The sequence below is a fragment of the Micromonospora maris AB-18-032 genome (genome assembly GCF_000204155.1).
Taxonomy (GTDB): Bacteria; Actinomycetota; Actinomycetes; order Mycobacteriales; family Micromonosporaceae; genus Micromonospora; species Micromonospora gifhornensis.
The window spans coordinates 5,926,695-6,039,154 of the sequence record NC_015434.1 but is presented as its reverse complement, the minus strand read 5'-3'; the positions used below and the strand labels follow the sequence as shown (position 1 = coordinate 6,039,154).

Sequence of the window (112,460 nt, the reverse complement as noted above, 5' to 3'; positions counted from 1 at the left end):
AGACGACCTTGCCGGGTTCCGGCGACCAGGCGGCCGGAGCATTGTCGGGGGCGATGAAGGAATGGGCGATGTTCGCGGCGACGGACACGAGTCCGCCGAGGGCGAGGCCGAGGTAGGCCCAGCCGCGCGAGGAGCGGTTAGTGGTGGTCATGACGCCGCCTTGTCGGCGGGGGTGAAGAGGGAGAAGGCGATGACGAAGGGCGCGGTGTAGCCCTGGGTACGCAGGTGCAGCGTGACGAGCTGCACGTCCTCGACCGAGCTGATCGGCCGGGCGGTGGGGTAGTCCAGCGCGGTGAACTGAGTCTCGCCGCTGGTGGTGTGGGTGAAGGTCAGCATGTAGCGGTACACGGCGGAGTCCTTTCAGAGGCAGGCGATGAGAAGGGCGGAGATCCAGAGGCACGCGTAGTGCAGGGACTGGTCGGCGAGGTACATGCCGCAGACCGGGGTCTGTCGGTCGGCGAAGGCGGCGGAGCCGGTGAGGCGCAGGATGAGTCGGACCGGCCAGCGGCGGTCCAGCAGCGCGTGAGTGATGGCGGAGAACGCCATGCCAGCGGTGAGTCCGAGCGCGGACACCGGCAGGTCGAGTAGGGCGAGGGTGGCGGCGAGCATGGCCGCGATCGTCAGGTGGTAGGTGGCGACGTGGATGAGCAGGTGTCGCCAGCCGGTCCAGCCGGGGTCGGCCTTGTGTGAGGCATCGGAATCGGTTTGCACGATGTGGTCGGCGAACTGGTGCGCCGGGATGAGCACGGCCGTGACGACCGCGAAGAGCAAAGCCGAGTTCATCGGGCACCTCGCTGCTCGCGGAGGTACTGGTCGACGGCACCGTGGAGGTAGTCGAGGTTGCGAAAGCGTTGGTGATCCATTCGTCTGGTGAGTTGGTCGCGGCGACCGCAGTAGTAGGCGCGGACGGCAGCGGCAGCGCGCAGGCCGCACAGCAGTGAGATGAGCAGGGCCGTAACACCGAGCAGGGTGAGGACGAGCGTGAGCCGCTCGGGGGTCATTGGGCACCTCCGGGGGAGCAGTCGAAGCACTCGCCGAGCGAGCGCCGCAGGTAGTAGGGCTTGACCTGGCCGCAGGTGGGGCAGGTACGCCGCGCGATCAGCGCCTTGTCGATGGCGGCACGCTGTGCCGCAGTGGCGGTCCGCTTGGGCAGCGCGAGGTCGAGTCGGTAGAGGTAGGCGACGCGCTTGCCGCGCCGCCACATGATTTGGGCGGCGGGTTCCTGGCCGCCGGGGCGTAGCAGCCGGGCACGTAGTTGCCGGCGGGTGAGTAGCCCGTCGGGGGCGAACTTGAAGGGGTAGGTCGGCAGGCCGTAGCGCTCGCCGGTCGGGTCGTAGAAGACCATCGGGTCCTCCGAGTCGTCGTCGGCCTGGTCCTCGCCGCCGTTGCTGGTGGTGAGGGTGGGGTGTTCGTAGGTGTCGCGGTCGATGTCCTCGGGCAGGAACGCCGCGCCGCAGGCGGCGCAGACGATCGGTGCCTCTTCGAAGGCGGTTTGGGAGATGCGCAGCTTGCGCGGGCACTCGCATTCGCAGGAGATGCCGTTGTTGTTGTTCGTGCGGGTCTTGGCTTCCCCGGTCGGTTCGGGGTGCCGGTAGAACCGCAGCGCCTTGCCGAGTCCGGTGATGGTGGCCCGGTAGCGGGCGCGGGTGAGGTCGGTCAGGGTGCAGGGCGAGTAGCCGAGCTTGTCGTCCTTGGTGGTCGACATGCCGAGTTCGGCGGCGAGGGTGGCGAATTTCTTGTTGTGCCAGCGGCCCTGCCGGGAGGTGTCCTGGATGCCTCGCACGTCGGCGAGGGCGTGGGTGGCCTCGTGCAGGAGGGTGGTGAAGATGGCTTCCGGTTCGCGGGACAGGCCCTCACCGGAGATCAGGACTTCCGGCAGTTGCTGGTCGCCGGCTTGCCAGCGCAGGGCAGCGAAGTGGCCCCAGGTCATGCCCTGATTGGGCTTGGTGGGCGAGCCGGAGCCGACGACGATCACGACTGCCGGGACTTCGGGGTGTTGGGTGCGGATCGCGGTCCAGCAGGATTCCAGCGCGGTGATGAGCGCGGCGGTGGAGATGTCGTGGTGAGGCGTTGGGGTCGGGTCGGTGATCGGGGCAGCAGTCATCGGGTCACCTCGGCGGGAAGCGCGGTCGACAGCCGGTTACCGGTCAGGTCGGCGAGTTGGTTGGTGGTCAGGGCGTCGATCGCGCCGGGGATTTCGTGGCGGCGACGGCGCAGCAGAGGCCGCACGACAGCGGCGGTCGGGCACAGCGGTGCCTTCTCGCTGTAGGGGTGGCCACAGCCAGGGCAGATGACGGGTACGGGAAGACGGGCCGGGGTGTGGTCGGCCCAGAGGGTGACGAGTTGGGCGACGGTGACGCCCATGCCGGAGGTCAGCAGCCGGCGGTCAAGGCGGGCGGTCATTGGGCGGCCCGCCAGGCGAGGAAGCCATCACGGGTCGGGTTCTTCTCAGCCCACACGCAGGCGTCGGCGTAGGTTTCGAGGTCGTCCTCGGTGGCGTGGGTCCAGTCCCACTCGTCTGCGGTGGCACCCAGGATGTCGATGACCTGCGCGACGGTCCGCCACGGGTCGTCGTTCCAGTCGGCGACGATCTGCGTGTCGGCGCAGCGAATCACATCCGGTTCAGGAACGTATCCGTCCTGACGGAGGAAGTCGGCCAGGTAACCGATGGTGATGTCTCGCAGCGTGGCGGCGATGCCGTCGCTGTGACCGTCGATGGCGGCGGGGTAGCCGTAGATGGCGGCGGTGATCGCCCCAAGCGGGCAGGCCGGCGGGAAAGCGGCCTGCTCAGCCAGTTCGTAGGGGACGCCTTGCGTCCAGCCACGCAGTTCGAGGTAGCGGGCGGCGCAGCGCAGGATGTCGGCCGGGGTCAGGTCGGCCAGCGCGCCGGGGGTGGGGTCCGGTTTTTGGGTAGGGTTCATGGCGGCCACGTCCTTTCGTGGGCGGTGGTTGGGTCGGCGGACCGGGCAGCTTTCTCAGGGCCTCGGCCGGTCCGTCGGCCGTCTATCGGTGGTGCAGGTGGAGCCGGAGGAACACCCGTTGCCTGCCGTCGTCGGTGGCAGTGGGTGCGGAGCGGAACACGAGCGAGCCCGTACGGCGGGCGATGTCGGTGAGTGCGGCGATGTCGTCGCCGTCGCCGATGAGCACCAGGTCGAGGACCCGCGTGGCGGGCTGCGTCGTCGTCTTCATGCGGCAGCCCTCGCGGGGTTGGTGTGGTCGGTGGTGAGGCTGTTGGTGCGGCGGCGGGTCCAGGTGGCGTAGTCGGCCACGCGGATGATGTCGGCGTCGGTGAGGTAGGCGGCCTTGACGAGGGTGGGGATGCCGCCTTCGGCGATGAGGTAACCGGCCCCGTGGTTGTTGGGGTCGACGGTGTTGGAGGAGAAGCCGCGGGCGGCCCAGCCGTGCCCGAGCACAATGTCGCTGGACACGTCGGTGGTGCAGCGGCCCGCGAACCGCCACGCGAACAAGTCCCGCAACGAGGTGGGGATGATGTCCGACGACGGGCGCTGAGTCGCGGCGGCCACGATGATGCCGACGGCGCGGCCACGGGCCACGATGTCGCGCAGCAGCGCGGCGAACAGCTTCTGCGTCTTCTCGTCTCCGGCGGTGGCGGAGAAGTAGGCGATCTCGTCGCAGGCCACGAGGATCTGCCCGAACACGTCGTGCGGGCCGATCTTCCGGCGGCGGCGGGCCTTCAGGAACGTGTAGCGGTTGTCCATCACGGTCTGCACCCGGCGCAGGGTGCGGATGGCGTGGTCGATGTCCGGGCCGACGAATACGTCGCAGGCGTCTTCCCACAGCCCAAGTTCGACCTGCTTGCCATCCAGCAGGCAAAGCCGCACATCCGCGCACAGCGCCGCATGCCCGACGATCGTGTTCAACAGGCTCGATTTGCCGGAGCCAGGCTCACCACCGATGAGGATGTTGCGGTAGATCATCGGCAGGTAGACCGGCTGACCGAACTCATCAATGCCGAGGAACACCGGGTCGAAGATGGACAACCCAGCGTCGACCGGCACCGAGTCCGGCGGGCCCGGGTGAGCGTGTGCGGGTAGTTCCAGGGTGTCGGTGAGGTCCATGACCTGTGCTCCCAGGGGATGGGTTGACACGTACGTGTCAAAGGTGGGCAGGGGAAGGACAGGCGCGGACGCTTGACCCGTAGGTGGGTGCCTGGTCCGCGCCATCCCGGTGAAGGTGGTTAGGCGTAGTCGGAGGGGTCGAACCCGGACGGGCTCGCATCGGTGGTCGACGGGTTGCGCGGTTTGCGCGGCCGGGGCGGGTCCGCCGGCACGGTGGCGGGGTGGTCCGGCACGTCGGGCAGGTCGAGGCCGACAGGCGGCATGCCCGGAGAGGTCGGTGCGTTGGACGGGATGTCCACCGGCACGTAGTCCGGCAGCGGCGACACGATCGTGTGCGCCAGCGGCTCACGGCGGGTGACGTCCACCCGCACCAGCGCCGCGTACTTACGGGAAGCGCGCATCACACGGACCTCGTTGGCCCAGCACGCCACGGCCAGCTTCTGCACCTGACCATCGGCTTCCAGGTCCCGCAGGGACAGGCCAGGACGAAGCCACACCCAGACCCGTTCCCCGGCCGGGGTCGGACGGGCGAGCAGGATCAGCGGCAACGACCCGTGTCGGTTCGTGGCAATGAACGCCGCGAAACACAACCGCAGCCGATGCCGCACGATCAGGCACCACGACCAGGCGACGATCCGACGGCGAACCGGGCCAATCCCGGCCGGCATACCCACGACCAGGGCGACGACGAGCAGCGACAGCCACAGCGGTGTCGCCTGCATCAACGCGACCCAGCCGTAGACGACGGCCAGACCCAGCAGGATCTCCGGCAGCCAGTGCCAGAAAACACGCAGCACCGGCCACGCCACGATCAGCACGAACACGACCGCGCCCAGGACGACGCCGAGTAGGACGCCGGCCAGGGCACCCAGGATCGGATGCAGGTAGTGAGACGCCACCGTGGCGGCGAGCAGACCGATCACGGTGGAGGTGACCCAGAAAGCGATGACGGCCCGACGACGGTAGGAGCGGGCGATCGGGGCCTCGATGACAGTGACAGTCCCACCACGGTTCGACCAGCCGAACGGGGACCGCGAACTAGACTTGCGCACGACCAGTCCTCCCAACTCAGGGAACCGGATTTGTTGACAGGACGCGGGGTCGCAGACGACGCCAATCACCAGCGACCCCGTGTCCACCCATCGAATGCGTGTTGTAGAGCCGGTCGTGGGACCGCTACTACTTGGTGCCGGTCTCGATCGGACGCAACCCCGAGGCCCGGAACGCCACACCCGAACGGACCTTGCCGTCCCGGTCGTTGACCCAGGGCAGCGCCTCCAGGTCCACCGGCAGCACCGGCTGACGCACCGCCACCGGCGGCACCGTCGGGCTGACCACGGTCACGTTGATGACCTCCGCAATGCCCTCCGACAACGCGTACAGGTGCACCGTCCACATCGGCTGCTTCGTCTCCCGGTCGAACTTCTGCTGACCGTTCTGGTCCAGCTTCGGAACCGGGTTCACCGACACCTCGTACGACACACGCGACGTGTCCAGCATCAGACGTCCCATGACTGACTCCTTCGTTTCGTGAGCCGGGCCCCTATCGGTGGGCCAATCGCGTCCCCTCTGGACGGCAGCTCCTGTGCAATCAGGGTGCGTCGATCGGTAGTGACGAGTTCACCACGAGACATGGACGAGTAGGGACGTCCTTGCTAGGGTTAGTCGTCCCTCTAATCGTCCCTCTTTCCGGCAGGAGTCGCCGTGCCGAACGATCGCCTACGCAGCGGGATGCTCAAGAAGGGTCTGACGCCGGCCACGCTCGCGGACAAGCTCGGAGTCGATCCGAAGACCGTCGAGCGGTGGGTCACGCAGAGCCGGAATCCGTATCCGCGTTACCGCCACTCCATCGCCGAGCTGCTGGACGAGAGCGAGGCGTACCTCTGGCCGGACGCTTTGCCGACGCAGCGAGCGATGCAGGTCAGCCAGTCCGAAGTCGTCCACATCTACCCGCGCCGCGGCGCCGTGCCGACCGACCTCTGGCAGCAGCTACTGGAGAAGGCCACCCGGCAGGTCGGCGTCCTGGTCTACGGCGGGCTGTTCCTGCCTGAGTTCAACCACCGGTGGGTGCCGACCCTGCGAGAGAAGGCGCTGGCTGGTGCCCAAGTGGAGTTGCTGTTCGGCGACCCGGAGGGCAAGCACGTTGCCGAACGGGGAGACGACGAAGGTATCGGCGTGGCCATGTCGACCAAGATTCTGAACGCGTTGGCCTTCTACAAGGACCTACGAGACCTGGACACCGTCGGCATCTACTACCACGACACGATCCTCTACAACTCCATCTATCGCTTCGACGACGAGATGTTGGTCAACACCCACCTCTACGGCACACCGGCCGCCTACGCGCCGGTACTGCACCTGCGCCGGCTTGGGGGCGGGGACCTGTTCGACAGCTACGTCGCCAGCTTCAACCGCGTACTAGGCAAGAAGCGGGCCGTCTGGCCGGAGTACTGAGCCGCCGGAGGTGAGAGGCTAGAGCTATGGCCCGGATCGAGCATTTTAACAACCCGAACGCCCCGAGGCCGAACAGCATCGTGGTCGCCGTCACCGTATTTGTTCAAGATGAGCAGAGCCGGGTGCTGCTCATCCAGCGCACCGACAACGGCTTGTGGGCCCTACCCGGCGGTGCCCAGGACTTCGGCGAGTACATCGCCGAGACGGCCGTACGGGAGACGCGCGAGGAGACGGGCATCGAGGTCGAGGTGACCGGCGTAGTCGGGATCTACACCAACCCTAACCATGTTGTGGAATACAGCGACGGCGAGGTGCGGCAGCAGTTCTCAATCTGCTTTCGTGGCCGCTACCTGAATGGCGAACCGAAAACCAGCGACGAGTCATCGTCGGTCGAGTGGGTAAGCCGACAGGAGCTGATTGGACTGCCCATCCATCCGTCTATGCGGCTTCGCATCGACCATGGGTTCGAACTTTGTAGCACACCTTATATCGGCTGACCGGTAATGCGCGAGCATGTCCGCGCTACAGCGCGGAGGAGAGGAGCTTCTGCCTGAACCCAGAAGCGAGTCACCAGGTCATCGGGGCCGTAGCGTTGGCGAATCTCGGATAACCGCTCATCAACGGTAAAGTTTTGACCGTCAGGGCCAGTCGTCATGTCCGCGTACCACAAGGCATCGGATGTGGACGACTCCTCCTGAGGAAACTCGGAAAGTAGCGCATCCCTCAGCCCGCGTTCGGCCGCCTCGTACACGGCGCACGAGTGGTAAGCAACAAGGCTAGCAAGGCGTGTTTCATAACCCTCACGTACGAGCCAGCGCGCGCCGTCCAGCGCGTGGAATCCAGTGTCCACTATCCCCGGCGCATAGCCAATATCGTGAAGCCACGCCGCAGCTGCTAGTTCCTCCACGTCCGCGCCCACGAGTGGACCGATGGACGCAGCCTTGGCGGCCACGGCTCGTACGTGGCGCCACCGGCGTGGAAGGGCAACAGCGAGGTTGCGCTCCGCAGCCTCTGCCGCACGAAGAAGAAGTGACCCCATAGCACGATCCTAGGTCTTCCCAAATCGTCCCGCTAGGTCGTCGCTTGAGGGCTAGAAGGACGAGACGGAAGGCTAGCCAGGAAGCGGTGTGCATGAAACGCTGGGCAGTCCCGGCCCGTAAGGACAAAGCCTGACGAGCCGGCTCGGAGTGCCTTACGCGGGTCTGATCGTGTCGCGACTCGCAGACTAGCGTGGAGTGTGGGTATAGATGAGAAACCTTACAAGCGTAAGTGTGAGGAACCTCCTCGGCGCATTCGATCATCACTTTGATTTCCCGGAAATCTGGGAATTCGTCATCCTTCATGGCCCGAACGGAATCGGCAAGACGAAGCTCTTGGAGCTAACACACGCCATCCTGCGGGGAGAGTTGGCCGGGGTCCATAGCATCCCCTTCACCTCGATCGCCATGACGTTCAGCGGAGGTTCAACTCTCACTGTGCAGCGGGCGAACCGGTCTCAGAGTGTCCATAAGAGGACCTCTAAGCGGAACAGTGTCGCATACAAGGAGAACTTGTACGGCAGTCACCTACTTTTCCGCTACAGCGAGGGTGTGGCTGAAGTTAAGCGCTGGACGGAACCTATTCTCCAGGATTCGGAAAGCGCCACGTCTTCCGTAAGTCCTCGCGACAGACTTGCGATTGAAACGACGTTGTGGATGATCCAACAGCAACGGGATAGCCCTCTGGACCCGTGGCTCATACGGGAGTACATGCGGTCGACTCATGGCCGACCACGTGACGATGAGCGTCACCCTGCGTATCGAATGCTGATCGAGGATGTCAACATCCATCTCATCGAGACTCAGCGGCTGCTGGACTTAGCTTCGTATTCTAGCAAATCTAGTGAAAAGTTCGGATCTGGCACCAAATCCAGGGCTGAGTCCTATTCGGCAGATATTGCCCGACGTATCAAAGAAGTGCTTGCAGAGAGTTCGCCCGTTTCGCAGGAACTAGACCGTACCTTTCCCGCACGCGTTCTCACTGGCGAGGAGCAGCCAGAGCCACCTGACGATGCAGAGCTCCGGGAGGAGTACTACCGCCAGGCTCGATTGCGGGAGCGACTGGCTCAGATCGACCTACTGGAAACAGCCCCAGAGATAGCGCTACCCAAGGTTCTGTTGCCCTGGCAGAGCCGGGTTCTGTGGACCTACTTGCAAGACTCGGATCTCAAACTCGACCTCTTCGAGGGCTTCCTAGCGAAGCTTGAGCTGCTTATTGAGATTGTGAACTCCCGATTCTTGCACAAACACCTGCGTATCGATCGCGACAAGGGGTTTGTCTTCGAGACGGCCCAGGGCGAAGTAGTGCGACCTGAGCAGCTCTCATCTGGCGAGCAGCACGAGTTGGTTCTGTTTTACGATCTCCTCTTCCGCGTGAAGGCCGGCAGCCTCGTACTGATCGACGAGCCCGAGATTTCGCTTCATGTCAGCTGGCAGAGGGAATTCCTGAACGACATTGTGCGGGTAGCTCGGTTGACATCCCTCCGATTCGTAGTGGCAACGCACTCTCCCCAGATCGCCCACAAATGGATTGAAAGAACGGTTGCGCTCCGGCCGGGCAGAGATCGCGAGGTGGAGGCGTGAGTCAAGCCAATGAGTTGGTTGATTCTCTGACCCCAGAGGTCTTACTCATGGAAATCGAGATGCAGCGAACCAGGGATCAACGGACGATCATCCTGGTCGAGGGTGCGAATGACATCGCAGTTCTTGAGCCCCACCTCGACAAAGGCGAGTGTTGGCCCCTCCCGACCGGCGGCAAAGTAGCGCTGCTTGCAACCATCCGGCTAGTCAATGAGAACAGATTTAAGCGCGTCCTTGGAATCGCGGACCGGGATTGGGAAGGGGTACGTGCAGCTGCCGTTCGAATCCCAAATATCATCTACACGGACTTTTATGACATCGACGCTACGGCGCTGTTCTCTGGCAACGTGTGTCAGCGAGTCGTGTCGTCCCATTGTGACGGCCGAACTGCTGAATCACAACTAGCCGCAGCGGGTCAAACCGATCCACTGGCGGTCGTTGTCGCGATTGCCTCTGAGGTGGGCCTCCTCAGATTGCTTAACATGGAAAACCAGTGGGGAATCAAGATTCGGGACTTTCCGACTCATGACGTAATTGATACGGCGAGCCTGCAGGTCTCGCGTACCAGATTGGCGATAATCGCCGCAGGCAGAAGCAGGGGTGCGGTTCGCGCGGATAAAGTGGCTGCGGAGTTGAGTGCCTGGACCTGGGGAGCTTACAACCGTCGCGACTTCTGCTCTGGACACGATCTAATTTCAGCCCTCTCGTTCATAATGAAGAACCTCTGGGGCGGCAAGCATGTGGGGTCTGAGACCGCCGGGAGGGCTATCCGGGCAGCCTTTTCGTGTACCGAATTCAAGGCAACAAAGCTCTACGCAGAGGTGAAGAACTGGGGCGCTACTAGAGGGGTTTCTATCTGGTGCTGCTAACAGGGTGATTCAGGTACGATCCCAGGTGATGTGAGAAATTTCTGTACGTGTTCAAGGCGGCCCGCTTCGCAGGCCGCTCGCGCCGCCGAACCAGGGCCGGGCCTGCCGGCCCGCCGCCGCGCCTCTGGCCTTCGGCCGCCAGCGCGACGGTTCCAGCCCACCGGCGGCGCGACATATGACGAAGCCCCGGGCCGCCATGGTCGGTGGCAGATCCGGGGCTTCATGCATGGGGTCACAAGAGCAGTGCCTCCGGCGGGGCGCTCGGGCACTCTGGGATGGTTGGCCATCCCGACAACCTTCGTCCGGGCAGAGCCGAGTGGGTGGGGCCTGCCTGGTCAAGGTCGTTCAGACGGTGGTGTGCTCCACCTTGACCAGGCAGGCCCCACCCACTCCACAGAGTGCGGACGAAGGCCGACGGGATGGCTACGAGGCGCAATTGGGTCAGTCGAGCGATGGGCGGCGGCGTAGGGATTAGCCCACGCCGCCACCGGTCACCAGTTCAGCGACGGCGGATTGTCCGCCGCGACCCGGAGAACGACTCGGCGATCTTCGGCAGATCCTCACGCCGCGCCCGGTGCGCTATGTAGAGCCAGACGGCCGACCTGGCGACCGCAGCCACGACGAACGCGATGGCAAGCGGGGTTCCGATTTCGGGCAGCACCGATTTCCCCTCCTTAGGGGTTCGGCGCTTTTCCCGAGGATGAAGGTGGGCTGACCGTTGCCCGCGCACCGGGAAGGCGCATGACTGGATGGAGCTAGAAGTAAGGTCGCGTCAAGGTTAGCCGACGAGGGGACGATGTTTCGCACCCGTCCAAGATCATGCCGTTGCCAGGCCGCCGGAAGGCAGCCGACGGTGACCAACGTTGACCAGACCTGACGGATGTAGCACCAGCTCACGGCCGCACTTGCCCGTTTTGGTCGACTGCGTCCCGTCCCTAGATCAATACCGCTGGAAATAAAGCTGGTCAGTACTGTTCGATGCTCAGCCTCGACGTGGGAGCCAGGTCGGTGCCCTGGCCGGCTCGTACGTAGTCCCAGGCCGCCAGTGCGATCATCGCGGCGTTGTCCGTCGACCATTTCAGCGGCGGCAGGCACAGCTTGACGTCAAGGGATTCGCACAACTTGCCGGCGACCTCTCGCAATTGCGGGCTGGCCGCGACACCACCGACGATGACCAGGGACTCGGAGGGGTATTCGACGAGCGCGCGCTCGCATTTCTGGGTGAGCACGTCGAGGCAGGCGGCCACGAAGGAGGCCGCGACATCCGCGGCTTCGAGGTTTGGATCGCTTTCGAGCAGGCGGCGTACGGCCGTCTTGAGCCCGGAGAACGAGAAGTTGAGGCCGTCGCCGAGCATGGGACGGGGCAGCCCGAAACGGTCCTGCCCCTGCAGCGCCAGGCGGTCGATCACCGGGCCGCCCGGATAGCCCAGGCCGAGCATCCGCGCCACCTTGTCGTACGCCTCGCCGACCGAGTCGTCGCGGGTGGAGCCGACCAGGGAGATCGTGTCCTGATCGCGCATGTGGGCCAGCAGCGTGTGGCCGCCGGAGACGAGCAGGATCAGCGCCGGGTAGGAGACCCGGCGCTCGTTCAGGTCGGCGCTGCGCAGGTGGCCACGCAGGTGGTTGATGCCCAGGACCGGAAGTCCCCAGCCCTGTCCGAGCCCGCGCGCGGTGTCCACGCCCACCATCAGCGAGCCGATGAGGCCGGGGCCGCGGGTGACCCCGATGGCCCGCAGATCCTTCGGTCGGATGCCTGCGTCCTCGATCGCCATCCGTACCGCGGGGATCGCCTTGTCGACGTGGGCGCGGCTCGCCACTTCCGGATAGACCCCGCCGTAACGATTGTGGAGGCTGGCCTGCGAAACGATGACCGACGACAAGACCGTGCCGTCCTCCGCGACCACGGCAGCCGCCGTGTCGTCGCACGAGGATTCAATTCCCAGAATCAACTCACCGGTCGACATTCAGCATCCTCAGGATCTCGGTTTCGGACACCACCCCGACCCGTTCCACGACGGGTGGATCTTTTCGGCAGTTCACCAGTGTGGAAGGAACTTTGGACAGCGGCCCTCGGTCAACTGTCACATCGGGTTCGAACAGCAGCGAGGACAGGATGGATGGCACGTTTTCGTGGGTCGGGCCACCGCTGATGTTGGCGCTGGTGACCAGGAGCGGCCCGGTCTGCGCCAGGATGGCGAGCATCGCCGGATGCGCCGGGATGCGCACCGCCACCTCGTCCCGCCCCGCCAGCCAGGCCGGACGCCGGCCGTCCTCGACGAAGCCGACCGCCAGCGTGAGCGGGCCGGGCATGTACGGCGACGCGAGGCAGCGCGAGCACGCCTCGTTGATGTCGACTCCCAGCTCGCTCAACTGCTCGCCGGAGCCGACCATGACGGGAAGGTTCTTCTCCCGGGGCCGGCCCTTCATGGCGAACAGTCGGTCGATCGCCGTCGGGCTGTCCGGGCGTACCGCGAGCCCGTAGACGGTGTCCGTCGGCAGCAGGGCGACCCCTTCCGCCAGGATGATCTCCGCCACCCGAGTCAACTCGTCCGAAGACCCAGAAATGGACATGCTCCTCACGCGGCCCCTCGGTCGGTGGATTGGAGAGGAATGGTCTCTGGCGCATGATGACCCAGGAACATCGCGCCCGCTGCGGCCAGGATGTTCGGCGCCTGGTCAGGGGTCGCACGGGCCAACGCGGCCTGGACGAACAGGATTGCCGCCCGCTTCTCACTCAGCCGTTCCGCCGCGATACGTGCCTGCTGGTGTACCCGGAAGACGAAGAACGAATGCGTTGCCAGGGCGGCCAGCGCGGCGGCGGCCAGCGCCGTCAGCTCCTTCTCGGGGAACTTCAACCAGTAATGACCGGCGAACGTCGCCGCGAGGACGGCCACGACGGATGCGGGCAGCAGAAAGAAGCCCTGCCGGTACTGCGACCGGGCGATGTTCTGCCACTGCGTCGACTCCTCCTGCATCCCGGCGAGGAGCGAGATCCATTCCGTCCCGACCTGCCGGCCGGGCAGTTCCGCGAGTTTGAGCGGCACCCCTTGGTAGAGGCCCTTCAGCAGCCGTGCAGCCTCTCGCTCGGTCAGTTCTTCCTTCTGATAACGCGCCAGGACCTGGTCGACATCGGAGTCATCGACCAACGCGCTCTTGCGGGCCTGCGCGATCAGGTGTTGAAGGTCTTCCTCCATCGGAAACCTCACCACCCGTCCGGGTCGGAAGCGGGGAGCCAGTGCGTCGACTGCCGTATGGTCTCGAACGGTATGTCTCCCTCGCGAATGAGGCCGACCTCCCCGGACTGGTCGACCCGGACCACCGTCGAGTGCTTCGAGTAGAAGGAATCACGTCCTTCGACCGCGTGCCAGCGGGCGGACCCTACCGCCGCTGCGGCAGCAGTAACGATCTTCAGGGCCTCGTCGAACGACTGGACGGGCTCGTCCCGCTTGTCCCGTACCGCGGTCGTGGTTATCGGCCACCGCGCATGACTCGCGACGTCCCTCTCGATCTTCGAATCGGGGATCCGGAAGCCGAGGGTACGGTCGGGCGACCCGGTGGACTTGGCGGCGAACTTGTGAGCGCGCTGGTTGGCGGGGCAGACCAGCGTGATCGGGCCCGGGGTGAAGCGCTCCACCAGGTGCAGCGCCGTGGCGTTGAGTTCCAGGTAGCCGCGCACCTGGTCGAGGCCGGAGAATGCGACCGAGACGGGACGGTCGACGGGACGCCGCAGCAGGCTGTTGATGAACTTCCAGGAATCCTCGTTATGGGGGACGAGTGCGATCGAGTAACAGGTGTCGCTCGGCAGAAGGACGAATCCTCCCTGGTTGAGCCGGGTGACGATCAGGCTCAGAGCGCGGGTGGTGAGCGAACCGCCGGGGGTCAGGTCACTGGCCCTGAAAACGTGGTCGGGACCACTCATAGGAACGTTTCCGATTCCTCGGTCAGTGGACCCACGGGGCCGGGTGACATGCGCTCCTCGCCCGCCTGTGCCATCGCGAGGAGCGTGCTGGCGTCAGGTGCGGCCGGACCTCCGTCCTGCACCTTCAGGCTTGTCGAAACGTCCGTCATCTCGGGCCGGTACGCACCGACCACGGTCAACGCATCGAAGCCCTGCTCGGCCAGGGAGGTGGCCAGCTCGTCGATGATTACCCAGTAGTCGCCTCGGCTGAGCGAGGCCGGTCGGCCGGGGACGTAGATGCCGGCGTAGACCTCGCTGCTGGCGACACCGCGGGCCGGGCGCAGCGCCAGCACGGGCGCATCCGCCGGTACGGAATGGGCCATCACGCTCAGCGAATCGGTGGCGAAGATCGGCAGATCCAACGCGTACGCCAGACCGTTGGCGTACGCGACACCCGCACGCACCGACGTGAGGTTTCCCGGGCCGATGTCCACGGCGACCGCGGCGAGGTCGCTGCTGCGGATGCCGGCCTCGGCGAGAGCCTTGTCCACGAGTCCGGCGATGCCGTCGAAATCCGGCTCGAAGCGGGTGGTCGTCAGCCTGACGCTGGCCGCACTCTCGGTGCCGATGGCGACGGAGTAATCCTTGGTGGACGTCTCGATCGCAAGAATGGCTTTCACTTTACCGCCTGGGTGATTCGACGCTCTAGCTCTTGCAGGACCGGCTGCCAGCGCTGGCATTCCGACGACAGGGTGAAAGTCCGAACCTCAGAACCGGGCTGGGAGGCGATTTCCACCCGCAGATGACACGGGAACTCCCCGGAGACCAGGTCGCCCCACTCGACAAGCGTGACGCACTCGTCGGCATAATCGGCCAACCCCAGATCGCGGTATTCGGCGACGCTGGAGAGCCGGTAGGTGTCGACGTGGAGGACCGTTGTCTCGGTGCCTCGGTAGAAGTTCGCGAGCGTGAAGGTCGGGCTGGTGACCTCGTCGGTGCAGCCGAGTGAATCGGCAAGGGCCTGCACGAAGGCGGTCTTTCCCGCACCGAGATCCCCTCGGAGCAGCACCGCGTCCCCGGCGGAGAGGCATGGTGCGAGGGCAGCCGCCAAGGCATGAGTCTCCGAAAGACTCTTGGCGACATACTCCAAGCTGGCCATCATCACCCCAAATTCTCCGGGTCGCGGTTCCAGACCATTTGATCTTTGATCTTCCAAGCTGCGGCTACACATGTTACCCGGCTAAGGGCGGGATACCTCTGGGCAGGACCGCCGGGCAGTGGGTCACAGGGCATAGGTGCGGGCCACGGCGAGCATCTCGGAGCTGTGCGAGCCGACCACGCCGACGCCCGGAGGGCGAGGACGGAAACCCGGCAGCGCGTCGAGGCCGTCGCTGACGTCCGTCGCTCGCAGCGCGACAGGCGTTGCCGACGGTACGACGGTCAGGACGACCTCGAATCCCTCCGTCGGTGGGGCGTGGAAGACCACGCCGAAGCCCCACCGGCCCTCGCGCTGCTCGACCGGCACCGGGCGACCGGCCACCTGAGCGCTGCGGACCACCGCCGTCGAGGTGTCCACGTGCAGGGTGGCCAGGCGTACCTGCCGTTGGGGGGTGAACCGCAACCGCAGGGTGCGCTCCCCGGCCGTGCCGGTGTCGGACAGCACCTCCAGCCGGGGCGCGGGCAGGTCGGCGGCCTGCGCCGGGCCGCCGAGCAACTCGTCGCGACCGAGGCCGGGAAAGTCGTCGGCGATGGAGACCGTCGAGTCGACGTACTCCGCGGTCCAGGGTTGCGGGTCGGATTCGAGGCTGAGCCAGCGGGCCTGACCGGTGCCGGCGTCCAGGGCGTACATCAGGTGGGTGGGTGCGGGATGCGCGGCGTCGAAACGGTCGGCGGCGATTCCCACCCCGGCGAGCACCGCCGCCGTCAGTGCGGCGGCACCGGCGGGCAGCGCACCGCGGCGGCGGGCCCGCAACGCGTCCATGCCCCGCTGACCACCGGCTTCCGGATGCAGCAGGTCCACCACCGGCAGCGCGGCCAGGCCGAGCAGTACCGCGAACAACGCCGCGACACCGCCCATCGCCATGCCCAGGGCCGGGAAGAGCAGCACCACCACGGGCAGCAGGATGACCACCGCCACCGCGCCGGTCAGGGTCACCGCGATCACCGGCACCGGGCCGTCGATGGGGGCGGCCACCGCGACCAGCCCGGCGAGCACACCGGCCAGGGCAGGCAGAGTCGCCAGGTACGCCCCACCGGGCACCAGCACCGCGAGCAGTACGCCGAGCAGCGCCAGCCAGCCCAGTCCGCCGATGGCCAGCGCGGCGGGACCGACCCGACGACGGGTCAGCGCGTACCAGGCGAACAGCACGGCGGCGGCGAGCGCCAGCACAGTTAGCCGATACCAGATCGGCCGGTACGGGTCGAGCAGCATGGCGTTGCCGGGCCGGATGACGCTGATCGCGGCCCAGAGCAGTTGAGCGCCCAACGGGGCGACCACGATCGGTACCAGGGCCAGCCCGAACCCGGCGGCCAGCCGGCCACCGGTGACCCGACCTCGACGCCGCGCCCACCAGCCGAGGACGATCACCCCGGCGAGCGCGAGCAGCGCCAACGGCAGCACCAGCGTTCCGGGGTAGCGGGCCAGGCCACCGGGCATCGGGAAGTAGGTGGCGTCGTGGTCGGCGGCCAGGTCGGCCAGGTCGATCCGGCCGAATTCGCGGGCCAGGCCGAGCGCGTTGGCGCCGTGGTGCTGGAGGCTGGCCCGGTCCATCGACTCGGGGGTGTCCAGCGGGGTGTGGTAGATCGCGCCGCCGTCGAGGTAGGCCGAGTTCAGCCCGACGAATCCATGGTCGAGGAAGGCGGTGAAGTCGGTGTCGTTGGGCAGCGCGCGGTAGACCTCCACGGCGAACGAGGTGCCGACGGGATGCGGTGCGGCCCGGCCGAAGACGTCGACAAGCGCGGCGTTCTCCGGTGAGGTCTCGAACATGATCACCGGCCCGGTGCTGCCGCGGGCCTCCAGATTGAGCACCACACCCTTGCCGGCGGCCAGCGGGTGGTCGGCGGCGAACGCCGACGCTCCGCACAGGCAGGCCTCCTCGGCGTCGGTGAAGACGAAGACGAGATCGTTTCGGGGTCGCGGGCCGCTGGTCAGCGCCCGGGCCACCTCCAGGATGGCGGCGACGCCCGCCGCGTTGTCGTTGCCGCCCGGCCCGGTCTGCACCGCGTCGTAGTGGGCCACCAGGAACACCGTGCCGGTCGGGTCGGTGCCGGCCAACCGGGCCACCACGTTGCGTACGCGGGCCAGCGTGGCGCCACCCGCGGCCCCGCTGAGCTGACCGGCCTCTTCGGCGACGGTGTCCTGAACCTCGGGGGTCAGCCCCAGCGCGCGTAGCCGGGCCTCCAGATGGGCCCGGACCTCGTCGTTGGCGGCGCTGCCGGCGGGGTGTCGCTGGCGCGCGACGACCGACACGTGCTCGTACGCCCGATCGGCGCTGAACTCGTCGCGCGGTGCGTCGGTCGGCCGGGGTGTCGGGGGACGAATGGCGAGCAGCGCGAGTGTGCCGACGGCGGCGAGGGCGACCAGGGCGGCGAGCGCGGCGACCAGGCGGTGACGCGGTCGGGACAGGGCACGATCGGCGGCGGGGGGTGCGCCCACGACAGGCTCCTCGGGGGTGGGGTGGGTGCACATCATCCTCTATGCCGCCCCAGGGCGCTCCGTCGTGTTGTGTGCGAACGTTGTCTAATACAGGATCAGCAGGGCACTCGGAAGGAGCCCGACATCACCAGCGATCTCCCGCCCGTCGCGGCGGTGGGCCGGCCGCACCGAGGGACCGCCAAGACCGGTCCCTCAGTCGTGTCATGGCCATATCCGCAAGGTGGCCTGGGCGGCAATCCGAACCTGCCGCCCGGGGAACGGCTGCGGGTGCTGCTGGTCGAGGACGACGAGGGCGACGCCTTCCTCGTCGGCGAGCTGCTGGCCGAGACGAATTCCGGGATCGACCTGCTGGTCGCCACAAGTCTCAGCGAGGCCCGTCGACGGATGGCGGGGGTGGACTGCGTCCTGCTGGACCTGGGCCTGCCCGATGCGCAGGGGCTGGACGGTCTGCGGCAGGTGTTGGAGATGTCCGGCAGCGCCGCCGTCTGCGTGCTGACCGGCCGCAGCGACGAGCACCTGGGCATCGTCGCGGTCGCCGAGGGCGCGCAGGACTACCTGGTCAAAGGCCAGGTCGACGGGGTGCTGCTGACCCGGGCGCTGCGCTACGCGGTGGAGCGCAAACGCGCCGACGAGAATGCCCGCCGGCTGCGCGAGGTGGAACTGCGGCAGGCCGAGTCGGCTCGGTTGGAGCGAGGTCTGCTGCCCCAGCCACTGATGTCGACCGACAAGATCGCCGTGCACACCTTCTATCGACCCGGTCGGCATGCCGCCCTGATCGGGGGCGATTTCTTCGACGTTGTGCAGACCCGTCCCGATCAGGTCGACCTGATCGTCGGCGACGTGTGCGGGCACGGGGTGGACGAGGCGGCGCTCGGGGTCGAGCTTCGGGTGGCCTGGCGGGCGCTGATCCTGGCCGGGGTGCCGGACGACGAGGTGCTGCCCGCGCTGGAGCAGGTGCTGATGAGCGAACGCCGGCTCCAGGAGATCTTTGCCACGGTCGCGACGGTGCGCCTCGACCTCGACGCCAACCGGGGGACCGTACGACTGGCCGGCCACCCTCCGCCGGTCCTGCTCGCCGGGGGCAAGGTGGCGCCGGTGCCCGCGCCGGGCGGACTGCTGCTCGGCGTACGACCCCGGCGTCCGGTCGCCTTCGATCTGGAGTTCGACACCGAGGACTGGTCACTGCTGATGTACACCGATGGTCTGATCGAGGGCCGGGTGGGCGAGGGCGACGAGCGCCTTGATGTGCCCGGGCTGACCCGACTGTTGCAGGAACCGGACAGCCGCCACGTCGCGCTGCCCGCGCTGCCGGCCTGGCTGGTCGGGCGCGCCGAGCAGCTCAACGGCGGCCCGTTCGCCGACGACGTGGCGATGCTGCTGGTCACCCGGGGCGGTGGCCGATGAGCGTCGACGTCAGCTGGTGGACGCTGCGCCGCAGGGTGCTGGCGTTGCTCGGGGTGGTCGGCGCGCTGCTGCTCAGCGTCGCGGTGGCCGAGGCGGTCGTCGCCACCAAGAACCGCGAGTACACCGACGTGCTGCTGGTGGAGGTCGGCCCGCTGCGGGTGCAGGGCCAGGAGATGCTCAACGCCCTGCTCGACCAGGAGACCGCCGTACGCGGCTATGCGGTGACCGCCGATCCGGAGGACCTCGCCCCGTACGAGCAGGGTCTGGCTCAGGAGCGGGCGACCGCGCAGGAGATCCGGAAGTTGTCCGCCAAGTACCCCGCGATCGTGGCGGACCTTGAGGCGGTGGAGCAGCAGGCGGACGAGTGGCGGCGCGGCGTGGCCCAGCCGGTGATCGAGACGACTCGGACCGAGGGCACCGAAGCCGGCCAGGCGCTGCTGACCGACGAGGCGCGAGAGCGGTTCGACGAGGTGCGTGGTGCGGTCTCCGCGCTCCAGGACGAGATCCTCACCGCTCGGGAGGCCACCGCCGACAACGTGGAGCGGACCGGCAACCTCCTGGTCATCCTGCTCATCGTCGCCGCACTCGTGGTGGGCACGGCCGGCATCGCCCTGCTGCTGGCGCTGGATCGGATGGTGCTGCGCCCGCTGACCGGCCTGGCCGGGCAGGTCAGAGAGGTCGTCACGGGTGACTACGCGCACCGGATCGTCGGCACCGGGCCGCCGGAGTTCCAGACCCTCGGCACGGACGTGGATGCCATGCGGCAGCGGATCGCGGCCGACCTCGCCGAGGTACGCGAGGCACGGGAGCGCATCGAGTGGGTCAACGCCCAGTTGCAGAAGCAGGCCGAGGAGTTGACCCGATCCAACCGTGACCTGGAGCAGTTCGCCTACGTCGCCTCGCACGACCTCCAGGAGCCGCTGCGCAAGGTGGCGAGCTTCTGCCAGCTGCTGCAACGCCGGTACGCGGGCCGCCTCGACGAGCGGGCCGACCAGTACATCGCCTTCGCGGTGGACGGTGCCCAGCGGATGCAGCGGCTGATCAACGATCTGCTGGCGTTCTCCCGGATCGGTCGGCTCACCGCCGGCTTCACCGAGGTCGACCTGAACAGCCTGATGGCCGACGTCGCCGCACAGACCGAACCGGCCCGGCAGTACGCCGACGCCGAGCTGACCTGGGGCAACCTGCCGGTCATCCGGGGCGAGGAACCACTGCTGACCAACCTGCTGGTCAACCTGGTCAGCAACTCGGTCAAGTTCCGCCGCCCCGACGTACCGCCGAAGGTGCATGTCTCGGCCCGGCTGGTCGGCGAGGAATGGGAGATCAGCTGCCAGGACAACGGCATCGGGATCGAGCCGGAGTTCGCCGACAAGATCTTCGTGATCTTCCAGCGGCTGCACGCCAAGGACGCCTATCCGGGGACCGGCATCGGGCTGGCCATCGTCAAGAAGATCGTGGAGTACCACGGCGGTCGGGTCTGGGTGGACACCGACGTACCCGAGGGCACGGCCATCCGGTTCACCCTGCCGGCCATGCCCGGCGACGTCGAGGCGGCCCGGCAGAGCGGCCCGCCGACGGGCGCGGCGGAGCCGGATTCGGACCCGGCCGACCGTGACGCCGCACCGGCCGTCGGCGAGCAGGCCGGCGGTGACGGTACGGTCAGCGTGGACGCCGACACGGCTTCGGCTGCCCGATCGGCCGACGACGCGGCAGCGGACACCGCCGGGGCGCGGCCGGCCGACGTGGCTCGCCAGGGCGGCGCGGACGCAGCCACCGGCGAGGCGCCCGGTAGGGGTGGGCGGTCGGGTAGCGGTGACACAGGTGGGATGAAGGAGGCGGTGGGATGACCGCGCCAGCGGACGGCAACAGCCCGATCGAGGTGCTGCTCGTCGAGGACGACCCGGGTGACGTGCTGATGACCCGGGAGGCTTTCGAGGAGCACAAGCTGCGTAATCGGCTCAACGTCGTCTCCGATGGCGCCGAGGCGCTGGCCTACCTGCGCCGCGAGGGCCAGTATGCCGACGCGGTGCTGCCGGATCTGATCCTGCTCGACCTGAACCTGCCGCGCCGGGACGGCCGGGAGGTGCTGGAGGAGATCAAGAACGACGAGCAGTTCCGCCGGATCCCGGTGGTGGTGCTGACCACCTCCCAGGCCGACGAGGACATCCTGCGCAGCTACCAGTTGCACGCGAACGCGTACGTCACCAAGCCGGTGGACTTCGAGCGGTTCATCTCGGTGGTCCGGCAGATCGACGAGTTCTTCGTCAGCGTGGTGAAGCTGCCGCCGCGTGGCTGACACACTGCTCGACGACGTCGCCGGACTGCTGCGGGAGACCGCCGACCGGATCGTACTTCCGTTGTTCCGTCACCTCGACGACGCCGACGTGACCGAGAAGGCCCCGGGCGAACTGGTCACGGTCGCCGACCAGCGGGCTGAGGAGGCGATTGCCGCCGGGTTGCGTCGACTGCGACCGAACTCGCTGGTGGTGGGCGAGGAGGGCGTGGCGGCGGACCCGAGCCTGCTGCGCCACCTGCGCTCCGCCGGAGACGTGTGGCTGGTCGACCCGATCGACGGCACCGCCAACTTCGCGGCCGGACGCCGCCCGTTCGCCCTGATGATCGCCCTGCTCACCGCCGGTGAGCCGGTGGCCGGCTGGATCTTCGATCCGCTGGCGGACACCCTGGCGACGGGCTGGCTGGAGACCGGCGCCTACCTCGACGGGAATCCGCTGCGCCTGCCGACCGACGCACCGCCGATCGGCGAGCTACGGGGCGCGGCGATGACCAGGTTCCTGCCGCCCTCGTCGCGGCGAACCGTCGAGGCGGGCGGTGCGCAGGTCGGCGAACTGCTGCCCGGCCAACACTGCGCCGGCCGGGAATACCTCGACCTGCTCACCGGTGACCAGCAGTTCGTGGTCTTCTGGCGCACCCTGCCCTGGGACCACGGCCCGGGCACCCTGCTGGTACGGGCCGCCGGCGGGGTGGCCCGCCGCTTCGACGGCACGGACTACCACCCCGCCGACACCACCGAAGGCCTGCTGGTAGCCACAAACGAAAAGATCTGGCACCAGGTCCAAACCACCCTCCTGCCCACTCGCACCTGACCCACCCCACCCTGCGCCCCGCGTCCTCCGCCAGTTTTGGTCGCCCTCAGCCCGGAGCTCGACCAAATCTTTGATCACGCGGCAGGTCGGGCTGCGGGTCGGGCCGGCGGGTTGGCGCGGGGGGTGGTGGGCGGAGGGTTAGGTGAGGGTTACGGTGGGTGGGTTATTGACGGGTGTGGGGGTCGGGGGACTGGTCGGGGAGGGCGGTTCCGGTATTCTGACCGGCGGTCTACCGCCAGCAGGCCGCCGATCGGCGCCGGCGGGGGCCGCCGCCGCGCAGTGATCTCACCGGGGGGCCGGCGGACGACGAAAGGATGCTTTCGTGCGCAGGTCCATGCCCGTGCGGCGGCGCTTACATCGGCCGCTGATCACCCTGCTCGCCGCCGTGGCGTTGCTGCTCGGCGTCGGTGCCGTCCCGGCGTACGCCGAGCCCAACGAGGGGGGCAGCAAGAAGCTGCGGGACACCTTGGAGGCCACTGCCAAGGCGCACATCGAGGCCAAGCGCAAGCTCGACAGCTCCAAGAAGCGTCAGAAGAAGATGGCCAAGGAGCTGTCCGAGCTGGAGGGGCGACTGTCCGAGCTGAGCGTGATGGTCGGTGAGGTGGCCGCACAGTCGTACCGGATCGGTCGGCTCAGTGCCGCCGCCGCGCTGCTGGACAGCGGCACCCCGGAGGCGTTCGTGCAGCGGGCCGCCAGCCTCGACATGATGGCCCAGCGGGACGGCCGTCGGGTGCGCGAGCTGACCGAGGCCCGCGAGCAGGCCCGGCAGGCCAAGCTCGCGATCAACGCCGAGGTGCGGGAGCAGACCAAGCAGCTCGCCGTGATCGCGAAGAAGAAGAAGGAGACCGAGGCGGCGCTGGCCGCGGTCAGCTCGGGTACCAGCGGCGGCTTCAGCGGCGGCAGCGCCACGTCGGCCAAGCCGGCGCCGCGCAACGCCAACGGCTCCTGGCCGTCCGAGTCCTGCTCGGTGAACGACCCGACCACCTCCGGCTGCATCACGCCACGCACCCTGCACGCGCTTCAGCAGACCAAGGCCGCCGGATACAAGCGGTACGTCTCCTGCTACCGCAGCGGTGGTTCCGGCGAGCATCCCAAGGGTCGGGCCTGTGACTTCTCCGCCGCCACCAACGGCTTCGAGAACCGCACGGCCACCGGCGGGGACAAGGCGTACGGGGACAGCCTGGCCGCCTGGCACGTACGCAACGCCGACCGGCTCGGTGTGCTGTACGTCATCTGGTACCGGCAGATCTGGCATCCGGGCACCGGCTGGCGAGCGTACGGCGGCAGCGGCAGTCCCGCCGCAGACCACACGAACCATGTTCATCTCTCGATGTACTGACCCGCGGCCGTCTACGGGCTGCGTACCATCGCCACGATGAACTCTCCATCACCTGACGTCGCGGCACCCACCGCGTCGGCCGAACCGGCGACCCCACGGGCGCTGCCCAGCGGGCTCGCCGCGTTTCTGGTCTTCTACTCCAGCGGTGCCGTCCTGGTCCTGGAGACCGCCGCGCTGCGCCTGGTCGGGCCGTACGTCGGGGTGACGCTTCAGGTGACCAGCTCGGTCATCGGCATCGCGTTGGCCGCCATCGCGTACGGGGCCTGGGCGGGTGGCTGGCTGGCCGACAAGCGCAATCCGCGTACGCTGCTGGCCCCGGCCCTGGTGCTCTCCGGCATCGCCACCGCGATCACCCTGCCGGCGGTGCGCTACGCGGGCGAGGTGCTCAAGGGTGACACCGCCAGCGCGATCCTGCTGCTGGTCGCGGTGGCCGTGTTCGCCCCCGCGATGCTGCTGTCCGCGGTCACCCCGCTGGTGGTCAAGCTGCAACTCGCTGACCTGCGCCGCACCGGCCAGGTGGTCGGTCGGCTCTCCGGTATCGGCACGCTGGGTGCGGTCACGGCGACCCTGGTCACCGGGTTCGTGCTGGTCGCCGCGCTGCCCAGCACGGTCATCCTGTTCGGGCTCGCCGCCTCGCTCGGCATCACCGGCATCGCCCTCGGCGTGTACCTGCACCGCCAGGACCGGGCGACGCTGCCCGGCCCGGCCCGGGTCAAGGCCGCGTTGGCGGTGCTCGGCCTGGTCGGCGCGGGGCTGACCATGGTCGCGCCGAACCCGTGCGACGTGGAGACCGCGTACCACTGCGCAAGGGTCGAAACCGATCCCGGCCGCGAGAGCGGGCGGACGCTGCTGCTCAACTCGGCCCAGCACTCGTACGTGGATCTCGCCGACCCGACCCACCTGGAGTACGCGTACACCCGGTGGATCGGGGCGGTGGCCGACGTGATGGCCCCCGAGGGGCAGCGGCTCGACGCACTGCACCTGGGCGGGGGCGGGTTCACCGTGCCGCGCTACCTGACCGCCACCCGGCCCGGCACCGACAACCTGGTCTTCGAGCTCGACGGCGGGCTGGTCGCCCTGGGCGAGCAGCACCTCGGCGTACGCCAGGGGCCGGATCTCGAGGTGATGGTGGGCGACGCCCGGCTGTGGACGGCCCGGCAGGCGACGGACAGCCGGGATTTCGTGGTCGGTGACGCGTTCGGGCATCTGGTGGTGCCCTGGCACCTGGCCACCCGGGAGATGGCCGCCGACATCAGGCGCGTCGTCCGCCCCGGCGGGGTGTACGTGCAGAACGTGATCGACTATCCGCCGCTGCGGTTCATCCGCAGCGAGGTGGCCACCGTCGCCGCCGAGTTCCGGCATGTCGCGCTGGTCGCCCCGCCGGAGGCGCTGGCCGGCGAGCGGGGCGCGAACTTCCTCATCGTCGCCTCCGACGCGCCGTTGCCGCTGGCCGCGCTCCGCGCCCGACTGGACGCCGACAACGAGCCGGTCAGCCTGCTCAGCGGCGGGGACCTGACCGACTTCGTCGGTGACGCGCTGGTGCTCACCGACGACTACGCGCCGGTGGACCAACTGCTCGCCACCGCCTGATCGGGTGACATCGGTGACCGAATCCGCTCAGAAAGGTGTAGCGGGGTTCGCTTCGGGCAACAAGGCCGACCATGGGTGCAGAGGTACGCAGGGGCGCGCAGCTGCTTGGTGAGCGGTACCGGTTGATCGAGCAACTGGGCACGGGCGGGATGTCCGTCGTCTGGCGTGGCTACGACGAGGTGCTGGGCCGGCAGGTCGCGGTCAAGGTCCTGGCGTCCCGGCTGGCCAGCGACCGGGCGTTCCGCCACCGGATCCGCAGCGAGGCCCAGGCCGCCGCCCGGCTCTGCCACCCCAACATCACAAACGTGTACGACTACGGCGAGTCCCAGCAGGTCGGCCTGACCGTGCCGTACGTGGTGATGGAGTTGATCGACGGCGCGCCGCTGACCGCCCGGCTCTCCGGCGTGGGCGTCCTGCCCTGGCGGGAGGCGGTGACGATCGCGGCCGAGGTCGCCTCCGCGCTGGCCACTGCGCACGCCCGTGGCGTGGTGCACCGCGACGTGACCCCCGGCAACGTGATGCTCACCGCGACCGGCGTGAAGGTGGTCGACTTCGGCATCTCGGCGTTGGTGGGGGAGAGCGAGAAGAGCGCGGACGGCACACTGCTCGGCACGCCCGCCTACCTCGCCCCGGAACGCCTCGACAACGGTCAGGTCAGCCCCGCCACCGACGTGTACGCGGTGGGCCTGCTGCTCTACCGGATGCTGACCGGCCGGCTGCCCTGGCAGGCCGAAACGACCACCCAGATGTTGCGGGCGCACATGTACCGCGAACCGGAACCCATGCCGGCGGTGCCGGAGTTGCCCGCCGGGGTCGCCGAGCTGGTGCACCGCTGCCTGGCCAAGCGCCCGGTGGACCGGCCCGGTACGGCCGAGCTGGCCCTTACCCTCGCCGAAGCGGTCGGCAAGATCCCGGCCGTGCCGGTGTCGCTGGCCGACCAGCGAACCGATCCGATGCTGCTGGCCAGCGCCGGTACCACCATCCTGCCCTGGTCGGTGGCGACGGATGCGCTGCCGCTGACGGGTCTGCGCACCGCTCGGCGGCGGGACCGTCGACGTCGGGTCGAGGCGGGGGTGGCCGCCGTCGCGCTGATGGCCGTCACCGCGGCGGTGTGGGGAGTCACCTCGCGCAGCCCGGCCAGCGGCGGCATCGACCAGCCCACCCAGGCTCGGATGGGCGGCGAGGACCGGATTCCGTGCCAGGTGTCGTACGCGCTGCGCAAGGACTCCGGCAAGGACTTCACCGCCGAGTTGAGCCTGACCAACACCGGCGACCGCGAACTGCGGGACTGGACGGTCCGGTTCGCCTTCCCCGGTGGGCAGCAGGTGACCGGGGCGAGCCCCGTGCCGGCCCGCCAACAGGGGCACGCGGTCGCGGTCCAGGCCGCCCCGGAGCATCCCGCCCTGAAACCCGGCGCGACCGAGAAGTTGCGCCTGACCGGGACGTACACCGGGACGAATCCGCTGCCGGTGGAGTTCCGCCTGGGTGACGAGCAGTGCGGGGTGCAGGTGTCCGGCATCGCCGGCAGCGCACCGACCCCGAAGCCGGTGAAGGCGGCCGGCGGCAAGGCCGGTTCCGGTGGCTCGGACAAGGCGAAGACCAAGCCGGAGAAGGCCAAGCCGGGCAAGAAGGCCGAGCCGGGCAAGAAGGACACCCCTGCCAAGAAGAAGGGCCCCGACAAGAAGGAGCAGCAGGCCAAGGGGACTCCGGCGAAGGGGAAGCCGGAGAAGACAAAGGCGGCCAAGCGGGGCAAGCCGAAGACGCCACCCGGCAGGAAAGCCTGAGCGATCGGGGTCAGGTCAGCGAAGCGAAAGCCTGAACCTGATCGATGGTTCCCTCGACGATGACGATGTCGTCGGGGCCGAGCAGCAGGCTGTCGGAGACGTAGCGATAGCGCTGCTCGGCTGGCCGCTTGACCCCGATGATCCGTATCCCGTAGCGGTCGAGCAGTTGCTGTTCGCTGACACGATGCCCAGCCATCGGGGCGGGCACGTGCATCTTCGCGATGGCGAAGGCGTCACCGAACTCCATGAAGTCGAGCATCCGGCTGGCGATCAGATGGGCCATTCGCTCGCCGGTCTCCTTCTCGGGAAAGATCACGTGTTGCGCGCCGACCGCTGACAGGATCTTCGAATGCTGCGTCGAGGTGGCCCGCGCCCAGATCTGCGGCACGCCCAACTCGACAAGCGCGAGCACGGTGAGCACGCTGGACTCCAGGGAAGCGCCGATGGCCACGACGACCCGGTTCAGGTCGGCCACCCCGAGTTGGCGTAACGCCTGGCCGTCGGTGGAATCGGCCTGCGCCACCTGGTCGAGCAGGGCCGACCATTTCTGCACCCGCCGGGAATCACGATCGATGGCGAGCACTTCGTGACCGAGAGCGCTCAGCGATTCGGCCAGCCGGGAGCCGAACCGGCCGAGGCCGATCACGGCGATGCCATCCGTGTCCGGTTTGCTAGCCGACAATGGGTTGCTCCTCTGGATAGCGGTAGAGCCGGTGACGGGTGTTCAGGGCGATCGCCGAGCCGAGCGTGAGCGGACCGACCCGGCCGATGTACATCAGCACGGTCAGCAGGAGAAGGCCGCTGTCAGGCAGGGCCGACGTCACGCCGGCCGACAGACCGGTGGTGCTGAACGCCGAGGTGATCTCGAACAGCGCCGAGTGGAACGGCACCTTGTTGGTCACGGCGATCAGCAGGGAGGTGCCGACGGCCACGATCGCGACGCTGAGCAGGCTGACCGTGACCGCCTGCCGCTGGCTGGCGGTGGCCACCCGCCGGTGCCCGACCGTGACGTCCGGCTCGCCCCGGATCTCCGCCCAGATGACGAAGGCGAGCAGGAAGAAGGTGGTGACCTTGATGCCTCCGGCGGTACTCGCGCTGCCACCACCGATGAACATCAATCCGGTCAGCAGCGGATAACTCTCCTCCCGCAGGCCGGTGGTGGACACCACCTCGATCCCGCCGGTACGCGACAGCGCAATCTGGGTGAACGCGGCGAGCAGCTTGTCGGTGACGGCGTACTGGCCGATGGTCCGGGCGTTGCCCCACTCGATCAGCAGGAACGTCAGGAAACCGAGGCCGACCAGAGCGGCGCTGCCCCAGATGGTCAACTTGGTGGCGACCGCCCACCGGGTCGGTCGGCGCCACTCGCGGGCCGCCTCGAACAGGGCTGGAAATCCGAGGCCGCCGATGATGCTGCCGAGCGCCAACGGCAGGCTCACCCACGGGTCGCGGGAGAAGGACAGCAGGCCGTGCGGGTAGAGCGAGAAGCCGGAGTTGTTGAACGCCTGGATGGCGTGGAAGCCGCCCGACCACAGGGCACGCCCCAGCGGGTAGTCGTAGCCCAGCCAGAGCCGCGCGGTGACGATGGCCGTCATCACCGTCTCGCAGACCAGCACCGTCCCCCCGATGTGCAGCAGCAGGCGACGGAGGTTGCCGATCCCGTACTCCAGCGTTTCTGCCTGCACCAGCATCCGGTTGTGCAGACCGAGCCGCCGGGACACCGTCAGGATCACCAGCGCGGCGCCGGTGAGGATGCCCAACCCGCCGATCTGCGTGAGCACCGTGATCACGATCAGGCCGGGGGTGGACCAGAATCCCGGTGTGTCCACGACGGCCAGCCCGGTGACCGAGATCGCCGAGGTGGCGGTGAACAGTGCGGTGAGCGTCGGCGCCGCCTCGTGGCGGACCGTCATCGACGGCAGCATCAGCAGACCGGTGCCGATTCCGATCGCCAGGAGGAAAGCGAGCGGCACCAGCCGTACGGGGTGACGAAGGAACCGGCGCACCAGACAATCCTCTGATTTCAACCGATCCCGAACTGCGGAAATCGAAATCCCGAGGATTCACCGGACGGTCAGGTGCGGACCAATTGCTGAGGTTCGCCGCTGAACTAGCCCGTGATCATGTTCTCCGTGATGATGCCGAACGTCAGCGCGAGGCCGACCAGCGCCGGCCCGCACGCCGCGACCAGGAACGCACCGCCTTTGACCAGGTTGTGGTCGGCCAAGGTCGACTCCACTCCACGGGGGGTGTTGCGTCTCCGCACCGGGTGGTGGGGGAGGGCGACACAGGGTGGGGCTTGGCCGTGGGAGGTTGGGCCATGGTTTCGCCGACGGGTCACTGCCTCACCGTCATCGCTGTAACCGGAAGCCACCCACCTCTGGCGACTTGTGTGCTTCCGCCACATAGCCCGTGGGTGACGTCACTTCTAGCGTGAGCCGACACATAAGGTTTCCCTCCCTCTGAGTCCTCACGTGGAGTCGCAATGACGGTCCGGACGACACGGCGGGTGTTCCTGTCCGCCGCAACGATGATGGCCGCGACGATGGTCGCCACGGCCTGTGGCAGCCCGCAGGACACCGCCAACGGCGGTGGCGACAGCGCCGCGCCGGTGAAGGTTGGCCTGGTCTACTCCCAGTCGGGTGCGCTGGCCAGTTACGGAAAGCAGTACATCGAAGGGTTCCGGGCCGGTCTGGACTTCGCCACCGGCGGCACCAACAAGGTCGGCGACCGGGCGATCGAGATCACCGAGGTCGACGACGCCGGTGACCCGGCGAAGGCGGTCTCCGCGGCGAAGGATCTGATCGGCAAGGGCAACAAGATCATCGCTGGCTCGACAGCGTCCGGTGTGGCGCTTCAGGTCGCCCCGATCGCCGCCCAGAACAAGGTGCTGTTCATCTCCGGCCCGGCCGCCACCGACGCGGTTACCGGCGTGAACAAGTACACCTTCCGCTCCGGCCGGCAGTCGTACCAGGACGTGGTGACCGCCAGGTCGTTCATCGGTGACCCGACCGGCAAGAAGGTCGTGGTGTTCGCCCAGGACGGCGCGTTCGGTGACGCCAACGAGGCGGCGGTGAAGGAGATCATCGGGGGTGCCGGGGCGACCGTCAGCGCGGTCCGGGCACCGGCCAGCGCCACCGAGTTCACTCCGTTCGCCAGCCAGATCAAGTCCGCCAAGCCGGACCTGCTCTTCGTCGCCTGGGCCGGCACCACCGCCCCGGCGATGTGGCAGACGCTGGACCAGCAGGGCGTACTGAGCTCCACCACGGTCGTCACCGGCCTGGACATCCGCGCCTCCTGGCCCACCTTCGGCGCGGCCGGCACCAAGATCTCCTTCCTGTCGCACTACTTCGACGGGGCCAGCGACACCGAGGCGGCCAAGGCCGCGAAGGCGAAGATCCCCGGTGGCACCCTCGACCTGTTCCACCCGGACGGCTTCGCCGCAGCCCAGATGGTGGTGCGGGCCGTGCAGGAGGGCGGCGACGACGTCGAGAAGATGATCACCGCGCTGGAGGGCTGGAGCTTCGAGGGCGTGAAGGGCACCATGACCATCCGCGCCGAGGACCACGCCCTGCTCCAGCCGATGTACCAGGCGAGCCTGACCGGCAGCGGCGACACCTTCACCGCCACCGCCCAGAAGGCACTCACCGGTGACGAGGCCGCGCCGCCGGTCCAGGCGATGAAGGGCTGAGGTACGCCATGCTCGCCACCCGCGGTCTGACCTGGCGGATCGGTGAGGTCGCCATCGTCGACGCCGTCGACATCGACCTGGCACCCGGGGAGTTCCTCGGCGTGATCGGGCCCAACGGCGCCGGCAAGACCTCACTGTTCAACCTGATCACCGGCCTGCGTCGGCCCACCGAGGGCCAGGTCACCCTGGACGGGCAGGACATCTCCACCCTGCCGCCGCACCGGCGGGCCCGGCTCGGCCTGGGGCGTACCTTCCAGGCGTCCTCGGTCTTCGGCTCGCTGAGCGTGCGGGAGAACGTCCGGCTCGCTGTGCAGGCACACCGCGGGGGCTCGATGAAGCTGTGGCGGCGGGCGGTGGCCGACCGGGAGGTGGCCGCCGCCGCCGACGCGGCGCTGGACCGGGTCGGCCTCACCCACCGGGGTACGGCGTTGGCCGGCACCCTCGCGCACGGCGAGAAGCGCAAGCTGGAGATCGCGCTGCTGCTGGCCGGCGAACCACGGGTGATGCTGCTCGACGAACCGATGGCCGGGGTCAGCGCCGAGGACGTGCCGGAACTGGTCCAGGTCATCCGCTCGTTGACCGGCGACAGCGGTCGGTCGGTGCTGATGGTCGAGCACCACATGGACGTGATCCTCGAACTGGCCGACCGGATCGCCGTGATGCACCACGGTGCCCTGCTGGCCTGCGACACCCCGGAGACGGTGATGGCCAACCCGACGGTGCAAGAGGCCTACCTGGGGGAGGAGCTCTGATGGAGCCGATCTTGGCAGTGCAGGACCTGTCGGTACGGATCGCCGGACTGCACATCCTGCAAGGGGTGTCGTTCACGGTCGCGCCGACCGGGGTCACCGTGCTGCTCGGCCGCAACGGCGTCGGCAAGACCACCACGCTGCGCGCCCTGGTCGGGCTGACCCCCCGCAACGGCGAGGTACGCGGCACCGTCCGGATGCAGTCGGCGACGCTGCTCGGCCAACCGACACACCGGCTGGTGCGCGGCGGGCTCGGCTACGTGCCGGAGGACCGGTGCGTCTTCGCCGGACTCACCGTCGCGGAGAACCTGCGGCTCGCCGAACGGCGCGGCAGCACCCCGGCGTACGACCGGGTCTTCGCGCTCTTTCCCGAGTTGCAGCGACGGTCCCGGCAGCGGGCCGGTTCGCTTTCCGGTGGGCAGCAGCAGATGCTCGCCATCGGCCGGGTGCTGATCAACGACAACCGGCTGCTGCTGGTCGACGAGCCGACCAAGGGGTTGGCACCGAAGGTGGTGACCGAGGTGGCCGAGGTTTTGGCGCGGGTCGCCGAATCCGTGCCGGTGCTGCTGGTGGAGCAGAACCTGGCCGTGGTCCGGCGGCTGGCCCGCGACGCGGTGGTGCTGGCCGCCGGCCAGGTGGCCTGGACCGGCGACGCCCAGCGGCTGCTGGCGGAGACCGAGCTGACCCGGTCGCTGCTCGGCGTCGGCTCGGTCGAGGGGCACCACGCCGCGCCCGGCAGCCATCACGCCGCGCCCGGCGCCGGACGGAAGGACGGGCACTGATGGACGCGGTCATCCTGTTGACGCTGACCGGGCTCGGTCTGGCGGCGCTCTACTTCCTGGTGGCCTCCGGCCTGTCACTGGTCTTCGGCCTGGCCGACGTGCTCAACTTCGCGCACGGGCTGTTCCTCGGCGTCGGGGCGTACGCGACCTGGTGGGCGGCGGGGAACCTGCCCGGCGCCGGGTCCGACGGCTTCGGTTTCGTGGTCGCGGTCGCCTTCGGGGTGGCCGCCGGCACGCTGATGGCGGTGCTGGTCGAGCTGGTGCTGATCCGGCCGCTCTACTCCCGCACCATCGAGCAGGTGCTGGTCACCGTCGGCCTCTCCCTGGCCGGAGTGGCGTTGTTGCAGGCCACCTGGGGTGCCGACGCCCGGCCGTTCCCGCGTCCGGAGTGGACCCGGCAGGTGACGACGATCCTCGGTGCACAGGTACCCAACGGGGGGTTGCTGCTGATCGTCGCCGCGGTGCTGGTGCTCGCCGCGATCCTGGCCTTCCTCCAGTGGACCCGCTACGGCCTGATCATCCGGGCCGGGGTGGAGAACCGGGAGATGGTGACCGCGCTGGGCATCGACGTCCGCAAGGCGTTCACCCTGGTCTTCGCCATCGGTGGCGCGGCGGCGGCGCTGGCCGGCGCGCTGGGCAGCGTCTACTTCGGCACCGTCTCACCCCAGCAGGGCGGCTCGCTGCTGATCTTCGCGTTCATCGTGGTGGTCATCGGCGGCATGGGCTCGGTCGTCGGGTCCGCGTACGCGGCGGTCGCGGTCGGGCTGCTGCAACAGTTCGTCAACTACTACGGCACCTCCGGGCTGGGCGACATCTGCGTGGTCGCGCTGCTGGCCGTGGTGCTGCTGCTGCGCCCGCAGGGCATCGCCGGAAAGGTGGCTACGGCATGACCGAGGTCAAGAGTCCCGAGGTCACGGCACCTGCGGCGGCGGTGCCGTCGGAGTCGACCGGCTGGTCCCGGCTGCGCCCGTTCCTGCCCCTGGTCGTGCTGGCCGTGGCGCTGATCCTGCCGTACTCGACGCTGCACCTGCCGGGCGTCTTCGAGGGCGCGCTGAACTCGCCCGGCACCCTGCAACTGCTCGCCGTCTGCCTGGTCTTCGGTGGCCTGGCGGCCGGCTACGACCTGCTGTTCGGGCGGACCGGGATGCTCTCCTTCGGGCACGCCCTCTACTTCGCCGCCGGGGTGTACGGCACCGACATCCTGATCACCCGGGTCGGGTTGCCGCTCTGGCAGGCCGCGCCGCTGGCGATCGTCGGCGGGATCATCCTCGCCGGTCTGGTCGGCGCGGTGGCCCTGCGTACGGTCGGCATCGCCTTCGCCATGGTGACGCTGGCCTTCGCCCAGGTCGGGGCGATCCTGGTGGCCCGCGACTTCGGTGGGCTCACCGGTGGTGAGGAGGGGCTGCCGCTGGACGTGACCGGGGTGCCGTCCGGGCTGGTCGGGGTGGCCAACACGGTAAACCTGTACTGGCTGGCGTTGGCGTACCTGGTCGTGGTGGTCTTCGTGGTGCACCGGGTCAGCAACTCGCCGACCGGGCGGGTGCTGGCCGGGGTACGCGACGACGAGCGGCGCATCGGCGTGCTCGGGCTCGATCCGTACCGTTTCAAGCTTGTCGCCTTCACCCTGGCCGGTGGTCTCGCGGCGGCGGGCGGGGTGGTCTACTGCCTGATCGTCGGCGGTGCCTCCCCGCACATCACCAGCAGTGAGCTGACCCTGTCGCTGCTGGTGATGGTGGTGCTCGGTGGCCCTGGCACCCGCTGGGGCCCGGTACTGGGCGGCATCCTCTACATGTACCTGGACCACCGCCTGATCTCGGTGGGCAGTTCCGGTGCGATCGACGCGCTGCCGGCCTTCCTCAGCCGGCCGCTGTCGCAGCCACTCTTCGTCCTCGGCACCGTCTTCATCCTGGCCGTCTACTTCTTCCCCGGTGGCCTGGCCAGTCTCGCCCCCCGGCTCGCCCTGCTGCGCAACGCTCTGCGCCTCGGCCCGCGTCGGGAGAGCTGACCACGGGCTGGCGGGCGGCACACCGCGCCGCCCGCTAGCCTCGTGATCCAGGGAGCACCGGGACGCGGGGGAGCGTGGCGTGGACGAGCGGTTGGCAGTGGTCAGCGGCGGTGGTACGGGAATCGGGGCGGCCGTGGCGCGGACGCTCGTCGCCGACGGGTGCTCGGTGCTGGTCCTCGGCCGGCGGGCGGAGGTGCTCGCGACGACCGCCGAACGGATCGGGGCGGAGACCGGCCGACCGGAGGCGGTACGCGCGGTAAGTGTCGACCTCACCGACCCCGAGCAGATCGGCCGGGTGGTCGAGGCGGTCGACGGGCGGCCGGTCGACGTGCTTGTCAACAACGCAGGCGGCTTCCACAGCGCGCAGGACGACACGCTGGCCGGGATCGCCGCGAACTGGCGGGCGACCCTGGACACCAACGTGCTCACCGCCGTGCTGCTCACCGCGGCGCTGCGACCGGCGCTGCGTCGTCCCGGCGGGCGGGTGATCCTGATCAGTTCGATCGCCGCCCAGCGGGGCGGAGGTGACGCGTACTCGGCGGCGAAGGCGGCACTGCACGGCTGGGCGTACAGTCTCGCGGCCGAACTCGGGCCCGAGCAGATCACGGTCAACGTGGTCAGCCCCGGCTACGTCGCGGAGACCGAGTTCTTCGTCGGCCGGATGACCCCCGAGGGCCACGCCAAGCGGGTCGCCGCGACCCTCGTCGGCCGAGCCGGCACCCCCGACGACATCGCCGAATCCGTCCGCTACCTCGCCAGCCCCGCCGCCAGCTTCGTCACCGCCCAGATCCTCGGCGTCAACGGCGGCTCAGTCCTGGGCCGCTGACCCCCGCGCGCCTCCCCCTCAGCCCGCGTTGATCAAGAGGTTTGCGTCTGGATCGGGGTGCCTGCAGACGCAAACCTCTTGATCAACCTCGCGCTGCGGTCAGCCGTTGAGGAGGTCGTAGGCGGAGGTGGGGGCCTTCTGGGCCTCGTCGGGGGTGAGGGCGGCGATGGGGGGAGTGGTGCCGAAGTCGTAGTACTCCACCACGTACTCGCTCGCCTTCTTCTTGCCGGCGGCGGGGATCTTCAGGGTGAGCGTGGTGAGGTTGCCGTCCGCGCCGACGACGGCGGTGAACGGGATCGGCTCGGCGGCGTCGCCGAGCGTGGCGATTCCCTCCAGGGCGTCCGCCAGGTCCGGCTGGTCGGTCGGGTCGATCACTCCGGTGTACGACCCGGCCTCGCCGGCCTGCACGTCGCTGGCGGCGCGAATGATCACCTCGGCGTTGCCGGGGTCGGTGCCCTGGTACGTGGGCAGCGTGTCCGGACCGTCGAGCTTCGCCGGGTCCATCTCCATCCACTTGGTGGGCAGCTTCATCAGCTTCTGGATGTCCTTCGAACCCTTGAAGTTGACCTTCATCCAGGTCCGCGAGTCGACCATCCGGAAGGACATCTCCAGGGTGAAGTCCTTGTCCTTGGTGACGGTGTCGATGTCCATACCCTGGTTCGCCGGGTCGATCACGCCGGACACGTCGCCGGAGGTGTCGCTGGTGGTGAAGCGGAAGGCGGGGTCCTCGTCGGTCGGCACCGCCGCCAGCAACTCCTGCTTCGGGTCCGGTGGCGGCGGCGCCGCCTGCGGCGTCTCGTCGTCGCAGCCGGCCACCAGAGCGACGGTGAGCAGGGCCACCGCGGTGACCGCGACCCGCCGGCCCGTGACGGTGATGCCGGTTCGCTGTGTCATCTCGTCCTCTCTCACTGATCGAACGGCATCGTATGCCAGCCGTTGCGGCCGCGCTGCCGGTGACCCTTCGGGCGCTGGTAGAAAGGCCGGATGAGCCAGGAACGCAGCATGGTCCGGGAACGCGCCGAGGAGGTGCTGCGGCGGTTGGCCGGCAGTCACGCCCGGCTCCGCGAGGATCAGTGGAGGGCGATCGAGGCGCTGGTGGTCGACCGGCGGCGGGTGCTCTGCGTGCAACGTACGGGCTGGGGCAAGTCGGCCGTCTACTTCGTGGCCACCGCGTTGCTGCGCGACCAGCCCCGCCCCGCCGGGCCGACGGTGATCGTCTCGCCGCTGCTGGCGCTCATGCGTAACCAGGTCGAGGCCGCCGCCCGCGCCGGCATCCGGGCTCGCACCATCAACTCCGCGAACCTCGACGAGTGGGACGCGATCACCGCGGAGATCCACGCCGGAGCGGTGGACGTGCTGCTGATCAGCCCGGAACGGCTGAACAATCCGGACTTCCGCGACGGTGTGCTGCCGAAACTCGCCGCCACCACCGGCCTGCTGGTGGTCGACGAGGCGCACTGCGTCTCCGACTGGGGGCACGACTTCCGGCCGGACTACCGCCGGCTGCGTACCTTCCTGGGCAACCTGCCGGCACACACGCCGGTGCTGGCCACCACGGCCACCGCCAACGCCCGGGTGACCCGGGACGTGGCCGAGCAACTCGGCACTGAGGTAGCTGTCCCCGGGCCCGAGGTGCTGGTGCTGCGGGGCAGCCTGGACCGCGAGTCGTTGCGGCTGGGCGTACTCGACCTGCCCACCCCGGCGCACCGGCTCGGCTGGCTCGCCGACCACCTGGACCGACTGCCGGGCTCTGGCATCATCTACACGTTGACCGTGGCCTCGGCGACGGAGACCGCCGAGTTCCTGCGGACCCGGGGCTGGTCGGTGGCGGCGTACACCGGGCAGGCGGAGGACACCGACCGCCGCGCCGCCGAACAGGACCTGCTCGACAACAAGATCAAGGCGCTGGTGGCGACAAGCGCCCTCGGCATGGGCTTCGACAAGCCGGACCTCGGTTTCGTGGTGCACCTGGGTGCCCCGCCCTCACCGATCGCCTACTACCAGCAGGTCGGCCGGGCCGGTCGGGCCGTCGAACACGCCGAGGTGCTGCTGCTGCCCGGCGTCGAGGACGTGGCCATCTGGCGGTACTTCGCCTCGCTCGCCTTCCCGCCCGAGGAGCAGGTCCGCGCGGTCCTCGCCGCCCTGCACACCGACCGGCCGCTCTCCACCCAGGCCCTCGAACCACTTGTCGACCTGCGGCGGGCCCGCCTGGAGATGATGCTCAAGGTGCTCGACGTCGACGGCGCCGTCCGTCGGGTCCGCGGCGGCTGGCTCGCCACCGGCGAGCCCTGGACCTACGACGCCGACCGGTTGCGCCGCGTCGCCACCGCCCGCGCCGCCGAGCAACAGGCCATGCTGGAGTACGCCTCGACGACCGGTTGCCGGATGCGTTACCTGCGCGAGTGCCTCGACGACGCCGGGGCCACCGACTGCGGCCGGTGCGACCGGTGCGCCGAACCCCTGTTCACGCCCGAGGTGTCACCGGCGGCGTTGACCGCCGCACAGACCTTCCTCGGCCGACCCGGTGTGCCGATCGCGCCGAAGAAGCTCTGGCCGACCGGGCTTGAGGCGGTCGGCGTACCCCTCAAGGGGCGGATCGCCCCGGCGGAGCAGGCGCTGCCCGGCCGGGCCGTGGGCCAGCTCTCCGACCTCGGGTGGGGTGACCGGCTGCGCGGCCTGGTCGGGCCCGGCACCCCGGACGGGCCGGTGCCCGACGACGTGGCCGCGGCCGTCATCGAGGTGCTCAAGGCGTGGGCGCACGGCGACGACCCGTGGCCCAGCCGCCCGGCCGGGGTGGTCACCGTCGACTCGACAAGCCACCCCATCCTGATCGACTCGCTGGCGCAGCGAATCGCCGCCGTCGGACGCATCCCGCTGCTGGGTCGAGTGGTCCTCACCGGCCCGTCCGGCGCCCCACGCGGAAACAGCGCCCAGCGGGTACGCGCCCTGCACGGCACCCTCACCGTGCCCGACCCGCTCGCCGCTGCCCTGGCCGCCCTGACCGGCCCGGTCCTGCTCGTCGACGACCTGGTCGAAACCGGCTGGACCCTCACCATGGCCACCCGCGAACTCCGCCGAGCCGCCGCCCCCGCCATCCTCCCCCTAGCCCTAGCCCTCACCGCCTAATACTCCAACGTCACTTCGCCTGTCTGCGCTGGTAGTGGGATCGGCGGGCTCGGGCTTGGGATGTTCGTCGCCAGACCGACCAGTGCAGGATGTGCTCTGGTGGGAGCGTCACGGCGAGGACGAAGGCGTTGAAGAGGTGGCGGATCTCGGCGACGGTCAGCGGAATGATCTCTGGGTCGGTGTCGGGCTGCCGCGCGGCGAGAATGGTCAGGACGGCGAGGGCGAGCATGGCCAAGGTGATGTGGCGGTGCCAGCCGGTCCAGCCTCGGACCTGGTAGTGGTCCAGGCCGACTTGGCCTTTGCCGGTCTGGAACAGCTCCTCAATGCTCCAGCGGGAACCAGCGACGGTGACGAGGGTGTGTAGCGGCGCCGGGCGGGGTGACCAGCACAGATAGAAGGCCAGCTCACCGGTACTGCGGTTGCGGCGGATCAGCAGACATCGATGCTCACCGGGGCTGGTGGCGGTGGTGATCCAGGCCCACAGGTACTCGCGTGGTCCTTTCGCCCCGGGTCCGCAGCTGTGCTGCTGCCACTCGCGGCTGGGGATCCGGGCGGCGAGGTCGTCGACGCGGATGAGGGTGCGGCCGTCGTTGACGTCCACGCGTCGGTCGCAGCCGACGGCCAGGACGTAGCCGATCCCGCGGTGTTCGAGGTCAGCGCGCAGTCCGGGGTCGGCGCCGTAGACCTCGTCGCCGGTAACCCACCCGAACGGGACTCCGGCGTCCAGGGCGGCGGCGATCATCTGCCGGGCCAGCGCAGGCTTCGTGGCGAACCCGACCTGGTCGGGGACGCCGGCGGCGGTGAGGCGGTCGGGCTGCTGACACCAGGTCGTCTCGGGTAGGTAGAGCCGACGGTCGATCATCGCCCGCCCGTGCGGGGCGATGTAGGCCAGGAACACCCCGACCTGGCTGTTCTCGATCCGACCGGCGGTGCCGGTGTACTGCCGCTGCACCCCGACCGAGGACAGGCCCTTCTTCAGGAAGCCGGTCTCGTCGCAGGCCAGCACCGCGTCGGGGTGCCCGAGCTGTTCGATCAGCCAAGCCCGAACGTCGTCGCGGACGGAGTCGGCGTCCCACACCGCCGTGCGCAGCAGCCGCTGCATCGCCTGCGGATCGTCGTGACCCGCCCGCTCCGCCAGGGACCAGCACGTCTTGCGTTCCACGCCCGACAGCAGTCCTTCCACGAACTGCCCGGCAGTTCGACGGGGCTCAGCCCGCACGAACCGGTCAGCGACACGCGTTACCGCCTCGTCCAGGATCACCCGCCATCCGGCAGGGTCTACGCTGTGGCACACGGCCACCGCACGATCTTCGATTGTCCTCACAAACCATCGATGATCAACGCGGTGGCCGTCTTCATACCCGCGCCACGCCCAACGCCGAACCCAAGTGACGTTGGAGTACTAACCCCACCCACCCACCCTCCCTCCCACCCCCACCCTCCCTCCCACCCCGCCCCACCCTCGCCCCCCGCGATCTTGCACTTTTGGTCGGGGCATATCGGGCATAGGTGGTGTCTTGGCGACCAAAAGTGCAAGATCGCGCGAGTGGGTGGGGTGGGGTGTGGGGGAGGGAGGGCGAGTGGGGGAGGGGGCGGGGGTGGTGGTTACGGTGGGTGGGGAGCGGGAGGGAGAAGTGCGTGCTCGGGTCGGTGCGGGGGGACGAGAAGCAGGCTGAGCAGGGGGATCTGCCGGAGGCTGCGGTGGCGGTCGGTGACGGTGACCTGGCTGCGGCGGCACCCGATGGGGGGACCGTCCGGCTGGCGCTGGTGGTCGGTGGTCTGGTGCTGGCCGTACTGCTCGGGTTCGGGCTCGGTCGGATCAACAGCGGCGGAGCGGTGGCGGCGAGCGGGCCGCTGGACAGCGCGCTGACCGGCCACACCCACGCGCCGGGAACCGGTGCCCACTCGCACGAGGCGGGGCAGGCGGAGGCGACCGAGGCCGGTGGCCTGGCAGTCAGCCGTGCCGGCTACACCCTCGTACCGCTGTCCGCTGAATTCACCGCTGGGCAGGCAGGTGAGCTGCGGTTCCGCATCCAGGACGGGCAACGTCGACCGGTGACCCGGTTCGCGGTGGTGCACGACAAGCCGATGCACGTGATCGTGGTACGCCGTGACCTGAGCGGCTATCAGCACCTGCATCCGACCATGGCGGCCGACGGTACCTGGTCGGTGCCGCTGACCCTGCCGCAGCCGGGCATCTGGCGGGCGTACGCCGACTTCACGGCCCTCGCCGGCGACGGCCGGCAGACCGCGACGACCCTCGGCGTGGACCTGGTCGCACCCGGGGCGTACGCGCCACGCGCCCTTCCCGACCCCGCGCCCAGCACCACCGTCGACGAGTTGACCGTGGGATACCAGGGCAGCCCGGAGCCCGGCCTCACCGTGCCGGTGAGCTTCCGGGTCACCGACGCGGACGGCAGCAGCCCGACCCTGGAGCATTACCTCGGGACGTTCGGCCACCTGGTCGCGCTGCGCGAGGGTGACCTCGGCTACCTGCACGTCCACCCGGAACCGGAGCTTGTGGACGGTGCGATCCAGTTCTGGCTGACCACGCCCGGGCCGGGGCGTTACCGCCTCTACCTGGACTTCGCCACCGGCGGTGTGGTGCGCACCGCCGAGTTCACCGTGCTCGTGCGCTGACCCGCGGGACGGGGTGACCGGGGCTCCTGCCCGGGCTCGCTACGTCAGCCGGCGCGGCGGATCGGGCGGCGGGCGAGGTAGCGCAGCAGGTCACGGATGTGGTGCTTCTCCTCGGCCGGCACGGTCGGATCCGCCAGCCGCTGCAGGATCACCCGGACGTCCGCCTCGACCGGGCCCTCGCTGCCCAGTCGCACCGGTCCCGAGCCGGTGTCGGGCAGGCCGAGCGCGCGGAATGCTGCCGCGACCGGCAGGTCCAGGGCGGCGCAGAAGCCGCGTACCTTGGCCAGCTCCGGGTAGTCCTGCCAGTCGCCGGCCAGCCAGCGAAAGACGGTGGAACGACCGACTCCGGTGTGCGCGGCCAGGTCGGTGACGGTCCACCCACGTTCCTCGCGAGCGTCGTCGATAGCCCGTCGCACGAAGCGCGCAAACGCCATCTGTGGCGATATTTCTGCCGAACCCATCCGGTGGGTCTTCCCTCCCGACCGGCACCTGACGGTGCGTTCTTCGAGAGTAGTACGGGAGAAGCAGGAAACAATTGACTGACCGACCAAGTGGTCTCGGGGGCGGGACCCGTACCCGCCTAACGATCCGCAGGCTTCTGACTGAGCAGGGTTTCCAGCCGGGGTGCGACACGCCACTGCTCGACCAACTGTCGGTATTCCGCCTGTTGATCGCGGGTCGGGGCGGCACCCGTACGCCTGGCCCGGATGAGCAGGTTGCGTGGCGTATGCGCGGACTCGACGAACTCGACCACCTCGGCCCGGTAGCCGTGCAGCCGCAGCAGCCCGGCACGCAGCGCGTCGGTGAGGACGTCCGCGAAGCGCTCCCGCAGGATGCCCTGCCGGGTCAGCAGCCCGTACGGCGCCGGCGTCCCACCGGCACGAAGCTGCGCCGCCACGTCGTGATGGCAACACGGAGCGGCCAGCACCCATCGCGCCCCCCACCGCACCGCCCGCGCCAGCGCCTCGTCGGTGGCGGTGTCACAAGCATGCAGTGCGAGTACGAGATCAGGCGCCGGCTCGACCACGGCGTCGGCGATGCTGCCGGCCACGAAACGCACCCGATCAGCCCAGCCCAGCCGCTCGGCCAACTCGGTGTTACGGCGACGCTGATCCTCGCGTACGTCCACACCGACCAGTTCCACGTCCAGACCACGCTGGGAGAGATACCGGTACGCGGCGAAGGTCAGGTAGGCGTTGCCGCAGCCGAGATCGACCACCCGCAGCGGCCCGGTCAGCTCACCGGGCAACGTGGCAGCCAGCGCCCGCAGGAAGGCGTCCACCTGCCGCCGCTTGGCCGCCGAACCGCCGATCTCCGCGAAGATCGGATCCCCCGGATCGAGCAGGTACGCCTTGGCCCGGTCATGCCCACCCGGCACCGCAACAGCCGACTGCTGGGACGCCGGTTCCTGCTGCCAGCGCTCCGTCACGCCGGCTGCCTGCTGCTGCCGCTCGGCCGTCTCGGCCAGTTGCCGGCCCTGCGTCGTGCCGACCTGCTGTTGTGCGCCAGGCTGGTCGCCGTTGGCCTGGACCGGCGGTGCCGTCCGCCTGCGGTGCACCTGCGCCTCACCCGACTTGGTGACCCGCAGTTGCAGCGTGAGGTCCGTAGTCTCGACGTGCCAGTTGCCGAAAGGCTCGGCCAGCAGCGCCTCGACCGCCACGTCCGACTCCGGGCCCGGCGCCACGTTGCGGGTGTACGGTCGCGCTCCATCGGAAGTGACGATCTGCAACCGAGAGCCGGCCTTGAGCGCGACCGGCCGCAGCTCCGCCCGGACCACCGAAGGACGTTGACCACGCCGTCGACCGGCGGCTACGGCTCGGGTCAACCCGGCACCGAGCAGCATCGAGCGGACCTCGGCCAAAGCAGCGTCCAACGGTTCGGGCATAACCCCATCTTCCCTGTCGACCCACCTCCCCCCGCCTCGGGCCTGCGCGTCTCCGCCTCGGGCCTACGTGCCTGGTCACCCTAGCCACCTCAAGATCGCGCTCGATCAGGGATCGAGTGGCCTGGCAGAGCGAGCGACACCACTCGATCACTGATCGAGCACGATCATCGCGGCGGTCTGGGACGGTGGCGCTGCGTGCGCGCGAGTGGCCCGGGACAGGGACGCTGGCCGCAGGAAGAGGATGAGGTGCCAGTCGGAGTGGGCGCACGATGGCCGGGAGCGGCGGTGCGCGACCTCCGACGATCGGCTGAGGCGTCAACCCTTCAAAAGCGGTCGCGACAGAAAGGGCTCGGCGGGAGAAGTGCTGAGAACAAGTCGCAGAGGGCAGAGACAAAAGGCCGCACCGCCCGGCAGGGGCGGTGCGGCGACGGGTACGGGTCGGTCAGTCGGTTGCTTCGGCTGCCGTACCGGCGGTGGATGCGACGCCACGGCGGCGCCGGCGGCGACGGGGGCGCGGGGCCTCGCCGGTGGCGCTCTCGGTGCCGGCGCTGGTCTCCGTGGTCGTGTCGGCGGCCGAGGTGGCGGCGTCGGTGCCGGTGACGACCTCGCCGGCGCGGCGGCGACGGCGACGGCGGGGGGTACGGCTGCTGCCCTCGCCGGTCGGGTCGGCGGACTCGGTGGTCACCGGGTCGGCGTCGCCGTCCTGACGCGTGCGGCCTGCGCCACGGTCGCGACCTTCACCGCGTTCGCGACCTTCACCGCGTCCACGCTCCCGGCGGCGTCCGCCGCGCGGTTCGCTTCGGCGTGAGCGGCCGCCGCCCAGGTCTTCCTCGACCTCGGCGGAGAGCCCGGCGCGGGTGCGCTCGGCGGTCGGCAGGGTGCCGGTCACGTCGGTCGGGATGTGCAGGTCGGTGTAGAGGTGCGGGGAGGTGTGGTATGTCTCCTGCGGCTCGGGCATGTCCAGCCCGAGGGTCTTGTCGATGATCCGCCAGCGCGGCATGTCGTCCCAGTCGACGAAGGTAACCGCGACACCGCTCGCGCCCGCCCGGCCGGTGCGGCCGATGCGGTGGGTGTAGGTGTCCTGGTCCTCCGGGCAGTCGTAGTTGATCACGTGGGTGACGCCGGTGACGTCGATGCCCCGGGCCGCGACGTCGGTGGCGACCAGGGTGTCGATCTTTCCGGCCCGGAAGGCCCGCAGGGCCCGCTCGCGGGCACCCTGGCCGAGGTCACCGTGTACGGCGGCGACGGCGAAGCCGCGGAAGTCGAGATCCTCGGCGACCCGGTCGGCGGCGCGCTTGGTCCGCGTGAAGATCATCGTCAGGCCGCGGCTCTCCGCCTGGAGGATCCGGGCGACGATCTCGACCTTGTTCATCGAGTGGGTGCGGTAGACCAGCTGCTCGGTCTGCGGGGACGGGCCGGTCTCCGCGGTGTGCCCGGCGTGGATCGTGATCGGGTGGCGCAGGAATCGCCGGGACAGCGTCACGATCGGGTCGGGCATGGTGGCCGAGAACAGCATGGTCTGCCGGTCCTCGGGCAGCATCGCCAGGATCCGCTCGACGTCGTCGAGGAAGCCCAGGTCGAGCATCCGGTCGGCCTCGTCCAACACCAGCGCACGGATGCCGTTCAGGCGCAGGTGCTTCTGCTTGGCGAGGTCGAGCAGCCGGCCCGGCGTGCCGACGAGGATCTCCACGCCCTTGCGCAGCGCCTCGACCTGCGGCTCGTACGCCACGCCGCCGTAGATCGGCAGCACGCGTACGCCCCGGGTGCGGCCGGCGGCCGCGATGTCCTTGGCGACCTGGATGCCCAGTTCGCGGGTGGGTACCACGACCAGCGCCTGGGGCAGGCCGTCGCCGCTGCCCTCGCCGGGCGCGAAGACCCGCTCCAGCAGCGGTACGCCGAAGCCGAGGGTCTTGCCGGTGCCCGTCGGTGCCTGCCCGATCAGGTCGGCGCCGCGCAGTGCGATCGGCAGCGCGTACTCCTGAATGGCGAAGGCGCGGGTGATGCCGGCCGCGGCCAGCGCCTCGACGGTCTCGGCGCGGGCGCCGAGCTCGGCGAAGGTCGGTGCCTCCGGTCGGACCGGGGCGGTCGGGGCCAGTTCCTGGCCTTCGGTGAGGTCTTGAGTCAGCTCACTCATATGGATTTGGGGGTGCCCTCTCGTGGGTGCGCCCCGTCATGTCCTCAGGGCGCGTTCGGTTTGGCGCGGGCCACACGGTCGGCGGCAGAAAGCCGAGCGGACCGGGCCGCACGCGCGCCGTGGGTCGGACTTCGACTCGGAATCGACCGTCACTCGGGATGGAAGCCATCCTCGATCGACTGCGACTCCGGCCGGATCGGCGCCTACGGCAACTCCTCCATGCTACCTGAACGGGCCTTACGCCGTCCTGATTCCGAACCGGCAAGCGTCACCGGGCGGGGTTGTATGTGATGTGTATCACCAGGTAGTGGGGTCTGTCGACCAGTTCGACGCTGGGTCGGGCGTCTCGTTGCGCTCCCCGTGGGCGGTAACCTGCGCGGGTGTCGCCCCGACGCGCCCAATTCCGCAGTGGTCGATCTTCTCGGCCGGGTGGCCCTCGGTGAACTGCTCGCCTTCGAACGAATGGCGGCGACGCGCATCTTGCGCCGGATCTGCCGCGTCGGGCCGCGTTGGGCGAAATGGCCGCCGAGGTCGGGAACTACCGGCGTCCCGCGGACCGCCTCACTGCGCTGGGCGTACGACCCGACGACGCGATGGCACCGTACGTGGAACCGCGGCAGGCGTACCACGAATTGACCGTGCCGCACGACTGGGCCGAAGCGGTCACGAAGGCGTAATTGATCCGGCGGCTGACCGACTCGCACACCGCGCGGATGGCCGCCGCCGGACTCAACAACTGACCGTCAGCGGACGGTGAAACCCACTGCTCGGGGAGACGCCTCGGCGATCTCCACGTAGGCGACCTTGCTGACCGGCACGATGATCCGCCGGCCCTTCTCGTCGGTCAGGGACAGAGTGCCCTCGCCCCTGGCGACGGCGTCGGTCACGATCCGCTCGATCTCGGCCGGCGACTGCGCGCTCTCCAGGACCAGCTCGCGCGGCGCGTACTGCACGCCGATCTTGACCTCCACTGTGCCTCCTCCGTCGGGCGAAATGGCCGCCCTGCGAAGGCTATCCGATCACAAGGCGGTAGTTCAGGCTGACTCACCTTGCAACGGGAAGCTGGCGATGCCCCGCCAGGAGAGCGCGGCCACCAGTGCCTCGGCCTCGGCCTTGGGCACCTGGCGGCCCCCGGCCAGCCAGAACTGCGCCGCCGTCTCGGCGGCACCGACCAGGCCGGAGGCGAGCAGTTCGGCGTGGGCGCGGCTGACCCCGGTGTCGGAGATGATGGTGTCGGTGATCGCCGCGATGCAGCCCTGCTCGACCCGTTCGACCCGCTGCCGTACGGCCGGGTCGTTGCGTAGGTCGGATTCGAAGACCAGCCGGAAGGCTTCGCTCTCGTGGTCGACGAAGTCGAAGTAGGCCCGCACCGACGCGCCGACCCGCTCCTTGTTGTCGGTGGTGCTGGCCATCGCGTCATGCACCTTGGCGACGATGGCGTCACAGTGCGTGTCGAGCAGGGCCAGGTACAGCTCCATCTTTCCCGGGAAGTGCTGGTACAGCACCGGCTTGGAGACTCCCGCCCGCTCGGCGATGTCGTCCATCGCAGCGGCGTGGTAGCCCTGCGCGACGAACACCTCCTGAGCTGCGGCGAGCAGCTGCTTGCGGCGCGCCGAACGAGGTAGGCGCGTGGGTCGGCCGGCGGTCTGGGCGCCGTTCCCCACAGCGGTCATGGGAACCTCCGAGAATGTTGTACGGGCCGGCATATCCCCCAAACCGGCCGGGGCCTGGGTGGCCCCTTGCGGAATTGGCCCGCCGCTGTAACTTATCGCCACTGTCGCCACACGGTAGCCTCAGCGGGGGCGACCAAGGAGCGCGCGGTGAGTGAAGCAGGACAGCCCGGTGCCGCCACCCCGGGAGAACACGGCGACGGTACGGGTCAGCGGGATGACCTGGTCCGTTCCGGCAACGGGTGGGCTCCACCGACCGGTGACTGGTCCTGGAACGCGGAGGCCTCCCAGGAGACCGGGGAACGTTGGCGGGTGATTCCGCCGCCGACCGGGTGGTCCACCGCGTCGTCACGCTATGCCGACCTTCCCGCCCCCGCAGGCGAGCCGACGCAGCCGCAGCACTCGGAGCGGGTCAACGGTCAGCAGGTCAACGGTGTGCACCACGGTTCAGATGATCCTTCGGCCGACTGGCACGCTCCAGTGAGCGCCCCGCCCGGGGCACGTGATTCCGGACACGATCCCGCTCACGAACGCCTCGTCCTGCCGGCACCGCGTCCCGTACCGGCCAGTGAGCGCCCCGTGCCGCCGGCCGGCAGCCTGCCGACCTCCGCGCCGCCGACCAGCGGCCTGCCGACCTCCGCGCCGCCGGCTGGAGTCGTGCCTGCTTCCGCGCCGCCGATGAGCGGCGTGCCGATCTCTGCGCCGCCGACCGGCGGCGTGCCGACTTCTGCGCCGCCAGCCGCACAGGTGCCGCCGGTCGGTACCGCCGCGTCGGGCTTCGAGATGCCGCCCGGTCTGCACGCGCCGACCGCCGAGCGCGGTGCGGACGAACCGAGCCGTCCCTCGCGCGGCTGGGACGAGCACCTCGGGTCCGCGTCGAGTGCCGATCCGCAGTGGGCGTCCGCCGACCCCGTCGCCCCGGGCACCACCGATCAGTCACCAAGCGAAACCGGCGGGTCCTGGCCGACGGAGCCGTCACCGGCCGAGGCCGCGCAGCCCGACTGGGCGCGCCGAGGTCCGGCCAGCGACTGGGCGCCGGCCTGGGCGCGCGGCGAGGGCGACCCGTCCGGTCGACGTTCGCGTGAGGCATCCGGCCCGACCTGGGCCCACGAGCCGAATCGGCCGTACGAGCCGGTGCGCGCCGACCAGACCCGCCCCTACGAGGCAGTACGCGTGGAGCAGCCCCGACCGTACGAGGTGGCCGGGTTCGCTTCCGGTCAACGGCCGGGAGAGGTGGCCGGGTTCGCTTCCGGTCAGCGGCCGGAAGCGGGCGCGCAGCAGTCTCCGCCCGATCGACCTGAACAGGGCCCCGCCTGGGCCGAGCAGAGCCAGCCCAGCTGGGCCGAGCAGGGCCCGCCAGGTTGGGCCGAGCAGGGTGGGTCGGACCGGCCGGATACGGCGCTGGCGCAGACCAGCACCCCACCGGCACTGGGACGACCGACGTGGGCTCCCCGTCCGGTCAGCGCTGCGCCGGCCGACGAGGGTCTGCCCTGGGGTTCCCGGGTCGCCCCACCGCCGACGGATGAGCGGCTGCCCTGGGCCCTCGGCCCGGCCAGCGCCCCGCCGGCCGGTGCGTCGACCTCCTGGGAGGGCGCACCCGAGCCCCACTCGGCCGCCTCCGCCCCGGAACCCAGACCCGCCGGGGAACCCAGACCCGCCCCGGAACCGTGGCCCGCTGCGGAGTCCTGGCCCGCCGCAGAACCTTGGCCGCCCGCCCCCGAGCCCTGGCCGGTGGCCGACGCCCGGCCACCCGCTGATCCCCGGCCACCCGCCGATGCCAGGCCACCCGCCGATGTCACCTCGGCCGCGGACGTCAGGTCGCCCGCCGACGTCAGGTCGGCCACCGATGGTAGGCCGCCCGTCGATGGAAGGCGGCCCGTCGATGTCAGACCGTCCGCCGATGCCAGGCGGCTCGCCGACGTCGGGCCGTCCGCCGAGCCCAGGCAGGCCACGGAGCCCAGACCGACTGGAGAGACCAGGCCGGTCGACGCCAGGCACGCCTCTGATCCCGATGCTGGCTCGGATGCGCAGCGGGCGAGCGACCTGTCCGCCCATCGACCGTTCCGGCTCGGTCCGGTGTCCAGTGAGCGGACGCCGAATCGTCCGGCACCCGTCGACCCGACGACGGCAGCGGGCGCGGCCGATTCGCTGGCCAGTGCTGGCGCGGGCGGGATCGGACGCCACGAGCAGACGCGTGCCGCGAGCGGTGTGCCGAACGCGGCGCCCTACGCGGCACGTCGGTCCGCGCCTGAACCCGTACCGCCGGCGGAACCGGGCAACGGCCGGTCGCCGGACCGCACCTCGGCGGTGTTGCCGCAGCGCGTCCCCGCCGAGCCGGATGTGCCCGTCGTGCCGGAGCCGCCTGCTGTGGAGCCGCCTGCCGAAACGCCGGAACTCGCCCGGATCGCCACCCACCTGCGTCGCGACGACGAGCCAGCACCGCTGCGTGAGCGGCCGGAGGGGTTCGACGTCGACGCGATCATCGATGCTGTCCGGGGGGTCGACGGCGTACGCGGTGCGTTGTTGCGCCGTACGCCGGCGGGTGCCCACAGCCTGCGCCTCGACCTCGCCGACGGTGCCGACCCGGCCGAGGTGAGTCGGCAGGTCGCCCGTCTGCTCCAGGAGCGGATGGGGCTGGCTGCCGCGCCGCAGGGCGTGCCGGGGGTGCCGGCCGCGCCGGTGCGGCGTCGTTCCGCCGACAACCGGGGTGGTGACGGCGAGGGCCGGTCGACCGGCGAGCCTCGGCGTCCGACCAACCGGCCGGCGGGTGCCCGTGCGGAGACCGTGGCGGCCCGGACCGAACCGGCGACGGAGCAGTTCCGGCGTCGCCGTCCGGCACCCGCACCGCAACGTGGCCGGGCCACCGTGGAGGAGACCGGCCCGACGGGGAGCCCGGCGACGCTCGGTTCGTCGTACTCCGGGGGGCAACTGACCACCACCGAGTCTGCGCCGTCACGGCCGTTGGACACCGGCGGCCGACCCGGCCCCCGGGTCGTGCTCGACCACGTGCAGGTGAGCACCTTCGGGCTCGACGCCACCGTCGAGGTCCGGTTGATCGCCGGGGAACAGAGCGCCGCCGGGTACGCCACCGGCCCCGCCGTGGACGGTTACGTGCTGCGGCTCTGCGCAGTCGCCGCCGCGGCATCGATCGACGAGTTGCTGCGTGGTGCCGGCGGCACCGCCGAGCGGGGACGGTGCTTCGTCGAGCACGCCGCTGTGGTGCCGTTCGGCAACTGTGAGGTGGCCACCGTCGTGGTGCTGCTGGTCTGTGACGGGTGGGTCGAGCAGCTCGCCGGTTCGGCACTGGTCGCCGGTGACCCCCGGCAGGCCGTGGTACGCGCCACACTGGCTGCGGTCAATCGTCGGCTGGAGGCCCTGCTGGCCTGAGCGGTACGCGGGCAGACTGGAACGGTGAAGCCCGCCATCCTCTCGCCCGACCGGCTGCTGCCCGCCCACTCGGTTCCGCCACCCTGGCCCGGCCGGCAGGTACGGCTCGACGGCACCGTCACCTACGTGCGCGACACCCCGGCCACCCGGCCGGACGCGGAACCGGCGTTGTACGTGCACGGGCTGGGTGGCTCCTCGCAGAACTGGACCGACCTGGCCGGCCTGCTCGCCGACCGACTCGACGGCCAGGCGATCGACCTGCCCGGCTTCGGTCGCAGCGAGCCGGGCCGGCGGTACACCGTGCCGGTCTTCGCGCAGCGGGTGATCCGCTGGATCGAGCACTCCGACCGAGGGCCGGTGCACCTGTTCGGCAACTCGCTGGGTGGGGCGATCTCGGTGCGGGTGGCCGCGCTGCGACCGGATCTGGTCCGGACATTGACCCTGGTCTCGCCCGCCCTGCCGTTCCTCGACTTCCGCCGGTCGTTGCAGGGCCGGATGCTCCCCGTGCTGGCCGTCCCCCGGGGCGAGCGGCTGGTCGCCTGGCGGCTGGGCCAGATGGCACCGGAGGTGATGGCGCGGCAGGTGATGGAGGCGTGCGTGGCCGACCTCAGCCGGATCAGTGATCAGCGCCGGCAGGAGGCGCTGGAGGAGATCCGGGTGCGCTATCAGGCGGAGCACCATGCGGCGGCCTACGTGCGTACGTTCCGTGGGTTGGTCTACAGCTTCCTGCGGTCGTACCTGCCGGGGTCGGACTCGTTGTGGCGGCTGGCCCGGTCGGTACAGGCGCCGACCCTTGTCGTCGGTGGACGCCGGGACCGGTTGGTCGACGTCCGGGTGGCGCCGCAGACCGCGCGGATGATCCCGGACAGTCGACTGTTGATGCTCGACGGTGTCGGCCATGTGGCACAGCTGGAGGTGCCGCGCCTGGTGGCGCGGGCCGTGGTCGGGCTGCTCACCGAGACGGGGGACGCGAGGAGCCGGGCCGACCTGGCAGGATGACCGGGATGGTCATCCCTCGTAGCCACCGTCGGCAGCCGGGCCGACACGCCCGTCGCGCGAGTCGGTCGGGGCAGGGTGCCGGCCATCGACCCAAGCTCGCTGCCCGGCTGTCCGTGCTGGTGGCGGTCAGCGCCGGGGTGATGCTGGTGGCCGGGGGTACGGGTTGGCTGCCGGGTGCGGCCGATGCCGACGAGGTGCAGGCGGTCCCGCCGCCGGTGGCAGCGGTCGTACCGCCCGCGGAACCGCAGTTGTCCGGGCCGTCGTCGTCCGCGCCGCCGGTGGTCACGCCGTCGCCCACGGCACCGGTGTTGCAGCAGCCCGGCCGGGTGCCGTCGGGCGGGCGGGGCCGCTTCGACCACGACGAGCGGACCGGTCCGGTGCTGGGCAAGGCCGGTGGGCTTCAGCGGTACCGGGTGGCGGTGGAGGCCGGCGCGGGCGTCGACCCGGCCGAGTTCGGGCTGGCGGTGCAGGTGGCGCTGACCGGGCCGGGCAGTTGGGTCGACAGTGGGCGGCTGCGGCTGCGCCAGGTGGAGACGTCGTCCCGGTACGACTTCACCGTCTACCTGGCCACGGCGGCGACGGCGGGCCGGATGTGCGCGGCCGGCGGGGTCGACATCCGGGTCGGCGGGCGGCCCTACACCTCCTGCCGGGCACCCGGAAAGGTGATCATCAACCTGGAGCGGTGGCGGCGGTCCGTGCCGCACTTCGTCGAGGCGAAGGTGCCGCTGTCGGTCTACCGCACGTACGTGATCAACCACGAGGTCGGGCACCAGTTGGGCAACCGGCACGAGCGCTGCCCGGGCGCGGGCAAGCCCGCGCCGGTGATGATGCAGCAGACCCTCTTCCTCAAGGGGTGTGTCGCCAATCCCTGGCCGTACCTCGACGGCCGGCGCTACGCCGGGCCGCCGCTGTGACCGGGCGGCGGAGCTGACAGCTGTCGATTATGCGGAGTTAAGCCCGATATGGGTGCGACGATGAGGTCATGCCCTCTTCACCCCTTGATGGGCGTCCGGCGGGCTCGCCTCGACCGTCGGACCGCCGGCCCGTTCGGCCTCGTGACCTCGCCCTGCCCCTCGGCCTGATGCTGCTCGCGGTCGCCGTCACGGTAGGGCTGGCGCAGGCCGGTGACCGGGCGGCGCGGGATTCGGAGGGCCGCGGTCGAGCCGTGCAGGGTGTGCTGGAGCAGGGCCCGCCGCCGAGCGCGTACCCGGCTGCCGGTGCCGGACAGTTCCTGGTGGCCGGCGAAGACTCACCGGTGCACGGGGTGGACGGGCCGGTCGCCCGCTACCGGGTGGCCGTCGAGCAGGAGACCGGGCAGGATCCGGCCGGATTCGCGGCCGACGTCGACGCGGTGCTCTCCGACCCGCGCAGCTGGATCGGGTCGGGTGACCTGCGGGTGCAGCGGGTCGCCGAACTCGACCGGGCCGACTTCACCGTCTACCTGGCCACCCCGGTGACCTCGGAGGTGATGTGCGCCGAGGGTGGCCTGAGCACCGAGGGCTATACCTCGTGCCGGCTGCCCGGCAAGGTGATCATCAACCTGGCGCGCTGGCTGGAGGCGGTGCCGGACTACGGGGCGCCGCTGGAGGTCTACCAGGCCTACGTGATCAACCACGAGGTCGGGCACGAGTTCGGTCAGTGGCACGAGCAGTGCCCGGGCCCGGGTCACCCGGCGCCGGTCATGCAACAGCAGACGTACGGTCTGGTGGGGTGCCTGGCCAACGCCTGGCCCTACCTCGACGGCCAGCGGTACGCCGGCGACCTGGTCCCGTGACCCGCCCGACGGTTCGTTATTCCCGCTCCCGTATGCCGGGCGACGTGTCCCCGCTCATGGCCGACGGCCATGTCGGCGAGCAACAATGGCCCGGTTGCCCACCATCGATTCCGGGGAGTTCACCGTGTCGTTGCCCCCGCTCGTCGAACCCGCCGCCGAGCTGACCGTTGACGAGATCCGCCGCTACTCCCGTCACCTGATCATCCCCGACGTCGGGGTGACCGGCCAGAAGCGGCTGAAGAACGCCCGGGTGCTCTGTGTCGGCGCAGGTGGCCTCGGTTCCCCCGCCCTGATGTACCTCGCCGCCGCCGGGGTCGGCACCCTCGGCATCATCGACTTCGACACCGTCGACGAGTCGAACCTCCAGCGGCAGATCATCCACGGCGTCTCCGATATCGGCCGCTCCAAGGCCGAGTCGGCCGCGGCGAGCATCCGCGAGATCAACCCGCTGGTCAACGTGGAGATCCACAACACTGCGCTGGACCGGGACAACGTCCGCGAGATCTTCGCCCAGTACGACCTGATCGTCGACGGTACGGACAACTTCGCCACCCGCTACATGGTCAACGACGCGGCGGTGCTGCTCGGCAAGCCGTACGTCTGGGGGTCGATCTACCGGTTCGACGGCCAGGCGTCGGTGTTCTGGGCCGAGCACGGCCCCTGCTACCGCTGCCTCTACCCGGAGCCCCCGCCGCCCGGCATGGTGCCCTCCTGCGCCGAGGGCGGCGTGCTCGGTGTGCTCTGCGCCTCGATCGGCTCGATCCAGGTCAACGAGGCGATCAAGCTGCTCGCCGGTGTCGGTGAGCCGCTGGTCGGCCGGCTGATGGTCTACGACGCCCTGGAGATGAGCTACCGCAAGATCAAGGTCCGCAAGGACCCGAACTGCGTGCTCTGCGGCGAGAATGCGACCCTGACCGACCTGATGGAGGACTACGAGGACTTCTGCGGCGCGGTGTCGGTCGAGGCCCAGGAGGCGGTGGTCGACTCCACCATCACCGCCGCCGAGCTCAAGGAGTGGCAGGACGCCGGCAAGGACATCTTCCTGGTCGACGTGCGGGAGCCGGCCGAGTACGAGATCGTCCGCATCCCCGGCGCCACGCTCATCCCCAAGGGCGAGATCCTCTCCGGTGAGGCGCTGGCCAAGCTGCCGCAGGACAAGCAGGTCGTGCTGCACTGCAAGTCCGGCGTCCGCTCCGCCGAGGCGCTGGCCGCGCTGAAGGCGGCCGGATTCCGCGACGCCGTGCACGTGCAGGGCGGCGTGCTCTCCTGGATCAAGCAGATCGACCCCTCCCTCCCGGCCTACTGAGGTGTAAGGAAGGGCCCCTTCTTAACGCCTCCGGTAGAGGAGGGGCCCCTTCTTAACATCAGCCGCAACGCCCTGCTCACACCTGCCGTCGGGTCGGTGTCGGCTGCCCGATTCACCGAGGCGAGATCAGGTACGCGCCGGTAGCCTGACCGCCGTGGTCGACATCGACGCCGCGATCGGATTCGTGGTGGCACACGGAGATGCGGTGGAACGTGCCCGCCTCTCCTGGTTGCGCACCGGCGCGCCGCCATCCCCCGAGACGCTCGACAGCGCCGAGGTCGGGCAGACCCTCGGCGGCGGCTGGCCGGCCTCCTGGGGTGACGAGGTCGCCTCGGTCGATGCCACCTGCTTCCGCCTCGCCGAACTGGACGACCTCGGCGCGCTGAGCCGTCCGGCCGCCCGCCGGGCCCTGGACTGGCTGGCCGCCGCCCAGCGGCGGGACGGCTGCTGGGAGGAGGACGAGGCGCTCGCCGACGTCGCCCCCGAGTGGGCCCGACCAGGTGATCCCGAGGCACGGCTCTACCTCACCGCCAACGCGGCCTTCTGGCTCACCGTGGCCGGGCTGGACGCCCGCGCCGCCGGGCCGCTGGACCACCGGGTCGGCGGGGCGTACGCCGGCGTGGTGCACGCCGCCGGCCAGGCGCTCGCCGCGCACCTCAACCCCGACGGCAGTTGGCCGTCGTTCCTGGCCACTGGTTGGCTCACCGCCGCAGTACTGCACCGCCAGCAACTGTTCTACGAGTCCGCGCGGATCAAGGCGGTGCTCGCCGAGCGCCTCCCGCAGTCCACGCCCGCCGACGCCGCCTGGCTCGCCTCGACGCTACGCCGCGTCGGCGTCGACGAGCAGGAGTGGACCATGGTCGCGGCCCGCCGCCGACTGACCGAGACCCAACGCTCCGACGGCGGCTGGACCAGCGACGACGGCCACCAGTTCGACGTACACACCACCCTCGCCGTAATCCGCGCCTTCCGCTGACCCCACCCCCACCCTCGTCGTCCCCGCCCACCCTCGCGTGATCCCCACCGCCTCCGCGCACCCCGCCCACGCCCGTCGATCTTGCAGTTTCTGTCGCGACAAAAGCCCTAAAAGGAGGCGAGATGGCGACCAAAAGTGCAAGATCGCGGGGGCCGGGGGCCGGGGGGCCGGGGGCCGGGCGCCGGGGGCCGGGCGCCGGGGGCCGGGGGCCGGGGGCCGCGAGGGGGCGGGGCGGGGGTGGGGGGTGGGTTAGCGGAGGTGGCCGGTGCCGGTTACTACGTACTTGGTGCTGGTCAGTTCGGGGAGGCCCATGGGGCCGCGGGCGTGCAGCTTCTGGGTGGAGATGCCGATCTCGGCGCCGAAACCGAATTCGCCGCCGTCGGTGAACCTGGTCGAGGCGTTCACCATGACTGCGGCCGAGTCGACGCGGGCCACGAACTCCCGGGCGGCGGACTGCGAGTCGGTGACGATGGCCTCGGTGTGGCCGCTGCCGTACCGGCGGATGTGCGCGACCGCCGCGTCGAGGGAGTCGACGACGGTGACCGAGATGTCGGCGCTGAGGTATTCGGTGGCGAAGTCTTCGTCGGTGGCGGGGACCACCGCGTCGGAGAACCGGGCCACCTCGGCGGTGCCGTGTACGGTCACGCCGGCCTCGGCGAAGGCGGCCAGCATCGGCGGCAGGAAGTCGTCGGCGACGGCCGCGTGCACCAGCAGCGACTCGGCGGTGTTGCAGGTGGACAGCCGCTGCGTCTTGGCGTTCAGGGTGATCGACACGGCCATCGGCAGGTCGGCGGCGTCGTCGACGTAGACGTGGCAGTTGCCCACCCCGGTCTCGATCACCGGCACGGTGGACTCCTCGACCACGGTCCGGATCAGCGACGCCCCGCCGCGCGGGATCAGCACGTCCACCAGGCCCCGGGCGCGCATCAGTTCCTTGACCGAGTCGCGGGTGCTGGAGTCGAGCAGTTGCACCGCGTCCGCGGGCAGGCCGGCACTGACGATCGCGTCGCGCAGCACCGCCACCAGCGCGGCGTTGGAGTGGGCAGCCGACGAGGAGCCGCGCAGCAGCGCCGCGTTACCGGACTTCAGGCAGATGCCGGCAGCATCCACGGTGACGTTCGGCCGCCCCTCGTAGACGATGCCGACCACGCCGAACGGCACCCGGATCTGCCGCAGCTCCAGCCCGTTGGGCAGGGTCGAGCCGCGTACCACCTCACCCACCGGGTCGGGCAGCGCGGCCATCTGGCGCAGCGCGTCGGCGATGCCGGCCATCCGGCCCTCGTCGAGGGCGAGCCGGTCCAGCACGGCCGCGCTCAGTCCGGCTTCGCGTCCGGCCGCCAGGTCCGCGGCGTTCGCGGCCAGGATCTCCGGGGTACGTGCCACCAGCGCGTCGGCCATCGCGTTCAGCGCGGCGTCCTTGGCGGTACGCGTCGTTACCGCCAGCGTCTCCCCTGCGGTCCGTGCCCGACGTGCCTGCTCGCTCACGCTCATCCCATGCTCCTCACAGTGTTAGGAAGGGGCCCTTGTAATACGCCAGGCGTTAATAAGGGGCCCTTCCTTACCAGCATCTACAGCAGTACGAGGTCGTCGCGGTGGACGACCTCACGTTCGTACGCCGGGCCGAGCGCCGCAGCAAGGTCGGCGGTGGAGCGTCCGAGCAGGCCGGGCAGCTCGACCGCGTCGTAGTTGACGAGTCCTCGGGCGACCGGGGCGCCGGCGGTGTCGACCAGGTCGACGGGATCCCCGGCGGTGAACGCCCCGTCCACGGCGGTGATCCCGGCCGGCAGCAGCGACTTGCGTCGGCCGACGACGGCGGCGACCGCACCCGGGTCGAGGTGCAGCCGGCCCCGGGGCGAGGTCGCGTGGGCGAGCCAGAACAGCCGGGCCGCCGGCCGTTTGGAGCTGGGGTGGAAGAAGGTGCCGACCGGTTCACCGGCCAGCGCCGCAACGGCCTGCGTGGCGGAGGTGAGCACCACCGGGATGCCGAATCCGGTGGCGATCCGGGCCGCCTCGACCTTGGTCACCATGCCGCCGGTGCCGACGCCGGAGCGGCCGGTGCCGCCGATGTCGACGCCGGCCAGGTCCGACTCGTCGCGTACCTCGGCGATGCGGCGTGCGCCGGGGCGCGACGGGTTGCCGGTCCAGAGGGCGTCGACGTCGGAGAGCAGCACCAGCAGGTCGGCGTCGACGAGCGCGGCCACCAGAGCGGCCAGCCGGTCGTTGTCGCCGAATCGGATCTCTTCGGTGGCGACCGTGTCGTTCTCGTTGACGATCGGTACGGCCCGCAGGTCGAGCAGCTTGCGCAGGGTGCGGTACGCGTTGCGGTAGTGCGCCCGTCGGGTCACGTCGTCGACGGTCAGCAGCACCTGGCCGACGGTGCGACCGTGCCGCGCGAACGCGGCGGCGTACCGGCCGATCAGCAGGCCCTGGCCGACGCTCGCGGCGGCCTGCTGGGTGGCCAGGTCGCGCGGACGCCGGGCCAACCCGAGCGGCGCGAGACCGGCGGCGATCGCGCCGGAGGAGACGAGCACCACCTCGCGGCCGTCGACGGTACGCGTGTCGAGCGCGTCGACAAGCGCGTCGAGACGCTCGTCGTCCAACCCGCCGGTGGCGGTGGTCAACGAGGAGGAACCGATCTTGACGACGACCCGTCGGGCCGTGGTGACTGCGTCGCGCACCCGCCTATTCTGCGCTGTCGTCGGTGAGCCACCCGTCGGCGTTCCCATACTCTGGCTGGTCGTGACACCAGACGAGTACGTCGAGGCGGTGCTGGAACTGGTCGACCGGATCCCGCCCGGTCGGGTGATGTCGTACGGGGCGGTCGCCGACGCGCTCGCCGAGCGCTCGGGTCGGGCGTCCGCCCGGCTGGTCGGCTCGATCATGGCGCGGCACGGTGCTGCCGTCGGATGGCACCGGGTGGTCAACGCCAGCGGTGCGATGCCGGCCCGGATCGCTGCCGAGGCGCGGGCGCGCTGGCTCGCCGAGGGTACGCCGCTGCGCCAGGACCGGGTGGACATGAGAGCCGCCGGTTGGCGGCCCGGTGAGGGGGTGTGACGAGAGCCATGACGTGAGTAACATTCGGCGCCATGACCGCACCGCCGAGTGGATCCGGCGCACCGGCCCTGCCCCGCAAGGTGCACGCCGGCTATGCGCTCGGCTCGCTGGCCACCGGGGCGTTCGGCACCGTGCCGGGGCTGTTGCTGCTGCCGTACCTGACCGACACGCTCGGCGTGGCCGCGGGCGTCGCGGCGTTGCTGGTGCTCCTGCCGAAGGCGTGGGACGTGCTGGTCAACCCGGTCGCCGGGCGGATCTCCGATCGGACCCGCTCCCGCTGGGGTGCCCGGCGGCCGTACCTGCTCGTCGGTGGGCTGGCGCTGGCCGTACTCTTCGGGTCGATCTTCGCGGCGCCGTTCGGTGCCGGGTCGGCGGCCGGGGCGTACGTCGCCGTCGCCTTCCTGGCCACGGCGACCGCGTTCGCCTTCTTCCAGGTGCCGTACGTGGCCATGCCGGCCGAGTTGACGAGCGACTACGCCGAACGTACCCGGATGATGACCTGGCGGATCGCGGTGCTGGCGCTTGCCATCCTGGTCTCCGGTGCGGTGGCCCCGCTGGTCCGTGACGCGGCCGGCGGTGGCCTGTCCGGACACCGCTGGATGGGGCTCTTCGTCGCCGCGCTGATCGCGCTCGGTGCGGTCGGCGCGTTCCTGGGCACCCGGTCCGCGCCCCAGCAGGTGGTCACCGAGAGCGAGCCCAGCCTGCGGGCCCAACTCGCGGTGGCCGGCCGCAACCGGCCGTTCCGGGCGCTGCTGCTCTGCTTCGTGGTGCAGTCCGCCGGGGTGGCGACGATCCTCGCCGGGGTGCAGTACTTCGCCGACCAGATCCTGCGCGACCCGAAGACCGGCCCGACCCTGCTGTTCCTCTGTTTCGTCGGGCCCGCGCTGGTGGTGATGCCACTGTGGTCGCGGGTGGGAGCCCGGCTGGGCAAGCTCGCCGGGCTGGTGATCGCGTCGCTGATCCTGGCCGGCGGTGGGCTGGCGCTGGTCGCCGCGCCGCTGCTGCCCGCCGCCGTGATCTACCTGCTGGTCGCGTTGATCGGGGTCGGGTACGCCGGGCAGCAGGTGTTCGCGCTGGCCATGCTCCCGGACTGCATCGCGTACGACACCGCCCGCACCGGCCGCCGTCAGGCCGGCGTCTTCACCGGCCTGTGGACCGCCGGGGAGACCTTCGGCCTGGCACTGGGCCCAGGCATCTACGGCCTGGTGCTCGCCCTGACCGGCTACGTCTCCTCCACCACCGGCACCTCCGCCGCCCAGTCCGACACCGCCCGTCTCGGCGTCCTCCTGGGCTTCACCATCCTCCCCGCCCTCCTCATCGCCCTGGCCAGCCTCCTCCTCCGTCCCTACAACCTCACCGAAGCCCTCCTCACCACCCTCCCCACCCCCACCCCTTTGTCCGCCGATCATGGAGTTGTGGTCGGGACAAAAGCCGCTAACCACCATGAAGAGGGGACGACAAGTCCATGATCGACGAGAGTATGGGGGCGCTGCCCGCGCGCGGTGTGGCGGCGGAGCGGGTGTTGGGGGAGGTACGGGAGCTGCGGGGGCTGGATCGGCCTACGCATGGGGGGCGGTTGTTCGCCTATGTGTACGACCCGGGGGTGGCGGGGCTGGATGAGTTGGCTGCCGCCGCTTACGCCGAGAGTGCACATGTCAACGGGCTCGATCCGACTGCTTTTCCGTCGCTGTTGGCGATGGAGAACGCGCTGGTGGGGGCGGCGGCCCGGGTGCTCGGCGGTGGGCCGGGCACGAGTGCGCCGGAGGTGGTCGGCAGCGTGACCAGCGGTGGCACCGAGTCACTGATCCTCGCCGTGAAGACGGCCCGGGACGCCCGGCCGGAGATCGACGCGCCCCGGATCGTGGTGCCGGCGAGCGCGCACGCGGCGTTCGCCAAGGCGGCGCACTACCTGCGGGTGGAGATCGATTCGGTGCCGATCGACCCGGAGACGCTCCGGCCGGCGGTCGCCGACGTGGCCGCCGCGATCGGTCCCGAGACGGTCCTGGTGGTCTGCTCCGCCCCGTCGTACGCGCACGGTGTCATCGACCCGGTCGCGCAGATCGCCGAGGTGGCCGCCGCAGCCGGGGTGCGCTGCCACGTCGACGCCTGCTTCGGCGGCTGGACCCTGCCGTACCTGCGCCGCCTCGGCGAGCCGGTGCCCGCGTTCGACTTCGCCGTACCCGGCGTCACCTCGATCTCGGTGGACCTGCACAAGTACGCGTACGCCCCGAAGGGCGTCTCGGTGCTGCTGCATCGCGATCCGGCGCTGCGGGCACCGCAGTACTTCGCGTACGCCGACTGGCCCGGCTACACGATGATCAACCCGGTGATCTCCTCGACCCGTTCGGGTGGGCCGATCGCCGCCGCGTACGCCACCCTGCGACACCTCGGCGACGACGGCTACCTGGAGCTGACCCGACGGACCCGCGACGCCGTACGGGTGCTGGCCGACGCCGTACGCGAGGTCGACGGGTTGCGGCTGATCACCGAACCGGAGTCGACTGTCGTCTGCTTCACCAGCACCGACTCCGGGCCCGACCTGTTCGTCCTGGTCGACGAGTTGGCGGCCCGGGGCTGGCACACCCAACCCCAGCTCACGTACGCCGGACTGCCGCGCAGCGTGCACCTGACGGTGACCGCGGCGGTGGCCCCCCGCGCGGCGGAGTTCGCCGCCGACCTGGCCGAGGCGGTCGCCGCGGCCGCAGTCGCCGGGCCGGTCACCCTGCCACCGGAACTACTCGCGCTGGCCGGTGCGCTCTCCCCGGAGGCGCTCACCGGTGACCTGGTCGCGGGCCTGGCCGCCGGGCTGGGCCTCGGCGTGGTCGGCGGGCCGGACTCCGGCGCAGGCGGTGGGCTGCCGGAGCGGATGGCGCCGGTGAACACTCTGCTCGACGCCGCGCCACCGGCGCTGCGCGAGCGGCTGCTCGTCGAGTTCGTCAGCCTGCTGCAACGCCCGTCCTACTGACCGGCCGGTGTTAGGAAGGGGCCCCTGTACAACGCCAGGCGTTAACAGGGTGCCCTTCCTTACCGAAAGGGCTGTGGTTGACTGTCGGGGAAACGGAAGGGGGCGGTCGTGCAGCTGCCGGCGGTGCTCGGCGAGCCGATCCGGTTCGTGCTCAACTGGGGCCGGCGCTACTCGCTCTGGGTCTTCAACTTCGGGCTGGCCTGTTGCGCCATCGAGTTCATCGCGACGAGCATGTCCCGGCACGACTTCATGCGTCTCGGCGTCATCCCGTTCGCGCATGGCCCCCGTCAGGCCGACCTGATGGTGGTCTCCGGCACCGTCACCGACAAGATGGCCCCGGCGATCAAGCGGCTCTACGACCAGATGCCCGAGCCCAAGTACGTCATCTCCTTCGGCGCCTGCTCCAACTGCGGCGGCCCCTACTGGGACTCGTACTCGGTGACCAAGGGTGTCGACCAGCTCATCCCGGTCGACGTCTACGTGCCGGGCTGCCCGCCCCGGCCCGAGGCGCTGCTGCACGGCATCCTCCGGCTCCAGGAGAAGATCGCCGCCGAGCAGTCCGGCATCGGCGGGGTGCCGCGCCCCGACCCGCTCGCCCCGCCCACCGACACCGCGCCCGGCGACCTTTCGCCCGGCGGCGGCGTGATGCCGCGCTCCACCGCCTCGCTGACCGCCCCGCCGGTCCGCCCGCCGAACGCCTGATCCGCCGTCGAGGTGGCGGCCGGGAGCTAGCGTACGGATCATGACCGACCTCGCGGAGAAACGTTCCGCCTTCATCGTCGAGGTGCTGGCCCAGGAGTTCGGCGCGCTGATGGCGCTCGACCCGGCCGCCTTCCGCCGTAAATTCCGCAAAATGGCTGCCTCCCCGTTCGCCTTCTACCGGGGCAGCGCCAGCCTCTTCTACGCCGACCAGCGTGGCGACTTCGCCGACGACCGCTTCCTCGACGACCAGACCAGTCGAGTGTGGATCCACGGTGACCTGCACGCGGAGAACTTCGGCACGTACATGAACGGCTCCGGCCAGCTCGTGTTCAACGTCAACGACTTCGACGAGGCGTACGTCGGACCGTTCACCTGGGACCTGCGACGCTTCGTCGCCAGCGTGGCGCTGATCGGCTACACCAAGGCGCTCTCCGACCGGGTGATCAGCGAGCTGGTGGCGGGCTTCGCCGAGAGCTACCTGACCGAGCTGCGGGCCATCGCCGAGGGCGGTGACGACGCCATCGGGTCGATCACCCTCGACAACGCCGACGGTGTGCTGCGCCGGGTGCTCCAGCAGGCCCGGCTCAACACCCGGGTCGACCTGCTGCGGGAACAGACCACCATCGACGCGTACGAGCGGCGGTTCTCCCTGCGCGACGGGGTGTACGAGGTCGACGGCGACGTACGGGCCAAGGTCTGTGCGGCGTTCGAGGCGTACCTGGACACCCTGCCGGCGGCGACCGCGCAGAATCGGCCCCTGGCGGCGCAGATCAAGGACGTGGTGCTGCGCAAGGGCGTGGGCATCGGTTCGGCCGGGCTGCCCTCGTACAACCTCCTGTTGGAGGGGCACACGCAGGCGCTGGAGAACGACGTCATCATCTACATGAAGCAGGCCCAGGTGCCGGCGGTCGCCCGGCACGTCGACGACGAGGGGGTCCGCGGCTACTTCCGGCACCAGGGCCACCGCACCGCCGAGTCGCAGCGGGCCCTGCAGGCGCACGCCGACCCGTGGGTGGGCTTCACCGAGCTGGACGGGGTGGGTCAGCTCGTGGCCGAGGTCTCCCCGTACGCCGCCGACCTGGACTGGGCCGACGTCAACGAGCCCGAGGAACTGGCCGGGGTGCTGGCCGACCTGGGTCGGGCGGTCGCCCGGATGCACTCGGTCGCCGACGACGAGTCCAGCCACGACCTGGTCGACTACTCGACCGAGGAGGCGATCGTCGCGGTGGTGGCCGCCGACCCGGCCGGCTTCGTCGCGCACCTGGTCGACTTCGCCCACGCGTACGGGGTCCGGGCTCGCCAGGATCACCAGCTCTTCGTCGACCTGTTCCGCAACGGTCGGCTGCCCGGCATCTGACGCGGTGTCCTCCCCCGGTCGGCGGGTCAGGCGGTGAAGTCGAGGACCACCTTGATGTCCTGCGGGCCGGGGGAGTACGCGGCGGCGTACTCGGACAGCGGCACCCGCCGGGTGATCAGCGAGGCCAGCCACGACCGGTCGGCGCGGGACAGCGCCTTGGCGGCCTCGTCCCAGTGCCGCCGGTTGGCGTTGACCGAGCCGAACACCACGTTGTTCTCCAGGACCAGGGTGCGGTTGAGCGAACCGGCGTCGAGGTCGACGGTCCGGCCGCCGCTGGAGACCCCGGCCAGGCAGACGATCCCGGTGGGCGCGACCTTGTACATCGCTTCGAGGACGACCGCCGGTGCGCCGGTGCACTCGACGATGACGTCCGGTTCGAAGTCGAGCTTGTCGATCGAGCCCGCGTGGTAGGTGGCGCCGAGCGCACCCGCCAACGCCGGCTTCGGCCCGTCGGTGGCCAGGTCGAGCACGTGTACGGAGAGGCCGCGCTGACTGGCCAGCAGGGCGGCCAGCAGGCCGATCGGGCCGGCCCCGGTGATCAACGCCGTACGTGGCTGCCACTCCGCCCGCTGCCCGATGCGGAAGATGTGGTCCCACGCCTTGACCACCACGCTCGTCGGTTCGAGCAGCACGCCCACCTCGCCCAAGGCGGGGTCCAGCCCGACAGCGAACCGGGGCTGGACCCGCCAGCGTTGCCGGGCGAAGCCGGGCAACGCCTTGATGCCGTGCTCGGTGAACATGTCGTTGCGGCACATGTCCCACTCGTCGACCGCGCAGTTCGGGCAGGGCACCGGGTCGGGATGCCTGACGATCCCGGCCACCAGGTCGCCGGCTTGCAGGGTGCCGGTCGGGTCCTCGATCACCCGGCCCAGCGACTCGTGTCCGAGCACCAGATGATCCGTGCCGGGTGGGGCCTCACCGTACTTGCCCTCGATGATTTCGAGGTCGGTGCCGCAGACCCCCACCGCGACCGCCTCCACCAGGATCGACCCCTCCTCCGTGGTCGGCTCCGGGTAGTCGTCGAGCAACCGCAGCGAGCCGGGTACCCCTGGAATGACAGTCACAGCGCGCACGCCCCCATCCTGGTCGGCAGCCGCCGCACCCCGCCGGAAAAGCCGGGATTGCCACCCGGCCGCGTGCCCTGCCTTGTCGTCCACGTCGCACCGTGGTTTGGCGGTGGCGTCGCACCGCGGTTGGTGGTGGTGTCGCACCGGGGCAGCGCGGCACGCCGGGTGCGGCCATAGGATCAGCTGCATGACACCGGAAGAGGCCGGCCGGCGGCTCGTCGCGCTGCTTGCACCCGTCGAGGCCACCGCGACGGTCTCCGGAGGTCAGGCGCATGCGCGGGCCACCGTCGACGTACCTGCTTTCCGGTGGCGGGCGGCGCTGCTGGCGGCGCGGGACGACGCCGAGCTGGCCTGCGACTTCTTCGACTGGCTCTCCGCCGTCGACGAGCTGGCCGAAGGCTTCGACGTGGTGGTCCACCTCTGGTCGACCACGCACCGGCACGGTCTGCTGCTGCGGGCACGGGTGCCCCGGGCGACACCGACGATCGACTCGGTGGTGTCGGTCTATCCCGGCGCGGCCTGGCACGAGCGGGAGACCCACGAGATGTTCGGCATCGACTTCGCCGGACACGACGACCTGCGCCCGCTGCTGCTGCCACCGGAGTTCGAGGGCCATCCGCTGCGCAAGGAGTTCGTGCTCGCCTCCCGGGTCGCCAAGCCCTGGCCCGGCGCGAAGGAACCGGGCGAGTCCGAGGCGGGAGGTGGCCGTCGACCTATCCGGCCACCCGGCGTACCCACCCCGGGGGAGTGGGGCACCACCCCGACCCCGGCCGGTGCCGGTGGTGCCGGAGAGGGACCGCGCGGCGGCACCCCGGCTCGACCCGCCCGGGAACGACCGGCCCGTCCGGCCCCGGGCGCACGCACCCCCCGTACCCCTCCCACCCCCGGTGCCCCGGCCTCCCCCGAGGCTGGCGCGACCCCCGCTCCGGCGGGCGACGGCCCGGCGACCCACGTCGAGGGCGGGCAACCAGACGAGGGGGGTACGCCCTGATGCCACTGTGGCTGGAACTGGTGATCCGGATCGGCGGCGTGCTCGTCGCCTTCCTCGTGCTGCCGCTGCTGGTCGGACAGGCCGAACACAAGGTGATGGCGCACATGCAGGGCCGGCTCGGCCCGATGTACGCGGGCGGGTTCCACGGCTGGGCGCAGCTCGTCGCGGACGGGGTGAAGTTCGTACAGAAGGAGGACGTCACCCCGCGTGCCGCGGACCGGCCGGTGTTCCGGCTGGCGCCGGCGGTGGCCCTGGTGCCGTACCTGCTGGCCCTGCTGGTCATCCCGCTCGGCCCGAACGATCTGGTGGGGCAGCCGCTCGACGTCGGTCTGTTCTTCGTGCTCGCGGTGGTCGGCGTGGGCGTGCTCGCCGTGCTGATGTCCGCGTGGGCGTCGGCCAACAAGTACAGCCTGCTCGGCGGGGTACGCGGCGCCGCCCAACTGCTCGGTTACGAACTGCCGCTGGTGCTGGCCGCCGCCTCGGTGGCAATGGCAGCCGGGACGCTGAGCCTCTCCGGCATCGTCGAGGCCTGGCAGCCGTGGTGGCTGATCTGGCAGGCGCCCGCGATGGTGGTCTTCTTCCTTGCCGGGCTGGCCGAGATCCGCCGGCCGCCGTTCGACATGCCGGTGGCCGACTCGGAACTGGTCTTCGGCTACATGACCGAGTACACCGGCCTGCGCTTCGCATTCCTGCTGCTCGCCGAGTACGTCGGCATCGTGGTGATCGCCGCGCTGACCACCGTGCTGTTCCTCGGTGGCTGGCAGGGCCCGTTCGCCGACGCCCAGCTCGGCTGGCTCTGGACGCTACTCAAGATCGCCGCCGTCAGCTTCGTGATCATCTGGCTGCGGGTCTCCTATCCCCGCCTCCGCGAGGACCAACTCCAACGCCTCTGCTGGCTGATCCTCGTCCCCACCGCCCTGGCCCAACTGGTCCTCACCGCCGCCGTCCGCCTAGCCCTCTAAACCCACCACCCCCACCCCAGGGCGTCCCCGCACACCCCGCGAACTCTCACGCCCCGCCCCGCCCCGCCCCGCCCCCGGCCTCGGGCCGCCCCCGGTCCCGCGATCTTGCACTTTTGGTCGCTGCTATGCGGCTTATGCGCCTTTCGCGGCGACGAGAAGTGCAAGATCGCGGGACCGGGGGCGGCGCGGGACCGGGGGCGGCGCGGGACCGGGGCGGCGCGGGACCGGGGCGGCGCGTGCCTGGGGTGGCGCGAGCATGGGGTGTGGAGTGTGGGCCCGAGCGCCGAGCGCCGAGCGTGGGCTGTGCGCGGGGTCGGGGTTAGTGCAGGGGGGTGTGGGCGGGGTTGACCTGTTCGGTGGGGGAGGGGGGTGGTGGGGGTGTGCCGTTGCCGAAGGGGCGGCCGCCGAGAGCTTCGCGGTCGTGCGGGGTGAGCCAGTTCGACAGGTCGGGGCCCAGCGGCACCACCCCGGTCGGGTTGATGTCCCGGTGCACCTCGTAGTAGTGCCGCTTGACGTGGTCGAAGTCGACAGTGTCGCCGAAGCCGGGGGTGGTGAACAGGTCTCGGGCGTACGCCCACAGCACCGGCATCTCGCTGAGCTTCTGCCGGTTGCACTTGAAGTGGCCGTGGTACACCGGATCGAAGCGCACAAGCGTGGTGAACAGCCGCACGTCCGCCTCGGTGATGGTGTCGCCGACCAGGTAACGCTGCCCGGCGAGCCGGTCGCTGAGCCAGTCCAGCCGGTCGAACAGCCGGTGGTACGCCTTGTCGTACGCCTCCTGGCTGCCGGCGAAGCCGCACTTGTACACGCCGTTGTTGACGTCCCGGAAGACCACCGCGTTGACCTCGTCGATCTCGGCCCGCAGGTGCTCGGGATACAGGTCCGGGGCACCGGGTCGCTGGTAGGCGGTCCACTCGGTGGACAGGTCCAGGCTCATCTGGGCGTAGTCGTTGGTGACCACCTGCCCGGTCGGCACGTCGACGATCGCCGGCACGGTGATGCCGCGCGGATAGTCGGGGTAGCGGGCGAAGTACGCCTCCTGGATGCGTTCGATGCCGAGCACCGGGTCCCGGCCGCCCGGGTCCAGGTCGAAGGTCCAGCTCCGTGCGTCGTGGGTCGGTCCGGTGACGCCCATCGACAGGACGTCCTCAAGACCCAGCAACCGCCGTACGATGATCAGCCGGTTCGCCCACGGGCAGGCGCGACTCACCACCAGCCGATAGCGTCCGGGCTCGACCGGATAGCCGTCCCGCCCGTCCGCGGTGATCCGGGTGGTGATGTAGTTCTGGTCCCGGTTGAACTCCCCGCCCGGCTCCACGTACTTCCCGCCGGTCTGTCTCTGGCCCACGCCGTTGTCTGCCGTCATCGCCCTGCTCCTCGCCCACGCCGCCTGCCATGCCGGTCCCATCATGGCTGACACTGCGACCGCTGGCCCGGCAGAAGGGGCGGTGATCGAGCGGAAGCGCGGGAACCACCGTGCGATACCCGTCGGGCCGATCAGAGGTATCGGGGTGTCAACTGGGCCACGGACAGGTTCACCGAAAATGGCTCGCCGGTGTCGACGAACTTGGTCCACCGTCCGGTCTCGGTGTAGACCTCGTGCACCGGATCGATCCGGTGGGTGTGAACCACGAGACCGGCCGGATCGGTCTCGATCCGCCAGTAGTAGGGGATGCCGGCCTGGGCGTACAGCGCCGGCTTGAGGACCCGGTCGATCGAGCGGGTGCTCGGCGAGACGATCTCGACGGCGAGCACCACCTCGTGCGGCTCGTACCGCGCGGGTCGGCGTTGTGCCGCCGGTGCGGTGATGACCAGGACGTCCGGGACGAAGGAACGGGTGCGATCGATCCGTACCTCGACACCCTGGGTGACCTCGTACTCGTCGGGGCACTCCGCTTCGAGCGCGACGCCGAGTCGCATGGCGATGGTCTGGTGGGCGGCGGTGGGGGAGGGGGACACGAGCAGCACTCCATCGAGCAGTTCGCGGCGGCGGCCGTCGTCGGGCAGGGCGTCGAGGTCGTCCGTCGTCCACTCGCCCGACGGCGGTTGGTCGTCGTGCAGCGCGGCGGTCATCTGACGGGTCCTTTCCGATGTGTCGTTCTCCCCGTGGTCACGGTACAACCGGCAGAGCCCGGGTGGTGGTCGCGCGCGCCGTGCCCACAGGGCAGGATGGTCGACATGAGCGAGCGTCAGCGAGCGAATCATCGGCTCGGCGCATTGGTGCCTCGTGACGACACGGAGCGCAGCGGAGTGTCGGCATGAGCGAGCGAAGCGAGCCGGCGGGTGTGCCGGGCAGCGGGCTGGTCAAGGGGCTGGCGGTCACGCTCAAGACGATGACGAAGCGCTCCACCACCCAGCAGTACCCGGACGTCGCCCCCGAGCTGCCGCCCCGCTCACGTGGGGTGATCGCCCTGCTGGAGGAGAACTGCACGGTCTGCATGCTCTGCTCCCGCGAGTGTCCGGACTGGTGCATCTACATCGACTCGCACAAGGAGGAGGTGGCGGTGCCCGGCGCCGCCCGCCCTCGCCAGCGCAACGTGCTCGACCGGTTCGACATCGACTTCTCGCTCTGCATGTACTGCGGCATCTGCATCGAGGTCTGCCCGTTCGACGCGCTCTACTGGTCGCCCGAGTTCGAGTACGCCGAGTACGACATCAAGGACCTGCTGCACGACAAGGATCATCTCGGCGAGTGGATGGCGACCGTACCGCCGCCACCGGCACATGATCCGAACGGTGAGCCGGCCAAGGAGGAGACCGCCGCCGCGCGCAAGGCCGCGATCCCCGCCGCGTCCGCCGCCCGGCCGACCGCCCCGCCGGTACGCCCCGAGCCGGCATCCGGCGGTACGGCTGCGCCCGGCGACGGGGAAGGTGCTTCCGAGTGACCGGCGTGGACGTGCTGCTGCTCGCCCTGGGCGCGGTGGCCGTCGGGTCCGGGGTGTTGGTGGTGTCGACCCGGCACCTGGTCCGCGCCGGGCTCTACCTGGTGGTCTGTCTCGGTGCCGTGGCGGGCATGTATCTGGTGCTCACCGCCGAGCTGGTGGCCTGGGTGCAGGTGCTGATCTACGTGGGCGCGGTGGTGGTGCTGCTGCTGTTCGCGGTGATGCTCACCCGGGCGCCGATCGGTGCCTCGGACGATCTGGACCGTCCGGGGTGGCCGGCCGCGCTGATCGGCGGCGGGGTCGGGTTGGGGCTGGCCGCCCTGCTGATCGACGCGTTCCGCTGGACAACTGTGGAGCTGCCCGAGGCGGGCACCGCCGAGCGCATCGGCGAGCAGGTCTTCGCCAGTTGGGTGCTGCCCTTCGAGGTGCTGTCGATCCTGCTGCTGTCGGCGCTGGTCGGCGCGATCGTGCTGTCCCGCCCCGACATCGGCCGCACACCGGGGGACCGCGCTGCGCGGGACCGCACACCGGGAGACCGCACACCGGAAGACCGCACATCCGGGGACGAGCCGGCCGAGCGGGCCGGCTCGGGTGGCGAGGGAGGGGCCCGGTGAGACCGGTCATCCCGTACGTCACCGCCGCGCTGCTGTTCGGCCTCGGTGTGTACGGCGTACTGCGGCGACGCAACGCCGTGCTGGTGCTGATGGGTGTCGAGTTGATGCTCAACGCGGTGAACCTGATCCTGATCACCGCCGACACCACGACCCGGGCGCTGCTGCCGCACAGCGGCCAGGTCTTCGCGCTCTTCGTGATCGTGCTGGCCGCGGCCGAGATCGGGGTGGGGCTGGCGATCGTGCTCCAGCTCTACCGGATGCGGGCCAGCGTCGCCGTCGACGAGGTGCCGCTGGACACGGTGCCAACGGACGAGGTGCCGATGGACAAGGTGCCGTTGGAGGGTCAGCGGTGAGCACCACGACGCTGCTGGGCGCGCTGCTGCCGGTCGTACCGCTGGTCGCCGGTCTGGTCGGTCTGCTGCTGCCACCGGCCGCACGGGGCGCGACCACCGACCGGGACACCTCCCGGCGCGCGGCGATCGCCCTCGGTGTGGCCGGCGCGGCGGGTGCGCTGGTGCTGGCGGTGGCGCTGCTCGTCACTCTGGACGCCCCGACGGAGTCCTCGACCACCTGGATCCGCTTCGGCGAGCTCACCGTCACCCTCGGGGTACGCCTCGACGGCGCCGCCGCCCTGGTCGCCGTGGCGGTTGCCGCCGTGGCCCTGGCCGTGCAGGTCTACTCGGTCGGCTATCTCACGCGGGGGCCGCACGACGACACTGACGTCGACCACCGCTACCCGCCGTACGCGGCACAGATCAGCCTCTTCACCGCCGCCATGCTGCTGGTGGTGGTCTCCGGGGATCTGATCATGCTGCTGGTCGGCTGGGAGGTGATGGGCATCTGCTCGTACCTGCTGATCGCCCATGACCGGTGGCTGCCGCAGGCACCGGCCGCCGCGCAGAAGGCGTTCCTGGTGACCCGGGTCGGCGACGTCGGGTTCCTGCTCGGCATCGCGCTGCTCGGGGTCTCGGCGGGCAGCTTCCGCATCGCCGACGTGCTCGCCCACGACCACGGCACCGGCACGCTGACCGCCGCGGGTCTGCTGCTGCTCGCCGGGGTGGCCGGCAAGAGCGCCCAGTTCCCGCTGCACACCTGGCTGCCGGACGCGATGGCCGGCCCCACCCCGATCTCCGCGCTGATCCACGCCGCCACCATGGTGGCCGCCGGGGTGTACGCACTCACCCGGCTGTGGCCGCTGTTCGAGGCCACCCCCACCGTGCTGGCGGTGCTCGGGGTGATGGCGTCGGTGACGCTGCTGCTCGGCGCGTTCGCCGCCACCGCGCAGGACGACATCAAACGGGTGCTCGCCTGGTCGACGGTCTCCCAACTCGGCTACATGACCGGTGCGCTGGCCGTCGGCTCGCCGCCCGCCGCGCTGTTCCACCTGCTCACCCACGCCGCGTTCAAGGCGCTGCTGTTCCTCGCCGCCGGTGTGGTGATCCATGCTGTCGGCACCGCGGCGATGTCCCGGATGGGCGGGCTGCGGCACAGCATGCCTGTCACCTTCTGGTGCACGCTGATCGGGCTGGGCGCGCTGGCCGGCGTACCCCCGCTCTCCGGCTTCTGGAGCAAGGAGGGCGTGCTCGCCGCCGCCGAGGGTGCCGCCCTGCACGGCGACGGCGCGGCCCCGGCCTGGGTGGGCTGGCTGGTCTGGCTGGCCGGGCTGGTCGGTGTCGCCGTCACCGCCTGGTACGCCACCCGGCTGCTGCTGCGTACCTTCTTCGGCACGACCCGCACCCCGCTGACCCACCCGCACGACCCGCCTGCGCTGCTGCGCTGGCCGGTGCTGGCGTTGGCGGTGCCGGCGGCCCTGCTCGGCCTGGCCGGCTTCCCCGGCTGGTTCGCCACCCAGCTGCAACGCACGACGCCGTCCGACGCCGAGGGGGTGTCGGATCTGATGCCGCCGGACGGGCTGATCCACCTCACCCCGACCGTCCTGCTGCCCCTGGCGTTGCTGCTGCTCGGGGCGGGCCTGGCCGGGGCCGGTTGGCGGCGGGACACCGCCGCCGATCCGGCGGCGGCGCTGGGTCCGCTGCGGCCGGTCTTCGCCCGCGCGTTCCGCCTCGACGACGTCCAGCACACCCTTGTGGTACGCCCCACGACCGCGCTCGCCCGGGCGGCACGCGTCGCCGACGAGCGGGTCGTCGACGGCGCGGTCACCGGCACCGGCCGGGGTGCGGGTGCCCTCGGCGGCGGGCTGGCCACCCTGCACCGCTCCGCGCTGCCCCGAGCCGTCGTCGCGGTGCTCGCCGGTGCGTTGCTGATCGCCCTGGCCGCCACCCTGATCGGAGCAATGTGATGAGCCGCAGCGCATCGCGGGTCACATCGCGGATCGGAGCTTGCTGATGAGCTTCGGTGAGTTCCTGCTGGTCGCGGTCCTCGCGCTGCCGGCGCTCGGTGCCCTGGCGGTGGCGGCGCTCCCCCGCGACCTGCCCGCGCGGGTGGCCGGTACGGTGGCCGCCGCGCTGACCCTGGTCGCGGCGCTGGCGCTGGCCGTCGACCGGGCCGGCAGCTGGACCGCCTACGCGGCGACCACGCCGGCGGTACGCCCCTGGCACGCCCTCGACCTGCCCTGGGTGCCGGGCCTGGACCTGCGTTTCCACCTCGGGGTGGACGGCATCTCCTGGCCACTTGTGGTGCTGACCGCCCTGCTCACCCTGCTCTGCTGCGGGTACACCTGCTGGCGGGTGCCGGCCGGTGGCAGCGGGCGCGCCCTGGTGGCGCTGCTGCTGGTGGTCGAGGTGGGCATCCTGGGCACCTTCCTCGCCCTGGACCTGGTGCTGTTCTTCCTCTTCTTCGAGATCGTCCTGCTGCCGATGTACGCGATCATCGTCGGCTGGGGCGGCGACGGCACCGACCCGGCGGCGGTGGCGGCACGGCGTCGGGCGGCCCGCAAGTTCGCCCTGTACACCCTGTTCGGGTCGGTGCTGCTGCTGGTCGGGGTCTACGTGGTGGTGGCCGCCGCCGGTACCGCCGACATCGTCGCGCTGACCGGCGGCAACGGACTGGCCCGGGGCACCCAACTGGCCGCGTTCACGCTGCTCGCGGTGGCCTTCGCGGTGAAGAGTCCGCTCTGGCCGCTGCACTCCTGGCTGCCCGACGCGCACACCCAGGCCCCCACCGTCGGCAGCGTGCTGCTCGCCGGGGTGCTGCTCAAGATGGGCACGTACGGCCTGATCCGGGTGGCCGTCGGGGTGGCCCCGGAAGGGGCCCGCTGGGCGGCACCGGTGCTGGGCGTCCTCGCCGTCGCGGCGATCCTGATCGGATCACTCGTGTGTCTGGCGCAGACCGAGCTGAAACGGCTCATCGCGTACTCCAGCGTGGGGCACATGGGCTTCGTGCTGCTCGGGATCGCCACGCTGACCGCCACCGGCATCCAGGCGGCGCTGATCGGCAACGTCGCGCACGGCATCATCACCGGCCTGCTGTTCTTCCTCGCCGGAGCGATCAAGGACCGGACCCACACCGGGGCGCTGCGCGAACTGTCCGGGTTGCGGGAGACCGCGCCCCGGCTGTCCGGGCTGCTCGCCTTCGCGGCGGTCGCCTCGCTGGGGCTGCCCGGCCTGGCCGGGTTCTGGGGTGAGGCGTTCGCCGTGGTGGCCGCCGTCGAGGTGGGCGGCGCGCTGTGGATCACCCTGGCGGTGCTTGCCGCGTTCGGTGGTGCGTTGACGGCGGCGTATCTGCTGCGGCTGTTGCGGCAGGTCACCCACGGCCGTGCGACGCCTGCGGTGGCCGGGCTGAAACCAGGGCTGGCCGGGGCCGAGGTGGCCGCCTGGGCGCCGCTGGTGCTGCTCGCGCTGGCCGTCGGGCTGGCACCGACCCTGGTGCTGGGCGTCGCCGAGGCACCGGTGACGGCCCTGGTGGAGGTCCTGCGATGACGACGACCCGCGACCGCGCCGACGGGAGGCAGCCGTGAGCAGGGTGCAGAGCGTCGACAGTGTGGCGCTGCTGCCGGCGTACCTGGCCGCCGGGACGGCCGTGCTGGCGCTCCTGGTCGACCTGGTGCTGGCCCGCAGGACGGCGACGATCGTCGCGGCGGCCACCGGTGCACTCGCCACCCTCGTCGCGGCCGTGGCGGTCGGTGCCGGAGCCGAACGCCGTACCTTCTGCGTCGGGGCCGACTGCTCGTACGTCTTCGGTGGGCGGGCCGCGCTGGTGGCCGGGCTGGTGGCGCTGCTGGCGCTCGGGGTGTTGGCGTTGTCCGGGCCGCTGCTGCGCGACGGCGTGACCCCGGTGGGGGAGTTCTGCTTCCTGCTCGCCTGCTCGATGACCGGTGGCGTGGTGCTCGGCGCGGCCGGCGACCTGATCACCCTGATCGTGGCGGTGGAGGCCCTGACCCTGCCGCTGTACATCCTGGTCGGGCTACGCCGGGGGAGCCTGGCCAGCGCCGAGGCGGCGGTCACCTTCTTCGTGGTCAGCGTGGTGGCCACCACGCTCACCCTGCTCGGTGCGGCGCTGCTCTACGCGGTCACCGGCAGCCTGCACCTGGAACGGCTGGGCGCGATCCTGGCCGACCGCTCGGACCTGCTGGACCTGCCGCTGACCACGGTCGCGGTGACGTTGGTGCTGGCCGGGCTGGCGTTCAAGGTGGCGGCGGTGCCGTTCCACGCCTGGGCCCCGGCCACCTACGACGGGGCACCGCTGCCGGTGGCCGCGTACCTGTCGACGGCGTCGAAGCTCGGCGGGGTGGTCGCCCTGCTGGCCGTGGTGCAGCACGCGCTGCCGCTGAGCGTCGCGGGGCCGGTGCTGGCCCTGGTCGCCGCGCTGACCATGACCGTGGGCAACCTGGTGGCCCTGCGTCAGCGGCGTACGGTGCGGCTGCTGGCCTGGTCCTCGGTGGCCCAGGCGGGCTACATCCTGGCCCCCCTCGGCGCCCTCGCCCTGGCCGACGTCGACGCCCGTTCCACCGCGTACGCCGCTGCCCTGGCGTACGCCGTCTTCTTCGTGTTGTTGGAGTTGGCCGCCTTCGCCGGGGTGGTGGCGCTGCGCCCGGCCGGCGCGGACGGCGGACGCCTCGACGACCTGCGCGGCGCGGCCCGGCGGCATCCCTGGGTCGGCGCGGGCCTGGCGTTCGCGCTGATCGGGCTGGCCGGTCTGCCACCGGGGCTGGCCGGGCTGTTCGCCAAGGTGACGGTGGTGCGGTCGCTGCTCGGCGGCGACGCGGCCTGGCTCGCCCTGCTGGTGGCGCTGAACGCGGTCATCGGCCTGGCCTACTACCTGCGCTTCGCCGCGCTGCTCTACACCCCGACCGACAGCGCCCCGGCAGGCAGTGCCCCGGCCGGTGACGCGCCTGTCGGGGCGATCCGACCGGCCCGGGTGGTGGTGGCCGCGCTGGCCGTGGCGACCGCGATCGCCGTGATCGTCGGCTTCGCACCGCAACTGGTGCTCGACCTCGCCGGGAGCTGAATCCGGCCTGACCTGCCGGTTCATTCCCCAACATGACTGTCACTCAGGTAACTCTCAGTCATGAGACGGATGGTTGACGGGTACCGGGTTGTTGTACCGGTCGACGGATCCACGCATCCGTGCACCGAAGGAGTGATTCGTGCACCACAACGGTCTGAAGACCGCCGCGCTGCTCGGCCTGCTCACCTCGCTGATCCTGGCGGTGGGCTACTGGTTCGGCGGCAGTGGCGGCCTGGTCATCGCCGTCGTCATCTCGCTGGTGATGAACGGCGTCACCTACTTCTACTCCGACAAGCTGGCGCTTCGCTCGATGCGGGCACAACCGGTCAGCGAGGCACAGTTCCCCGAGCTGTACCACATGGTGCGGGAGTTGGCGGCCGAGGCACGGCAGCCCATGCCCCGCCTCTACATCAGCCCGACCGCCCAGCCCAATGCGTTCGCCACGGGTCGTAACCCGCAGAACGCGGCGGTCTGCGTGACCCAGGGGATCGTCGAACTGCTCGACTACCGGGAGTTGCGGGGCGTCATCGGGCACGAGCTGTCCCACGTCTACAACCGGGACATCCTGATCTCCAGCGTGGCGGCCGGCCTTGCCGGCATCATCACCATGGTGGCCAACCTCGCCCTGTTCATCCCGCTCGGCGGCAACGACGAGGACGGCCCTAACCCGATCGTGCTGCTGCTCACCATCATCCTGGGCCCGATCGCGGCCAGCATCATCCAGCTGGCGATCAGCCGCAGCCGGGAGTTCCAGGCGGACGCCTCCGGCGCCGAACTCACCCGTGACCCGCTGGCCCTGGCCAGCGCGCTGCGGAAGATTCACATGGGTGCCCAGCGTCGGCCGCTGCCGGCCGAGGGGCAGCTCACCAGCACCGCGCACCTGATGATCGCCAACCCGTTCAAGGGGGGTGGAGTCGCGGCGCTGTTCGCCACCCACCCGCCGATGGAACAGCGCGTCGCCCGGCTGGAGCAGATGGCGCGCAACACGGGACCGGTCCGCTACCAGCGCTGACCAGCACCTATCCTTCGCCGCCCGCGCCGGGTCCACCGGTGCGGGCGGCACCCTGTTCGGTTGCGGGTCACCCGGGCAGCGTTAGGGTCTAAGCCGCTATCGCTCATTACACACGTGGAGGTTCGTCGGTGGCTGGTCTGCGCCGTTACCTGGGTGTCTGGCAGCTTCCGGGGGCACCGACGCTGCTGATCACCGGCATCATCGGGCGGCTCGGGATCGGCATGACCCCGCTGGCGCTGCTGCTCGTCATCGAGCAGGTCACCGGCCGCTACTCACTTGCCGCCCTCGCCGGCGGCTGCTACGCCCTCGCCGGTGCCGCGCTCAGCCCGGTGGCCGGGCGGATCGCCGACCGCATCGGCCCCACCCCGGTCCTGATCGGCACCGCGGTCGCCCACCCGTTGGCCCTGATCGGCCTGCTCTGGGCGGCCCGCTCCGAGCAGACACCCTTCGCCCTGGTCCTGGTGGCCGCCGCCCTGGCCGGCGCCTCCTACCCGCCGCTGACCGCCGCGATCCGCGGCGCGTGGAACGACCTGACAAGCGTCGCCTCCGGCCGGTACCACCTGCGCAACACCGCCCTGGCCGCCGAGACCACCCTCTTCGAAGTCGTCTTCGTGCTCGGCCCACTGCTGGTCGCCGGCTTTGTCGTGTTCGCCGACGCCGGGGCCGCCCTGATCGGCTCGGCGGTGGTGACCCTGGTCGGCACCGTGGCCGTGGCGCTCGGCCAGACCATGCGCGGCTGGCAGCGGCACGCAGGGGAGCACCACACCCGGGGCCTCGGCCCGCTGCGGGTCCCCGGATTCCCGGCCCTGCTGCTCTGCGTGGCCAGCCTCGGCATCGCCTTCGGCGCGGCCGGCGTGACGGTGCCCGCCTTCGCCACCCGCTACACCCCCGACGACCCGGACAGCCTGGCCGGCGTACTCCTGGCCGTCTGGGGCGTCGGCAGCGCCGTCGGTGGCTTCTGGTTCGGGATCCGCCGCCCGGCTCGCAACATGACCCGACAGTTCGCCTGGCTGCTCGCCGCCGTGGCGGGCAGCTTCGCCGTCTTCGCCGTGATGCCCACCCCCTTGGCGCTCGGCACCGCCCTGGTGGTCGGTGGGGCCACCATCGCGCCGGCCCTGACCCTGGAGAACACCCTGGTCGGGCGGATCTCGCCGACCGGCATGCTGAACGAGGCGTACACCTGGGTGGTCACCATGTCCGTCGGGGCGAGCGCCGCCGGTGGCGCGGTGGCCGGCCTGATCGTCGACCATGCAGGTGGGGTGCCCTGGGCGTTCCTGTTCGCCGGTGCGGCGGTCGCCGCCGGGGCCGCCATCGCCGCCCTGCCCGCCGGCCCCATCGCCCGCGCAGAAGCCGCCACCGTACGCGTCGAAACCCCCGCCCCGGTCTGACCGGGCCGCTGGTGGGTATCACCGAGGCATGTTCGCCTTCTTCTCGAACCGCCTCGGCTGCCTCGGCTCGCTCCTGGTCAGCGCCATCGGCACCATCGTGCTTCTGTTGATCTTCAACCGCTGACGGGTCGCGTGCCAGGATTCCTCACGTGAAGCTTGAGGATCTCGCGCGTCAGGTCAATGCCAGGGCTCGCCTCACCGGCGAATTCGTCCTGCGCTCCGGGCGGACGGCGAACGAGTACTTCGACAAGTACCAGTTCGAGGCGGACCCGGTCCTGCTGGATGCGCTCGCGGAGCAGATGGTCGCCCTGGTGCCCGCCGGCACCGAGGTGCTGGCCGGTCTGGAGATGGGAGGCATCGCCGTCGTGACGGCACTCGGTCGACACACCGGCCTGCCCTGCGCGTTCGTGCGGAAGACCGCAAAGCCGTACGGAACAGCTCGGCTGGCTGAGGGAGCAGAGGTGGCGGATCGGCAGGTGCTCGTCGTCGAGGACGTGGTGACCTCCGGTGGGCAGGTGGTGCTGTCGACCAGGGATCTGAGGAGCCTGGGAGCCCGGGTCGACGCCGCCGTCTGTGTGATCGACCGTCAGGAGGGCGGAAGCGAGGCACTGGCGGCCGAGGGCATCGCCCTTCGCGCCCTGCTCACGCGCGCCGACCTCGGGGCACACGGAGGGCACTGAGCCCGCCAGGCTGTCGAGATAGAAGACGCGTGACGGTCGCACGCCCTGGACTGTGGCCGGCCGGTCAGGGGAGAGGGTTTGCGATGTAGACGCCCTTGCCCTGTCTGCCGTCGATGAGCCCTTCGGCTTTAAGGATGAGCATTGCCGCGCGGATCACCGTGTTGCTGACCTTGTACTGGTCGCACAGGGAGGCGAACGACGGCAACTTGTCACCCGGCTTCAGTTGGCCGGAGCTGACCTGCTCGCGGATGTCCCGGGCGACCTGTAGGTACGCAGCTTCTGACATTGGTCGTGCTCCCAGCTTGGCGGCTGGTGCAAGCAGACCACGCGGTAGCCCCAACTTGCAACGCTATGTGCTGTCAGTTCTTGACCCTGCGTACATTGCGTCCTAAGTTGCTCGTAGGGCTATCCAGCTTGGCGGCCGGGTGGTCCCTGCCGTGGGTACTCCGTTCTGGAGCGAGTGCCCACGGCTTCCCTGGCATGTGTCGTTGGGAGGCGCGGTGACCAGAGGTGACCCGGTGCCGATCGGTCGGCGGGTGGCGTACCTGCGGGTTCGGCGGAGGCTGTCGCAGCAGACGTTCGCGGACAGGCTGGGCAAGTCGAAGAGCTGGGTGGACAAGGTCGAGCGTGGCGTCCGCTCGCTGGAACGGGTGTCGACCATCCGCGATATCGCCGCCGTCCTGCGCGTCGACGCCGCCACTCTGCTTGGACACGACGAGCAGCCCGCCGAACTGGTCGACCGCAACGAGGGCGTCGCCCGGATCAGGACGGCGCTGTCCGCGTACGAGATATCACCGGGCCGTCCCCCCGGTCGCCGGCCGCCGATGTCGCCGCAGCGACTGGACCAGGAGCTTGCGCACGCCTGGAGCACCTACCAGCACGCCCGGTACCCACACCTGATCGAGCTGCTGCCGACACTGCTGACCGAGGTCCACCGCGCTCCCGCGCAGGCACCGCAGGCGTGCCGGGCTGCGCTGGTGGAGGCGTACCGGATCACGGCGGCCCTGCTGGCCAAGCTGGGCGAGCGGAGCCTTGCCTGGCTGGCCGCGGACCGGGCGATGTCCGCCGCGACCGGCGACCAGCTGCTGGTGGCGTGCGCGGCGGTGCAACTCGGCCAGGCGCTGCCGGCCTCGTCGCGGGCCAGGTCGGTGATGCTCGCCGCCGCCTACCAGGCCGCACCACCCGACCTCGACGCCGGTACGCCCCAGGAGCTGTCGCTGTGCGGCACCCTGCTGCTGGAGGCGGCGATGATGGCGGCCAGATCAGGCGACGAGCGGGCGACGGCCGGGTTGCTGGACGAGGCGGCGGAAATGGCCGCCCGAGTGGGCGACGGGCAGGACCATCACCACACCGCTTTCGGACCGACCACCGTCGAACTGGCCCGGACAGCCGCCGCCATCGAGGCCGGCGACACCCGGCAAGCCGTCACCCGACACCAGAAAATCATCGGGTACGACGGCTGGCGCTGCCTACCTGTCGAACGTCGAGCCGCGCACCTGATCGACGCGGCACGCGCCTACCTGCACGCTGGCGCCCCCAGCGCGGCGGCCCGCGTCCTGCTGCAAGCCGACCACATCGCACCGGCCGAGGTACGCCACCGCCCAGCGGGCCGCGACACCGTCGCCCAGGTCGCCCGTGACCCGGAAGCCCCCACCACGATCACCCAACTCGCCCTCACCCTCGGCCTGCTCTGCCCCTGACCAGCTCAGCCGTAAGCCGAACGCCAGCTGTCAGGGGCAGCAGAGGGCGGCTGGCATCCGTGCCTAGCGGTAGTTGGTGAACTGGAGGGCGACGCCGAAGTCCTCCGCCTTGAGCAGCGTGATGACGGCCTGCAGGTCGTCCTTCTTCTTGCCTGTGACGCGCAGCTGGTCGCCCTGGATCTGCGCCTGCACGCCCTTCGGCCCCTCGTCGCGGATCTTCTTGCTGATCGCCTTGGCCTTCTCCTGGTCGATGCCCTGCACCACCTTGGCGTCGATCTTGAAGATCTTGCCCGACGAACGAGGATCCCCGGCGTCCAGCGACTTCAGCGAGATGTTCCGTTTGATCAACTTCTCCTTGAAGACCTCCAGCGCGGCCTGCACCCGCTCCTCGGTCTCCGCCTGGAGGCTGATCGCCTCCTCGCCCGACCAGGAGATCTCCGCACCCGTACCCCGGAAGTCGAACCGCGTCGCAAGCTCCTTCTCCGCCTGGCGAAGGGCGTTGTCGACCTCCTGGCGGTCAACCTTGCTGACGATGTCGAACGACGGGTTCGCTGCCATGCTCATACTCCTGCTGTTTGTGATCGTTTGCCCCTGGATGACCAGGGGTGCGACCCCCTGACGGTACCCGGTTGCGCCCAGGCCGGGAGGAGCCGCTATCCTTGCTTCCGCCGCCGCACCTCGGTGCGGAGGTGTGCCCTGGCGGGTTGCCCGAGCGGCCAATGGGAGCGGACTGTAAATCCGTCGCGAAAGCTACAGAGGTTCGAATCCTCTACCCGCCACCAGGGAGCGAAAGGCCCCTGACCTGCGAAAACGCAAGTCAGGGGCCTTCGTCGTCTCCTGCTGCTGTTGACCGTCGTTGTCCCTGGCGGCCTGACCGATCGGGCACGTAGCGGGCACGGCGGGGTGTCCCGGACATGATCTCGGAGGCGCGGCGGTGAAGGTCTTCATCAGCTGGTCAAAGGCACGGAGCAGACGGTTTGGGATGGCTTTGCGTGACTGGCTGCCTGAGATCATCCAACAGGTGCAACCATGGATATCGAGCGAGGACATCGACAAGGGGCAGCGCTGGGCTATTGAGGTCGGCGCCAAGCTGGGGGAGATGAGCCAAGGGCTCATCTGCGTGACGCCGGACAACCTTCGCGAGCCTTGGTTGAACTTCGAAGCAGGGGCGTTGGCGAAGTCAATCGACGACTCCCGAGTACGTCCGGTTCTGCTTGGAGTTCAGCCGTCCGAACTCACAGGACCGCTGGCCCTGTTCCAGGCAACCGTCGCCACCGACCGTGAGGACATGTTCCGCTTGGTTGCCTCGTTGAATGCCGCCTGCTCTGCCCCGCTTGACACTGGAAGACTTGAGCGGGCCTTCGAGCGGAACTGGGATGACTACCTGAGGAAGCTTTCCGCCGTCGAGGAGGCTGAACTCGGTCAGCCGGAGGTCTCCGCGAAGCGCTCACAGGAGGACATGATCGGGGAGATCCTGGAGCGACTGCGGGAGGTGCAGCGTTCAGTCGAGTCTGCTCGCAACGTTGAGGGTGAACTCCGGCCGCAGGAGATCCTGCTAGCAGACGGGACGCCGGTCAGGACCGGCATGCGTGTGTTCGTGCCGGGTTGGGGCATTGGTCGTGTAGCGCGTGCCATTTCTGTCGCCACCTTTGGCGCACCCAACGAGGGCATGCTGACGCTCTATCTCCACAACGGTGAAGTTCTGGAGAGAGTGCGAGCAAGTGATCTGCGGCGGCCGACTCCCGAGGAGCATGCTGTTGCCGGCACCATCCCTCTTCAAGATGTTGGTACGGCGAATGGCTAGAGGTGCGGATCTCCTCGTCGGGCAGTCGTAGACCGTCCAGCCGCCCGGGGAGGCTGGTAGCCCTTGTGGTGCCCGGCGAGGTGATCCGTGGCGGCATCTCTGAGGAGGGCCGGGGTTCGGGGCGGAGCCCCGAGGTCTTCAAGGTCTTGTCTTCCGTCAGCGTGGCCGGCCGGTCCGGCCGATGCCGGCCGGAGGTCGCCAGCAGGCCGGGGCCGGGCCGGCGCGGCCCGCTTGCGGGCCGCCTTGATCTGATAGAGGCCAATTCGGCAACGCTATTCGGCAACTGGTTGTCCTCCGTCGGCTGATGTGCGACACGCGTCCGCCAGGTGATCTGCGACAGTGGTCCGTTTCGGCACTCTGGGCCGGACGTCTCCGCGGGGCGTCGGGACTCGGGAGGCCGGGATTGGCGCTGGTTGTCTTGTCGGTTGTCGAGCAGCGGTTGGACGCGGTCCGTGCGGTGCTGGCCGGGTCGGATGTGATGGAGGTGGCTGCCGGCTTCGGGGTGCATCGGTCGACGGTGCATCGGTGGGTGGGCCGGTATCTGACTGAGCAGTGCGCGGACGGTCGGTCTCTGTGGGAGACAGGTCGGGATTAGCAGTTAGTCCGGGCTTGGGCTGACGCGTTAGTCGGAAGCGTCGTTCAGTAGCTCAGCGCTGTGGTGTCGCCGACGAGGCGGCGGGCTTCGGCCATGACGTCCGCGTCGAGGTCTGCGCTGGTTGTGCTGGTGTACGGGTGCCCGTTGTAGACCGAGTCGACGTAGTCGTAGGCGTTGTCGAGGGCGATCAGGTCGGCTGCCAGTGGAGTGCCGTCCCAGGTGACGAATCGGTACGCCCAGGATGTCAGATCGCGGGGCGCGATGGTCTGTGTGAGCAGTCGGCGGGCCATGACGCGGAGTGCCGCCTCTTCGCCCTCTCGGCTGCCCGCCGGGTAGTAGTTCAGCGAGAGTTCCGCGAGGGCGCCTTCGAGCCAGCGCCGCAGCTCGTCGCTTTCGTTGCCTCTCGTCGGCGAGATGCCCGCGATGATCCGAAGGGTCGGACTGTCGATACCGACAACGAGGCAGTCGCAGGCAGTGTCGATCACGTCGGCCGCCGTGCTCGGGTTCACGCTCCACAGGGCGGCGGCGTCCTGGAGGCGAGCGAGGGCATCGTGCACTCGTACAGGATCTGCCAGCAAGTTCCTGACGTCACTGGCATATCCACTCGTAGGTTCCTCGTCCGGTAGTTGTGGCGGTTCAGGCCGTCGTGCTCATCGCGTAGTTCCGGCCATCGGTCTGTTGGTGGCGACCATGGTCGGTGGCGTGCGTGATCCGACACTTCACTGCGGCGGCGGGCTCCGAGCGGCGGGCGAGGGGTCCTTGCTGGGCATCGGCAGGTTTCGCGGCCGTCTCGGGGGCGTCGTCCTGGACTGACTGGCTGAATCATCCATTCATGGGGGTGACTGAATTGGTATGTCGCGCCTACTCTGGTCGTGGTGCGGGCGGCGGTCGGGGAGGCGGCCGTCGGGGGGCGTTGACTGGGTGCTTTCGGCGGTGTTATAGGACGCTGCCGGCCAGTGACGGCAGGGGTGGCGCGGTTGGTCCGCTAGACCCGCTAAGCCACCTAAGTGGTGTATGCGCGGATAGCGTGTTCTTCCGGCTAGCTGTCGTCCGGGTGGCCTTGACCTGGTCGGATGTGGTGCGGCGGTGCACGTGCAGCTGATGTCAAGCGGCAACCCGACCAACATCGGGTTTGCGAGCTTTCCACCGCCCCGCTGGCTGTGGCACCATCGGAGAGCCCCGTTACGCACATTCGTCACCCCGCCAGGAGCGCTCATGTCTGCTCACCGTCTGGGCCGGCTACTCGGCTCCCTTCTGCTCGTCTCCGGCCTGGTGGTCGCGGTCGGCGTCGCCAGCGAGTTCGAGGTCCGGACCCACGGCATCGAATGGATGATGCCGCTGTTGGGCACGCAGGTGCGCTGACGCGCGTCCCGTCCTGACTCGGGCTCTACACCTCCAGCACCCCACGTCGCGAGGAGAGCCATGACGCCGCCGAGGTCTGGCTCTTCTCGCGGACGTACCGAACGGGCCTGGTTGATCACGGCTCCGCTCGCGCTCTGTGCGGTCCTCTTCTCACTCCTGCTGGGCCTGACCGTTCGGCCCGCCCTGGGTGACTGGCTGCTCACGCTGCTGCTCACGGTGGCGATGATCATTGCCGCCATCCCCACCATCAACGTGGTGGTGCGTCGGCAGGCGCTCGGCACCACGTTCACCGAGATTCCGCTCGTCGTCGCGCTCTTTGTGCTGCCACCGCTGTCGGTGGTGCTGGCGTACACCGTGGCCACGCTCGTGGTGCAGGTGCGCCGCAAGCTGCTGCCGCCCAAGCTCTGGTTCAACGTGGCCCTCGCGGCGGCGGCGACCGCCCTGGCGACGATGGTCTACACGGTCCTGCCGACGCCGGCGGGTGCCGGACCCGCCACCTGGGGGTTGCTGCTCGCGGCGATCGGTACGCACGCCCTCGTCGGGTTCATCGCGGTGGTCGCGGTGATCTCCGTCGTGCAGGGCTGGCAGTCCGGCCGGGAGTTGATCCGGGCGGTTCCACCGATGTCGCTCACCGTGGCGATCAACCTCTCCGTCGGCATCCTGATCATCATCGGCCTGGAGAGCACGCCGTGGGCGGTTTTCCTCTTCGCCGGTCTCGCCGTGGCGTTCGCGCTCGTCTACGACACGTACACGCAGGTCATCCGGCAGCACCGCACGCTGACGGAGATGTACGAGCTGACCAAGGCGATCACCGAGAGCGGGTCGGACGGCAACCTCATCGACGCCCTGCTGGTCCGCATCCGCAGTCTCATGCAGGCCGAGTACGCGACGCTGTGGCTGCCCGCCCAGGGACGGCACCCGGAGGTGCTGCTCACCGCCCAGGAGGGCAAGCCCGGTCTGCTCGACTCGGCGCTCACCCCGCAGGCGCTGCGGGACGCGGCAGTGACCCGCCAGTCGACGGTGGCGGTCGGCAGCCGGTTCGGCGCCGACCCGGAGTTGCGGGAGTCGTTGGGGCGGGTGGCCAAGGACGTGATCGTGGTGCCGCTGCGGTCGGGCAAGGCGGTCATCGGCACCCTGGAGGTGGCGAACCGCCTCGGCGACGTCAACTCCTTCCGCCCGGCGGACGTGCCGGTCCTGCAGACGGTGAGCGCCCACGCCGCGGTCGCACTGGAGAACTCCCGGCTGGTCGACCGGTTGCGCCACGACGCGTACCACGACGGGCTCACCAAGCTGCCCAACCGGCGTCGGATCCTCGGCGCGCTCGCCGAAGCGGTCCGGATCCGGGCCCCCGGCGAGGTCGTCGCGCTGCTGCTCTTCGACGTGGATCGGCTGCGCCAGGTCAACGAGTCGCTGGGGCATGCCGCCGGCGACAAGGTGCTGACCGAGGTCGCCAACCGGCTGCGCGGCTGCGTGCCGTCGGCCGCCCTGGTCGGTCGTGCCGGTGGCGACGAGTTCCTGGTGACCCTGCGACTGGAGAGCGCCGAAGCGGCGGTGGAGTTGGCCGGCCAGCTTCGCGAGCAGATTCGCGACGAGATGGTCTTCGACGCGCTCACCCTCGACGTGGACACCGCCGTCGGGGTCGTCGTACACCCGGATCATGGCAGTGACCCGGCGACCCTGCTGCAACGGGTCGACGTGGCGGCGACCGCCGCGAAGTCGGTGCCGGGCAGTGTGCAGCTGTACAACCCGGCGCTGGAGTCGCGTTCGCTGCGCCGCCTCGGGCTCGCCGGTGACCTGCGCAGCGCCCTCGACAACGGCGAGCTGGAGATCTACTACCAGCCCAAGGTGACGCTGCGGGACCGCCGACTCGTCGGGGTCGAGTGCCTGGCCCGCTGGGAGCATCCGACGCACGGCACGGTCGCACCGGCGGACTTCGTCGCGGTCGCCGAGCACACCGGCCAGCTCGGTCGGCTCACCGAGTTCGTGCTCCGGGAGGGGCTGCGGCACAGCCGCGACTGGGCGCACGGCGGCCAGTCGCTCGCCGTCGCGGTCAATCTGTCCGCGCGTACGCTCAACGACGAACACTTCCCCGAGCAGGTCCGCGAACTCCTGGCGGAGTACGACGTTCCGCCGCAGTTGCTGACGCTGGAGATCGAGGAGGCCGGGGTCCTCGACGGCACCGACCGGCCGATCCCGAGCCTGCGTCGACTGCGTGATCTCGGCGTACGGCTGTCGGTGGACGACTTCGGCACCGGCAGCTCGTCGCTGGCCCACCTGCGCCGGCTGCCCGTGCACGAGGTGAAGGTGGACCGCTCCTTCGTGCAGGGCATGGCGACCGACCCGGGGGATCTGGCCATCGTCAACGCCGTGGTCACCCTCTCCCAGCAGTTCGGGCTGACCGTGGTGGCCGAAGGGGTGGAGAGCGAGCTGACCCTGGAGCTGCTCCAGGACATCGGCTGTGAGATCGGGCAGGGATTCCTGTTCAGCCGGCCGCTGCCGTACGAGCGGCTGGAGGCCTGGTTCGGTGCCCAGGTCGACTCCGAGTCGATCTCCAGCCGCGAGCTTCCGCGCCTACGCGCAGTGCCCTGAGCTGGGCGTACGCCGGCACCGGGGATCCGATTTCACCAGCAGGGGAGAGCCGTGTACTCTTACCTCTGCGCGGCCACCGAGTGATCGCGCAGGCCCCCTTAGCTCAGTCGGCAGAGCGTCTCCATGGTAAGGAGAAGGTCTACGGTTCGATTCCGTAAGGGGGCTCAGAGGGTCCGGCTGGGCCCACCACGGCGGTGTAGCTCAGATGGCAGAGCAAGCGGCTCATAATCGCTGTGTCGCCGGTTCAAGTCCGGCCACCGCTACTCTCCGCCGCCGGGGTGAACCCGGTGGTCAGTGGGACGGGCGCCACAGGCGCCCGCTTTGCGTGTCCGCCCCGGCGGCACGTAGGCTTTGACGCCGTAGTTGTATCCGTTAGCGAGGAAGGCACTCCGCCGTGGCGAAGGCGACCGATGTCCGGCCGAAGATCACTTTGGCGTGTGTGGAGTGCAAGGAGCGCAACTACATCACGCGCAAGAACCGCCGTAACGATCCGGACCGCATCGAGCTGAAGAAGTTCTGCCCCCGGGACGGTCGGCACACCGTTCACCGCGAGACGCGCTGAGCGTCGCCGGGCCTCGCCCGGCACCTTGTTGAAGCATCACGATCGCCGGTTCACGCGGCGGGCGCGGCTTTCCGCCGCCCCCAGACCGCGTGGATCGGCGATCTTGCTCTGCGTGTAGGTTCGGCGGCATGTCCCTGGACCAGTCCTTCGTCGGCCGGACCTATCCGCCGACCGCCCCCTATCAGGTGGGCCGCGAAAAGATTCGTGAGTTCGCGCGCGCGATCGGGGCCACCGATGCCGCCTACCACGACCCGGAAGCCGCCCGTGCGCTGGGCCACCCGGACGTGGTCGCGCCACCGACCTTCCCGATCGTGCTCACCATGGCTGCCAACCAGCAGATGATCGAAGACCCGGACCTCGCCATCGACTACACCCGGGTCGTCCACGGCGACCAGCGGTTCGCGTACACCCGTCCGGTGGTGGCCGGCGACGAGCTGGTCTGTGTCAACGCCATCGAGGAGATCACCGGCCGCGCAGGGCACGTCTTCGTGACCAGCCGGACCGAGGTCACCACGACCGCCGGCGAGCCGGTGGTCACCGCCTGGATGAAGCTCGTCGTACGCGGGGAGGCCTGAGATGGAACTGCCCACCCAGACGTTCCGGGTGACCCGGGCGGACCTGATCCGCTACGCGGGCGCCTCGGGCGACTTCAACACGATCCACTGGAGCGACCGGTTGGCCACCAAGGTCGGCCTGCCCGGGGTGATCGCCCACGGCATGTTCACCATGGCGCTGGTCGGTCGCGCGGTCACCACCTGGGCCGGCGCGCCCGACGCGGTCGTCGACTACGGGGTCCGGTTCACCCGGCCTGTGGTGGTTCCCGACGACGATTTCGGCACCGAGATCGTGGTGACCGCGGTGGTCCGCGAGGTGACCGAGGACGGTCTGACCAGGCTCGACATCACCGCCACCTGTCAGGGGGACAAGGTGCTGTCGATGGCGCGTGCCACCGTACGAACAGCGGGCTGACCTGCACCGAAGGGCGCGATGGCCAGACCGGTTGGGAAACTCGGGTCCGTACCCGTACACTGGTCCGCCGTGGGGCAAGTGACTCCTGCCTGGTCGTGTGACCGGGAGGGATGAGCGTTGCCGCATAGGGGTGTAGCTCAATTGGCAGAGCAGCGGTCTCCAAAACCGCAGGCTGCAGGTTCAAGTCCTGTCACCCCTGCGCCTCAGGCCTGACCGTTCCGTGGGTCGCGCCACCGAAAGGTGGCGTCCGGCCCGTGGTGGTGGCATCGGCGGGGAGGTTCCGAGGCATCGGGCCTTCCGGCTGATCCGCCGGCCGCGGCCCGTCCCGGGACGGTTGGGTCCGGCTGGCGTGACCAAACGCCGCGCACGCGAACCGCGTGCGACCCCGATATCCCGCGACGGAGGGCGAAGTGGCCGACAACAAGCGGCGCGGCGAGGACGCCGACGACGAGCGCCTGAACGACGAGGTCGTCAGTGACGGCGCCGACGACGACGCCACCGACGCGGACGAGCCGGTAACCCGGGGCGGCACCGCCACCCGGGAGCGAGCGAAGGCGGAATCCGCTGACAGCCGGTCGAAGACGCGTGCCGATGGCGAGAAGGTGGGCCTGTTCGGCCGCATCGCGCGTTTCATCCGCGAGGTCGTGGCGGAACTGCGTAAGGTCATCTGGCCGACCCGCAAGGAGTTGCTGACCTACACGGGCGTGGTGATCGCGTTCGTGTCGATGATGCTGGCGATCGTCGCCCTCCTTGACTTCGCTTTCGCGAAGGGCGTGCTGTGGGTCTTCGGCAACCCCAGCTGACCGGCTGACTGTGCCGATAGTGACGGAAGTGAGCGAGCGTGCCTGAGTACGACGAGACCGCCGAGACCCCGGACGAGCAGTCCACGGTGGCGACGGCGGCTGGCGACGAGTCGGTCGAGGCCGCCAGCGAGCCGGAGTTCGCGATGACCGAGCCCGCGCCCGACGAGGACTACGACCCGGTCGCCGAGCTGCGCCAGAAGCTGCGCTACGCGCCCGGCGACTGGTACGTGGTGCACTCGTACGCCGGTTACGAGAACAAGGTCAAGACCAACCTCGAAACCCGGATCACGTCCCTCGACATGGAGGACTACATCTACCAGGTCGAGGTGCCGACCCGGGAAGAGGTCGAGGTCAAGAACGGCAAGCGGTCCCAGGTGCAGGCCAAGGTCTTCCCCGGCTACATCCTGGTCCGGATGGAGTTGACCGCCGAGTCGTACTCCTGCGTACGCAACACGCCGGGCGTCACCGGCTTCGTCGGGGCCACGGACCGGGCCGACCGCCCGGCGCCGCTGAGCCTCGACGAGGTGCTCAAGTGGCTGGCGCCGGCGGTGGAGACCGAGCAGAAGAAGGCCAAGCCGGAGATCAAGGTCCTCGACTTCGAGGTCGGCGACTCGGTCACCGTCACCGACGGTGCCTTCGCCTCGCTGCCGGCCACGATCAGCGAGATCAACGCCGACCAGCAGAAGCTCAAGGTGCTGGTGTCGATCTTCGGCCGCGAGACGCCGGTGGAGCTGAACTTCAACCAGGTCGCCAAGATCTGATTCAACGACCGCTGGTGACGGCTTTCGGGCTGTTGCCAGCGGTCGTTTTCTGTCCGCTTCGCCCCGCCGGTCAACCTCCGTGGGTGCGCCGGTCTCGACCTGCGCTACCCTAGAACGTCGCTGCTGCCGTCCCGCGCTGACCGTGCGCGCCCCGGTGGTGGTGTCGGTGCGAACCATTCCCAGTTCCAAGCCCCAGGAAGAGACATGCCTCCGAAGAAGAAGCTCGTCAAGACGTTCACGCTTCAGCTGCCGGCGGGCCAGGCCACTCCGGCGCCGCCGGTCGGTCCCGCGCTCGGTCAGCACGGCGTGAACATCATGGAGTTCTGCAAGTCGTACAACGCGCAGACCGAGTCGCAGCGGGGCGACATCGTCCCCGCCGAGATCAGCGTGTACGAGGACCGGTCCTTCACCTTCGTGCTGAAGACCCCGCCCGCCGCCCGGCTGCTGATCAAGGCCGCCGGTGTGCAGAAGGGCTCGGGCGTCCCGCACAAGGAGAAGGTCGGCTCGGTGTCCCGCGCCCAGGTGCGGGAGATCGCCGAGAAGAAGATGGCTGACCTCAACGCCAACGACCTCGACCAGGCTGAGAAGATCATCGCCGGCACCGCCCGGTCGATGGGCCTCAACGTCACCGACTGACCTCGGCCACCACCGACCCGTACGGATCGTGGGAGGGCGCGCGAGCATCGCGGCCCGCCAGAAACCACAGGAGTAGACAGAAATGCAGCGCAGCAAGAGCTACCGCAAGGCCGCCGAGGTCATCGACCGGTCGAAGCTCTACACCCCCGCCGAGGCCGTGAAGCTGGCCAAGGAGACCACCAACGTCAAGTTCGACGCCACGGTCGAGGTCGCCATGCGCCTCGGCGTCGACCCCCGCAAGGCGGACCAGATGGTCCGCGGCACGGTCAACCTGCCGCACGGCACCGGTAAGACCGCCCGCGTGATCGTGTTCGCCGCCGGCGCGAAGGCCGAGGAGGCCGTCGCCGCCGGTGCCGACGAGGTGGGCACCGACGAGCTGGTCGCTCGGATTCAGGGTGGTTGGCTGGACTTCGACGCGGCCATCGCCACGCCGGACCAGATGGCCAAGATCGGCCGGATCGCGCGGATCCTGGGCCCGCGCGGCCTGATGCCGAACCCGAAGACCGGCACGGTGACCATGGACGTCACCAAGGCGGTGACCGACATCAAGGGTGGCAAGATCACCTTCCGGGTGGACAAGCACTCGAACCTCCACCTGATCATCGGCAAGGCCTCCTTCAGCGAGGCCCAGCTGGTCGACAACTACGCGGCCGTGCTGGACGAGGTGCTGCGGGCCAAGCCGTCCGCGGCGAAGGGCAAGTACCTCAAGAAGGTCACCCTGACCACCACCATGGGCCCGGGTGTCCCGGTCGACCCGAACCTGGTGAAGAACCTTCAGGAAGGCTCGGCCGACAGCTGAGCACGACGCACCGGAAGGGCCCTGCCACGCGTACGTGGCGGGGCCCTTCCGCCGTCGCAGGGTACGTGCCGGGGCTCGCCCGCTCCGGCGCTCACGTAGGCGCAGGGCGGTAGCGGTCAGCACGGTGATCGACTCCGTTCTGTGATCAACACCGTTGCGCCGAAACGGCGGTGTCCCGTGGCGGTTTACTCCGCCGTTTCGCCGATACGGCGAGCGGTGGGGGTGGGGCGATTTGGCGAGTGAGGGCGGGGTCGCGTAGCCTGTTGACGTCGCGCGACTTCGTCGTGCGTGAAGTTCCACCCAAAGACCGCTGGTCACCGTGCTCCGGCACGGTCGAAGGTTCCGCGAAGACGGGCGACCCGCGCAGGGCGGTAAGCGAAAATCGGCAGCATCCCGTGGTCCGCCGACTGCGGTGAGCGTTGCCCATCTCGCCCCGTGCGCCCTGCGCCGGGGCTTTTCTGTTCTCGCGATGCCCTCGCTCCAGTCGCAGGCACCCGCCTGTGCTGGCGACCAGCCTCGAGCAACGAGAGAGGAGGGACATGGCGGACAAGCCGATCCGGGCCGACAAGGCCACGGCTGTTGCTGAGCTGACCGAAAGCTTCCGCAGCGCGGGTGCCACCGTGCTGACCGAGTACCGCGGCCTGACGGTTTCCCAGCTCACCCAGCTGCGGCGCTCGCTCGGTAAGGAGACCAGCTACACGGTTGCCAAGAACACGCTGGCCAAGCGTGCTGCGGCGGACGCGGGTATCTCCGGCCTCGACGAGCTGTTCACCGGTCCTACCGCGCTGACTTTCGTTTCGGGCGACGTCGTCGAGGCGGCGAAGGGGCTTCGCGACTTCGCGAAGGCCAACCCGAAGCTCGTCATCAAGGGCGGTGTCTTCGAGGGCAAGGCCATTTCTGCGGCCGAGGTCACGAAGCTCGCCGACCTGGAGTCCCGCGAGGTGCTGCTGGCCAAGCTGGCCGGCGCGATGAAGGGCAACCTGAGCAAGGCTGCGGCCCTGTTCCAGGCCCCGCTGTCGAAGACCGCCCGTCTGGCGGCCGCCCTGCAGGACAAGCGCGAGAAGGAAGGCGCCGAGGCGGCCTGAGGCCGTACGGCGCACCCACGTTCTTAGTTAAACCTTTTAGGAAAGGACGCCAGACATGGCGAAGCTCAGCACCGAAGAGCTGCTCGACGCGTTCAAGGAGATGACGCTGATCGAGCTCTCCGAGTTCGTGAAGCAGTTCGAGGAGACCTTCGAGGTCACCGCCGCCGCCCCGGCCGCGATGATGATGGCGGGTCCGGCCGCCGGTGGCGCTGCTGCCGAGGCCGAGCCGGAGAAGGACGAGTTCGACGTCGTCCTCGACGCCGACGGTGGCAAGAAGATCCAGGTCATCAAGGTCGTGCGTGAGCTGACCGGCCTGGGCCTCAAGGAGGCCAAGGACCTGGTCGAGTCGGCCCCCAAGGCCGTCCTGGAGAAGGTCAACAAGGAGACCGCGGACAAGGCCAAGGCCAAGCTGGAGGGTGAGGGCGCCAAGGTCACCCTCAAGTGACCTGAGCACCACCTGGCCGCCCCGGCTCACGTGAGCCGGGGCACACCATGTCGCGGCGGGCGGCGATCCGATCTGACGGATCGCCGCCCGCAGTGCAGGTGGACGCGGGCGCAGCGGGCATGAGCAGGCGTGGGACCGGCGTGGGGAGCTGTGGACGCGTCGGACGGCCGTCCCGCCGGTAGGGAAAGAGCAGCGGATGGCAATCTCGGCCCTTGACGCAACCATGGGCTGACAGGCACGCTGACATAGCAAGACCTTCCGCGCTTGCGACGGCCACCGCGTGGGTAGATCACGGCAGCGCCACTGCCGCCGACACCCGAGCGGCCCGGCAGGAACGTTGCGTTCCGAGCGGCCCGGTACGACCCGGTTAACGGGGTCCCGTGGCCAGATCCGCAACGTCCTGCGGGATGGGCTGGACAGCGGTTAGCCTCTCGGCTACACTGCTAGTTTGCGCTGCCTTCCGACTTGACCCCTGCTCGGAAATGTCCGGTTATGGATATTTTCTGGTGGGGTCATTGGAGTGCACGCGTACCAGCCGTTCTGCAGCACCGGTCCTCGGAAGGACGCATCTTGGCAGCTTCCCGCCCTGCGAAGACCAGTCGTACGTCGAGCGCATTCGCTCCCCGCCGAGTTTCCTTCGGCCGGATCACCGAACACCTCGAGGTCCCCAACCTCCTCGCCATTCAGAACGAGTCCTTCGACTGGCTCGTCGGCAACGAGGCTTGGCAGGGCCGGTCGGCGGACGACCCGCACGCACGCTCGGGTCTCGCGGAAATCCTCGACGAGATCAGTCCCATTGAGGACTTTTCCGGCACCATGTCGCTTTCCTTCTCGGCTCCGCGCTTCGACGAGGTCAAGGCCTCGATCGAGGAGTGCAAGGAGAAGGACCTCACCTACTGCGCGCCACTGTTCGTGACCGCGGAGTTCACCAACAACACCACCGGCGAGATCAAGAGCCAGACGGTGTTCATGGGTGACTTCCCGATGATGACGCCGAAGGGCACCTTCATCATCAACGGCACCGAGCGTGTGGTGGTCAGCCAGCTCGTCCGGTCGCCGGGCGTCTACTTCGACAAGCAGCCGGACAAGACCTCCGACCGCGACCTCTCCAGCGTGAAGGTCATCCCGAGTCGGGGTGCCTGGCTGGAGTTCGACATCGACAAGCGCGACACGGTCGGTGTCCGCATCGACCGCAAGCGTCGGCAGGCCGTCACGGTGCTGCTGAAGGCCATCGGGTGGTCCGCCGAGCGGATCCGTGAGAAGTTCGGCTGGTCCGAGCTGATGATGACCACGCTCGAGAAGGACCACATCGCCGGCCAGGACGAGGCGCTACTCGACATCTACCGGAAGCTGCGCCCTGGCGAGCCGCCGACCCGCGAGAACGCCCAGACCCTGCTCGACAACCTCTTCTTCAACCCGAAGCGGTACGACGTCGCCAAGGTCGGTCGGTACAAGTTCAACAAGAAGCTCGAGCTGGACGTGCCGATCACCACCGGCACGCTTACCGAGGACGACATCGTCGCCACCGTGGAGTACCTCTGCCGGCTGCACGCCGGTGAGGAGGGCTACGAGGCCGACGACATCGACCACTTCGGCAACCGGCGGCTGCGTACCGTGGGCGAGCTGATCCAGAACCAGGTTCGGGTCGGCCTGTCCCGGATGGAGCGGGTCGTCCGCGAGCGGATGACGACTCAGGACGTCGAGGCGATCACGCCGCAGACCCTGATCAACATCCGCCCGGTGGTGGCCGCGATCCGGGAGTTCTTCGGTACCTCGCAGCTGTCCCAGTTCATGGACCAGACCAACCCGCTGGCGGGCCTGACCCACCGGCGCCGGCTGAGCGCGCTCGGCCCGGGTGGTCTGTCCCGGGAGCGGGCCGGCTTCGAGGTCCGCGACGTGCACCCGTCCCACTACGGCCGGATGTGCCCGATCGAGACGCCGGAAGGCCCGAACATCGGCCTGATCGGCGCCCTGTCCACCTTCGCCCGGGTCAACCCGTTCGGCTTCATCGAGACGCCGTACCGGAAGGTCGTCGACGGTCGGGTCACCGACCAGATCGACTACCTGACCGCGGACGAGGAGGACCGGTTCGTCAAGGCGCAGGCCAACGCGCCGCTGCGGGCCGACGGCACGTTCGCCGAGGACCGCGTCCTGGTCCGCCGTAAGGGCGGCGAGACCGAGGACGTCCCGCCGGCGGCCGTGGACTACATGGACGTGTCGCCGCGGCAGATGACCTCGGTCGCCACCGCGATGATCCCGTTCCTCGAGCACGACGACGCCAACCGTGCCCTGATGGGCGCGAACATGCAGCGCCAGGCGGTGCCGCTGGTCAAGGCCGAGTCCCCGCTCGTCGGCACCGGCATGGAGTACCGTGCCGCCGTCGACGCCGGTGACGTGGTCGTGGCCGAGGTCGGTGGCGTGGTCGAGGACCTCTGCGCCGACTACATCACCGTCCACCAGGACGACGGCCACCGCCGGACGTACCTGCTGCACAAGTTCCGCCGCTCCAACGCCGGCTCCTGCGTCAACCAGAAGCCGGTGGTCTTCGAGGGCGACCGGGTCGAGGCCGGCCAGGTCATCGCCGACGGTCCGTGCACCGACGAAGGCGAGATGGCGCTCGGGCGCAACCTGCTCGTGGCGTTCATGTGCTGGGAGGGCCACAACTACGAGGACGCGATCATCCTGTCGCAGCGCCTCGTGCAGCAGGACGTGCTCACCTCGATCCACATCGAGGAGCACGAGGTCGACGCCCGGGACACCAAGCTCGGCCCGGAGGAGATCACCCGCGACATCCCGAACGTCAGCGAGGAGATGCTCGCCGACCTCGACGAGCGCGGGATCATCCGGATCGGTGCCGAGGTCGTCCCCGGCGACATCCTGGTCGGCAAGGTCACCCCGAAGGGTGAGACCGAGCTGACCCCGGAGGAGCGGCTGCTCCGCGCGATCTTCGGTGAGAAGGCGCGTGAGGTCCGGGACACCTCGCTGAAGGTTCCGCACGGCGAGACCGGCACGGTCATCGGTGTGCGTACCTTCTCCCGCGAGGACGGCGACGAGCTGCCGCCGGGCGTCAACGAGCTGGTCCGGGTCTACGTCGCCCAGAAGCGGAAGATCCAGGACGGTGACAAGCTCGCCGGCCGCCACGGCAACAAGGGCGTCATCTCCAAGATCCTGCCGGTCGAGGACATGCCGTTCCTGGAGGACGGCACCCCGGTCGACATCGTGCTCAACCCGCTGGGTGTGCCGAGCCGAATGAACATCGGCCAGGTGCTGGAGACCCACCTGGGCTGGGTGGCCAAGACCGGTTGGAAGGTCGAGGGCGACGACGCCGAGTGGAAGCGCCAGCTGCAGAGCATCGGCGCGGACTCCTCGGAGCCGGACACCAACGTGGCCACTCCGGTCTTCGACGGTGCCCGCGAGGAGGAGATCTCCGGTCTGCTCGCGTCGACCCTGCCCAACCGGGACGGCAAGCAGCTGATCGGTGCCACCGGAAAGGCGCAGCTGTTCGACGGCCGCTCCGGCGAGCCGTTGCCCGACCCGATCGCCGTCGGTTACATCTACATCCTGAAGCTCAACCACCTGGTCGACGACAAGATCCACGCTCGGTCGACCGGCCCGTACTCGATGATCACGCAGCAGCCGCTGGGTGGTAAGGCGCAGTTCGGTGGCCAGCGTTTCGGTGAGATGGAGTGCTGGGCCATGCAGGCGTACGGAGCCGCGTACGCCCTGCAGGAGCTGCTGACGATCAAGTCCGACGACGTCCTCGGCCGGGTGAAGGTCTACGAGGCCATCGTCAAGGGCGAGAACATCCCCGAGCCGGGCATTCCGGAGTCGTTCAAGGTGCTGCTCAAGGAGCTGCAGTCGCTGTGCCTCAACGTTGAGGTGCTCTCCAGCGACGGCGTGGCCCTGGAGATGCGCGAGACCGACGACGAGGTGTTCCGGGCTGCGGAGGAACTGGGCATCGACCTTTCCCGGCGTGAGCCGAGCTCGGTCGAGGAAGTGTGACGTTGGGGCTTCGGGGCGGGGCAACCCACTCCAGGCGGTCAGGTTGATCCCTGCGAGGGTCGCCCCGCCCCGAAGCCGAACCCGGTGAGCTGCTGACGCAACAAGCGACGTGTGAGGGAATTGAACGTGCTCGACGTCAACTTTTTCGACGAGTTGCGAATTGGGCTGGCGACCGCGGACGACATCCGTCAGTGGTCGCACGGCGAGGTCAAGAAGCCCGAGACGATCAACTACCGTACCCTCAAGCCGGAGAAGGACGGTCTCTTCTGCGAGAAGATCTTCGGTCCGCAGCGGGACTGGGAGTGCTACTGCGGTAAGTACAAGCGGGTCCGCTTCAAGGGCATCATCTGTGAGCGCTGCGGCGTCGAGGTGACCCGCTCGAAGGTCCGCCGGGAGCGGATGGGCCACATCGAGCTGGCCGCCCCGGTGACCCACATCTGGTACTTCAAGGGCGTGCCGAGCCGGCTGGGCTACCTGCTGGACCTCGCCCCGAAGGACCTCGAAAAGATCATTTACTTCGCCTCGTACGTCGTGACGAGCGTGGACGCCGAGTCGCGTCACCGTGACCTCTCGACCATCGAGAACGAGATCCTGGCCGAGAAGCGGCAGTCGGAGAACAGCCGCGACTCGGAGATCGAGAAGCGGGCCGCCAAGCTCGAGGCCGACCTGGCCGAGCTGGAGGCCGAGGGCGCGAAGGCGGACGTCCGGCGCAAGGTCAAGGAGGGCGGAGAGCGCGAGATGCGCCAGATCCGCGACCGGGCCCAGCGCGAGATCGACCGCCTGGACGAGGTGCTGGACACCTTCCGCAAGCTGGAGCCGAAGCAGCTGGTCACCGACGAGCTGCTCTACCGCGAGCTGCGCGACCGGTTCGGCGAGTACTTCACCGGTGGCATGGGCGCCGAGGCGATCAAGGCCCTGGTGCAGAACATGGACCTCGACGCCGAGGCGGAGAGCCTGCGCGAGACCATCCGTACCGGCAAGGGCCAGCGGAAGATCCGGGCGCTCAAGCGGCTGAAGGTCGTGGCGGCGTTCCAGAACACCCGCAACTCGCCGCTCGGCATGGTGCTGGACTGCGTACCGGTGATCCCGCCGGACCTGCGTCCGATGGTGCAGCTCGACGGTGGCCGGTTCGCGACCAGCGACCTGAACGACCTCTACCGCCGGGTGATCAACCGGAACAACCGGCTCAAGCGGCTGATCGACCTCGGTGCGCCCGAGATCATCGTCAACAACGAGAAGCGGATGCTCCAGGAGGCCGTCGACGCGCTGTTCGACAACGGCCGTCGGGGCCGGCCGGTCACCGGTCCGGGTAACCGTCCGCTGAAGTCGCTGTCCGACATGCTCAAGGGCAAGCAGGGCCGGTTCCGCCAGAACCTGCTGGGCAAGCGCGTCGACTACTCCGGCCGTTCGGTCATCGTGGTCGGCCCGAAGCTCAAGCTGCACCAGTGCGGCCTGCCCAAGCAGATGGCGCTGGAGCTGTTCAAGCCGTTCGTGATGAAGCGGCTGGTCGACCTCAACCACGCGCAGAACATCAAGTCCGCCAAGCGGATGGTCGAACGGCAGCGGCCGGTCGTGTGGGACGTGCTGGAAGAGGTCATCGGCGAGCACCCGGTGCTGCTCAACCGGGCGCCGACCCTGCACCGCCTGGGCATCCAGGCCTTCGAGCCGCAGCTGGTCGAGGGCAAGGCCATCCAGATCCACCCGCTGGTCTGCACCGCGTTCAACGCCGACTTCGACGGTGACCAGATGGCGGTGCACGTGCCGCTGTCCGCCGAGGCCCAGGCCGAGGCGCGGATCCTGATGCTGTCGTCGAACAACATCCTCAAGCCGGCCGACGGCAAGCCGGTCACCATGCCCACCCAGGACATGGTCATCGGCCTGTACCACCTGACCCACCTCACCACCGGTGAGCGTGGCGAGGGTCGGGCGTTCAGCTCGGACGCCGAGGCGCGGATGGCGTACGACAACGGCGAGCTGCACCTGCAGGCGCCGGTCAAGATCCGGCTGCAGGGTGTGGTCGAGGTCGACAACGGTGCCGGCGCGCAGCCGTGGACCGCGCCCGAGGGCTGGACCCAGGGTGAGCCGCTGACCGTGGAGACCACGCTCGGCCGGGTGCTGTTCAACGAGACCCTGCCGCAGGGCTACCGGTACGTGAACTACGAGATCCGCAAGGGTCAGCTCTCCGCGATCGTCAACGACCTCGCCGAGCGGTTCCCGAAGGTGGCCCTGGCGGCCACCCTCGACGGGCTCAAGGAGGCCGGTTTCCACTGGGCCACCTGGTCCGGCGTGACCATCGGCATGGAGGACGTCATCGCTCCGCCGCGCAAGCGGGAGATCCTGGAGAAGTACGAGAAGGAAGCCGACCGGATCGACAAGCAGTACCAGCGTGGTCTGATGACCGCCGAGGAGCGTCGCGGCGAACTCATCGAGATCTGGACCAAGGCGACCAACGAGGTCGCCAAGGAGATGGACACCGCGCTGCCGCAGGAGAACCCGCTGTGGAAGATGATCAACTCGGGTGCTCGCGGTAACCTGCTCCAGCTCCGGCAGATCGCGGCGATCCGTGGTCTGGTGGCCAACCCGAAGGGTGAGATCATCCCGCGGCCGATCAAGGCCAGCTACCGGGAAGGTCTGTCCGTGCTGGAGTACTTCATCTCCACGCACGGTGCCCGTAAGGGTCTCGCGGACACCGCCCTGCGTACCGCCGACTCGGGTTACCTGACCCGTCGTCTGGTGGACGTCTCGCAGGACGTCATCATCCGCGAGGAGGACTGCGGCACCGACCGGGCCATCCCGATGCAGATCGGTCAGCAGCTCGACGGCCGGCTCGTGGTGCACGAGCACGCGGAGACCAGCGTGCACGCCCGTACCCTGGCCGACGACATCAAGGGGCCGGACGGCACCGTCGTCGCCGAGCGGGGCTCGGACATCAACTCGATCCTGGTCGACAAGATCGTCGCCGCCGGGGTGGAGACCGTCCGGGTGCGCAGCGTGCTCACCTGCGAGTCGAAGCTGGGCGTCTGCGGTGCGTGCTACGGCCGTTCGCTGCCGACCGGCAAGATCGTGGACGTCGGCGAGGCGGTCGGCATCATCGCCGCCCAGTCGATCGGTGAGCCGGGTACGCAGCTGACGATGCGTACCTTCCACACCGGTGGTGTCGCGGGTGAGGACATCACCCAGGGTCTGCCCCGTGTCCAGGAGATCTTCGAGGCCCGGATCCCGAAGGGCAAGGCTCCGATCGCCGACACCCCGGGCCGGATCCGGATCGAGGACGGCGAGCGGTCGCGCAAGATCGTCGTCATCCCGGACGACGGCAGCGACGAGATCGTGTACGACAAGATCTCGAAGCGGGTCCGGCTGCGGGCGCACGACGGCGACCACGTCGAGGTCGGCGAGAAGCTCACCGAGGGCACCATCGACCCGCACGAACTGCTGCGCATCCTCGGCCCGCGGGCGGTCCAGGTCCACCTGACCCAGGAGGTCCAGGAGGTCTACCGCTCGCAGGGTGTGCTCATCCACGACAAGCACATCGAGATCATCATCCGCCAGATGCTCAAGCGGGTGACGGTCATCGACTCCGGCTCGACCGAGTTCCTGCCGGGTGTGCTCGTCGACCGGGCGCTGTTCGAGTCGGAGAACCGCCGACTCGTCGGCGAGGGTGGCGAGCCCGCGGCAGGCCGTCCGGTGCTGATGGGTATCACCAAGGCCTCGCTGGCCACCGACTCCTGGCTCTCGGCGGCCTCCTTCCAGGAGACCACCCGGGTGCTGACCGACGCGGCGATCCACGCCCGCAGCGACTCGCTGATCGGTCTCAAGGAGAACGTGATCATCGGTAAGCTCATCCCGGCCGGTACCGGCATCAGCAAGTACCGCAACGTCCGGGTCGAGCCGACCGAGGAGGCGAAGGCCAAGGTCTACTCGATGACCGGCTACCCGGAGACCGACTACGGCTTCGGGCCGGCCAGCGGCCAGGCGGTTCCGCTTGACGACTTCGACTTCGGGTCGTACCGCTGAGTTGTTCGCTCTGACGACGAGGCCCCCGGCAACCCGCCGGGGGCCTCGTCGTCGGTGGCGGCGGTCATGCTCCTACCGATCCGCCATGGGCGGGGCATGATGGAGGCATGACGACCGCCGCCGGACCGATGCCGGTCGCTTCACCGCCCGGGCCGCCCCGGCACCCGCTCGACCCGGACCCGGTTCGGGCCACGAAGGCGCGGGCCGTCTTCGCGCTCGGGCTGATGGGTGCGCTGACCGGACTGTTCATCGGGGGAGTGGTACCCGCTACCGTGGCGCTCCAGTTGGCCCGGCAGGCGCGCCGCGAGGCGTACGCCTCAGGGGGTTTTCTGACCGGCGCGGCCTGGCTGCGGCGGGGAGAGACCCTGGCCTGGACGGGCCTGGGGTTGGTCGCGGTCAGCCTGGTCGTCGCGTTGGTGATCGGCGTGATCCGGCTCGCCGAGGCACCCTACGGGCACGACTTCGCGCCGAACGTGGACTGAGCTCGCTCTCGCGCCGCAGGCCGGTGGGCTGACCGGCGACGGTAGCCTGACGGTGTCCGCCGCGCGGCGGTGGACGCGGCCGATGAGGAGGATTCCCGTGACGGAACCGGCGCGTCCCGAGAGCGGCGAACCCGCTCAGCCCACCGCCGGGCACTCGGAGGCCGGTGCACCGGAACCGGACAGGTGGGCACCACCGGGACCGATCGGGGCAGACTTCTCCGCCGGGTACCCGCCGTCCCCACCTGCCCCGTACGGACCCGTACCGTCCGCGCCGCCGTTCGGGTCCGCACCCTCCGCAGCGCCGTTCGGGTCCGCACCCTCTGGGCCGTCGTTCGGGCCTGCCCCCTCCGCGCCGTCGTTCGGATCCGGTCCGTCCGGGCCGTCGTTCGGGGTGGTGCCGTCCGGGCCGGGTGGGCCGGGTGTGGGCGCACCCGGCGGGTGGGGTCCCGGCCCGGGGCACGGCGGTGGTGGCCCGGTCCCGCCGCCGCAGGAGCGGCCCCGACCGCCGAGTCGGGTGGAGCCCGTACCGGGCACTCCGTTCGCGATGGTGCACCTGGATGTGCCGCCGGTCACCTCGGGCCTGGCGGTCGGCTCCCTGGTCGCGGGCGTCATCTCCATCCTGGTGTCGTTCCTGGTCATCTGCGTGGGTTCGGTGGGCGGCGGGCTGAACGGTGTCTGGGCGGCCGGTTCCTTCGCCACCCTCGGCGGCCTCACCGGGGCCGGCGCCCTGGTGGCCGGCCTGCTGGGCGTTCGGCAGATCCGGCGGCCGGCACCGGCGCCGGCGGTGCGGTTCACCGGCCGTGGTCTCGCCATCGCCGGGATCAGCTGCGGCGGCGTCGGGTTGCTGTTGAGCCTGCTCGGCGTGGGTCTGGCCCTCCTGCTGACGCTGGCCTGAGCAAGATGCCTGATCACAGCGGCTGATGCTGCGCGTCAGACTGCTGGCGTCGGCTCGGGGGCTCGGCGGGTGGTTTCCGGTGGAGCCGGTACACTTGTATCCGTAGGTGCCCATCACGGGCGGGTGGAGCGACGGAGCCGGTTGCCGAGCGGTGAGAAGTTCGGCAGGTCTCCCGTTTTGACCTGCGCGGCTGTGGTAGGTACTCTTTCCCCTTGTGCCCGGGCCAGCCCGGGCAAATCGTGCGTGCGCTGGATCCGGCCTCCGGTTTCCGGAAGGCGCCACGAATGAGCCAAAGATCCGGCGCACGGTCTCGTGTGCCGGTGACAGACCCCCGGGGCTGCGCTCACAAGCGTGCGGAACCGGGACCGTGGGCGGGCGACACGCCCGACCGCGGGTGCCGGGACCTCCGTGAGGTGGCCCTGGTCGGAATGTAGGAGAGCCGGTCATCAGGTCGGCTACAGCAGACGGCGCGGTCGCGACAGCGGCCGAAGGGAGCGGAGAAACCCGGTGCCCACGATCCAACAGCTGGTCCGAAAGGGCCGCCAGGCGAAGACCACCAAGACCAAGACCCCGGCGCTGAAGGGTTCCCCTCAGCGGCGCGGCGTGTGCACCCGCGTGTACACCACCACCCCGAAGAAGCCGAACTCGGCGCTGCGCAAGGTTGCTCGTGTCAAGCTCAGCAGCCAGGTCGAGGTGACCGCCTACATCCCGGGCGTCGGGCACAACCTGCAGGAGCACTCGATCGTGCTCGTCCGCGGTGGTCGTGTGAAGGACCTCCCCGGCGTGCGTTACAAGATCGTCCGCGGCTCGCTGGACACCCAGGGTGTCCGCAACCGCAAGCAGGCGCGCAGCCGTTACGGCGCGAAGAAGGAGAAGAGCTGACATGCCGCGTAAGGGACCTGCCCCGCGTAAGCCGCTGGTCGCTGACCCGGTGTACAACTCGCCGCTGGTCACCCAGCTGGTAAACAAGATCCTGCTTCGCGGCAAGCGTCAGCTCGCCGAGCGCATCGTCTACGCCGCCCTGGAGGGCTGCCGCGAGAAGAGCGGCACCGACCCGGTCGTCACGCTCAAGCGCGCGATGGACAACGTCAAGCCGACCCTCGAGGTCCGCAGCCGCCGTGTCGGTGGCGCGACCTACCAGGTTCCGGTCGAGGTCCGTCCGGCCCGGGCGACCACCCTGGGCCTGCGCTGGCTGGTCACCTACTCCCGCGCCCGTCGCGAGAAGACCATGGTCGAGCGGCTGATGAACGAGCTGCTGGACGCGAGCAACGGCCTCGGTGCCGCCGTCAAGCGGCGTGAGGACACCCACAAGATGGCGGAGTCCAACAAGGCCTTCGCGCACTACCGCTGGTAACACCTGAGGCCCCGGCGCCCGATCGGCGCCGGGGCCGCCACCAGTTGTGTCGAGACGACGATAAGTAGGGATTGAAGTGGCCGCCGCAGACGCGCTCGCCAACGTACGCAACATCGGCATCATGGCGCACATCGATGCCGGTAAGACCACTACCACCGAGCGAATCCTGTTCTACACCGGTATCACGTACAAGATCGGTGAGGTTCATGAGGGCGGCGCCGTCATGGACTGGATGGAGCAGGAGCAGGAGCGCGGTATCACCATCACTTCCGCCGCCACGAAGTGCGAGTGGAAGGGCCACACGATCCAGATCATCGACACGCCCGGCCACGTCGACTTCACCGTCGAGGTGGAGCGGTCGCTTCGGGTGCTGGATGGTGCGGTCGCGGTCTACGACGGTGTGGCCGGCGTGGAGCCGCAGACGGAGAACGTCTGGCGTCAGGCGGACAAGTACAACGTCCCCCGGATGTGTTTCGTCAACAAGCTCGACCGCACCGGCGCGGACTTCTTCCGCTGCGTGCAGATGATGATCGACCGGCTGAACGCCACTCCGCTGGTGCTTCAGATCCCGATCGGCGCCGAGAGCGACTTCATCGGCGTGGTCGACCTGGTCGAGATGCGCGCCCTCACCTGGCGTGGCGAGACCCAGAAGGGTGAGGACTACGCGGTCGAGGAGATCCCGGCCGAGCTGGCCGACTCCGCAGCCGAGTGGCGCGAGAAGCTGATGGAGACCCTGGCCGACGTCGACGACGCGGTGATGGAGAAGTACCTGGAGGGCGAGGAGATTTCCGTCGAGGAGATCAAGGCCGCCATCCGTCGGGCCACCATCGCCGGCAAGGCCAACCCGGTCCTCACCGGTACCGCCTTCAAGAACAAGGGCATCCAGCCGATGCTGGACGCGGTCGTCGCGTACCTGCCGTCGCCGCTGGACATCCCGGCGATCGAGGGTACGGCCACCGACGGCGAGACCCCGATGCAGCGCAAGCCGTCGGTGTCCGAGCCGTTCTCCGGCCTGGCCTTCAAGATCCAGACGGACAAGCACCTCGGCAAGCTCACCTACGTGCGGATCTACTCCGGCACGCTCGAGTCCGGCTCCCAGGTGGTCAACTCCACCAAGGACCGCAAGGAGCGGATCGGCAAGATCTACCAGATGCACGCCAACAAGCGGGAAGAGCGCAGCACCGCGAAGGCCGGCGACATCATCGCGGTGCAGGGTCTGAAGCAGACCACCACCGGTGACACCCTGGCCGACCCGGCGAACCCGGTCATCCTGGAGTCGATGACCTTCCCGGAGCCGGTCATCGAGGTGGCCATCGAGCCGAAGACCAAGGCCGACCAGGAGAAGCTCAGCACCGCCATCCAGCGGCTGGCCGAGGAGGACCCGACCTTCCGCGTCAAGCTGGACGACCAGACCGGTCAGACGGTCATCTCCGGCATGGGCGAGCTGCACCTGGACATCCTGGTCGACCGGATGCGCCGCGAGTTCAACGTCGAGGCGAACATCGGTAAGCCGCAGGTGGCGTACCGCGAGACCATCCGCCGCAAGGTGGAGAAGGTCGAGTACACCCACAAGAAGCAGACCGGTGGTTCCGGCCAGTACGCCCGGGTGATCGTCAGCCTGGAGCCGCTGCCGCTGGGCAACGACGCGCCGACCTACGAGTTCGCCAACGCGGTCACCGGCGGCCGTATCCCCCGGGAGTTCATCCCCTCGGTGGACGCGGGTGCGCAGGACGCCATGCAGTACGGCATCCTCGCCGGCTTCCCGCTGGTGGGCGTCAAGCTGACGCTGCTGGACGGCCAGTACCACGAGGTCGACTCGTCGGAAATGGCGTTCAAGATCGCCGGCTCGATGGTGATGAAGGACGCGGCCCGCAAGGCCGATCCCGCGCTGCTCGAGCCGATGATGGCCGTTGAGGTCACCACTCCTGAGGAGAACATGGGTGACGTCATCGGTGACCTGAACTCCCGCCGTGGCATCATCCAGGCGATGGAGGAGCGCAGCGGCGCCCGCGTCGTCCGGGCTCTGGTGCCGCTGTCGGAGATGTTCGGCTACGTCGGCGACCTGCGGTCGAAGACCCAGGGCCGGGCTAGCTACAGCATGCAGTTCGACTCCTACGCCGAGGTTCCGGCCTCGGTGGCCAAGGAGATCATCGCCAAGGCGACGGGTGAGTGACGTCCGCCTGAGCTGATCCGACGGTGGTCGCGGGAGGTTTCCCCGACCGCGACCACCTCGGTCGGATTGGGTGAATTCCGGGCCTGTAGGCTTCATCGCCGCAGAACCCACAAAAGCTTCCCGGCCGTCAGGCCGGAAAGGCTGTCGACAGAGTCCTAAGCGCCACTCGTGGCGTACCGGGGCGAACGAACCAAGAAGTCCACAGGAGGACACCAGTGGCGAAGGCGAAGTTCGAGCGGACTAAGCCGCACGTCAACATCGGCACCATTGGTCACATCGACCACGGTAAGACGACGCTGACGGCGGCCATCACGAAGGTCCTGCACGACCAGTACCCGGACCTGAACCCGTACACCCCGTTCGACGAGATCGACAAGGCGCCGGAGGAGAAGGCCCGCGGCATCACGATCTCGATCGCGCACGTCGAGTACCAGACCGAGGCGCGGCACTACGCGCACGTCGACTGCCCCGGTCACGCCGACTACATCAAGAACATGATCACCGGTGCCGCCCAGATGGACGGCGCGATCCTGGTGGTCGCCGCGACCGACGGCCCGATGCCGCAGACCCGCGAGCACGTGCTGCTGGCCCGCCAGGTCGGCGTGCCGTACATCGTCGTGGCGCTGAACAAGAGCGACATGGTCGACGACGAGGAGTTGCTGGAGCTCGTCGAGCTCGAGGTTCGCGAGCTGCTCTCGTCGCAGGAGTACCCGGGCGACGACCTGCCGGTCGTGCGTGTATCGGCGCTCAAGGCCCTCGAGGGTGACCCGGAGTGGACCGGTCGCCTGCTGGAGCTGATGAACGCTGTCGACACCGCGATTCCGCAGCCGGAGCGCGAGACCGAGAAGCCGTTCCTGATGCCGATCGAGGACGTCTTCACGATCACCGGTCGTGGCACCGTCGTCACCGGTCGCGCGGAGCGCGGCATCCTCAAGCCGAACGAGGAGGTGGAGATCGTCGGCATCCGCGAGAAGTCGCAGAAGACGGTCTGCACCGGCATCGAGATGTTCCGCAAGCTGCTCGACGAGGCCCGCGCGGGTGAGAACGTCGGTCTGCTGCTGCGTGGCATCAAGCGCGAGGACGTCGAGCGCGGCATGGTGGTCATCAAGCCGGGCACCACGACCCCGCACACCGAGTTCGAGGCGACCGTCTACATCCTCTCCAAGGAGGAGGGTGGCCGGCACACCCCGTTCTTCCAGAACTACCGTCCGCAGTTCTACTTCCGGACCACGGACGTCACCGGTGTCGTCACCCTCCCCGAGGGCACCGAGATGGTCATGCCTGGCGACAACACCACGATGACCGTGAAGCTGATCCAGCCCATCGCGATGGAGGAAAACCTCAAGTTCGCGATCCGGGAGGGTGGCCGTACGGTCGGCGCTGGTCGCGTCACCAAGATCATCAAGTGAGCTGGGTAACCCCGATTAGACCCGCCGCCGGTCGTGCGGCATACTAGTCAGGTTGCGTAACGACAGTTCGCTGCCCGCGTTCGACTCACGTCGAACCTCCGGGTAGGCAGGACAGTCGGGCGTGGGGTGGTTGGCGGTTCACCCGTCAACCACCCTCGCGCGGCGTTCAGGTCGCGGTAGTGCGATCGGCGCCTCGACCCACCGCGGTCAGGATCGCTCCGGAAGGTCGGGGCGGAGCTGGGCCACAGAACGCGACACGCCCGACCGCGGGGGTGGGCGAAGAGGGTCTGTACCAGCCGGTACAGGACACCCGCAACACAGCGGCATCGAGAGAAGGAACAGAAGCCACCATGGCGGGACAGAAGATCCGCATCCGGCTCAAGGCCTATGACCACGAGGTCGTCGACTCCTCGGCGCGGAAGATCGTCGAGACGGTGACGCGTACCGGGGCGCAGGTCGCGGGCCCGGTGCCGCTGCCCACGGAGATCAACCGTTTCTGCGTCATCCGCTCGCCGCACAAGTACAAGGACTCGCGCGAGCACTTCGAGATGCGTACGCACAAGCGGCTGATCGACATCATCGACCCGACCCCGAAGACGGTCGACTCGCTCATGCGCCTCGACCTGCCGGCTGGCGTCGACATCGAGATCAAGCTGTAGGGACCGGACACATGGACAGGCAAGTTAAGGGGATCCTGGGCGCGAAGCTCGGCATGACCCAGGTCTGGGACAACAACAAGGTTGTTCCGGTGACCGTGGTTCAGGCCGGCCCGTGCGTCATCAGCCAGGTTCGTGACGCCGACAAGGACGGTTACTCCGCGGTCCAGCTGGCGTACGGCACGATCGACCCGCGCAAGGCCAAGAAGCCGCTGCGTGGGCACTACGCGAAGGCTGACGTGGCGCCGCGCCGGCACATCGTCGAGCTGCGCACCTCCGACGCCGCCGACTACTCGCTCGGTCAGGAGATCACGGTCGAGGAGTTCCCGGCCGGCATCTCGATCGACGTCACCGGCAAGACCAAGGGCAAGGGCTACGCCGGCCCGATGAAGCGGCACGGCTTCCACGGTCTGCGCGCCAGCCACGGTGTCGAGCGCAAGCACCGCTCGCCGGGCTCCATCGGCGCCTGCGCCACCCCGGGCCGGGTCTTCAAGGGCACCCGGATGGCGGGTCGCATGGGCGGCGTGCGCTACACCGTGCAGAACCTGACCGTCCAGGCGGTCGACACCGAGAACAACCTCCTGCTCGTCCGCGGCGCCATTCCCGGCCCCAAGGGCGCGCTGGTCCTGGTCCGCACCGCGGCCAAGACGAAGGCGAAGAAGGGCGGTGCGGCCAAGTGACCACCGTTGACGTCTTGAACTCCGAAGGCACCAAGACCGGCTCGGTCGAGCTGCCCGGGGACATCTTCGACGTGCAGGCCAACGTGCCGCTGATGCACCAGGTCGTGGTGGCACAGCTGGCCGCGGCTCGGCAGGGCACGCACAAGACCAAGACCCGGGGCGAAGTCTCCGGCGGCGGCAAGAAGCCCTACAAGCAGAAGGGCACCGGTCGGGCCCGGCAGGGCTCGATCCGCGCGCCGCAGTTCGCCGGCGGTGGCGTCGTGCACGGTCCGGTGCCGCGCGACTACAGCCAGCGGACCCCGAAGAAGATGAAGGCTGCCGCGCTGCGTGGCGCCCTCTCGGACCGGGCCCGCGCCGGGCAGGTGCACGTCGTCGAGGCGTTCGTCTCGGGCGAGAAGCCGTCGACCAAGGCCGCTCTGGCCGCGCTCACGAAGGTGACCGAGGCCCGTCGGGTGCTGGTCGTGCTGAGCAGTGTCGACGAGCTGAACTGGGTGTCGCTGCGCAACGAGCCGCGGGTGCACCTGATCGAAGCCGGTCAGCTCAACACGTACGACGTGTTGGTGGCCGACGACGTGGTCTTCACCAAGGAGGCCCTGGACGAGTTCCTGGGCGTTCCCGCCGAGACCACCGAGGAGGGTGGCAAGTGAGCACGATCGCCGACCCGCGCGACATCATCGTCGCGCCGGTCGTCTCGGAGAAGAGCTACAGCGAGCTGAACCGCAACTGGTACACCTTCCTGGTGCACCCGGACGCGAACAAGACCGCGATCAAGATCGCTATCGAGCAGATCTTCAACGTCCGTGTCCTGACGGTCAACACGCTCAACCGCGAGGGCAAGCGCAAGCGGACCCGCACCGGGTTCGGCAAGCGCAAGAACACCAAGCGCGCGATGGTGAAGCTGGCTGAGGGCGACCGTATCGAGGCCTTCGGCGGCCCGGTCAGCTGAGGGGTGTAGACAATGGCTATCCGTAAGTACAAGCCGACGACGCCGGGCCGGCGTGGCTCCAGCGTCGCCGACTTCGCCGAGATCACCCGGTCGACGCCTGAGAAGTCGCTGCTGGCACCGCTGCCGAAGAAGGGTGGGCGTAACGCCCACGGGCGGATCACCGCCCGGCACCAGGGCGGCGGCCACAAGCGGCAGTACCGGATCATCGACTTCAAGCGGGTCGACAAGGACGGCGTGCCGGCCAAGGTCGCGCACATCGAGTACGACCCGAACCGCACCGCGCGCATCGCGCTGCTGCACTACGCCGACGGCGAGAAGCGGTACATCATCGCGCCGAAGGACCTGAAGCAGGGCGACCGGGTCGAGTCCGGTCCGGGCGCCGACATCAAGCCGGGCAACAACCTGCCGCTGCGCAACATCCCGGTCGGTACCACCATCCACAACGTGGAGCTGCGTCCGGGTGGCGGGGCCAAGCTGGCCCGCTCGGCCGGCGTCGGCATCCAGCTGCTCGGCCGGGAGGGCGTGTACGCCACCCTGCGTATGCCGTCGGGTGAGATCCGGCGCGTGGACGTGCGGTGCCGGGCCAGCATCGGCGAGATCGGCAACGCCGACCAGTCGAACATCAACTGGGGTAAGGCCGGCCGGATGCGGTGGAAGGGCAAGCGCCCGACCGTCCGTGGTGTGGCCATGAACCCGGTCGACCACCCGCACGGTGGTGGCGAGGGCAAGACCTCCGGTGGTCGCCACCCGGTCAACCCGCAGGGTAAGCCCGAGGGCCGCACCCGTCGTAAGGGCCAGCCGAGTGACCGGCTGATCGTCCGCCGTCGCTACGCCACGCGTAAGCGCGGCTGAGGGAGATAAGACATGCCTCGCAGCCTGAAGAAGGGCCCGTTCATCGACGACCACCTGCTCAAGAAGGTGGAGACGCAGAACGAAAAGGGCTCGAAGAACGTCATCAAGACCTGGTCGCGGCGCTCGACGATCATCCCGGAGATGCTCGGGCACACGATCGCGGTGCACGACGGACGTAAGCACGTCCCGGTGTTCGTGACCGAGGCGATGGTCGGGCACAAGCTCGGCGAGTTCGCGCTGACCCGCACGTTCAAGGGTCACGAGAAGGACGACCGGAAGAGCCGCCGGCGCTGACGCCGCGGGCATACGGATAGAGGATCAAGGGGTTACAGCGATGCCAGGAAAGGGCGACGCTCCGGTGCTTCCGGGCGCGCGGGCGGTTGCGCGATACGTGCGCATCTCGCCGATGAAGGCGCGCCGGGTGGTCAACCTCGTCCGCGGCCTGCCCGCGAAGGAGGCTCTCACGGTGCTGCAGTTCGCGCCGCAGGCTGCGAGCGAGCAGGTGTACAAGGTGCTCGCGAGTGCGATCGCCAACGCGGAGAACAACGAGCGGCTGGACCCCGACGCGTTGCTCGTCAGCGAGGCGTTCGTGGACGAGGGCCCGACCATGAAGCGGTTCCAGCCGCGGGCGCAGGGCCGGGCTTACCGGATCCGTAAGCGCACCTGCCACATCACGGTGGCGGTCGAGGCGGTGGCGCCGGCCGCGCCGAAGAAGTCGGCGAAGAAGGCGGCACCGGCGGCGCAGAGCGCACCGGCCGAGACGCAGAGCAACACGGAGGGCGCCGAGTAATGGGTCAGAAGGTTCACCCGCACGGGTTCCGCCTCGGCATCTCGACCGACTGGAAGTCCCGCTGGTTCGCGGACAAGCTCTACAAGGACTACATCGGCGAGGATGTCAAGATCCGCCGGATGATGTCCAAGGGCCTGGAGCGCGCCGGCATTTCCAAGGTCGACATCGAGCGCACCCGCGACCGGGTCCGCGTCGACATCCACACCGCCCGGCCGGGCATCGTCATCGGCCGTAAGGGTGCGGAGGCCGACCGGATCCGCGGCGAGCTGGAGAAGCTCACCGGCAAGCAGGTGCAGCTGAACATCATCGAGGTGAAGAACCCCGAGTCGGACGCGCAGCTGGTTGCCCAGGGCGTTGCCGAGCAGCTCTCGAGCCGGGTCAGCTTCCGTCGGGCGATGCGCAAGGCGATGCAGTCGGCGATGAAGAACCCGATGTGCAAGGGCATCCGGGTGCAGGTCTCGGGTCGCCTCGGCGGCGCCGAGATGAGCCGCACGGAGTTCTACCGCGAGGGTCGGGTTCCGCTGCACACGCTGCGGGCCAACATCGAGTACGGCTTCTTCGAGGCCCGTACCACCTTCGGCCGCATCGGCGTGAAGGTCTGGATCTACAAGGGTGACGCGGTGCCGGGTCGGGAGACTCCGGCCGAGGCGCCGTCGCGCCCGCGCCGGGATCGCGGTGACCGCCCCGAGCGGCCGCGTCGTGGTCGCTCCGGCTCGTCCGGTACGACCTCCGGTGGCACCGAGGCCGGCCGGGCTGCCGCGACGACCGTCGCGCAGCAGGCCGAGACGCCGAGTGGCGAGCCGGTGGATGCGTCCGCCGTCGCCGCCGCGGCAGAAACGCAGCAGGAGGGCTGACAGATGCTGATGCCGCGCAAGCCCCCGAAGGGCTTCCGCAAGCCGCACCACCCGGACCGTAGCGGCGCGTCCAAGGGCGGCAACCGGGTGGTGTTCGGCGAGTTCGGGATCCAGGCTCTCGAGCCGGCGTACGTGACCAACCGGCAGATCGAGTCGGCGCGTATCGCGATGACCCGCCACATCAAGCGTGGCGGCAAGGTCTGGATCACCATTTTCCCGGACCAGTCCCTCACCAAGAAGCCGGCCGAAACCCGGATGGGTTCCGGTAAGGGCTCGCCGGAGTGGTGGGTCGCCAACGTCAAGCCGGGACGGGTTCTCTTCGAGATGTCCTTCCCGAACGAGCAGATTGCGCGAGAGGCGATGCGTCGCGCGATCCACAAGCTCCCGATGAAGTGCCGGATTGTGACGCGCGAAGTGGGTGAATCCTGATGGCAGCGGGCGTCAAGCCCTCCGAGCTGCGTGAGCTCTCCGAGGAGGAGCTGGTCACGAAGCTGCGTGAGGCCAAGGCGGAGCTGTTCAACCTCCGCGTGCAGGCCGCAACCGGGCAGCTGGACAACAACCGGCGGCTGCAGGTCATCCGTCGGGAGATCGCCCGGATCTACACGATCATGCGTGAGCGTGAGCTGGGGCTCTCGGCCGCGCCGACTGAGGTGGCTTCATGAGCGAGAACACGACGACCGCGGGCGCGGAGCTCGTGCGGGGACGCCGTAAGGTCCGCGAGGGCCTGGTGGTCAGCGACAAGATGGACAAGACCGTCGTGGTCGAGGTCGAGGACCGTGTCAAGCACGCGCTGTACGGCAAGATCATGCGCCGGACCAGCAAGCTCAAGGTCCACGACGAGCAGAACTCCGCGGGCATCGGCGACCGGGTCCTGATCATGGAGACCCGTCCGCTGTCCGCCACCAAGCGGTGGCGGCTCGTGGAGATCCTCGAGAAGGCCAAGTAGCGAAGGCTCGAGCTCGGCCGGATCGGTCGGGCGCAGGTTCCGCCAGGCTCCGGCCGCTCCGGCGGCCGGAGAACCGGCAGACATAGGAGATAGACGTGATTCAGCAGGAGTCGCGACTGCGCGTCGCCGACAACACGGGTGCCCGGGAGATCCTGTGCATCCGAGTTCTCGGTGGCTCCGGTCGGCGCTACGCGAGCATCGGCGACGTCATCGTCGCCACCGTCAAGGACGCGATCCCCGGTGCTGGTGTGAAGAAGGGCGACGTCGTCAAGGCGGTCGTCGTGCGTACGGCCAAGGAGAAGCGTCGGCCGGACGGTTCGTACATCCGCTTCGACGAGAACGCCGCCGTCATCATCAAGGACGGTGGGGACCCGCGGGGCACCCGCATTTTCGGCCCGGTCGGTCGTGAGCTGCGGGACAAGCGGTTCATGAAGATCATCTCTCTCGCGCCGGAGGTGTTGTGACCGTGAAGG

The 112,460-nt window shown here is 69.6% G+C and carries 113 protein-coding genes, 4 tRNA genes and 1 pseudogene (2 of these 118 cut by a window edge); 81 read left to right on the top strand and 37 right to left on the bottom strand.

Annotation, left to right across the window (positions count from 1 at the left end; genetic code table 11):
• From VAB18032_RS26740 to VAB18032_RS26685, 11 genes are all read right to left on the bottom strand, one after another.
• Positions 1 to 151: the beginning of a DUF2637 domain-containing protein gene (locus VAB18032_RS26740; protein ID WP_013736054.1), read on the bottom strand. 740 nt of this gene lie to the left of the window's left edge; the window shows 151 of its 891 coding nt (coding positions 1-151); its start codon is at positions 149 to 151; its stop codon lies off the left edge, out of view.
• On the bottom strand, positions 148 to 348 hold the full coding sequence (locus VAB18032_RS26735) for a hypothetical protein (protein WP_013736053.1): 201 nt from the start codon (positions 346 to 348) through the stop codon (positions 148 to 150). The genes VAB18032_RS26740 and VAB18032_RS26735 overlap by 4 nt, the downstream gene beginning before the upstream one ends.
• 12 nt (positions 349 to 360) lie before the next feature.
• Positions 361 to 783, bottom strand: a complete 423-nt coding sequence (locus VAB18032_RS26730) for a DUF3307 domain-containing protein (protein WP_013736052.1) — start codon at positions 781 to 783, stop codon at positions 361 to 363.
• Positions 780 to 1,001, bottom strand: a complete 222-nt coding sequence (locus VAB18032_RS26725; protein WP_013736051.1) for a hypothetical protein — start codon at positions 999 to 1,001, stop codon at positions 780 to 782. The genes VAB18032_RS26730 and VAB18032_RS26725 overlap by 4 nt, the downstream gene beginning before the upstream one ends.
• Positions 998 to 1,345: an RRQRL motif-containing zinc-binding protein gene (locus tag VAB18032_RS26720; protein ID WP_043725863.1), complete on the bottom strand. Its 348-nt coding sequence runs from the start codon at positions 1,343 to 1,345 to the stop codon at positions 998 to 1,000. Before VAB18032_RS26720 ends, VAB18032_RS26725 begins: the two co-directional genes overlap by 4 nt.
• A 755-nt stretch (positions 1,346 to 2,100) precedes the next feature.
• A complete protein-coding gene (locus VAB18032_RS26710; protein WP_013736049.1) occupies positions 2,101 to 2,403 on the bottom strand; it encodes a hypothetical protein in 303 nt (100 codons plus the stop codon).
• Entirely contained in the window at positions 2,400 to 2,921 is a 522-nt protein-coding gene (locus VAB18032_RS26705) for a DUF6197 family protein (protein ID WP_013736048.1), read from the bottom strand. Before VAB18032_RS26705 ends, VAB18032_RS26710 begins: the two co-directional genes overlap by 4 nt.
• 82 nt (positions 2,922 to 3,003) lie before the next feature.
• The gene (locus VAB18032_RS26700) at positions 3,004 to 3,189 is read right to left on the bottom strand and encodes a hypothetical protein (protein ID WP_013736047.1); all 186 of its coding nucleotides are present in this window, start codon (positions 3,187 to 3,189) and stop codon (positions 3,004 to 3,006) included.
• The gene (locus tag VAB18032_RS26695) at positions 3,186 to 4,079 is read right to left on the bottom strand and encodes an FtsK/SpoIIIE domain-containing protein (protein ID WP_013736046.1); all 894 of its coding nucleotides are present in this window, start codon (positions 4,077 to 4,079) and stop codon (positions 3,186 to 3,188) included. The genes VAB18032_RS26700 and VAB18032_RS26695 overlap by 4 nt, the downstream gene beginning before the upstream one ends.
• Positions 4,080 to 4,198: 119 nt before the next feature.
• On the bottom strand, positions 4,199 to 5,131 hold the full coding sequence (locus VAB18032_RS26690) for a hypothetical protein (protein WP_013736045.1): 933 nt from the start codon (positions 5,129 to 5,131) through the stop codon (positions 4,199 to 4,201).
• Between the two features lie 127 nt (positions 5,132 to 5,258).
• Entirely contained in the window at positions 5,259 to 5,591 is a 333-nt protein-coding gene (locus tag VAB18032_RS26685) for a hypothetical protein (RefSeq protein WP_013736044.1), read from the bottom strand.
• A gap of 192 nt (positions 5,592 to 5,783) precedes the next feature.
• Between VAB18032_RS26685 and VAB18032_RS26680 the strand changes: the two genes are divergently transcribed.
• Positions 5,784 to 6,533: a helix-turn-helix domain-containing protein gene (locus tag VAB18032_RS26680; RefSeq protein WP_043722000.1), complete on the top strand. Its 750-nt coding sequence runs from the start codon at positions 5,784 to 5,786 to the stop codon at positions 6,531 to 6,533.
• Between the two features lie 26 nt (positions 6,534 to 6,559).
• On the top strand, positions 6,560 to 7,030 hold the full coding sequence (locus VAB18032_RS26675) for an NUDIX hydrolase (protein WP_013736042.1): 471 nt from the start codon (positions 6,560 to 6,562) through the stop codon (positions 7,028 to 7,030).
• Here VAB18032_RS26675 and VAB18032_RS30970 read toward each other — a convergent pair.
• Positions 7,018 to 7,572, bottom strand: coding sequence for an HD domain-containing protein (locus VAB18032_RS30970; protein ID WP_013736041.1), 555 nt, complete (start codon positions 7,570 to 7,572; stop codon positions 7,018 to 7,020). The genes VAB18032_RS26675 and VAB18032_RS30970 overlap by 13 nt on opposite strands.
• Before the next feature lie 232 nt (positions 7,573 to 7,804).
• Here VAB18032_RS30970 and VAB18032_RS30965 point away from each other — a divergent pair, with 232 nt between their 5' ends.
• Both VAB18032_RS30965 and VAB18032_RS30960 read left to right on the top strand, forming a co-directional pair.
• Positions 7,805 to 9,154, top strand: a complete 1,350-nt coding sequence (locus tag VAB18032_RS30965) for an AAA family ATPase (RefSeq protein ID WP_158309513.1) — start codon at positions 7,805 to 7,807, stop codon at positions 9,152 to 9,154.
• Between the two features lie 47 nt (positions 9,155 to 9,201).
• On the top strand, positions 9,202 to 10,020 hold the full coding sequence (locus tag VAB18032_RS30960; protein WP_148272342.1) for a DUF4435 domain-containing protein: 819 nt from the start codon (positions 9,202 to 9,204) through the stop codon (positions 10,018 to 10,020).
• Positions 10,021 to 10,519: 499 nt separating this feature from the next.
• Here the strand turns inward: VAB18032_RS30960 and VAB18032_RS32185 are convergent, their stop codons facing one another.
• From VAB18032_RS32185 to VAB18032_RS26635, 8 genes are all read right to left on the bottom strand, one after another.
• Positions 10,520 to 10,681, bottom strand: a complete 162-nt coding sequence (locus VAB18032_RS32185; RefSeq protein WP_013736039.1) for a hypothetical protein — start codon at positions 10,679 to 10,681, stop codon at positions 10,520 to 10,522.
• Between the two features lie 304 nt (positions 10,682 to 10,985).
• Complete coding sequence (tsaD, locus tag VAB18032_RS26665; protein ID WP_013736038.1) at positions 10,986 to 11,984, bottom strand: tRNA (adenosine(37)-N6)-threonylcarbamoyltransferase complex transferase subunit TsaD; 999 nt, start codon at positions 11,982 to 11,984, stop codon at positions 10,986 to 10,988.
• Positions 11,971 to 12,591 (bottom strand): L-threonylcarbamoyladenylate synthase, encoded by a 621-nt coding sequence (locus VAB18032_RS26660; RefSeq protein ID WP_126711294.1) that lies wholly within the window; start codon positions 12,589 to 12,591, stop codon positions 11,971 to 11,973. The genes tsaD and VAB18032_RS26660 overlap by 14 nt, the downstream gene beginning before the upstream one ends.
• A 5-nt stretch (positions 12,592 to 12,596) precedes the next feature.
• Positions 12,597 to 13,214: a hypothetical protein gene (locus VAB18032_RS26655; RefSeq protein ID WP_013736036.1), complete on the bottom strand. Its 618-nt coding sequence runs from the start codon at positions 13,212 to 13,214 to the stop codon at positions 12,597 to 12,599.
• 8 nt (positions 13,215 to 13,222) lie between these two features.
• The gene (locus tag VAB18032_RS26650; RefSeq protein ID WP_013736035.1) at positions 13,223 to 13,939 is read right to left on the bottom strand and encodes an L-threonylcarbamoyladenylate synthase; all 717 of its coding nucleotides are present in this window, start codon (positions 13,937 to 13,939) and stop codon (positions 13,223 to 13,225) included.
• Complete coding sequence (gene tsaB, locus VAB18032_RS30255; RefSeq protein WP_013736034.1) at positions 13,936 to 14,598, bottom strand: tRNA (adenosine(37)-N6)-threonylcarbamoyltransferase complex dimerization subunit type 1 TsaB; 663 nt, start codon at positions 14,596 to 14,598, stop codon at positions 13,936 to 13,938. Before tsaB ends, VAB18032_RS26650 begins: the two co-directional genes overlap by 4 nt.
• Complete coding sequence (tsaE, locus tag VAB18032_RS26640; RefSeq protein ID WP_086011352.1) at positions 14,595 to 15,080, bottom strand: tRNA (adenosine(37)-N6)-threonylcarbamoyltransferase complex ATPase subunit type 1 TsaE; 486 nt, start codon at positions 15,078 to 15,080, stop codon at positions 14,595 to 14,597. Before tsaE ends, tsaB begins: the two co-directional genes overlap by 4 nt.
• Before the next feature lie 120 nt (positions 15,081 to 15,200).
• Positions 15,201 to 17,573 (bottom strand): M20/M25/M40 family metallo-hydrolase, encoded by a 2,373-nt coding sequence (locus tag VAB18032_RS26635; RefSeq protein ID WP_013736032.1) that lies wholly within the window; start codon positions 17,571 to 17,573, stop codon positions 15,201 to 15,203.
• Between the two features lie 198 nt (positions 17,574 to 17,771).
• Here VAB18032_RS26635 and VAB18032_RS26630 point away from each other — a divergent pair, with 198 nt between their 5' ends.
• The 7 genes from VAB18032_RS26630 (at position 17,772) to VAB18032_RS26600 (ending at position 26,794) form a co-directional block, all read left to right on the top strand.
• Positions 17,772 to 18,977, top strand: a complete 1,206-nt coding sequence (locus VAB18032_RS26630) for a PP2C family protein-serine/threonine phosphatase (RefSeq protein ID WP_043725852.1) — start codon at positions 17,772 to 17,774, stop codon at positions 18,975 to 18,977.
• The gene (locus tag VAB18032_RS26625; RefSeq protein WP_013736030.1) at positions 18,974 to 20,824 is read left to right on the top strand and encodes a sensor histidine kinase; all 1,851 of its coding nucleotides are present in this window, start codon (positions 18,974 to 18,976) and stop codon (positions 20,822 to 20,824) included. The genes VAB18032_RS26630 and VAB18032_RS26625 overlap by 4 nt, the downstream gene beginning before the upstream one ends.
• Entirely contained in the window at positions 20,821 to 21,273 is a 453-nt protein-coding gene (locus tag VAB18032_RS26620; RefSeq protein WP_013736029.1) for a response regulator, read from the top strand. The genes VAB18032_RS26625 and VAB18032_RS26620 overlap by 4 nt, the downstream gene beginning before the upstream one ends.
• Complete coding sequence (locus VAB18032_RS26615) at positions 21,266 to 22,081, top strand: inositol monophosphatase family protein (RefSeq protein WP_013736028.1); 816 nt, start codon at positions 21,266 to 21,268, stop codon at positions 22,079 to 22,081. The genes VAB18032_RS26620 and VAB18032_RS26615 overlap by 8 nt, the downstream gene beginning before the upstream one ends.
• A gap of 334 nt (positions 22,082 to 22,415) precedes the next feature.
• Positions 22,416 to 23,420, top strand: a complete 1,005-nt coding sequence (locus tag VAB18032_RS26610; protein ID WP_013736027.1) for a coiled-coil domain-containing protein — start codon at positions 22,416 to 22,418, stop codon at positions 23,418 to 23,420.
• A gap of 36 nt (positions 23,421 to 23,456) precedes the next feature.
• Positions 23,457 to 25,010, top strand: coding sequence for a fused MFS/spermidine synthase (locus VAB18032_RS26605; RefSeq protein WP_013736026.1), 1,554 nt, complete (start codon positions 23,457 to 23,459; stop codon positions 25,008 to 25,010).
• A 71-nt stretch (positions 25,011 to 25,081) separates the two neighbouring features.
• Positions 25,082 to 26,794: a serine/threonine-protein kinase gene (locus VAB18032_RS26600; RefSeq protein ID WP_013736025.1), complete on the top strand. Its 1,713-nt coding sequence runs from the start codon at positions 25,082 to 25,084 to the stop codon at positions 26,792 to 26,794.
• Between the two features lie 10 nt (positions 26,795 to 26,804).
• Here the strand turns inward: VAB18032_RS26600 and VAB18032_RS26595 are convergent, their stop codons facing one another.
• Positions 26,805 to 27,476 carry a potassium channel family protein gene (locus VAB18032_RS26595; RefSeq protein WP_013736024.1) on the bottom strand — a complete coding sequence of 224 codons (672 nt, stop codon included), beginning with the start codon at positions 27,474 to 27,476 and terminating at the stop codon, positions 26,805 to 26,807.
• A complete protein-coding gene (locus tag VAB18032_RS26590) occupies positions 27,466 to 28,800 on the bottom strand; it encodes a TrkH family potassium uptake protein (RefSeq protein WP_013736023.1) in 1,335 nt (444 codons plus the stop codon). Before VAB18032_RS26590 ends, VAB18032_RS26595 begins: the two co-directional genes overlap by 11 nt.
• A gap of 479 nt (positions 28,801 to 29,279) precedes the next feature.
• Between VAB18032_RS26590 and VAB18032_RS26585 the strand changes: the two genes are divergently transcribed.
• The 6 genes from VAB18032_RS26585 (at position 29,280) to VAB18032_RS26560 (ending at position 34,847) form a co-directional block, all read left to right on the top strand.
• Positions 29,280 to 30,485: a substrate-binding domain-containing protein gene (locus tag VAB18032_RS26585; RefSeq protein WP_043721991.1), complete on the top strand. Its 1,206-nt coding sequence runs from the start codon at positions 29,280 to 29,282 to the stop codon at positions 30,483 to 30,485.
• Positions 30,486 to 30,493: 8 nt separating this feature from the next.
• Complete coding sequence (locus VAB18032_RS26580) at positions 30,494 to 31,237, top strand: ABC transporter ATP-binding protein (RefSeq protein ID WP_013736020.1); 744 nt, start codon at positions 30,494 to 30,496, stop codon at positions 31,235 to 31,237.
• A complete protein-coding gene (locus VAB18032_RS26575) occupies positions 31,237 to 32,016 on the top strand; it encodes an ABC transporter ATP-binding protein (RefSeq protein ID WP_013736019.1) in 780 nt (259 codons plus the stop codon). The genes VAB18032_RS26580 and VAB18032_RS26575 overlap by 1 nt, the downstream gene beginning before the upstream one ends.
• Positions 32,016 to 32,906 (top strand): branched-chain amino acid ABC transporter permease, encoded by an 891-nt coding sequence (locus VAB18032_RS26570; protein WP_013736018.1) that lies wholly within the window; start codon positions 32,016 to 32,018, stop codon positions 32,904 to 32,906. The genes VAB18032_RS26575 and VAB18032_RS26570 overlap by 1 nt, the downstream gene beginning before the upstream one ends.
• The gene (locus VAB18032_RS26565; RefSeq protein WP_013736017.1) at positions 32,903 to 34,021 is read left to right on the top strand and encodes a branched-chain amino acid ABC transporter permease; all 1,119 of its coding nucleotides are present in this window, start codon (positions 32,903 to 32,905) and stop codon (positions 34,019 to 34,021) included. The genes VAB18032_RS26570 and VAB18032_RS26565 overlap by 4 nt, the downstream gene beginning before the upstream one ends.
• Before the next feature lie 79 nt (positions 34,022 to 34,100).
• Positions 34,101 to 34,847 (top strand): SDR family NAD(P)-dependent oxidoreductase, encoded by a 747-nt coding sequence (locus tag VAB18032_RS26560; RefSeq protein ID WP_043721990.1) that lies wholly within the window; start codon positions 34,101 to 34,103, stop codon positions 34,845 to 34,847.
• 99 nt (positions 34,848 to 34,946) lie between these two features.
• On the opposite strand, the gene VAB18032_RS26555 is transcribed toward VAB18032_RS26560, so the two are convergent.
• Positions 34,947 to 35,741: a hypothetical protein gene (locus tag VAB18032_RS26555; RefSeq protein ID WP_013736015.1), complete on the bottom strand. Its 795-nt coding sequence runs from the start codon at positions 35,739 to 35,741 to the stop codon at positions 34,947 to 34,949.
• A 90-nt stretch (positions 35,742 to 35,831) separates the two neighbouring features.
• Here VAB18032_RS26555 and VAB18032_RS26550 point away from each other — a divergent pair, with 90 nt between their 5' ends.
• Entirely contained in the window at positions 35,832 to 37,973 is a 2,142-nt protein-coding gene (locus VAB18032_RS26550; protein ID WP_013736014.1) for a RecQ family ATP-dependent DNA helicase, read from the top strand.
• 10 nt (positions 37,974 to 37,983) lie between these two features.
• On the opposite strand, the gene VAB18032_RS26545 is transcribed toward VAB18032_RS26550, so the two are convergent.
• Positions 37,984 to 39,267: an IS701 family transposase gene (locus VAB18032_RS26545; RefSeq protein ID WP_415877999.1), complete on the bottom strand. Its 1,284-nt coding sequence runs from the start codon at positions 39,265 to 39,267 to the stop codon at positions 37,984 to 37,986.
• Between the two features lie 344 nt (positions 39,268 to 39,611).
• Between VAB18032_RS26545 and VAB18032_RS26540 the strand changes: the two genes are divergently transcribed.
• The gene (locus VAB18032_RS26540) at positions 39,612 to 40,613 is read left to right on the top strand and encodes a hypothetical protein (protein ID WP_013736013.1); all 1,002 of its coding nucleotides are present in this window, start codon (positions 39,612 to 39,614) and stop codon (positions 40,611 to 40,613) included.
• 44 nt (positions 40,614 to 40,657) lie between these two features.
• On the opposite strand, the gene VAB18032_RS26535 is transcribed toward VAB18032_RS26540, so the two are convergent.
• The 3 genes from VAB18032_RS26535 to VAB18032_RS26525 all read right to left on the bottom strand — a co-directional run bounded on the left by VAB18032_RS26535 (position 40,658) and on the right by VAB18032_RS26525 (position 44,632).
• The gene (locus VAB18032_RS26535) at positions 40,658 to 41,074 is read right to left on the bottom strand and encodes a helix-turn-helix domain-containing protein (protein WP_043721987.1); all 417 of its coding nucleotides are present in this window, start codon (positions 41,072 to 41,074) and stop codon (positions 40,658 to 40,660) included.
• A 119-nt stretch (positions 41,075 to 41,193) separates the two neighbouring features.
• Positions 41,194 to 42,498 (bottom strand): class I SAM-dependent methyltransferase, encoded by a 1,305-nt coding sequence (locus VAB18032_RS33040; RefSeq protein WP_013736011.1) that lies wholly within the window; start codon positions 42,496 to 42,498, stop codon positions 41,194 to 41,196.
• Positions 42,499 to 42,940: 442 nt separating this feature from the next.
• Positions 42,941 to 44,632, bottom strand: a complete 1,692-nt coding sequence (locus tag VAB18032_RS26525) for a DEAD/DEAH box helicase (RefSeq protein WP_013736010.1) — start codon at positions 44,630 to 44,632, stop codon at positions 42,941 to 42,943.
• Between the two features lie 518 nt (positions 44,633 to 45,150).
• Between VAB18032_RS26525 and VAB18032_RS30950 the strand changes: the two genes are divergently transcribed.
• A complete protein-coding gene (locus VAB18032_RS30950) occupies positions 45,151 to 45,309 on the top strand; it encodes a ferritin-like fold-containing protein (RefSeq protein WP_013736009.1) in 159 nt (52 codons plus the stop codon).
• Between the two features lie 66 nt (positions 45,310 to 45,375).
• Here VAB18032_RS30950 and VAB18032_RS26515 read toward each other — a convergent pair whose 3' ends face one another.
• Together VAB18032_RS26515 and VAB18032_RS26510 are read right to left on the bottom strand one after the other, a co-directional pair.
• Entirely contained in the window at positions 45,376 to 45,603 is a 228-nt protein-coding gene (locus VAB18032_RS26515; protein ID WP_013736008.1) for a DUF3107 domain-containing protein, read from the bottom strand.
• A 63-nt stretch (positions 45,604 to 45,666) separates the two neighbouring features.
• A complete protein-coding gene (locus VAB18032_RS26510) occupies positions 45,667 to 46,305 on the bottom strand; it encodes a TetR/AcrR family transcriptional regulator (protein WP_013736007.1) in 639 nt (212 codons plus the stop codon).
• A 1,989-nt stretch (positions 46,306 to 48,294) separates the two neighbouring features.
• On the opposite strand from VAB18032_RS26510, the pseudogene VAB18032_RS26505 reads away from it, so the two are divergent.
• The 6 genes and pseudogenes from VAB18032_RS26505 to VAB18032_RS26480 all read left to right on the top strand — a co-directional run.
• A pseudogene (locus tag VAB18032_RS26505) lies at positions 48,295 to 49,689 on the top strand (hypothetical protein); the annotation flags it as partial.
• 24 nt (positions 49,690 to 49,713) lie between these two features.
• Positions 49,714 to 50,688 (top strand): alpha/beta fold hydrolase, encoded by a 975-nt coding sequence (locus tag VAB18032_RS26500; RefSeq protein WP_013736005.1) that lies wholly within the window; start codon positions 49,714 to 49,716, stop codon positions 50,686 to 50,688.
• The gene (locus VAB18032_RS26495; protein WP_013736004.1) at positions 50,685 to 51,602 is read left to right on the top strand and encodes a DUF3152 domain-containing protein; all 918 of its coding nucleotides are present in this window, start codon (positions 50,685 to 50,687) and stop codon (positions 51,600 to 51,602) included. Before VAB18032_RS26500 ends, VAB18032_RS26495 begins: the two co-directional genes overlap by 4 nt.
• A gap of 167 nt (positions 51,603 to 51,769) precedes the next feature.
• Positions 51,770 to 52,462 carry a DUF3152 domain-containing protein gene (locus tag VAB18032_RS26490; protein WP_013736003.1) on the top strand — a complete coding sequence of 231 codons (693 nt, stop codon included), beginning with the start codon at positions 51,770 to 51,772 and terminating at the stop codon, positions 52,460 to 52,462.
• An 85-nt stretch (positions 52,463 to 52,547) separates the two neighbouring features.
• The gene (moeZ, locus tag VAB18032_RS26485) at positions 52,548 to 53,768 is read left to right on the top strand and encodes an adenylyltransferase/sulfurtransferase MoeZ (protein ID WP_193386276.1); all 1,221 of its coding nucleotides are present in this window, start codon (positions 52,548 to 52,550) and stop codon (positions 53,766 to 53,768) included.
• Positions 53,769 to 53,922: 154 nt separating this feature from the next.
• Positions 53,923 to 54,744, top strand: a complete 822-nt coding sequence (locus tag VAB18032_RS26480) for a prenyltransferase/squalene oxidase repeat-containing protein (RefSeq protein ID WP_013736001.1) — start codon at positions 53,923 to 53,925, stop codon at positions 54,742 to 54,744.
• Between the two features lie 249 nt (positions 54,745 to 54,993).
• On the opposite strand, the gene VAB18032_RS26475 is transcribed toward VAB18032_RS26480, so the two are convergent.
• Together VAB18032_RS26475 and proB are read right to left on the bottom strand one after the other, a co-directional pair.
• On the bottom strand, positions 54,994 to 56,235 hold the full coding sequence (locus VAB18032_RS26475; RefSeq protein WP_013736000.1) for a glutamate-5-semialdehyde dehydrogenase: 1,242 nt from the start codon (positions 56,233 to 56,235) through the stop codon (positions 54,994 to 54,996).
• A 77-nt stretch (positions 56,236 to 56,312) separates the two neighbouring features.
• Positions 56,313 to 57,422 (bottom strand): glutamate 5-kinase, encoded by a 1,110-nt coding sequence (gene proB, locus VAB18032_RS26470; protein ID WP_013735999.1) that lies wholly within the window; start codon positions 57,420 to 57,422, stop codon positions 56,313 to 56,315.
• 61 nt (positions 57,423 to 57,483) lie between these two features.
• Here proB and VAB18032_RS26465 point away from each other — a divergent pair, with 61 nt between their 5' ends.
• The 5 genes from VAB18032_RS26465 (at position 57,484) to VAB18032_RS26445 (ending at position 62,822) form a co-directional block, all read left to right on the top strand.
• Positions 57,484 to 57,798, top strand: coding sequence for an MGMT family protein (locus VAB18032_RS26465; RefSeq protein WP_013735998.1), 315 nt, complete (start codon positions 57,484 to 57,486; stop codon positions 57,796 to 57,798).
• Between the two features lie 32 nt (positions 57,799 to 57,830).
• Positions 57,831 to 59,267 (top strand): MFS transporter, encoded by a 1,437-nt coding sequence (locus VAB18032_RS26460; RefSeq protein ID WP_013735997.1) that lies wholly within the window; start codon positions 57,831 to 57,833, stop codon positions 59,265 to 59,267.
• Entirely contained in the window at positions 59,264 to 60,763 is a 1,500-nt protein-coding gene (locus VAB18032_RS26455; RefSeq protein ID WP_013735996.1) for a pyridoxal phosphate-dependent decarboxylase family protein, read from the top strand. The genes VAB18032_RS26460 and VAB18032_RS26455 overlap by 4 nt, the downstream gene beginning before the upstream one ends.
• A gap of 108 nt (positions 60,764 to 60,871) precedes the next feature.
• On the top strand, positions 60,872 to 61,465 hold the full coding sequence (locus tag VAB18032_RS26450; protein WP_013735995.1) for an NADH-quinone oxidoreductase subunit B: 594 nt from the start codon (positions 60,872 to 60,874) through the stop codon (positions 61,463 to 61,465).
• Positions 61,466 to 61,505: 40 nt separating this feature from the next.
• Complete coding sequence (locus VAB18032_RS26445) at positions 61,506 to 62,822, top strand: DUF2252 domain-containing protein (protein ID WP_013735994.1); 1,317 nt, start codon at positions 61,506 to 61,508, stop codon at positions 62,820 to 62,822.
• A 26-nt stretch (positions 62,823 to 62,848) separates the two neighbouring features.
• Here VAB18032_RS26445 and VAB18032_RS26440 read toward each other — a convergent pair whose 3' ends face one another.
• Positions 62,849 to 63,895 (bottom strand): glucose 1-dehydrogenase, encoded by a 1,047-nt coding sequence (locus VAB18032_RS26440; RefSeq protein WP_043721978.1) that lies wholly within the window; start codon positions 63,893 to 63,895, stop codon positions 62,849 to 62,851.
• A 181-nt stretch (positions 63,896 to 64,076) separates the two neighbouring features.
• On the opposite strand from VAB18032_RS26440, the gene VAB18032_RS26435 reads away from it, so the two are divergent.
• On the top strand, positions 64,077 to 64,880 hold the full coding sequence (locus VAB18032_RS26435; protein WP_013735992.1) for an NADH-quinone oxidoreductase subunit C: 804 nt from the start codon (positions 64,077 to 64,079) through the stop codon (positions 64,878 to 64,880).
• Complete coding sequence (locus tag VAB18032_RS26430; protein ID WP_013735991.1) at positions 64,880 to 65,842, top strand: complex I subunit 1/NuoH family protein; 963 nt, start codon at positions 64,880 to 64,882, stop codon at positions 65,840 to 65,842. Before VAB18032_RS26435 ends, VAB18032_RS26430 begins: the two co-directional genes overlap by 1 nt.
• A 319-nt stretch (positions 65,843 to 66,161) precedes the next feature.
• On the opposite strand, the gene VAB18032_RS26425 is transcribed toward VAB18032_RS26430, so the two are convergent.
• Both VAB18032_RS26425 and VAB18032_RS26420 read right to left on the bottom strand, forming a co-directional pair.
• On the bottom strand, positions 66,162 to 67,208 hold the full coding sequence (locus VAB18032_RS26425; RefSeq protein ID WP_013735990.1) for a glutathione S-transferase family protein: 1,047 nt from the start codon (positions 67,206 to 67,208) through the stop codon (positions 66,162 to 66,164).
• 131 nt (positions 67,209 to 67,339) lie between these two features.
• Positions 67,340 to 67,915: a Uma2 family endonuclease gene (locus VAB18032_RS26420; RefSeq protein ID WP_013735989.1), complete on the bottom strand. Its 576-nt coding sequence runs from the start codon at positions 67,913 to 67,915 to the stop codon at positions 67,340 to 67,342.
• Between the two features lie 185 nt (positions 67,916 to 68,100).
• Between VAB18032_RS26420 and VAB18032_RS26415 the strand changes: the two genes are divergently transcribed.
• The 9 genes from VAB18032_RS26415 (at position 68,101) to VAB18032_RS26375 (ending at position 77,824) form a co-directional block, all read left to right on the top strand.
• A complete protein-coding gene (locus tag VAB18032_RS26415; protein WP_013735988.1) occupies positions 68,101 to 68,727 on the top strand; it encodes a NuoI/complex I 23 kDa subunit family protein in 627 nt (208 codons plus the stop codon).
• Positions 68,724 to 69,338 (top strand): NADH-quinone oxidoreductase subunit J family protein, encoded by a 615-nt coding sequence (locus VAB18032_RS26410; protein WP_013735987.1) that lies wholly within the window; start codon positions 68,724 to 68,726, stop codon positions 69,336 to 69,338. Before VAB18032_RS26415 ends, VAB18032_RS26410 begins: the two co-directional genes overlap by 4 nt.
• Complete coding sequence (nuoK, locus tag VAB18032_RS26405; protein WP_013735986.1) at positions 69,335 to 69,691, top strand: NADH-quinone oxidoreductase subunit NuoK; 357 nt, start codon at positions 69,335 to 69,337, stop codon at positions 69,689 to 69,691. The genes VAB18032_RS26410 and nuoK overlap by 4 nt, the downstream gene beginning before the upstream one ends.
• Entirely contained in the window at positions 69,688 to 71,637 is a 1,950-nt protein-coding gene (locus VAB18032_RS26400; RefSeq protein ID WP_013735985.1) for an NADH-quinone oxidoreductase subunit 5 family protein, read from the top strand. Before nuoK ends, VAB18032_RS26400 begins: the two co-directional genes overlap by 4 nt.
• Before the next feature lie 46 nt (positions 71,638 to 71,683).
• Positions 71,684 to 73,216, top strand: a complete 1,533-nt coding sequence (locus VAB18032_RS26395; protein WP_013735984.1) for a complex I subunit 4 family protein — start codon at positions 71,684 to 71,686, stop codon at positions 73,214 to 73,216.
• 34 nt (positions 73,217 to 73,250) lie between these two features.
• Entirely contained in the window at positions 73,251 to 74,744 is a 1,494-nt protein-coding gene (locus tag VAB18032_RS26390) for an NADH-quinone oxidoreductase subunit N (protein WP_043721974.1), read from the top strand.
• A gap of 139 nt (positions 74,745 to 74,883) precedes the next feature.
• Positions 74,884 to 75,756 carry a zinc metalloprotease HtpX gene (htpX, locus tag VAB18032_RS26385; protein WP_013735982.1) on the top strand — a complete coding sequence of 291 codons (873 nt, stop codon included), beginning with the start codon at positions 74,884 to 74,886 and terminating at the stop codon, positions 75,754 to 75,756.
• A gap of 128 nt (positions 75,757 to 75,884) precedes the next feature.
• On the top strand, positions 75,885 to 77,144 hold the full coding sequence (locus tag VAB18032_RS26380; protein ID WP_013735981.1) for an MFS transporter: 1,260 nt from the start codon (positions 75,885 to 75,887) through the stop codon (positions 77,142 to 77,144).
• A 149-nt stretch (positions 77,145 to 77,293) separates the two neighbouring features.
• Entirely contained in the window at positions 77,294 to 77,824 is a 531-nt protein-coding gene (locus tag VAB18032_RS26375; protein WP_013735979.1) for an orotate phosphoribosyltransferase, read from the top strand.
• 64 nt (positions 77,825 to 77,888) lie between these two features.
• On the opposite strand, the gene VAB18032_RS26370 is transcribed toward VAB18032_RS26375, so the two are convergent.
• Positions 77,889 to 78,110 carry a winged helix-turn-helix domain-containing protein gene (locus tag VAB18032_RS26370; protein WP_013735978.1) on the bottom strand — a complete coding sequence of 74 codons (222 nt, stop codon included), beginning with the start codon at positions 78,108 to 78,110 and terminating at the stop codon, positions 77,889 to 77,891.
• A gap of 214 nt (positions 78,111 to 78,324) precedes the next feature.
• Between VAB18032_RS26370 and VAB18032_RS26365 the strand changes: the two genes are divergently transcribed.
• Positions 78,325 to 79,524, top strand: coding sequence for a helix-turn-helix domain-containing protein (locus VAB18032_RS26365; RefSeq protein WP_043721971.1), 1,200 nt, complete (start codon positions 78,325 to 78,327; stop codon positions 79,522 to 79,524).
• A 63-nt stretch (positions 79,525 to 79,587) separates the two neighbouring features.
• Here VAB18032_RS26365 and VAB18032_RS26360 read toward each other — a convergent pair whose 3' ends face one another.
• Positions 79,588 to 80,082 (bottom strand): YajQ family cyclic di-GMP-binding protein, encoded by a 495-nt coding sequence (locus VAB18032_RS26360; protein WP_013735976.1) that lies wholly within the window; start codon positions 80,080 to 80,082, stop codon positions 79,588 to 79,590.
• Between the two features lie 140 nt (positions 80,083 to 80,222).
• Here VAB18032_RS26360 and VAB18032_RS26355 point away from each other — a divergent pair.
• The 3 genes from VAB18032_RS26355 to VAB18032_RS33595 all read left to right on the top strand — a co-directional run bounded on the left by VAB18032_RS26355 (position 80,223) and on the right by VAB18032_RS33595 (position 81,923).
• Positions 80,223 to 80,306: transfer RNA gene (locus VAB18032_RS26355), tRNA-Tyr, on the top strand.
• A 152-nt stretch (positions 80,307 to 80,458) separates the two neighbouring features.
• The gene (locus VAB18032_RS26350) at positions 80,459 to 81,328 is read left to right on the top strand and encodes a TIR domain-containing protein (RefSeq protein ID WP_148272340.1); all 870 of its coding nucleotides are present in this window, start codon (positions 80,459 to 80,461) and stop codon (positions 81,326 to 81,328) included.
• A 304-nt stretch (positions 81,329 to 81,632) separates the two neighbouring features.
• Positions 81,633 to 81,923 carry a helix-turn-helix domain-containing protein gene (locus VAB18032_RS33595; RefSeq protein ID WP_415878007.1) on the top strand — a complete coding sequence of 97 codons (291 nt, stop codon included), beginning with the start codon at positions 81,633 to 81,635 and terminating at the stop codon, positions 81,921 to 81,923.
• Positions 81,924 to 81,967: 44 nt separating this feature from the next.
• On the opposite strand, the gene VAB18032_RS26340 is transcribed toward VAB18032_RS33595, so the two are convergent.
• Positions 81,968 to 82,480 carry a hypothetical protein gene (locus VAB18032_RS26340; RefSeq protein WP_013735973.1) on the bottom strand — a complete coding sequence of 171 codons (513 nt, stop codon included), beginning with the start codon at positions 82,478 to 82,480 and terminating at the stop codon, positions 81,968 to 81,970.
• Between the two features lie 658 nt (positions 82,481 to 83,138).
• Between VAB18032_RS26340 and VAB18032_RS32180 the strand changes: the two genes are divergently transcribed.
• The 35 genes from VAB18032_RS32180 to rplX all read left to right on the top strand — a co-directional run.
• A complete protein-coding gene (locus VAB18032_RS32180; RefSeq protein ID WP_013735972.1) occupies positions 83,139 to 83,285 on the top strand; it encodes a hypothetical protein in 147 nt (48 codons plus the stop codon).
• Between the two features lie 60 nt (positions 83,286 to 83,345).
• Positions 83,346 to 85,874 (top strand): putative bifunctional diguanylate cyclase/phosphodiesterase, encoded by a 2,529-nt coding sequence (locus VAB18032_RS26335; protein WP_043721968.1) that lies wholly within the window; start codon positions 83,346 to 83,348, stop codon positions 85,872 to 85,874.
• Positions 85,875 to 85,966: 92 nt separating this feature from the next.
• Positions 85,967 to 86,039 (top strand) — tRNA-Thr (locus VAB18032_RS26330).
• Positions 86,040 to 86,064: 25 nt separating this feature from the next.
• Positions 86,065 to 86,137: transfer RNA gene (locus VAB18032_RS26325), tRNA-Met, on the top strand.
• A gap of 131 nt (positions 86,138 to 86,268) precedes the next feature.
• Positions 86,269 to 86,436 carry a 50S ribosomal protein L33 gene (gene rpmG / locus VAB18032_RS26320; RefSeq protein WP_007073056.1) on the top strand — a complete coding sequence of 56 codons (168 nt, stop codon included), beginning with the start codon at positions 86,269 to 86,271 and terminating at the stop codon, positions 86,434 to 86,436.
• 128 nt (positions 86,437 to 86,564) lie between these two features.
• Entirely contained in the window at positions 86,565 to 87,011 is a 447-nt protein-coding gene (locus VAB18032_RS26315; protein WP_013735970.1) for a MaoC family dehydratase N-terminal domain-containing protein, read from the top strand.
• A gap of 1 nt (position 87,012) precedes the next feature.
• Positions 87,013 to 87,405, top strand: coding sequence for a MaoC/PaaZ C-terminal domain-containing protein (locus VAB18032_RS26310; RefSeq protein WP_013735969.1), 393 nt, complete (start codon positions 87,013 to 87,015; stop codon positions 87,403 to 87,405).
• A gap of 126 nt (positions 87,406 to 87,531) precedes the next feature.
• A tRNA-Trp gene (locus VAB18032_RS26305) sits at positions 87,532 to 87,604 on the top strand.
• A 211-nt stretch (positions 87,605 to 87,815) separates the two neighbouring features.
• The gene (gene secE, locus VAB18032_RS26300) at positions 87,816 to 88,208 is read left to right on the top strand and encodes a preprotein translocase subunit SecE (protein ID WP_013735968.1); all 393 of its coding nucleotides are present in this window, start codon (positions 87,816 to 87,818) and stop codon (positions 88,206 to 88,208) included.
• Positions 88,209 to 88,246: 38 nt separating this feature from the next.
• Positions 88,247 to 88,969, top strand: a complete 723-nt coding sequence (gene nusG, locus VAB18032_RS26295; protein ID WP_013735967.1) for a transcription termination/antitermination protein NusG — start codon at positions 88,247 to 88,249, stop codon at positions 88,967 to 88,969.
• A gap of 204 nt (positions 88,970 to 89,173) precedes the next feature.
• A complete protein-coding gene (gene rplK, locus VAB18032_RS26290) occupies positions 89,174 to 89,605 on the top strand; it encodes a 50S ribosomal protein L11 (RefSeq protein ID WP_013735966.1) in 432 nt (143 codons plus the stop codon).
• A gap of 82 nt (positions 89,606 to 89,687) precedes the next feature.
• Positions 89,688 to 90,404: a 50S ribosomal protein L1 gene (gene rplA, locus VAB18032_RS26285; protein ID WP_013735965.1), complete on the top strand. Its 717-nt coding sequence runs from the start codon at positions 89,688 to 89,690 to the stop codon at positions 90,402 to 90,404.
• A gap of 539 nt (positions 90,405 to 90,943) precedes the next feature.
• Entirely contained in the window at positions 90,944 to 91,489 is a 546-nt protein-coding gene (rplJ, locus tag VAB18032_RS26280) for a 50S ribosomal protein L10 (protein ID WP_013735964.1), read from the top strand.
• A 55-nt stretch (positions 91,490 to 91,544) separates the two neighbouring features.
• On the top strand, positions 91,545 to 91,934 hold the full coding sequence (gene rplL / locus VAB18032_RS26275; protein ID WP_013735963.1) for a 50S ribosomal protein L7/L12: 390 nt from the start codon (positions 91,545 to 91,547) through the stop codon (positions 91,932 to 91,934).
• 570 nt (positions 91,935 to 92,504) lie between these two features.
• The gene (rpoB, locus tag VAB18032_RS26270) at positions 92,505 to 95,936 is read left to right on the top strand and encodes a DNA-directed RNA polymerase subunit beta (protein WP_013735962.1); all 3,432 of its coding nucleotides are present in this window, start codon (positions 92,505 to 92,507) and stop codon (positions 95,934 to 95,936) included.
• 126 nt (positions 95,937 to 96,062) lie between these two features.
• Positions 96,063 to 99,950: a DNA-directed RNA polymerase subunit beta' gene (locus VAB18032_RS26265; RefSeq protein ID WP_013735961.1), complete on the top strand. Its 3,888-nt coding sequence runs from the start codon at positions 96,063 to 96,065 to the stop codon at positions 99,948 to 99,950.
• A gap of 107 nt (positions 99,951 to 100,057) precedes the next feature.
• On the top strand, positions 100,058 to 100,432 hold the full coding sequence (locus VAB18032_RS26260; RefSeq protein WP_013735960.1) for a hypothetical protein: 375 nt from the start codon (positions 100,058 to 100,060) through the stop codon (positions 100,430 to 100,432).
• Positions 100,433 to 100,946: 514 nt separating this feature from the next.
• The gene (locus tag VAB18032_RS26255; protein ID WP_013735959.1) at positions 100,947 to 101,327 is read left to right on the top strand and encodes a hypothetical protein; all 381 of its coding nucleotides are present in this window, start codon (positions 100,947 to 100,949) and stop codon (positions 101,325 to 101,327) included.
• 507 nt (positions 101,328 to 101,834) lie between these two features.
• Positions 101,835 to 102,209 carry a 30S ribosomal protein S12 gene (gene rpsL, locus VAB18032_RS26250; protein WP_013735958.1) on the top strand — a complete coding sequence of 125 codons (375 nt, stop codon included), beginning with the start codon at positions 101,835 to 101,837 and terminating at the stop codon, positions 102,207 to 102,209.
• Position 102,210: 1 nt separating this feature from the next.
• On the top strand, positions 102,211 to 102,681 hold the full coding sequence (gene rpsG / locus VAB18032_RS26245) for a 30S ribosomal protein S7 (RefSeq protein ID WP_013735957.1): 471 nt from the start codon (positions 102,211 to 102,213) through the stop codon (positions 102,679 to 102,681).
• Between the two features lie 76 nt (positions 102,682 to 102,757).
• Positions 102,758 to 104,854 (top strand): elongation factor G, encoded by a 2,097-nt coding sequence (fusA, locus tag VAB18032_RS26240; RefSeq protein WP_013735956.1) that lies wholly within the window; start codon positions 102,758 to 102,760, stop codon positions 104,852 to 104,854.
• Positions 104,855 to 105,069: 215 nt separating this feature from the next.
• Positions 105,070 to 106,263, top strand: a complete 1,194-nt coding sequence (tuf, locus tag VAB18032_RS26235; protein ID WP_013735955.1) for an elongation factor Tu — start codon at positions 105,070 to 105,072, stop codon at positions 106,261 to 106,263.
• 350 nt (positions 106,264 to 106,613) lie between these two features.
• Positions 106,614 to 106,922: a 30S ribosomal protein S10 gene (gene rpsJ / locus VAB18032_RS26230; RefSeq protein WP_007073037.1), complete on the top strand. Its 309-nt coding sequence runs from the start codon at positions 106,614 to 106,616 to the stop codon at positions 106,920 to 106,922.
• A gap of 11 nt (positions 106,923 to 106,933) precedes the next feature.
• On the top strand, positions 106,934 to 107,599 hold the full coding sequence (rplC, locus tag VAB18032_RS26225; protein ID WP_043721961.1) for a 50S ribosomal protein L3: 666 nt from the start codon (positions 106,934 to 106,936) through the stop codon (positions 107,597 to 107,599).
• Positions 107,596 to 108,246: a 50S ribosomal protein L4 gene (rplD, locus tag VAB18032_RS26220; RefSeq protein WP_013735953.1), complete on the top strand. Its 651-nt coding sequence runs from the start codon at positions 107,596 to 107,598 to the stop codon at positions 108,244 to 108,246. Before rplC ends, rplD begins: the two co-directional genes overlap by 4 nt.
• Positions 108,243 to 108,545 carry a 50S ribosomal protein L23 gene (gene rplW / locus VAB18032_RS26215; protein ID WP_013735952.1) on the top strand — a complete coding sequence of 101 codons (303 nt, stop codon included), beginning with the start codon at positions 108,243 to 108,245 and terminating at the stop codon, positions 108,543 to 108,545. Before rplD ends, rplW begins: the two co-directional genes overlap by 4 nt.
• Before the next feature lie 12 nt (positions 108,546 to 108,557).
• On the top strand, positions 108,558 to 109,397 hold the full coding sequence (gene rplB, locus VAB18032_RS26210; RefSeq protein ID WP_013735951.1) for a 50S ribosomal protein L2: 840 nt from the start codon (positions 108,558 to 108,560) through the stop codon (positions 109,395 to 109,397).
• A 12-nt stretch (positions 109,398 to 109,409) separates the two neighbouring features.
• A complete protein-coding gene (gene rpsS, locus VAB18032_RS26205) occupies positions 109,410 to 109,691 on the top strand; it encodes a 30S ribosomal protein S19 (protein WP_013735950.1) in 282 nt (93 codons plus the stop codon).
• A 40-nt stretch (positions 109,692 to 109,731) separates the two neighbouring features.
• Entirely contained in the window at positions 109,732 to 110,187 is a 456-nt protein-coding gene (rplV, locus tag VAB18032_RS26200) for a 50S ribosomal protein L22 (RefSeq protein ID WP_043721958.1), read from the top strand.
• Positions 110,187 to 111,041, top strand: a complete 855-nt coding sequence (gene rpsC, locus VAB18032_RS26195) for a 30S ribosomal protein S3 (protein WP_013735948.1) — start codon at positions 110,187 to 110,189, stop codon at positions 111,039 to 111,041. Before rplV ends, rpsC begins: the two co-directional genes overlap by 1 nt.
• Before the next feature lie 3 nt (positions 111,042 to 111,044).
• Positions 111,045 to 111,470, top strand: a complete 426-nt coding sequence (gene rplP, locus VAB18032_RS26190; RefSeq protein ID WP_013735947.1) for a 50S ribosomal protein L16 — start codon at positions 111,045 to 111,047, stop codon at positions 111,468 to 111,470.
• Positions 111,470 to 111,703 carry a 50S ribosomal protein L29 gene (gene rpmC / locus VAB18032_RS26185; protein ID WP_013735946.1) on the top strand — a complete coding sequence of 78 codons (234 nt, stop codon included), beginning with the start codon at positions 111,470 to 111,472 and terminating at the stop codon, positions 111,701 to 111,703. Before rplP ends, rpmC begins: the two co-directional genes overlap by 1 nt.
• Positions 111,700 to 111,987 carry a 30S ribosomal protein S17 gene (rpsQ, locus tag VAB18032_RS26180; RefSeq protein WP_013735945.1) on the top strand — a complete coding sequence of 96 codons (288 nt, stop codon included), beginning with the start codon at positions 111,700 to 111,702 and terminating at the stop codon, positions 111,985 to 111,987. Before rpmC ends, rpsQ begins: the two co-directional genes overlap by 4 nt.
• A 95-nt stretch (positions 111,988 to 112,082) precedes the next feature.
• Positions 112,083 to 112,451 carry a 50S ribosomal protein L14 gene (rplN, locus tag VAB18032_RS26175; RefSeq protein WP_007073026.1) on the top strand — a complete coding sequence of 123 codons (369 nt, stop codon included), beginning with the start codon at positions 112,083 to 112,085 and terminating at the stop codon, positions 112,449 to 112,451.
• Positions 112,448 to 112,460 carry the start of a 50S ribosomal protein L24 gene (gene rplX, locus VAB18032_RS26170; RefSeq protein ID WP_013735944.1) on the top strand. The gene runs 308 nt beyond the window's last position, so the window shows 13 of its 321 coding nt (coding positions 1-13); the start codon lies at positions 112,448 to 112,450; the stop codon falls past the right edge of the window. The genes rplN and rplX overlap by 4 nt, the downstream gene beginning before the upstream one ends.

Bases quoted from the DNA above. Each gene is read 5' to 3' on its own strand.
- VAB18032_RS32180 (WP_013735972.1), top strand. From the start codon at position 83,139: ATGTCTGCTCACCGTCTGGGCCGGCTACTCGGCTCCCTTCTGCTCGTC.
- VAB18032_RS26610 (WP_013736027.1), top strand. From the start codon at position 22,416: ATGCCCGTGCGGCGGCGCTTACATCGGCCGCTGATCACCCTGCTCGCC.
- rplB (WP_013735951.1), top strand. From the start codon at position 108,558: ATGGCTATCCGTAAGTACAAGCCGACGACGCCGGGCCGGCGTGGCTCC.
- VAB18032_RS26580 (WP_013736020.1), top strand. From the start codon at position 30,494: ATGCTCGCCACCCGCGGTCTGACCTGGCGGATCGGTGAGGTCGCCATC.
- VAB18032_RS26675 (WP_013736042.1), top strand. From the start codon at position 6,560: ATGGCCCGGATCGAGCATTTTAACAACCCGAACGCCCCGAGGCCGAAC.
- VAB18032_RS26655 (WP_013736036.1), bottom strand. From the start codon at position 13,214: ATGGAGGAAGACCTTCAACACCTGATCGCGCAGGCCCGCAAGAGCGCG.
- rplJ (WP_013735964.1), top strand. From the start codon at position 90,944: ATGGCGGACAAGCCGATCCGGGCCGACAAGGCCACGGCTGTTGCTGAG.
- VAB18032_RS26570 (WP_013736018.1), top strand. From the start codon at position 32,016: ATGGACGCGGTCATCCTGTTGACGCTGACCGGGCTCGGTCTGGCGGCG.
- VAB18032_RS33040 (WP_013736011.1), bottom strand. From the start codon at position 42,498: ATGCCCGAACCGTTGGACGCTGCTTTGGCCGAGGTCCGCTCGATGCTG.
- VAB18032_RS26455 (WP_013735996.1), top strand. From the start codon at position 59,264: ATGATCGACGAGAGTATGGGGGCGCTGCCCGCGCGCGGTGTGGCGGCG.
- VAB18032_RS26625 (WP_013736030.1), top strand. From the start codon at position 18,974: ATGAGCGTCGACGTCAGCTGGTGGACGCTGCGCCGCAGGGTGCTGGCG.
- VAB18032_RS26445 (WP_013735994.1), top strand. From the start codon at position 61,506: ATGACCGACCTCGCGGAGAAACGTTCCGCCTTCATCGTCGAGGTGCTG.
- VAB18032_RS26475 (WP_013736000.1), bottom strand. From the start codon at position 56,235: ATGAGCGTGAGCGAGCAGGCACGTCGGGCACGGACCGCAGGGGAGACG.
- VAB18032_RS26435 (WP_013735992.1), top strand. From the start codon at position 64,077: ATGACACCGGAAGAGGCCGGCCGGCGGCTCGTCGCGCTGCTTGCACCC.
- rplC (WP_043721961.1), top strand. From the start codon at position 106,934: ATGGACAGGCAAGTTAAGGGGATCCTGGGCGCGAAGCTCGGCATGACC.
- VAB18032_RS26725 (WP_013736051.1), bottom strand. From the start codon at position 1,001: ATGACCCCCGAGCGGCTCACGCTCGTCCTCACCCTGCTCGGTGTTACG.
- VAB18032_RS26555 (WP_013736015.1), bottom strand. From the start codon at position 35,741: ATGACACAGCGAACCGGCATCACCGTCACGGGCCGGCGGGTCGCGGTC.
- rplV (WP_043721958.1), top strand. From the start codon at position 109,732: ATGCCAGGAAAGGGCGACGCTCCGGTGCTTCCGGGCGCGCGGGCGGTT.
- VAB18032_RS26370 (WP_013735978.1), bottom strand. From the start codon at position 78,110: ATGTCAGAAGCTGCGTACCTACAGGTCGCCCGGGACATCCGCGAGCAG.
- VAB18032_RS26360 (WP_013735976.1), bottom strand. From the start codon at position 80,082: ATGGCAGCGAACCCGTCGTTCGACATCGTCAGCAAGGTTGACCGCCAG.
- VAB18032_RS26605 (WP_013736026.1), top strand. From the start codon at position 23,457: ATGAACTCTCCATCACCTGACGTCGCGGCACCCACCGCGTCGGCCGAA.
- VAB18032_RS26550 (WP_013736014.1), top strand. From the start codon at position 35,832: ATGAGCCAGGAACGCAGCATGGTCCGGGAACGCGCCGAGGAGGTGCTG.
- VAB18032_RS26495 (WP_013736004.1), top strand. From the start codon at position 50,685: ATGACCGGGATGGTCATCCCTCGTAGCCACCGTCGGCAGCCGGGCCGA.
- rpsS (WP_013735950.1), top strand. From the start codon at position 109,410: ATGCCTCGCAGCCTGAAGAAGGGCCCGTTCATCGACGACCACCTGCTC.
- VAB18032_RS26315 (WP_013735970.1), top strand. From the start codon at position 86,565: ATGTCCCTGGACCAGTCCTTCGTCGGCCGGACCTATCCGCCGACCGCC.
- VAB18032_RS26535 (WP_043721987.1), bottom strand. From the start codon at position 41,074: ATGGGTTCGGCAGAAATATCGCCACAGATGGCGTTTGCGCGCTTCGTG.
- VAB18032_RS26575 (WP_013736019.1), top strand. From the start codon at position 31,237: ATGGAGCCGATCTTGGCAGTGCAGGACCTGTCGGTACGGATCGCCGGA.
- rpmC (WP_013735946.1), top strand. From the start codon at position 111,470: ATGGCAGCGGGCGTCAAGCCCTCCGAGCTGCGTGAGCTCTCCGAGGAG.
- VAB18032_RS26600 (WP_013736025.1), top strand. From the start codon at position 25,082: ATGGGTGCAGAGGTACGCAGGGGCGCGCAGCTGCTTGGTGAGCGGTAC.
- VAB18032_RS26525 (WP_013736010.1), bottom strand. From the start codon at position 44,632: ATGAGTGAGCTGACTCAAGACCTCACCGAAGGCCAGGAACTGGCCCCG.
- rplL (WP_013735963.1), top strand. From the start codon at position 91,545: ATGGCGAAGCTCAGCACCGAAGAGCTGCTCGACGCGTTCAAGGAGATG.
- VAB18032_RS26710 (WP_013736049.1), bottom strand. From the start codon at position 2,403: ATGACCGCCCGCCTTGACCGCCGGCTGCTGACCTCCGGCATGGGCGTC.
- rplA (WP_013735965.1), top strand. From the start codon at position 89,688: ATGCAGCGCAGCAAGAGCTACCGCAAGGCCGCCGAGGTCATCGACCGG.
- tsaE (WP_086011352.1), bottom strand. From the start codon at position 15,080: ATGATGGCCAGCTTGGAGTATGTCGCCAAGAGTCTTTCGGAGACTCAT.
- VAB18032_RS26510 (WP_013736007.1), bottom strand. From the start codon at position 46,305: ATGACCGCTGTGGGGAACGGCGCCCAGACCGCCGGCCGACCCACGCGC.
- VAB18032_RS26685 (WP_013736044.1), bottom strand. From the start codon at position 5,591: ATGGGACGTCTGATGCTGGACACGTCGCGTGTGTCGTACGAGGTGTCG.
- VAB18032_RS26335 (WP_043721968.1), top strand. From the start codon at position 83,346: ATGACGCCGCCGAGGTCTGGCTCTTCTCGCGGACGTACCGAACGGGCC.
- VAB18032_RS26415 (WP_013735988.1), top strand. From the start codon at position 68,101: ATGAGCGAGCGAAGCGAGCCGGCGGGTGTGCCGGGCAGCGGGCTGGTC.
- VAB18032_RS26700 (WP_013736047.1), bottom strand. From the start codon at position 3,189: ATGAAGACGACGACGCAGCCCGCCACGCGGGTCCTCGACCTGGTGCTC.
- VAB18032_RS26460 (WP_013735997.1), top strand. From the start codon at position 57,831: ATGACCGCACCGCCGAGTGGATCCGGCGCACCGGCCCTGCCCCGCAAG.
- rplK (WP_013735966.1), top strand. From the start codon at position 89,174: ATGCCTCCGAAGAAGAAGCTCGTCAAGACGTTCACGCTTCAGCTGCCG.
- VAB18032_RS26260 (WP_013735960.1), top strand. From the start codon at position 100,058: ATGACGACCGCCGCCGGACCGATGCCGGTCGCTTCACCGCCCGGGCCG.
- rpsG (WP_013735957.1), top strand. From the start codon at position 102,211: ATGCCGCGTAAGGGACCTGCCCCGCGTAAGCCGCTGGTCGCTGACCCG.
- rpsC (WP_013735948.1), top strand. From the start codon at position 110,187: ATGGGTCAGAAGGTTCACCCGCACGGGTTCCGCCTCGGCATCTCGACC.
- rpsJ (WP_007073037.1), top strand. From the start codon at position 106,614: ATGGCGGGACAGAAGATCCGCATCCGGCTCAAGGCCTATGACCACGAG.
- VAB18032_RS26430 (WP_013735991.1), top strand. From the start codon at position 64,880: ATGCCACTGTGGCTGGAACTGGTGATCCGGATCGGCGGCGTGCTCGTC.
- VAB18032_RS30970 (WP_013736041.1), bottom strand. From the start codon at position 7,572: ATGGGGTCACTTCTTCTTCGTGCGGCAGAGGCTGCGGAGCGCAACCTC.
- moeZ (WP_193386276.1), top strand. From the start codon at position 52,548: ATGGCCCGGTTGCCCACCATCGATTCCGGGGAGTTCACCGTGTCGTTG.
- VAB18032_RS26310 (WP_013735969.1), top strand. From the start codon at position 87,013: ATGGAACTGCCCACCCAGACGTTCCGGGTGACCCGGGCGGACCTGATC.
- VAB18032_RS26585 (WP_043721991.1), top strand. From the start codon at position 29,280: ATGACGGTCCGGACGACACGGCGGGTGTTCCTGTCCGCCGCAACGATG.
- VAB18032_RS26425 (WP_013735990.1), bottom strand. From the start codon at position 67,208: ATGACGGCAGACAACGGCGTGGGCCAGAGACAGACCGGCGGGAAGTAC.
- VAB18032_RS26650 (WP_013736035.1), bottom strand. From the start codon at position 13,939: ATGAGTGGTCCCGACCACGTTTTCAGGGCCAGTGACCTGACCCCCGGC.
- tsaD (WP_013736038.1), bottom strand. From the start codon at position 11,984: ATGTCGACCGGTGAGTTGATTCTGGGAATTGAATCCTCGTGCGACGAC.
- VAB18032_RS26565 (WP_013736017.1), top strand. From the start codon at position 32,903: ATGACCGAGGTCAAGAGTCCCGAGGTCACGGCACCTGCGGCGGCGGTG.
- rplP (WP_013735947.1), top strand. From the start codon at position 111,045: ATGCTGATGCCGCGCAAGCCCCCGAAGGGCTTCCGCAAGCCGCACCAC.
- VAB18032_RS26490 (WP_013736003.1), top strand. From the start codon at position 51,770: ATGCTGCTCGCGGTCGCCGTCACGGTAGGGCTGGCGCAGGCCGGTGAC.
- VAB18032_RS26420 (WP_013735989.1), bottom strand. From the start codon at position 67,915: ATGACCGCCGCGCTGCACGACGACCAACCGCCGTCGGGCGAGTGGACG.
- VAB18032_RS26620 (WP_013736029.1), top strand. From the start codon at position 20,821: ATGACCGCGCCAGCGGACGGCAACAGCCCGATCGAGGTGCTGCTCGTC.
- VAB18032_RS26695 (WP_013736046.1), bottom strand. From the start codon at position 4,079: ATGGACCTCACCGACACCCTGGAACTACCCGCACACGCTCACCCGGGC.
- VAB18032_RS26705 (WP_013736048.1), bottom strand. From the start codon at position 2,921: ATGAACCCTACCCAAAAACCGGACCCCACCCCCGGCGCGCTGGCCGAC.
- VAB18032_RS33595 (WP_415878007.1), top strand. From the start codon at position 81,633: ATGTGCGACACGCGTCCGCCAGGTGATCTGCGACAGTGGTCCGTTTCG.
- rpsQ (WP_013735945.1), top strand. From the start codon at position 111,700: ATGAGCGAGAACACGACGACCGCGGGCGCGGAGCTCGTGCGGGGACGC.
- VAB18032_RS30960 (WP_148272342.1), top strand. From the start codon at position 9,202: ATGGAAATCGAGATGCAGCGAACCAGGGATCAACGGACGATCATCCTG.
- VAB18032_RS30950 (WP_013736009.1), top strand. From the start codon at position 45,151: ATGGCCGCCGAGGTCGGGAACTACCGGCGTCCCGCGGACCGCCTCACT.
- VAB18032_RS26720 (WP_043725863.1), bottom strand. From the start codon at position 1,345: ATGGTCTTCTACGACCCGACCGGCGAGCGCTACGGCCTGCCGACCTAC.
- VAB18032_RS26660 (WP_126711294.1), bottom strand. From the start codon at position 12,591: ATGTCCATTTCTGGGTCTTCGGACGAGTTGACTCGGGTGGCGGAGATC.
- VAB18032_RS26730 (WP_013736052.1), bottom strand. From the start codon at position 783: ATGAACTCGGCTTTGCTCTTCGCGGTCGTCACGGCCGTGCTCATCCCG.
- VAB18032_RS26395 (WP_013735984.1), top strand. From the start codon at position 71,684: ATGAGCTTCGGTGAGTTCCTGCTGGTCGCGGTCCTCGCGCTGCCGGCG.